Source organism: Sinobacterium caligoides, assembly GCF_003752585.1.
Lineage (GTDB): Bacteria > Pseudomonadota > Gammaproteobacteria > Pseudomonadales > Sinobacteriaceae > Sinobacterium > Sinobacterium caligoides.
Window position 1 is genome coordinate 1,326,445 of sequence record NZ_RKHR01000003.1, and the last position, 114,601, is coordinate 1,441,045.

General features: G+C 49.0%; 120 protein-coding genes, 1 tRNA gene and 1 pseudogene (2 of these 122 running past the window's edge). 33 read left to right on the forward strand and 89 right to left on the reverse strand.

All coding sequences use genetic code 11. The features are described from left to right. From tdh to ggt, 3 genes are all read right to left on the reverse strand, one after another. Positions 1-730, reverse strand: partial view of an L-threonine 3-dehydrogenase gene (gene tdh / locus EDC56_RS05910; RefSeq protein ID WP_123711798.1) — the 5' portion only. The gene continues 296 nt to the left of window position 1, outside the view; the window shows 730 of its 1,026 coding nt (coding positions 1-730); the start codon lies at positions 728-730; the stop codon falls past the left edge of the window. A gap of 11 nt (positions 731-741) precedes the next feature. After that, positions 742-1,950: a glycine C-acetyltransferase gene (locus EDC56_RS05915; RefSeq protein ID WP_123711551.1), complete on the reverse strand. Its 1,209-nt coding sequence runs from the start codon at positions 1,948-1,950 to the stop codon at positions 742-744. Positions 1,951-2,142: 192 nt separating this feature from the next. After that, a complete protein-coding gene (ggt, locus tag EDC56_RS05920; protein WP_211333570.1) occupies positions 2,143-3,894 on the reverse strand; it encodes a gamma-glutamyltransferase in 1,752 nt (583 codons plus the stop codon). A 386-nt stretch (positions 3,895-4,280) separates the two neighbouring features. Here ggt and EDC56_RS05925 point away from each other — a divergent pair, with 386 nt between their 5' ends. Further along, entirely contained in the window at positions 4,281-4,901 is a 621-nt protein-coding gene (locus EDC56_RS05925) for a trimeric intracellular cation channel family protein (protein WP_123711552.1), read from the forward strand. 97 nt (positions 4,902-4,998) lie between these two features. Here EDC56_RS05925 and EDC56_RS05930 read toward each other — a convergent pair whose 3' ends face one another. Together EDC56_RS05930 and EDC56_RS05935 are read right to left on the reverse strand one after the other, a co-directional pair. Next, complete coding sequence (locus tag EDC56_RS05930) at positions 4,999-5,814, reverse strand: nucleotidyltransferase domain-containing protein (protein WP_123711553.1); 816 nt, start codon at positions 5,812-5,814, stop codon at positions 4,999-5,001. 69 nt (positions 5,815-5,883) lie between these two features. Next, on the reverse strand, positions 5,884-7,110 hold the full coding sequence (locus tag EDC56_RS05935) for an RtcB family protein (protein ID WP_123711554.1): 1,227 nt from the start codon (positions 7,108-7,110) through the stop codon (positions 5,884-5,886). A 247-nt stretch (positions 7,111-7,357) separates the two neighbouring features. Here EDC56_RS05935 and rtcR point away from each other — a divergent pair, with 247 nt between their 5' ends. Then, positions 7,358-8,950: an RNA repair transcriptional activator RtcR gene (gene rtcR, locus EDC56_RS05940; protein ID WP_123711555.1), complete on the forward strand. Its 1,593-nt coding sequence runs from the start codon at positions 7,358-7,360 to the stop codon at positions 8,948-8,950. Positions 8,951-9,012: 62 nt separating this feature from the next. Here rtcR and EDC56_RS05945 read toward each other — a convergent pair whose 3' ends face one another. From EDC56_RS05945 to EDC56_RS06030, 18 genes are all read right to left on the reverse strand, one after another. Beyond that, positions 9,013-9,321: a hypothetical protein gene (locus tag EDC56_RS05945; protein ID WP_123711556.1), complete on the reverse strand. Its 309-nt coding sequence runs from the start codon at positions 9,319-9,321 to the stop codon at positions 9,013-9,015. A 37-nt stretch (positions 9,322-9,358) separates the two neighbouring features. Beyond that, a complete protein-coding gene (locus EDC56_RS05950; protein WP_148059331.1) occupies positions 9,359-9,994 on the reverse strand; it encodes a hypothetical protein in 636 nt (211 codons plus the stop codon). Positions 9,995-10,042: 48 nt separating this feature from the next. Then, on the reverse strand, positions 10,043-11,095 hold the full coding sequence (locus EDC56_RS05955) for a phage late control D family protein (protein ID WP_123711558.1): 1,053 nt from the start codon (positions 11,093-11,095) through the stop codon (positions 10,043-10,045). Positions 11,096-11,098: 3 nt separating this feature from the next. After that, entirely contained in the window at positions 11,099-11,410 is a 312-nt protein-coding gene (locus EDC56_RS05960; RefSeq protein ID WP_123711559.1) for a tail protein X, read from the reverse strand. Continuing rightward, complete coding sequence (locus EDC56_RS05965; protein ID WP_123711560.1) at positions 11,407-11,850, reverse strand: phage tail protein; 444 nt, start codon at positions 11,848-11,850, stop codon at positions 11,407-11,409. The genes EDC56_RS05960 and EDC56_RS05965 overlap by 4 nt, the downstream gene beginning before the upstream one ends. A 44-nt stretch (positions 11,851-11,894) precedes the next feature. Beyond that, entirely contained in the window at positions 11,895-12,953 is a 1,059-nt protein-coding gene (locus EDC56_RS05970) for a hypothetical protein (protein WP_123711561.1), read from the reverse strand. Positions 12,954-13,134: 181 nt separating this feature from the next. Next, a complete protein-coding gene (locus EDC56_RS05975) occupies positions 13,135-13,383 on the reverse strand; it encodes a phage tail assembly protein (protein WP_123711562.1) in 249 nt (82 codons plus the stop codon). A 48-nt stretch (positions 13,384-13,431) separates the two neighbouring features. Continuing rightward, positions 13,432-13,923, reverse strand: a complete 492-nt coding sequence (locus EDC56_RS05980; RefSeq protein ID WP_123711563.1) for a phage major tail tube protein — start codon at positions 13,921-13,923, stop codon at positions 13,432-13,434. Positions 13,924-13,953: 30 nt separating this feature from the next. Then, positions 13,954-14,454 carry a phage major tail tube protein gene (locus tag EDC56_RS05985; RefSeq protein WP_123711564.1) on the reverse strand — a complete coding sequence of 167 codons (501 nt, stop codon included), beginning with the start codon at positions 14,452-14,454 and terminating at the stop codon, positions 13,954-13,956. Continuing rightward, positions 14,451-15,830, reverse strand: coding sequence for a phage tail sheath C-terminal domain-containing protein (locus EDC56_RS05990; RefSeq protein WP_123711565.1), 1,380 nt, complete (start codon positions 15,828-15,830; stop codon positions 14,451-14,453). The genes EDC56_RS05985 and EDC56_RS05990 overlap by 4 nt, the downstream gene beginning before the upstream one ends. A gap of 89 nt (positions 15,831-15,919) precedes the next feature. Continuing rightward, positions 15,920-18,400 (reverse strand): phage tail-collar fiber domain-containing protein, encoded by a 2,481-nt coding sequence (locus EDC56_RS05995; RefSeq protein WP_123711566.1) that lies wholly within the window; start codon positions 18,398-18,400, stop codon positions 15,920-15,922. 45 nt (positions 18,401-18,445) lie between these two features. After that, the gene (locus EDC56_RS06000; RefSeq protein ID WP_123711567.1) at positions 18,446-19,372 is read right to left on the reverse strand and encodes a phage tail protein I; all 927 of its coding nucleotides are present in this window, start codon (positions 19,370-19,372) and stop codon (positions 18,446-18,448) included. 2 nt (positions 19,373-19,374) lie between these two features. Continuing rightward, the gene (locus EDC56_RS06005; protein ID WP_123711568.1) at positions 19,375-20,283 is read right to left on the reverse strand and encodes a baseplate assembly protein; all 909 of its coding nucleotides are present in this window, start codon (positions 20,281-20,283) and stop codon (positions 19,375-19,377) included. 43 nt (positions 20,284-20,326) lie between these two features. After that, entirely contained in the window at positions 20,327-21,235 is a 909-nt protein-coding gene (locus EDC56_RS06010) for a phage baseplate assembly protein V (RefSeq protein ID WP_123711569.1), read from the reverse strand. A 44-nt stretch (positions 21,236-21,279) separates the two neighbouring features. Further along, positions 21,280-21,615 (reverse strand): GPW/gp25 family protein, encoded by a 336-nt coding sequence (locus EDC56_RS06015; protein WP_211333571.1) that lies wholly within the window; start codon positions 21,613-21,615, stop codon positions 21,280-21,282. Between the two features lie 376 nt (positions 21,616-21,991). Then, the gene (locus tag EDC56_RS06020) at positions 21,992-22,504 is read right to left on the reverse strand and encodes a nuclear transport factor 2 family protein (protein WP_123711571.1); all 513 of its coding nucleotides are present in this window, start codon (positions 22,502-22,504) and stop codon (positions 21,992-21,994) included. 162 nt (positions 22,505-22,666) lie between these two features. Further along, positions 22,667-23,083 carry an RDD family protein gene (locus EDC56_RS06025; RefSeq protein WP_123711572.1) on the reverse strand — a complete coding sequence of 139 codons (417 nt, stop codon included), beginning with the start codon at positions 23,081-23,083 and terminating at the stop codon, positions 22,667-22,669. 369 nt (positions 23,084-23,452) lie between these two features. Then, positions 23,453-25,075: an amidohydrolase gene (locus tag EDC56_RS06030; protein WP_162844095.1), complete on the reverse strand. Its 1,623-nt coding sequence runs from the start codon at positions 25,073-25,075 to the stop codon at positions 23,453-23,455. A 28-nt stretch (positions 25,076-25,103) separates the two neighbouring features. On the opposite strand from EDC56_RS06030, the gene EDC56_RS19575 reads away from it, so the two are divergent. The 3 genes from EDC56_RS19575 (at position 25,104) to EDC56_RS06040 (ending at position 27,183) form a co-directional block, all read left to right on the forward strand. After that, positions 25,104-25,379, forward strand: coding sequence for a hypothetical protein (locus tag EDC56_RS19575; RefSeq protein ID WP_162844096.1), 276 nt, complete (start codon positions 25,104-25,106; stop codon positions 25,377-25,379). Between the two features lie 215 nt (positions 25,380-25,594). Then, a complete protein-coding gene (locus tag EDC56_RS06035) occupies positions 25,595-25,927 on the forward strand; it encodes a YggL 50S ribosome-binding family protein (RefSeq protein ID WP_123711574.1) in 333 nt (110 codons plus the stop codon). A gap of 410 nt (positions 25,928-26,337) precedes the next feature. Next, entirely contained in the window at positions 26,338-27,183 is an 846-nt protein-coding gene (locus EDC56_RS06040; RefSeq protein WP_123711575.1) for a DMT family transporter, read from the forward strand. Between the two features lie 242 nt (positions 27,184-27,425). Here EDC56_RS06040 and EDC56_RS06045 read toward each other — a convergent pair whose 3' ends face one another. The 4 genes from EDC56_RS06045 to EDC56_RS06060 form a co-directional block, all read right to left on the reverse strand. Next, positions 27,426-27,653 carry a penta-EF hand family protein gene (locus EDC56_RS06045; RefSeq protein WP_123711576.1) on the reverse strand — a complete coding sequence of 76 codons (228 nt, stop codon included), beginning with the start codon at positions 27,651-27,653 and terminating at the stop codon, positions 27,426-27,428. Positions 27,654-28,510: 857 nt separating this feature from the next. Next, positions 28,511-29,800 (reverse strand): DEAD/DEAH box helicase, encoded by a 1,290-nt coding sequence (locus EDC56_RS06050; protein ID WP_123711577.1) that lies wholly within the window; start codon positions 29,798-29,800, stop codon positions 28,511-28,513. Between the two features lie 479 nt (positions 29,801-30,279). After that, a complete protein-coding gene (locus tag EDC56_RS06055; protein ID WP_123711578.1) occupies positions 30,280-30,624 on the reverse strand; it encodes a hypothetical protein in 345 nt (114 codons plus the stop codon). An 80-nt stretch (positions 30,625-30,704) separates the two neighbouring features. Next, positions 30,705-32,237 carry a hypothetical protein gene (locus EDC56_RS06060; RefSeq protein ID WP_123711579.1) on the reverse strand — a complete coding sequence of 511 codons (1,533 nt, stop codon included), beginning with the start codon at positions 32,235-32,237 and terminating at the stop codon, positions 30,705-30,707. Between the two features lie 759 nt (positions 32,238-32,996). Here EDC56_RS06060 and EDC56_RS19430 point away from each other — a divergent pair. The 4 genes and pseudogenes from EDC56_RS19430 to EDC56_RS06080 all read left to right on the forward strand — a co-directional run bounded on the left by EDC56_RS19430 (position 32,997) and on the right by EDC56_RS06080 (position 38,596). Then, positions 32,997-33,209, forward strand: a complete 213-nt coding sequence (locus tag EDC56_RS19430) for a transposase (protein ID WP_148059332.1) — start codon at positions 32,997-32,999, stop codon at positions 33,207-33,209. A gap of 790 nt (positions 33,210-33,999) precedes the next feature. Then, entirely contained in the window at positions 34,000-35,172 is a 1,173-nt protein-coding gene (locus EDC56_RS06070; RefSeq protein ID WP_123711581.1) for an FAD-dependent monooxygenase, read from the forward strand. A 108-nt stretch (positions 35,173-35,280) separates the two neighbouring features. Next, positions 35,281-35,463: pseudogene (locus tag EDC56_RS06075) on the forward strand (transposase); the annotation flags it as partial. A gap of 316 nt (positions 35,464-35,779) precedes the next feature. Next, on the forward strand, positions 35,780-38,596 hold the full coding sequence (locus EDC56_RS06080; protein ID WP_148059333.1) for a hypothetical protein: 2,817 nt from the start codon (positions 35,780-35,782) through the stop codon (positions 38,594-38,596). Positions 38,597-38,908: 312 nt separating this feature from the next. Here EDC56_RS06080 and EDC56_RS06085 read toward each other — a convergent pair whose 3' ends face one another. The 5 genes from EDC56_RS06085 to EDC56_RS06105 form a co-directional block, all read right to left on the reverse strand. After that, positions 38,909-39,064: a hypothetical protein gene (locus EDC56_RS06085; protein ID WP_211333572.1), complete on the reverse strand. Its 156-nt coding sequence runs from the start codon at positions 39,062-39,064 to the stop codon at positions 38,909-38,911. A gap of 100 nt (positions 39,065-39,164) precedes the next feature. Continuing rightward, positions 39,165-39,608 carry a hypothetical protein gene (locus tag EDC56_RS06090; RefSeq protein WP_123711583.1) on the reverse strand — a complete coding sequence of 148 codons (444 nt, stop codon included), beginning with the start codon at positions 39,606-39,608 and terminating at the stop codon, positions 39,165-39,167. Between the two features lie 2 nt (positions 39,609-39,610). Then, entirely contained in the window at positions 39,611-42,379 is a 2,769-nt protein-coding gene (locus EDC56_RS06095) for an RHS repeat domain-containing protein (RefSeq protein WP_162844097.1), read from the reverse strand. A gap of 60 nt (positions 42,380-42,439) precedes the next feature. After that, positions 42,440-44,038 (reverse strand): DUF6531 domain-containing protein, encoded by a 1,599-nt coding sequence (locus tag EDC56_RS06100; protein ID WP_123711585.1) that lies wholly within the window; start codon positions 44,036-44,038, stop codon positions 42,440-42,442. A 42-nt stretch (positions 44,039-44,080) separates the two neighbouring features. Continuing rightward, positions 44,081-45,727 carry a DUF6531 domain-containing protein gene (locus EDC56_RS06105; RefSeq protein WP_123711586.1) on the reverse strand — a complete coding sequence of 549 codons (1,647 nt, stop codon included), beginning with the start codon at positions 45,725-45,727 and terminating at the stop codon, positions 44,081-44,083. A gap of 1,030 nt (positions 45,728-46,757) precedes the next feature. Here EDC56_RS06105 and EDC56_RS06115 point away from each other — a divergent pair. Together EDC56_RS06115 and EDC56_RS06120 are read left to right on the forward strand one after the other, a co-directional pair. Next, a complete protein-coding gene (locus EDC56_RS06115; RefSeq protein ID WP_148059334.1) occupies positions 46,758-47,528 on the forward strand; it encodes a hypothetical protein in 771 nt (256 codons plus the stop codon). A 34-nt stretch (positions 47,529-47,562) separates the two neighbouring features. Continuing rightward, positions 47,563-47,997, forward strand: coding sequence for a PaaI family thioesterase (locus tag EDC56_RS06120; protein ID WP_123711589.1), 435 nt, complete (start codon positions 47,563-47,565; stop codon positions 47,995-47,997). A 323-nt stretch (positions 47,998-48,320) separates the two neighbouring features. On the opposite strand, the gene EDC56_RS06130 is transcribed toward EDC56_RS06120, so the two are convergent. The 25 genes from EDC56_RS06130 to EDC56_RS06250 form a co-directional block, all read right to left on the reverse strand. Further along, entirely contained in the window at positions 48,321-48,878 is a 558-nt protein-coding gene (locus tag EDC56_RS06130) for an imm11 family protein (protein WP_123711591.1), read from the reverse strand. Continuing rightward, positions 48,875-49,507, reverse strand: a complete 633-nt coding sequence (locus tag EDC56_RS06135) for an AHH domain-containing protein (protein ID WP_123711592.1) — start codon at positions 49,505-49,507, stop codon at positions 48,875-48,877. Before EDC56_RS06135 ends, EDC56_RS06130 begins: the two co-directional genes overlap by 4 nt. A 149-nt stretch (positions 49,508-49,656) precedes the next feature. Beyond that, a complete protein-coding gene (locus tag EDC56_RS06140; RefSeq protein WP_123711593.1) occupies positions 49,657-50,175 on the reverse strand; it encodes a glycosyl hydrolase 108 family protein in 519 nt (172 codons plus the stop codon). Then, on the reverse strand, positions 50,159-50,515 hold the full coding sequence (locus tag EDC56_RS06145; RefSeq protein WP_123711594.1) for a hypothetical protein: 357 nt from the start codon (positions 50,513-50,515) through the stop codon (positions 50,159-50,161). The genes EDC56_RS06140 and EDC56_RS06145 overlap by 17 nt, the downstream gene beginning before the upstream one ends. Beyond that, positions 50,512-51,507, reverse strand: coding sequence for a phage late control D family protein (locus EDC56_RS06150; protein WP_123711595.1), 996 nt, complete (start codon positions 51,505-51,507; stop codon positions 50,512-50,514). Before EDC56_RS06150 ends, EDC56_RS06145 begins: the two co-directional genes overlap by 4 nt. Next, positions 51,498-51,713, reverse strand: a complete 216-nt coding sequence (locus tag EDC56_RS06155) for a tail protein X (RefSeq protein WP_123711596.1) — start codon at positions 51,711-51,713, stop codon at positions 51,498-51,500. Before EDC56_RS06155 ends, EDC56_RS06150 begins: the two co-directional genes overlap by 10 nt. Further along, a complete protein-coding gene (locus EDC56_RS06160) occupies positions 51,710-52,168 on the reverse strand; it encodes a phage tail protein (RefSeq protein WP_123711597.1) in 459 nt (152 codons plus the stop codon). Before EDC56_RS06160 ends, EDC56_RS06155 begins: the two co-directional genes overlap by 4 nt. Then, the gene (locus EDC56_RS06165; protein WP_123711598.1) at positions 52,168-53,631 is read right to left on the reverse strand and encodes a BAR domain-containing protein; all 1,464 of its coding nucleotides are present in this window, start codon (positions 53,629-53,631) and stop codon (positions 52,168-52,170) included. Before EDC56_RS06165 ends, EDC56_RS06160 begins: the two co-directional genes overlap by 1 nt. A gap of 129 nt (positions 53,632-53,760) precedes the next feature. Then, complete coding sequence (locus EDC56_RS06170; protein WP_162844098.1) at positions 53,761-54,024, reverse strand: phage tail assembly protein; 264 nt, start codon at positions 54,022-54,024, stop codon at positions 53,761-53,763. Between the two features lies 1 nt (position 54,025). Then, complete coding sequence (locus EDC56_RS06175; protein WP_123711600.1) at positions 54,026-54,520, reverse strand: phage major tail tube protein; 495 nt, start codon at positions 54,518-54,520, stop codon at positions 54,026-54,028. Positions 54,521-54,523: 3 nt separating this feature from the next. Next, positions 54,524-55,678 carry a phage tail sheath C-terminal domain-containing protein gene (locus EDC56_RS06180; RefSeq protein WP_123711601.1) on the reverse strand — a complete coding sequence of 385 codons (1,155 nt, stop codon included), beginning with the start codon at positions 55,676-55,678 and terminating at the stop codon, positions 54,524-54,526. A gap of 72 nt (positions 55,679-55,750) precedes the next feature. Further along, on the reverse strand, positions 55,751-56,911 hold the full coding sequence (locus EDC56_RS06185; protein WP_162844099.1) for a phage tail-collar fiber domain-containing protein: 1,161 nt from the start codon (positions 56,909-56,911) through the stop codon (positions 55,751-55,753). Then, positions 56,908-57,468: a phage tail protein I gene (locus tag EDC56_RS06190; protein ID WP_123711603.1), complete on the reverse strand. Its 561-nt coding sequence runs from the start codon at positions 57,466-57,468 to the stop codon at positions 56,908-56,910. The genes EDC56_RS06185 and EDC56_RS06190 overlap by 4 nt, the downstream gene beginning before the upstream one ends. After that, a complete protein-coding gene (locus EDC56_RS06195; protein WP_123711604.1) occupies positions 57,468-58,334 on the reverse strand; it encodes a baseplate assembly protein in 867 nt (288 codons plus the stop codon). The genes EDC56_RS06190 and EDC56_RS06195 overlap by 1 nt, the downstream gene beginning before the upstream one ends. Further along, positions 58,331-58,669 carry a GPW/gp25 family protein gene (locus tag EDC56_RS06200; RefSeq protein ID WP_148059335.1) on the reverse strand — a complete coding sequence of 113 codons (339 nt, stop codon included), beginning with the start codon at positions 58,667-58,669 and terminating at the stop codon, positions 58,331-58,333. The genes EDC56_RS06195 and EDC56_RS06200 overlap by 4 nt, the downstream gene beginning before the upstream one ends. Before the next feature lie 72 nt (positions 58,670-58,741). After that, positions 58,742-59,269, reverse strand: a complete 528-nt coding sequence (locus EDC56_RS06205) for a phage baseplate assembly protein V (protein WP_148059336.1) — start codon at positions 59,267-59,269, stop codon at positions 58,742-58,744. Beyond that, a complete protein-coding gene (locus EDC56_RS06210) occupies positions 59,266-59,811 on the reverse strand; it encodes a hypothetical protein (RefSeq protein ID WP_123711607.1) in 546 nt (181 codons plus the stop codon). The genes EDC56_RS06205 and EDC56_RS06210 overlap by 4 nt, the downstream gene beginning before the upstream one ends. After that, positions 59,808-60,404, reverse strand: coding sequence for a hypothetical protein (locus tag EDC56_RS06215; RefSeq protein WP_123711608.1), 597 nt, complete (start codon positions 60,402-60,404; stop codon positions 59,808-59,810). The genes EDC56_RS06210 and EDC56_RS06215 overlap by 4 nt, the downstream gene beginning before the upstream one ends. Further along, the gene (locus tag EDC56_RS06220) at positions 60,404-60,718 is read right to left on the reverse strand and encodes a head-tail joining protein (protein WP_123711609.1); all 315 of its coding nucleotides are present in this window, start codon (positions 60,716-60,718) and stop codon (positions 60,404-60,406) included. The genes EDC56_RS06215 and EDC56_RS06220 overlap by 1 nt, the downstream gene beginning before the upstream one ends. A 263-nt stretch (positions 60,719-60,981) precedes the next feature. Beyond that, the gene (locus tag EDC56_RS06225; protein WP_123711610.1) at positions 60,982-62,985 is read right to left on the reverse strand and encodes a head maturation protease, ClpP-related; all 2,004 of its coding nucleotides are present in this window, start codon (positions 62,983-62,985) and stop codon (positions 60,982-60,984) included. 61 nt (positions 62,986-63,046) lie between these two features. Beyond that, the gene (locus tag EDC56_RS06230) at positions 63,047-64,471 is read right to left on the reverse strand and encodes a phage portal protein (protein WP_123711611.1); all 1,425 of its coding nucleotides are present in this window, start codon (positions 64,469-64,471) and stop codon (positions 63,047-63,049) included. A gap of 101 nt (positions 64,472-64,572) precedes the next feature. Next, positions 64,573-64,821 carry a hypothetical protein gene (locus EDC56_RS06235; protein ID WP_123711612.1) on the reverse strand — a complete coding sequence of 83 codons (249 nt, stop codon included), beginning with the start codon at positions 64,819-64,821 and terminating at the stop codon, positions 64,573-64,575. Between the two features lie 8 nt (positions 64,822-64,829). Further along, positions 64,830-66,869, reverse strand: coding sequence for a phage terminase large subunit family protein (locus tag EDC56_RS06240; protein WP_123711613.1), 2,040 nt, complete (start codon positions 66,867-66,869; stop codon positions 64,830-64,832). A 70-nt stretch (positions 66,870-66,939) separates the two neighbouring features. Further along, entirely contained in the window at positions 66,940-67,452 is a 513-nt protein-coding gene (locus EDC56_RS06245) for a terminase small subunit (RefSeq protein ID WP_123711614.1), read from the reverse strand. 430 nt (positions 67,453-67,882) lie between these two features. Further along, positions 67,883-68,146, reverse strand: a complete 264-nt coding sequence (locus tag EDC56_RS06250) for a hypothetical protein (RefSeq protein WP_123711615.1) — start codon at positions 68,144-68,146, stop codon at positions 67,883-67,885. A gap of 191 nt (positions 68,147-68,337) precedes the next feature. Here EDC56_RS06250 and EDC56_RS06255 point away from each other — a divergent pair, with 191 nt between their 5' ends. Beyond that, positions 68,338-69,288, forward strand: coding sequence for a HEPN domain-containing protein (locus tag EDC56_RS06255; protein WP_123711616.1), 951 nt, complete (start codon positions 68,338-68,340; stop codon positions 69,286-69,288). On the opposite strand, the gene EDC56_RS06260 is transcribed toward EDC56_RS06255, so the two are convergent. From EDC56_RS06260 to EDC56_RS20075, 5 genes are all read right to left on the reverse strand, one after another. Further along, the gene (locus tag EDC56_RS06260) at positions 69,285-69,665 is read right to left on the reverse strand and encodes a hypothetical protein (protein ID WP_123711617.1); all 381 of its coding nucleotides are present in this window, start codon (positions 69,663-69,665) and stop codon (positions 69,285-69,287) included. The two genes, EDC56_RS06255 and EDC56_RS06260, sit on opposite strands and share 4 nt — an antisense overlap. Further along, entirely contained in the window at positions 69,662-70,087 is a 426-nt protein-coding gene (locus EDC56_RS06265; RefSeq protein WP_123711618.1) for a hypothetical protein, read from the reverse strand. The genes EDC56_RS06260 and EDC56_RS06265 overlap by 4 nt, the downstream gene beginning before the upstream one ends. Positions 70,088-70,211: 124 nt before the next feature. Continuing rightward, on the reverse strand, positions 70,212-70,658 hold the full coding sequence (locus tag EDC56_RS06270) for a PDDEXK family nuclease (RefSeq protein ID WP_123711619.1): 447 nt from the start codon (positions 70,656-70,658) through the stop codon (positions 70,212-70,214). Continuing rightward, a complete protein-coding gene (locus EDC56_RS06275) occupies positions 70,642-71,487 on the reverse strand; it encodes a helix-turn-helix domain-containing protein (protein WP_123711620.1) in 846 nt (281 codons plus the stop codon). The genes EDC56_RS06270 and EDC56_RS06275 overlap by 17 nt, the downstream gene beginning before the upstream one ends. A 12-nt stretch (positions 71,488-71,499) precedes the next feature. Beyond that, a complete protein-coding gene (locus EDC56_RS20075; RefSeq protein ID WP_123711621.1) occupies positions 71,500-71,694 on the reverse strand; it encodes a Cro/CI family transcriptional regulator in 195 nt (64 codons plus the stop codon). A 109-nt stretch (positions 71,695-71,803) separates the two neighbouring features. Between EDC56_RS20075 and EDC56_RS06285 the strand changes: the two genes are divergently transcribed. The 6 genes from EDC56_RS06285 (at position 71,804) to EDC56_RS06315 (ending at position 74,597) form a co-directional block, all read left to right on the forward strand. Continuing rightward, positions 71,804-72,457, forward strand: a complete 654-nt coding sequence (locus EDC56_RS06285) for a LexA family protein (RefSeq protein ID WP_123711622.1) — start codon at positions 71,804-71,806, stop codon at positions 72,455-72,457. 147 nt (positions 72,458-72,604) lie between these two features. Next, positions 72,605-72,811 carry a helix-turn-helix transcriptional regulator gene (locus tag EDC56_RS06290; RefSeq protein WP_123711623.1) on the forward strand — a complete coding sequence of 69 codons (207 nt, stop codon included), beginning with the start codon at positions 72,605-72,607 and terminating at the stop codon, positions 72,809-72,811. A gap of 193 nt (positions 72,812-73,004) precedes the next feature. After that, positions 73,005-73,340 (forward strand): hypothetical protein, encoded by a 336-nt coding sequence (locus tag EDC56_RS06300; RefSeq protein WP_123711625.1) that lies wholly within the window; start codon positions 73,005-73,007, stop codon positions 73,338-73,340. Positions 73,341-73,363: 23 nt separating this feature from the next. Then, complete coding sequence (locus EDC56_RS06305) at positions 73,364-73,837, forward strand: hypothetical protein (protein WP_123711626.1); 474 nt, start codon at positions 73,364-73,366, stop codon at positions 73,835-73,837. A 52-nt stretch (positions 73,838-73,889) separates the two neighbouring features. Next, positions 73,890-74,159, forward strand: coding sequence for a DUF3310 domain-containing protein (locus tag EDC56_RS06310; RefSeq protein ID WP_123711627.1), 270 nt, complete (start codon positions 73,890-73,892; stop codon positions 74,157-74,159). Positions 74,160-74,198: 39 nt separating this feature from the next. Further along, the gene (locus tag EDC56_RS06315; RefSeq protein ID WP_123711628.1) at positions 74,199-74,597 is read left to right on the forward strand and encodes a hypothetical protein; all 399 of its coding nucleotides are present in this window, start codon (positions 74,199-74,201) and stop codon (positions 74,595-74,597) included. A 233-nt stretch (positions 74,598-74,830) separates the two neighbouring features. On the opposite strand, the gene EDC56_RS06320 is transcribed toward EDC56_RS06315, so the two are convergent. Then, on the reverse strand, positions 74,831-75,325 hold the full coding sequence (locus EDC56_RS06320) for a hypothetical protein (RefSeq protein WP_123711629.1): 495 nt from the start codon (positions 75,323-75,325) through the stop codon (positions 74,831-74,833). Between the two features lie 348 nt (positions 75,326-75,673). On the opposite strand from EDC56_RS06320, the gene EDC56_RS06325 reads away from it, so the two are divergent. Next, positions 75,674-76,501 (forward strand): hypothetical protein, encoded by an 828-nt coding sequence (locus EDC56_RS06325; RefSeq protein WP_123711630.1) that lies wholly within the window; start codon positions 75,674-75,676, stop codon positions 76,499-76,501. A gap of 389 nt (positions 76,502-76,890) precedes the next feature. Here the strand turns inward: EDC56_RS06325 and EDC56_RS06330 are convergent, their stop codons facing one another. After that, complete coding sequence (locus EDC56_RS06330) at positions 76,891-77,610, reverse strand: hypothetical protein (RefSeq protein ID WP_123711631.1); 720 nt, start codon at positions 77,608-77,610, stop codon at positions 76,891-76,893. A 320-nt stretch (positions 77,611-77,930) separates the two neighbouring features. Between EDC56_RS06330 and EDC56_RS06335 the strand changes: the two genes are divergently transcribed. Then, positions 77,931-79,082, forward strand: coding sequence for a ComEC/Rec2 family competence protein (locus EDC56_RS06335; RefSeq protein WP_123711632.1), 1,152 nt, complete (start codon positions 77,931-77,933; stop codon positions 79,080-79,082). A gap of 389 nt (positions 79,083-79,471) precedes the next feature. After that, positions 79,472-80,731 carry an N-6 DNA methylase gene (locus EDC56_RS06340; protein WP_123711633.1) on the forward strand — a complete coding sequence of 420 codons (1,260 nt, stop codon included), beginning with the start codon at positions 79,472-79,474 and terminating at the stop codon, positions 80,729-80,731. Positions 80,732-80,743: 12 nt separating this feature from the next. Here EDC56_RS06340 and EDC56_RS06345 read toward each other — a convergent pair whose 3' ends face one another. From EDC56_RS06345 to EDC56_RS06370, 6 genes are all read right to left on the reverse strand, one after another. Beyond that, complete coding sequence (locus EDC56_RS06345; RefSeq protein ID WP_123711634.1) at positions 80,744-81,388, reverse strand: MAE_28990/MAE_18760 family HEPN-like nuclease; 645 nt, start codon at positions 81,386-81,388, stop codon at positions 80,744-80,746. Beyond that, positions 81,385-82,500: a DUF262 domain-containing protein gene (locus EDC56_RS06350; RefSeq protein WP_123711635.1), complete on the reverse strand. Its 1,116-nt coding sequence runs from the start codon at positions 82,498-82,500 to the stop codon at positions 81,385-81,387. The genes EDC56_RS06345 and EDC56_RS06350 overlap by 4 nt, the downstream gene beginning before the upstream one ends. 149 nt (positions 82,501-82,649) lie before the next feature. Then, positions 82,650-83,894, reverse strand: coding sequence for a tyrosine-type recombinase/integrase (locus tag EDC56_RS06355; RefSeq protein WP_123711636.1), 1,245 nt, complete (start codon positions 83,892-83,894; stop codon positions 82,650-82,652). Positions 83,895-84,083: 189 nt separating this feature from the next. Further along, positions 84,084-84,160 (reverse strand) — tRNA-Arg (locus tag EDC56_RS06360). Between the two features lie 119 nt (positions 84,161-84,279). Next, a complete protein-coding gene (locus tag EDC56_RS06365; protein WP_123711637.1) occupies positions 84,280-84,537 on the reverse strand; it encodes a YebG family protein in 258 nt (85 codons plus the stop codon). Positions 84,538-84,622: 85 nt separating this feature from the next. After that, a complete protein-coding gene (locus EDC56_RS06370; protein ID WP_123711638.1) occupies positions 84,623-85,339 on the reverse strand; it encodes a class I SAM-dependent methyltransferase in 717 nt (238 codons plus the stop codon). Positions 85,340-85,498: 159 nt separating this feature from the next. Here EDC56_RS06370 and EDC56_RS06375 point away from each other — a divergent pair, with 159 nt between their 5' ends. After that, a complete protein-coding gene (locus EDC56_RS06375; RefSeq protein ID WP_123711639.1) occupies positions 85,499-85,768 on the forward strand; it encodes a hypothetical protein in 270 nt (89 codons plus the stop codon). 74 nt (positions 85,769-85,842) lie between these two features. Here EDC56_RS06375 and EDC56_RS06380 read toward each other — a convergent pair whose 3' ends face one another. Continuing rightward, on the reverse strand, positions 85,843-86,400 hold the full coding sequence (locus EDC56_RS06380) for a hypothetical protein (RefSeq protein WP_123711640.1): 558 nt from the start codon (positions 86,398-86,400) through the stop codon (positions 85,843-85,845). A gap of 154 nt (positions 86,401-86,554) precedes the next feature. Here EDC56_RS06380 and EDC56_RS06385 point away from each other — a divergent pair, with 154 nt between their 5' ends. Next, positions 86,555-87,208: a pseudouridine synthase gene (locus EDC56_RS06385; protein WP_123711641.1), complete on the forward strand. Its 654-nt coding sequence runs from the start codon at positions 86,555-86,557 to the stop codon at positions 87,206-87,208. A gap of 58 nt (positions 87,209-87,266) precedes the next feature. On the opposite strand, the gene EDC56_RS06390 is transcribed toward EDC56_RS06385, so the two are convergent. Further along, the gene (locus EDC56_RS06390; RefSeq protein ID WP_123711642.1) at positions 87,267-88,073 is read right to left on the reverse strand and encodes a sulfurtransferase; all 807 of its coding nucleotides are present in this window, start codon (positions 88,071-88,073) and stop codon (positions 87,267-87,269) included. A 111-nt stretch (positions 88,074-88,184) separates the two neighbouring features. Here EDC56_RS06390 and EDC56_RS06395 point away from each other — a divergent pair, with 111 nt between their 5' ends. Both EDC56_RS06395 and EDC56_RS06400 read left to right on the forward strand, forming a co-directional pair. Further along, the gene (locus tag EDC56_RS06395; protein ID WP_123711643.1) at positions 88,185-88,697 is read left to right on the forward strand and encodes a DUF2244 domain-containing protein; all 513 of its coding nucleotides are present in this window, start codon (positions 88,185-88,187) and stop codon (positions 88,695-88,697) included. A gap of 94 nt (positions 88,698-88,791) precedes the next feature. Further along, positions 88,792-89,517 (forward strand): 16S rRNA (uracil(1498)-N(3))-methyltransferase, encoded by a 726-nt coding sequence (locus EDC56_RS06400; protein WP_123711644.1) that lies wholly within the window; start codon positions 88,792-88,794, stop codon positions 89,515-89,517. An 84-nt stretch (positions 89,518-89,601) separates the two neighbouring features. On the opposite strand, the gene ald is transcribed toward EDC56_RS06400, so the two are convergent. After that, entirely contained in the window at positions 89,602-90,735 is a 1,134-nt protein-coding gene (ald, locus tag EDC56_RS06405; protein ID WP_123711645.1) for an alanine dehydrogenase, read from the reverse strand. 134 nt (positions 90,736-90,869) lie between these two features. On the opposite strand from ald, the gene EDC56_RS06410 reads away from it, so the two are divergent. Continuing rightward, on the forward strand, positions 90,870-91,349 hold the full coding sequence (locus tag EDC56_RS06410) for an Lrp/AsnC ligand binding domain-containing protein (protein ID WP_123711646.1): 480 nt from the start codon (positions 90,870-90,872) through the stop codon (positions 91,347-91,349). 93 nt (positions 91,350-91,442) lie between these two features. On the opposite strand, the gene sat is transcribed toward EDC56_RS06410, so the two are convergent. The 5 genes from sat to EDC56_RS06435 form a co-directional block, all read right to left on the reverse strand. Continuing rightward, positions 91,443-92,639 (reverse strand): sulfate adenylyltransferase, encoded by a 1,197-nt coding sequence (sat, locus tag EDC56_RS06415; RefSeq protein ID WP_123711647.1) that lies wholly within the window; start codon positions 92,637-92,639, stop codon positions 91,443-91,445. Between the two features lie 67 nt (positions 92,640-92,706). After that, positions 92,707-93,324, reverse strand: coding sequence for an adenylyl-sulfate kinase (gene cysC, locus EDC56_RS06420; protein ID WP_123711648.1), 618 nt, complete (start codon positions 93,322-93,324; stop codon positions 92,707-92,709). A 171-nt stretch (positions 93,325-93,495) separates the two neighbouring features. Further along, positions 93,496-94,674, reverse strand: a complete 1,179-nt coding sequence (locus EDC56_RS06425) for a sulfotransferase family protein (RefSeq protein WP_123711649.1) — start codon at positions 94,672-94,674, stop codon at positions 93,496-93,498. A gap of 188 nt (positions 94,675-94,862) precedes the next feature. Next, complete coding sequence (locus tag EDC56_RS06430; RefSeq protein ID WP_123711650.1) at positions 94,863-95,978, reverse strand: hypothetical protein; 1,116 nt, start codon at positions 95,976-95,978, stop codon at positions 94,863-94,865. A 149-nt stretch (positions 95,979-96,127) separates the two neighbouring features. After that, positions 96,128-96,307 carry a hypothetical protein gene (locus tag EDC56_RS06435; protein ID WP_148059337.1) on the reverse strand — a complete coding sequence of 60 codons (180 nt, stop codon included), beginning with the start codon at positions 96,305-96,307 and terminating at the stop codon, positions 96,128-96,130. Positions 96,308-96,423: 116 nt separating this feature from the next. Here EDC56_RS06435 and EDC56_RS06440 point away from each other — a divergent pair, with 116 nt between their 5' ends. Next, positions 96,424-97,092, forward strand: a complete 669-nt coding sequence (locus EDC56_RS06440) for a TetR/AcrR family transcriptional regulator (RefSeq protein WP_162844100.1) — start codon at positions 96,424-96,426, stop codon at positions 97,090-97,092. A gap of 29 nt (positions 97,093-97,121) precedes the next feature. Here the strand turns inward: EDC56_RS06440 and EDC56_RS06445 are convergent, their stop codons facing one another. Beyond that, complete coding sequence (locus tag EDC56_RS06445; RefSeq protein WP_123711653.1) at positions 97,122-97,580, reverse strand: Mpo1 family 2-hydroxy fatty acid dioxygenase; 459 nt, start codon at positions 97,578-97,580, stop codon at positions 97,122-97,124. A 387-nt stretch (positions 97,581-97,967) separates the two neighbouring features. On the opposite strand from EDC56_RS06445, the gene EDC56_RS06450 reads away from it, so the two are divergent. Further along, positions 97,968-100,562, forward strand: a complete 2,595-nt coding sequence (locus EDC56_RS06450) for a TonB-dependent receptor (protein ID WP_123711654.1) — start codon at positions 97,968-97,970, stop codon at positions 100,560-100,562. A 108-nt stretch (positions 100,563-100,670) separates the two neighbouring features. On the opposite strand, the gene EDC56_RS06455 is transcribed toward EDC56_RS06450, so the two are convergent. From EDC56_RS06455 to EDC56_RS06465, 3 genes are all read right to left on the reverse strand, one after another. Continuing rightward, positions 100,671-101,540, reverse strand: coding sequence for an HpcH/HpaI aldolase/citrate lyase family protein (locus tag EDC56_RS06455; protein ID WP_123711655.1), 870 nt, complete (start codon positions 101,538-101,540; stop codon positions 100,671-100,673). 111 nt (positions 101,541-101,651) lie between these two features. Continuing rightward, positions 101,652-102,308: an NUDIX hydrolase gene (locus EDC56_RS06460; protein WP_123711656.1), complete on the reverse strand. Its 657-nt coding sequence runs from the start codon at positions 102,306-102,308 to the stop codon at positions 101,652-101,654. A gap of 77 nt (positions 102,309-102,385) precedes the next feature. Then, positions 102,386-102,847: a MaoC family dehydratase gene (locus EDC56_RS06465; RefSeq protein WP_123711657.1), complete on the reverse strand. Its 462-nt coding sequence runs from the start codon at positions 102,845-102,847 to the stop codon at positions 102,386-102,388. Positions 102,848-103,107: 260 nt separating this feature from the next. On the opposite strand from EDC56_RS06465, the gene EDC56_RS06470 reads away from it, so the two are divergent. From EDC56_RS06470 to EDC56_RS06480, 3 genes are all read left to right on the forward strand, one after another. After that, entirely contained in the window at positions 103,108-103,314 is a 207-nt protein-coding gene (locus EDC56_RS06470) for a hypothetical protein (RefSeq protein ID WP_148059338.1), read from the forward strand. 59 nt (positions 103,315-103,373) lie between these two features. Further along, the gene (locus EDC56_RS06475; protein ID WP_123711659.1) at positions 103,374-103,652 is read left to right on the forward strand and encodes an acylphosphatase; all 279 of its coding nucleotides are present in this window, start codon (positions 103,374-103,376) and stop codon (positions 103,650-103,652) included. Positions 103,653-103,766: 114 nt separating this feature from the next. Continuing rightward, positions 103,767-104,486: a tRNA1(Val) (adenine(37)-N6)-methyltransferase gene (locus EDC56_RS06480; protein WP_162844101.1), complete on the forward strand. Its 720-nt coding sequence runs from the start codon at positions 103,767-103,769 to the stop codon at positions 104,484-104,486. Here EDC56_RS06480 and EDC56_RS06485 read toward each other — a convergent pair whose 3' ends face one another. The 4 genes from EDC56_RS06485 to rhlB form a co-directional block, all read right to left on the reverse strand. After that, the gene (locus EDC56_RS06485) at positions 104,487-105,392 is read right to left on the reverse strand and encodes a general secretion pathway protein GspB (RefSeq protein WP_123711661.1); all 906 of its coding nucleotides are present in this window, start codon (positions 105,390-105,392) and stop codon (positions 104,487-104,489) included. Next, complete coding sequence (locus EDC56_RS06490) at positions 105,392-107,167, reverse strand: ExeA family protein (protein WP_123711662.1); 1,776 nt, start codon at positions 107,165-107,167, stop codon at positions 105,392-105,394. Before EDC56_RS06490 ends, EDC56_RS06485 begins: the two co-directional genes overlap by 1 nt. An 87-nt stretch (positions 107,168-107,254) precedes the next feature. Beyond that, the gene (locus EDC56_RS06495; protein WP_123711663.1) at positions 107,255-107,980 is read right to left on the reverse strand and encodes a phosphorylase family protein; all 726 of its coding nucleotides are present in this window, start codon (positions 107,978-107,980) and stop codon (positions 107,255-107,257) included. A 71-nt stretch (positions 107,981-108,051) separates the two neighbouring features. Then, positions 108,052-109,443, reverse strand: a complete 1,392-nt coding sequence (gene rhlB / locus EDC56_RS06500; protein WP_425452456.1) for an ATP-dependent RNA helicase RhlB — start codon at positions 109,441-109,443, stop codon at positions 108,052-108,054. A 362-nt stretch (positions 109,444-109,805) separates the two neighbouring features. Here rhlB and EDC56_RS06505 point away from each other — a divergent pair, with 362 nt between their 5' ends. Then, complete coding sequence (locus tag EDC56_RS06505; protein WP_123711664.1) at positions 109,806-110,480, forward strand: HvfX family Cu-binding RiPP maturation protein; 675 nt, start codon at positions 109,806-109,808, stop codon at positions 110,478-110,480. A gap of 63 nt (positions 110,481-110,543) precedes the next feature. On the opposite strand, the gene EDC56_RS06510 is transcribed toward EDC56_RS06505, so the two are convergent. Then, positions 110,544-112,022: an FMN-binding glutamate synthase family protein gene (locus EDC56_RS06510; protein WP_123711665.1), complete on the reverse strand. Its 1,479-nt coding sequence runs from the start codon at positions 112,020-112,022 to the stop codon at positions 110,544-110,546. A 180-nt stretch (positions 112,023-112,202) separates the two neighbouring features. On the opposite strand from EDC56_RS06510, the gene EDC56_RS06515 reads away from it, so the two are divergent. Continuing rightward, positions 112,203-113,567 (forward strand): MATE family efflux transporter, encoded by a 1,365-nt coding sequence (locus EDC56_RS06515; protein ID WP_123711666.1) that lies wholly within the window; start codon positions 112,203-112,205, stop codon positions 113,565-113,567. Positions 113,568-113,585: 18 nt separating this feature from the next. On the opposite strand, the gene EDC56_RS06520 is transcribed toward EDC56_RS06515, so the two are convergent. Together EDC56_RS06520 and prmC are read right to left on the reverse strand one after the other, a co-directional pair. After that, on the reverse strand, positions 113,586-114,341 hold the full coding sequence (locus EDC56_RS06520; RefSeq protein ID WP_211333595.1) for a HesA/MoeB/ThiF family protein: 756 nt from the start codon (positions 114,339-114,341) through the stop codon (positions 113,586-113,588). Positions 114,342-114,366: 25 nt separating this feature from the next. Further along, a protein-coding gene (prmC, locus tag EDC56_RS06525) for a peptide chain release factor N(5)-glutamine methyltransferase (protein ID WP_123711668.1) crosses the window boundary here: on the reverse strand, positions 114,367-114,601 show its 3' end. It continues 644 nt past the right edge of the window; the window shows 235 of its 879 coding nt (coding positions 645-879); its start codon lies off the right edge, out of view; the stop codon is at positions 114,367-114,369.

Genomic DNA, 114,601 nt, shown 5'->3' on the forward strand with positions numbered 1-114,601 from the left:
GCCCGTTACCTGACATCTCTAAACCAACATCGAAGCCCTCGACCATGCCGATGTCTTTCATCGCATCCTCTAGGCTCTCGTTGGCGACGTTGATCGCTCGCGTCGCGCCCATCTTACGCGCTAGCTCTAGACGGTACTCGTTGACGTCGGTAATCACCACGTGGCGCGCACCGACATGCTTGCAGATGGCGACAGCCATAATACCAATCGGGCCTGCACCGGTAATCAACACATCTTCACCGGTCAAATCAAACGACAGCGCGGTATGAACAGCGTTGCCGTAGGGGTCAAAAATGGCTGCCAGGTCATCGCTGATATCATCGGGAATTGGAAAGGCGTTACTCGCCGGAATAACCAGGTATTCCGCGAAGGCACCATCACGGTTAACACCCACACCGACGGTGTTGTTGCACAGATGGCGACGACCGGCACGGCAGTTACGGCAGTGCCCACAGGTGATATGCCCCTCGCCAGAAACCCGCTGGCCTATCTCTATGCCACGCACCTCGATACCGATCTCCACCACCGTGCCGACAAACTCATGGCCGACATGCATCCCCAGCGGGATGGTCTTTTGCGACCACTCATCCCAGTGATAAATGTGCATATCGGTGCCACAGATCGCCGTCTTGCTAATCTTGACCTTAATGTCGTTATGGCCACACTCTGGTACTGGCTGTTGCTGCAACCAGATGCCGCGTTCTGGCTTCGCCTTGGTTAGCGTCTTCATTGTCTCTGCCATTACTGACACGCCTCCGGGATAATCTTCATTTCATGTCCCACCTTAATGAAGGCGGCGATAGCGCGATCGATATCGGCCGTCGAGTGCGCAGCAGACATCTGCGTACGAATGCGTGCCTGCCCCTTCGGTACCACGGGGAAGCTGAAAGCAATCACGTAGATTCCCTCGGCGAGCATGCGCTCGGCAAACTCGGCAGCGACAGCCGCTTCGCCGAGCATCACCGGAATGATCGCGTGGCCCTCGCCCGCTAGCGTGAAGCCTGCGGCCTGCATCTGCTCGCGAAAGTGTGCCGAGTTATCATTGAGGTGCTGACGCAGTGCCGCCCCCTCTTCGACCAGCTCGAGCACCTTCAACGAGGCATTAGCAATCACTGGGGCAACCGTATTAGAGAATAGGTAGGGGCGTGAGCGTTGACGCAACCACTCGACAATAGGGCCGCGGGCACTGGTATAACCACCCGAGGCACCACCCAACGCCTTACCCAATGTACCGGTAATGATGTCGACGCGATCCGAGACACCACAGTATTCTGCCGAGCCACGGCCGTGCTCGCCGACAAAGCCCACGGCGTGGGAGTCATCGACCATCACCAAGGCTCCATATTGATCGGCAAGATCACAGATCGATTGTAGATCGGCAATGATACCGTCCATCGAGAACACGCCGTCGGTGGCAATAAGTTTATGTCGCGCACCGTCTTTAACCGCCTGCTGTAACTGCGCCTCGAGCTCCTGCATGTTGTTGTTGGCGTAGCGATAACGCTTGGCCTTGCAGAGGCGCACACCGTCAATGATCGAGGCATGATTCAAGGCGTCAGAGATAATCGCATCTTCGGGGCCAAGTAGCGTCTCGAACAGCCCCGCATTGGCATCGAAGCAGCTAGAGTACAGAATCGTATCGTCCATCTGCAGGAAGTCAGTGATCTTCGCCTCTAGCTGTTTGTGTACCTCCTGCGTGCCGCAGATGAAGCGCACAGAGGCGAGGCCGTAACCGTCTTTTTCTAAACCCGCCTTACCGGCCTCGATCAGTGCCGGTGAGTTCGCCAGGCCCAGGTAATTATTCGCGCAGAAGTTGAGCACCGGAAAACCGTCAACGGTATTGATCAACGCTTGCTGCTGCGTCGTAATCACACGTTCACTCTTATATAAGCCCTGCTCTTTCAGTTCAGTGAGTTGCTCGGAGAGTTGATCGAAGAGAGGGTTCGTCATGTCTGGGCCTTCTTATGCATTGGTGATATAGCCTCACATAGTAACGCGTCGCATTTCCCTGCCGGAGTGACTAAAAGTTAATATCTTCAAATTATTTGAGGCAGATCACGACGACAGTAACCTTTAATACGCCGAGCCTCAGCCAGACGAGCTAGCCGCCAAGTCGAGGACAGCCTTACCGCAGTCAACACACTACTGCGGTACCGCCATGGCGTCGCCTCGCCGCGGGTCAGCTGCGCCCAAACTGCCGCCCTGCTCGGGCAAAAACTCCGCACTATTCGCCGAGCCCATGGCGTTAAAGAGCTGCAGACGATGCCCCTTCGCCTCGAGCTGCCGCAGTGTATCTGAGCTCACCCCCTGTTCATAACTCAACACCTCGGGCCAGAGCTGGCTGTGGACACGCGGTAAACTAACACTCTCGGCCAGGTTCAGACCGTGATCGACTCGGTTTAAGATCACCTGCAGCGTCGTGCTAATAATGCGGCTACCGCCTGGGCTGCCCGTCACCAGAAAGGGCCGGCCTCGTGGGTCTAGTAGCAGTGTCGGCGTCATCGAGCTCAGCGGCCTTTTACCCGCCGCCACCGCATTCGCCTCTCCCTGCACAAGACCGTAACTGTTGGCGCTGCCTGGCTTGGCGGCAAAGTCATCCATCTCGTTGTTGAGCAGGAAACCCGCTCCCGGCACGGTAAAGCCACTGCCATAACTCCAGTTTAAGGTATAGGTATTGGCGACCATATTGCCCTCCTTATCAATCACCGAGAAATGGGTGGTGTCATTACTCTCCTTATCGTTTCGCTTGAGATGAGAAATCTCTTTAGCAGGTGTGTGTTGCTGTCTATTGATTCTCTTTGCCAACTGCTTCCCATAAGACTTGGAGGTCAAACGCCGCTGTGGCACATCGACAAAGTCGGCATCGCCCAGATAATAATTGCGATCGTTATAGGCGAGGTTCATCGTCTCCGTCAGCAGGTGAAAATACTCGGCATTGTTGTTGCCGATCTTAGCCAAGTCATAATGTTCTAAAATGTTGAGCATGGTGATCAGAGTGATACCGCCTGAGCTCGGTGGCGGCATGGAAAATACCCGATAGCCTCGGTAGCGCCCCTCCACCGTCGCTGTGATCTTTGCTCGATAGTTTTTCAGATCCTGCAACGTGACTAAGCCGCCATGCTCTGCCATTGCCGCAACAATTTGTCGGGCTATTTTGCCCTCGTAGAAGGCGCTCGCCCCCTGCTCCGAGATCAGTGTTAACGAAGACGCTAGCGCAGGCTGCCGCCAACGCTGCCCCGGTAATAAAGCGCCACCATCGGCGGCGAAGAACTTGCGCATCGAGCTGGCATCTTTTTGCAAATGGTCACGGGATGACGACAGCGACTGCGACAGCGCACGCGTCACGACGATGCCCTCCGTCGCGAGACGAATCGCCGGCTTCATCACTTGCGCTAGGCTCAACTTGCCGTACTGCTGCTGCGCGAGCACAAGACCTGCCACCGTGCCCGGCACACCAGCGCTGAGATAATGCTTGGTCGCTAGTGTCTTATCGACCTCGCCCTGCGCATCAAGAAACATCGTCCGACTGGCCGCTGCCGGCGCCATCTCACGGTAATTGATCGCCAAGGCTTTCCGCTCCTGTTGCAGCCAGAGCACCATAAAGCCACCGCCGCCAAGGTTACCAGCCCTCGGCAATGTCACCGCCAAGGCAAAGCCGGTCGCCACCGCGGCATCGACGGCGTTCCCCCCCGCCCGTAGCATCTCTGCCCCGACTTGGGCCGCGACCTGCTCCTCTGCCACCACAATGCCGGCAGCTGACCAGGCTGGCTGGAAGCGTTGTGGGTTCTGCTGGATGGCACGGGGAACAGCAGAAGCTGTCTGCCGTGCCACACTGGTCTCCGCAAGGCACAACACACAGAGAAAAACAGCGCTCAAGCGCTCCGCTTTCATCATCGCCCCCTCATCGCTTTCAAGGTAAATTGTGCGCTACTGTAAAAAGCCTAGCGTAGAATGCGCGACGATGTGGTACCAAAGTGGTTACGTACAATCCGTTGATATCAGGGGAAAGATAACGACAGCAGCAACATCCATTTATACATTTATCGCTCACTCTTTGATACCAACAATGGAAAAAAGCGTTACAGCGCGATACTGTCCGCGCCATAACGGCAGAGGCTCTAGCAAACCCAGCTCATGTCCTATGATTAGCATAGACATGCCGCCGGCGTTTCTTCGAGCGGATACTGAGTCAGTGGTATTGCATCAACCCGATAGCCCATTACAGATTAATTGCGGCACCTCCCACCTTCGCATTCAACGTTAGTATTTGAGAGCACTCTATGTTTCTTACCTACATTTATTTAATCGCCATCACCGCCGAGGCAATGTCGGGCGCCCTTGTCGCAGGGCGTCGTAACATGGATATCTTTGGTGTCTCGGTGATTGCCTTCGTCACCGCGCTGGGCGGCGGTACTATTCGCGATATTCTGCTCGGCCACTTTCCTATCGCTTGGACACAACACCCCCCCTATATTTACCTCACTGTCGGTGCCGGCTTGTTGACCATCGTGGTGGCCAAGTACATGGTGCATTTGCGGAAGGTGTTTCTCGTGTTAGATGCCTTAGGCCTGATCGCCTTCACCATCATCGGCTGCGATGTCGCCCAACAGTTAGGCTATCATACCGAGGTTGTGGTGATGTCTGGCATGATCACCGGCATCTGCGGCGGCGTACTGCGCGACTTGCTCTGTCAACGCACACCGGTGGTCTTCTGTAAGGAGATCTATGCCGGTATCTCGCTGCTTGTCGCCATCATGTACGTGGGTTTTCACTACCTTGGCATCGAGCAAAACCTCGCGCTGGCCGTCATCTTTGTCACCGGTCTAACACTGAGGATATGTGCCATCTACTGGCGCTGGTCACTGCCTATTTTCTGCTATTCCTCGGATGAGTGGGATTAGACAGCAGAGAAAACAGAAAAAAAGAAAAGAAAGTAGAAAACAGATAAAGACTCAACGACAAGAGCAGAGGAAGGACTCCCTGCTCTGCCAGCATACGTTAAAGTACTTCAGCGCCCTCTGCCAAGGTGCGGCGAAATAGGCCATTGAGCTCATCCATATGCTCATTGCTGCGACCGTACTTCCCCGCATAACGCGCCAACCTCAGCAACTCTGTTTCAATAAAATGATTAATCGGCTTTATGGTCGGTGATAACGCTCGCTCCCCCGCGACACGCTTACGCGCCAGTAAATGATTGATCTCGCCCACCAAGCTTTCATCTTCGACGACGCGGTGCAACAACGTGCTGAATTCAATCGGCGCCGGTGTGGCAAAACGCTCAAGCCAACGCACCGACAATAACGCTCGCAGAACATACAAGTACTTCTTATAGGGCACCAAGTCCCCCTGCAAATAGCCCCTATAATTCGTTTTCGCCATACTGCGATAGTGGTGTATTCCTTTCTCGACACAGTATAACTTCGGCAATAGCGCTCGAGCCTGATCGGCAAAGCCACCCTCGCAGCGATAGACAATGGGCGAATTTATCCACTCGACAAACGAAGGGTTGGAGCGGTTAAATAGCTTTAAGGCTTTACGCAGCTCCCAACCATTAATATCGATATCGTCGACGATCGGATACTCGATCACATCACGCTTATCCGCCGCGTCGACACTCAAATACCAATCACGCTGATGCACATAAATAAAGCGCACATCGTAGTCGCTCGTCGCTGAGGCAAAACCCCAGGCTCTGCTACCCGACTCTATCGCCAATAATACCCTGACATTATACTCTTCCTCCGTCGCTATTAGGCGCGCCATAATATCGCTGTGTATATCCGTTGTTATACTTTTGAATGCATTCGCTTCCATGTTTTTATTCCTGACTATCTACACTGTCTCTGGCCATATTTGTACTGCACTGCCGCCCTAGCTCACTTTTTAGCCCTTAACGCAGACAACCTGTTTTAAGGTGTACACCACCTCTATTAAGTCTTGCTGAGCTTTCATCACCGCATCGATCGACTTATAGGCTGACGGGGTCTCATCAATGACATCTTCGTCGGCACGACACTCGACGCCCTGCACGGCTTTTTTATGTTCATCCAATGAGACTAACTTTTTTGCCTGGGTGCGCGACATCACTCGCCCCGCGCCATGACTGCAGCTGCAGAAGCTGTCTTCATTGCCAAGGCCTCGTACAATAAATGACTTTGCCCCCATGCTACCGGGAATGATGCCCATTTCACCGGCCCGCGCACGCACCGCACCCTTGCGTGTGAGAAGTACCTCTTTGCCAAAATGGCGCTCACGAGAAACATAGTTATGGTGACAGTTAACGGCCTCCATGCTGGCCTCAAACTCAATCCCCATTACCGCTCGTAGCGCAGCAATCACCCTTGCCATCATCACCTCGCGATTCGTTCGTGCGAACTCCTGCGCCCACTCGACCGCCTCAACATAGTCGTTAAAATTCTCTGAGCCCTCCGGTAAGTAGGCCAGCGCTTTATCCGGCAGCTGTATATGCCAACGCTCCATATCCCGCTTTGCCTGTTCAATAAAGTAGGAGCCGATACGGTTGCCAACACCACGCGAACCACTGTGTAACATGATCCAAACTGCATCATGCTCATCTAAGCACACCTCGATGAAATGGTTACCGGTACCCAGCGTTCCAAGGTGGTTAATGTTGTTCGTTTTCTCAAGCACGCTATGTTTTTGCGCTAGTCGTTCAAACTGATGCGACAGCGGCAGCCACGCTTTGATGACATCTGCCGGTAAATCGTTCCAGCTACCTTTATCACGTCTACCGCGCAGATGCTTCGAGCGACCGTGCGGCACCGCAGCCTCGATAGCCAGGCGCATTGGCTTTAAGTTATCGGGCAGCTGATCGGCCCTCAGACTAGTTTTCACCGCCATCATGCCACAGCCAATGTCGACGCCAACGGCGGCGGGAATGACGGCCCCTAGCGTCGGCACCACACTACCGATAGTAGCGCCGTTACCAAGGTGGACGTCGGGCATCACCGCGATATGCTTATGGATAAAGGGCAGGCTCGCTATATTCCTCAGCTGTTGTTTCGCAGCATCCTCAAAAGGTACGCCACGTGTCCACGATTTAATCGGGACGCCATCATCTCTCATTACCTCATACGCTGCTTTTGTCATCTTATCCTCGCTGCACGCTACCACGTGTCTATTCATTGTTATGCTTGATCATTTATCGCTATTGTTAGCGTCAATCTCTCATACCCATTGCGACAAATGTGCCAACCTCAGGAAGGAATAGGAAAAATCATTTAACACACTGTTTAAAAAGACTATTTTTAACGCACAGGACGACACATTGAATTAAGCCGCATAAAAACTGTAAAATAAAATCTATCTACAACAATATAAGAATATTTATAAAGATATGAAAAAAGTAGCCATTAGTATTTTAGGTACGGTGTTAGATCGACGTGGCAAACGTGAAAACAGATGGAATAAGTGGCGCCCCACACCCTCGCTTTGTCAGCAAGATGGCCTAGCCATTGATCGCCTCGACTTAATCTTCGATCCACGATCACTGCCTCTGGCTAAACAGGTCGCAGAAGATATTAAAACCGTATCCGCCGACACCGAGGTGGTCTTCCACCTAGTCAGCTTTGACGACCCTTGGGACTTTGAGAGCGTCTACAGCAACTTGCTGGATTTTAGTCGCACCTACCCTTTCGCCCCTGACGACGAAGACTATCTTATCCACATCACCACCGGCACACATGTCGCGCAAATCTGCCTCTACTTATTAACAGAAGCGGGCTATCTGCCAGGAAGGCTGATCCAAACATCGCCAAAACAGGGAGAGAGAAAGGCTCAGGGTAGCCATCAGATCATTGACTTAGATTTATCAAAATATGACCAGATCGCTGCTCGCTTCAACAGAGAGCACCAGCAAGCTACCCACTACCTCAAAGGCGGCATCGAGACCAATAACAGCGCTTTCAACCTAATGATCGAGCAACTCGAAAAGGTCTCCATCCGCTCCGATGAACCGCTGCTCATTAGCGGCCCGACGGGTGCTGGCAAGTCACAGCTGGCAAAGCGGGTATACCAACTGCGTAAGCAAAAGGGCAGTATCAGCGGGCAAATGGTCGCCGTTAACTGTGCAACGCTGCGCGGCGAGAACGCCATGTCGGCCCTCTTCGGTCACAAGAGAGGGGCGTTCACAGGGGCATCGTCAGATCGAGCGGGCTTGCTGATGGAGGCTGACAAGGGGCTGCTATTTCTCGATGAGATTGGTGAGCTTGGCCTCGATGAACAGGCGATGCTGCTGTGCGCCATAGAGGATAAACGGTTTATGCCCTTTGGATCAGACAAAACAGTCAGCAGTAACTTTCAATTAATTGTCGGAAGTAATCGTGACCTCCCAGCTATGGCTCGGCAGGGGAAATTTCGCGCCGATCTGCTCGCCAGAATAGACATCTGGAGCTACGAACTACCCGGGCTTAAAGACCGCCTAGAAGATCTTCAGCCCAACCTCGACCATGAGTTGGATAAATACGCACAGAAAGCCGGGCAAATGGTGCGCTTTAATAGCGATGCCAAAAAGCACTACTTAGCTTTTGCTAGCTCAAACCATGCAAGCTGGAGTGCCAACTTTAGGGACCTCAACGCCAGTGTAACGCGCATGGCAACACTCGCCGATCACGGCAGAATTAACAAGCAAGGTGTCTTAGAAGAAATTCAGCGGCTAAAGAAAAAGTGGCAGAGTAGCGACAGCAACGACACAGCAACAACTCGCTTACTTGGCCTGTTAGATCAGCACACCATCGATGAGATGGATTACTACGAGCAGCTCAATCTCGATAACTTAATTCGTGTCTGCCAGCAGTGCCAATCGATGGCGGAAGCAGGCAGAATACTGTTCAATAAAAGCCGCGAAAAAAGGACGACTACTAACGACTCACACCGTGTTAAACAATTGCTTGGAAAATACAACCTAAACTTTAACCAACTCAAGCTATAAAGCGAGCTGCTGTCGCCACAAACGTCATAACAAACGACGACGCTAAAACGATCAACTCAAAGCTACTTTGTAAAGAGATTGTTGGATACCTCATCAACTTTGAGCAGATTGCCCGTTGCATGTGATTTTATATCCCCCTCGACTAACACACCTACCCGCCCTTGAGTCAGCTGTGTTGCCGTAGCCTTTAAGCTCAACGTGACGGGAGGCAAACTCTTGTCGCCTTTGGTATAATTGAATACGACTTCTGAGCGGGTGATTGCCTGCATATTGCTCGTCGTTATTTTGTTATGATAGGTATTCATCACTGGCATGGCCGTCCAACCATCGGCAGCTTCCGCGACAACCTTTACCGCTATTGCCTTCGACATGTTCTCTCCTCATGGCAAATATAGTAAGTCCATAGACCTAAGGCTTATTCAGCCAGTCAAACTCGTCCCGGTGTTGCTCGACGGTTTGCTCTGGCTTATCCTCGTGCAGAGGATGGCTGTAAAGCTCTTTAAAGGGTGAAGGACCACTGCCTTCAAAGGCATCTACCCCCGTTCGTAAAGTCTGCTGCCAACTCACCACCATTAGCGAGAGGTGCGCGCTATCTTCACCAGCACCATAGAGATCTGCGCAACGTGCACGTACCGTTGGACTAATCGCATACGTAGCAAAGCCACGCATTAATCCGTAGACATCAACACTAGTAATTTTTTTTGGTGGGAAAACATTATCCAAGCCCCAGCGATTACCCGCAAGAAAACTGATTAGCTTTGCGTGCAGCTCTACCATAGCCGCTTCGCGAGCTATCGGCTCTGCCTCACCACTATGTAGCAAGTAGGCTACCATGCCCACAGTGACATCTTTTTGTCCTGAGGAAACTTTCTTTATTTCATCCACAGACTCTTGTGAAAAGTAGAGCGCCGGTGTTTTATTATGAATTTCATCAATCGTTGTTGTTTCAACAAAACCCGGCAAATAATGACAAGCTGACAGCTCCGGAAACTCTTCCGCAGATCGGTCAATCAAGGTTGCTATATAGCTTTTAAATTCAATCATAATCATTCCTTTACTAACAATTTTTAACTGCGATACACCAAAGCCAAACTAAGATAAATCCCTTAAGCATGCCGACAATTTCGTATGGTAGCCTGTTTCATCAAAGCTGTGCTCTACCGTCTGTACTCTCCAACGTTTAGCATCAACATTAGGGCGCAACGTCGATACCGTTAGCAACGACTCAGGTTGCACCCTAGCATCACCTATCGCCGTTATTTCTATTTGCGTCGCCTCTCGATTAATCTCGCGATACATTGCTAACGCCTTACACCCGGCTGCGTCCTGATTGGCAAAAAGTTCTTTAAGATAAAGCTCCTTCTTGGAGCCTTTTACACCTTTAGATACCGATTTGTGCACATTCTCGGCATAGCTATGATACTTCGCAGTTACCTTTTCATAATCCTTTGTCTTATCCGTATATTCCCAATCAATAATTTCCTCGCTGGTTAACGATATTTCGGGGAGAGGCAAGCCACTGGCCGAGATCGACTTATCACGAGGAAGGAATAACAGATGGGACGAGGTCGCCGAGTAGACCATGCCATATTCGCGTGCTAACTGTGCAAGATAGAGTGTATCGCACTCCCCCTTTTGCAAAATATCACTATCTTTGCGGGGTTGCAGTTTTTCATTTGAGTTAGAAATACGAGGAGTCAAGTTGTATTTTTGAGCTATCTTGATGGCGATGTCATTTAGCGAATTGTCTTTCCAGGTATTATGCTCCCCCTCCTGGAGGCGTTGCTGCCCTGCCTCGATAATCAGCACCCTGCCATTATTCGACCCCTTGAACTTAACAGAGAATACTGTATACGCTCCCATCCTCATTAATCCATAATGGTAACCAAGCTCCAGCTCTATCTCATCTTCTAACTCTGGAAAATTCAAAGTCTTATTTTTATAGCCCAGCTTATCATCTAACACTATGAGAAGACGGTCTTCACTTGGGTCGCTAGTCTGCGTAAGCTTTATAGACAGAACTCGTTCCTCGATTCCCCAGTCAGCAATAATGTCAAAATTAGGCGCCCCCCGTTTACGTATTGCAAGTTTAAATGTTGGCGATGTGAGACGTTGTGCGTAACGCTTTATATTTGCTTTATTCACGGTTTAATCCCATAGCGTGACAACAGGCTCAACTGCAACTTGCTGTACATCTGGCAAGATAATGTTAATGCCAGCCGGCAATACAACATCATATTGTAGAAGATGTGTGTTCTCATCGATAACGCGAGAGACAATAGTAGATATGTCAGAACCATTTATGCTCTGCTGTGAAAGTATCTGCCTTAGTAGAGGTGAACCGATCAAATCAGGGTCCATCACTAAAGCTGCAGAAGCGGAAGCAGCATCCATTACATAGTGCTTCCAGCAAATCTCATCCAGCATATCACCTTGTAGTGTTTGATATGTTTTGGTCATTTCATTATTCCTGGCAGGCTACTAACATCTTCGTTGTAGCGCTTAATCGTCAAAGAAAAACAAATCTTTTTAGCTTCACCGTTGGGGTAAAAATGGTTATCTGACTGATCAATCTTCTCGATAAACCAACGACCAAATAACAATCCTTTAGCATTGATCAGTGGCAGCGCGACGCCTAAACTAGCAGATAAACGCAGTGCTGATAGGCTGATACGCTCGCCTTTATACTGAGGATAAATCGTCCCGTTTAAGTTAACGGTCTGCTCTCCCGGCCCCATATATTGGTAAGAAGGCCCGCCAATACCCACATGTTTAAAGCTACTACGATTAAGTCGCTTTTGCTCGGCCCACTGGTAGCTTGCCGTGTGCTGCAACTGCTCATAACTCGCAGTATTAATATAAAATGGAAAAACACCCAACGTCATCATGACTCTACTCATACATAAACTCCGTGTAAAACCTTTACTAAATCACCAGTAACACATCAGAAAGGTTCATATAACTCCGTTGACATGGAATTAGAGAGAGTGCTTTTTGTTGCCACCCTCTGTAATCCATCGTTAATGATATCGCTAATATGTTCCGAGCCAATATGACTACTCAGCCCTGCTACCTGTCTCGAAAGCTCTAACATATGCTTCTGTAGTAACTTCCTGTTAGATTCAATATATCCCTTAATGTTTTTGTCTAAAACTTTAAAATCAGCATTAATTTTATTACTCTGAACCTCGGCCCTAGATGCTTTTATAGTACTGAGATAACGCTCGTAAAAACTATCATTAGAACCCTGATTAAATCGACTAGCATAATTCGAACTACGCCCCAGCAACTTTTCATTAACACCATGATTTTCATTATTGCTATAGTGCGAATTCGACTTGACCATTGAGCTAAAAAAACTCTGGCGATAATCCCCCACCAGATTACTTGGTAACATAGCAGAATAGATTGACGAAAATAACGGCGAAGTTACTTTTTTAGCGCTTTGAACAGTCGCCTCAAAGCCTCCTCCGATAGTCAAAGAATTAGCGAAGGCTTGCCGCTTAATACTTTTGCGCTGATCACAATACAAACCTTCAACCTGATGACGATTTATCGAGTCTCTTTGATCGGCTGCTCTAGAAACACGGACTGGCGAACTCATCAAAAACTTACTTTCCTTAGCGAGGCCGGCAACTTTAGTTGTATCCGCTTTATCGACCAACGGCCAACTAACCACGTTTTCAACAACATTATTATTTATGATATTAGCATGAACAACACTACTTATAGGGCAGCTTTTTCCTGTATCAACAAGCGACTTACTGTAATAACTCACCTTCATTTCAGTTAATTTATTGAACATATTACTAACCGTTCGCGCTGCCGCCTTACTCACCTCCGACGGAGACAGCAACTTATCATGCTTTCGAGAAAAATCGTCTAAAAAAGCTATCTCACGATTCCGAACAAGGGACATAAAACGACGGTAACCATCACTCCTCAACGCTATCGCATTAAAACTTACAAAACCTTTACTGACACAAAAATGATTTGCTCTCATATTTAATAGCTCACCTAAAAAATCGGAAACCCGCACTAGCCATCATGGAGTTTCAAGTCCAATTTTTCTGCGCAATCAAGCCAGGCAACAATCTCCTGGTCATCTAACTTCTGCAAATCACTTAATGACCAGCCGGTACGATCAGACAATATCAATACGACCTCACGCAACTGCGAGGTCGCTAAGATAAAAAATCGCTTAATGCCTCCTGCAGTTTAAGGTAGTCAACCATATCTAAATCTTCAGCGTACTCGGGAGCAAGCTCACACAGGTTGGCTAGCAGCCTTAATTCTTTTTCCATCTCAGTACCCTGACTTCTTTCTGAAATCAAACGATCCCTAACAGTTGGCCGACGCATATGAAGCTCAGTAATCACTTCTCCATGACAAGTAATAGGGTAACTCAGTGTAATATTTACATCTGTAGACATAACAACATCCTTATATATTTATAAAAACAAACTTACCAATTAATCGAGCTAAAAAAAGTCACCATCAGCGACATGCCTTGTCATATTATCAACATCGATATCAACAATGACTGCGTCATCCAGCTTTAGACAATAGCTACGTAGAGAGAAAGAAGCGGTTAAAGTAGCAACACCACCGACTCTCCAACTCCCCATATCCAAAGACTGACATAGACCTGACATTTGAATATAGACAGATGACATGCCACCTTCGCCATCAGAGAAGCTCCCTCTGAACTTCAAATCCACATTTCGATCCGATCCGTTTTTACTCGACGTCAGACCAAAACACTTAATAACCTCAGCGTCATACTCCAACAGGGTAAACTCGCACTCTAATCGCTCCATGCCGATATCCATCATGGCAGGCGTATCTAGCCCTCCGAGCTGAAACTCTTCACTTTTCAATGATAACTTAGGTAAAACTATCTCTGAAACACGACCCGCGTAGCCAAATTTACCGACGACAAGGTTAAAATTTTTCAATATCTTAGGGAGCATTTAATTTCCTCAGGCTAGTAGAAAGCTTTACTAAATACCAATGGCATCACGAGTTGTTGCCAACTGATCGACACCATTAATGATGCGCTTCATATTCAGCACGTCTACTTCTACCAGGTCTTTTCCACCTATACTCAACTTGTAGTATCTCAAGCTAACATTTACCTTTAGAGAGGTTTTTTCGCCCGCCTTCCACTTACCAAAATCGACCTCACTCCAAGCTCCATGCAGCGTTACCACCATAGGGGTCACACCTTCCTCATTATCCAGCGCACCGCGTATCTTCAGGCTTACCTGCGCACCATCACCAAGGCCAAAGTGGGAAATACTGTTAACGTCGTATTCACTCAGTGTAAATTGACAGGTTAGCTTTTTCATGCCCATATCAATATCGATTGGAGCATCCATACCCGCAGCACTGATCTCTGCAGTATGTAAGCCTAATTTTGGCAAACTCAGCTCATCAACAATACCGGCATAACCAACGCCATCGACAAACAAATTAAAGTTTTTAAGAACCTTGGGGATCATGCGAATATCTCCTCTAAATAATCATTGACTAAACTGCTACGGAAAGTGATATGTTCTGCAGGGAATGGTGGCGTAAAATCAAAGTCGAAATAGACTCTGCCCGCCGCTATTTCTGCAGGCGTATTCATCTCTGGGTCAGCCCAGCAGTTACCATCAATGATGGCGCCCTTAGCTTTCAAAGATCGCAGATAATTATTCACACTACCTGTCACATCATCGATATAGGTTTTATTAATATTACGATCTATCGCCCAAAGATGAGCTCGCTGCAAGGCATCGTTAATAAGGTCCGCGGTACGACGTACACTAATAAACTGCCATTTTGGGTCACTAGAACAGCTATGATTACCCCAAAGACGGTAGCCATCTTGGCGAATAATCGTCGCCACATCCTGTTCATTTAACAAGTTAGCGCGTGCGGTCTTATCACCCAGTGCAAAGTCGATAGGTCGCGACGTGCCGCTAATCCCTCTTATTGGCCTATTTGATGGGCTCCACCAAAAACCGCGCTCATGATCTGACTTTGTAATAACACCGGCTACATAAGGTGATGCTGGCTTCTTACTCTCTTTTTTTGTTTTGCTATCGTAAACAGTCACCCAAGGGTCAACAAGATAGAGTCGCGCGCTATCAAAGCTCTTCCTATAGTCAATCGCCTCGCTATCCGTTCCGCCAGGGCCATCCGCTATCACAATGCCTCGTAACTTATCCGCTACCTGGATCAAGCTATCTGTAACACTCTTAATTTGCGTATAGCCAGGAGCAAGTAACAGCCGCGGGGCTATATGCACAACACTCTCTGCCCCCATTAATGCCTGTATGCCTGTGTATTCGCCCTCTTGGTTGACTGCCCCCTCTATTTCATCTTGGCTTACCTTCGTTGGATCAACTACCGTATAGGCTATCTTAAGTGTCTCTGGCGTATTGATGGGGCTGCCTTCTATCGCCGTCACCAAACCACTGGCACTGTCAAAGTGATAGTCTTCACCTAAAACATATTCCGCCGGATGATCAGCCGCGGTGATCTTGACATCATAAGCGTAGTTATCGTTTAGAATTAACTCGCCCTTAACCAGCTTATAATCTGCCTCAGGTTTTTCTTCGCTATGCATCGATGGATCAAGTACGTTAATCACAACGACAACAGCACCTGTCTGATCGAATATTGAATCTAACGCACTAGGTATACTGCAATCACCACCTAGACCACCAAACTTTTCTATCGCCTCTTTCCTCGATCCTGCAATAACCGTCGGGATATTAACCGGACCTATTGGCGCCGTGCCAACTAAACCGATAACAGATGAAGACGAGGTTTCGATCGGTCTCGCTCCTCCATTTAACTCGACTATCTCCACCCCATGTAAAAAACTCATAATTATCTCCTTACTACATCATTAAACATGCCATCCAGGCACAGGTGTAAAGCCTATACTTACTTCCTATAGGCGATCATTACTAAAAATTAAAAATTTCTTCGAGATGACATTTCTTTACGAATAAACATCACATCTACTTCCCAGTCAGCACCATCATGATGAGTATGCAGCAGACTGTAGATATACCATTGACCATTCGAAATCAACATTTGAACACCCATAAATCTCCCAGATCCATCCTCCTGAATATCTGCTACACCGGTATCGAAACCAGTAATGACGGCATTCCATTCACCTGGAGGCCAATCAGACGTATCCCTGTTTTCCCCACTCTTAAATCGTACAATCTCGATAGGCGTTCGATTATTCATTGTTAAAGAGTTAGTGATATTGCTATTCTGTGCAACATGACCATTTGATACCACATCAACAAAGTTCGATCGGCTCGATGGCTGCACATAATAGTTGCCATTTTTCTTGTCAACAAAGCGATCTGCCAACACATCACCATCTTTAATATGTCCCTGATTCAGCCCCTTGTCTTCCGACTGATCATCACCTACATGCAGGCGTTTCATGCTGCCATAGCCAGCGACATTGAGGTGAAGCGATGTGTTTGTGCCAGTATTAAGCCCCAGTCTTTTAGCAACAACATCTCCATTGACATCCAAAAGATGCGATGGCGTCACAGTGCCTACACCAACATTACCGCCCGCAGTAATATGAAAACGTTCCTTATCCTTGCCCAGCTCAGCCGTCGTCTTGAGGGTAATACCCCCTCTTATCGTGGCATGGTTGACTAACTCGAGTGCATTGTCGGCCTGTCGAATGCTACTAGAATCATAGCCCCCATCTTGCCTAAAGATAATTGAAGCATTATCGCCCTCATTATTATCATCGGTATCTGATTCTAGTATTAACTTGCAGTCGCCCGCATCACCACTGGATATATGTAGGTTAGCCTTCGGATTATCAGTGCCAATACCCACGCTATTACCAACTGATAAGCTTTCTTTAACACTCACCTTTCCTTCTGCACTAATATTCATTCTTTCGACGGCATTATCGATATTTTGGTCGTTAGCCGTTTTGAAAATAATGCCTCCTACACGATCTTGATAACGCTCAGCGGCATTGGATATGATCAACTCATTATCCGCCTGCTTAATATTAGAACGATCAAACCCGCCATCCTGTCTGAATAGTATTGAAGGGGTATCTGCTTCATTATTATTATCAGTGTCCGCCTCCAAAATAACATCACAAGAACCATTTTTTGCGCTTGATATATGCAAAGCCCCCTGTGGTGATATTGTACCAACGCCAATTCTCGAGCCATCTTGATTAGAAACACCTTTCACCGCGGAGTCACCAACGCAACCAACAAAATGATAATTAGACAGTTCACCACCAACTGCACCACTCCCAACAGCACCAGCTTTGGTTGCTTGACAGTCTGTGATCGTTAAGTTCGCCAATAGCGCATTAGCCACACCGCCACCATTGTCGGCACTATTGGAGATAATATATTGCGCCTGCAAATAACGGTTTTCCCCTCGTACGGCGTAAATCCCCCCGCCTAACGCCGTGTTATTATCATTGTGAATCTTGTGATTAATAACATGACAGTTAAGCTGGCAGTGATCAGCATGATCAAGATAGAAAGCACCACCGCTACCGCTACCAACCAATGTGCCGCCTAGGCTGTTTACACCACCACGGCCATCAAAACTCCAACCTTCTAGTAAAACACCATCAACAGGGTGATCCATCGAACCTACGAAAACCTTAATATCTGCTGAACTTTTGATAACAACGGTGTCATAGGGGTTAAAGCCAATAATGCAAACACCGCTTCGCAGCACGATACTATTCTTGAGTATATAGGCAGGCCGGCCATTGTAACTATTGTGCGCCTCGTCACCCACGCCTCCCCATGCCCCGCAACTAATCTCGCCCTCCTTAGTACCTTGTATTGGGCTCAACACAATAGTCGTATTTTCTTCAACGACCGTTTTATCCCCCTGGTTGAATAGTTGATCGAACTGATATTGGGTATGAATTTTTACTGTATTTTCACCCAACAAGAGATTATCACGTGCCACGGGTAAAGGTAGCGCCAGATTAGAGTCGCCATCGATCACAACCGCATCGGCGGAAACTCCAGATAACGTAATATCAAAGGCCAACAGAAAGTCAGTCCCTAATACTTTCTGCGCTATTTTATCTTGCTCCGACGCGTAAATGGCAAACAGCGTACCATCTGACAAATAAAAGCCTACTTCATAAATATCATAATTATGGTTAGGTGGATTGCCTGATCGCTCATTAACAATCGCTGTGATGTGTAATTGATTGTGCTTACTTCCTATCAATTCACCGCCACTAACTTCGACACGATGCAACTCAGATTTTAAAGAGGCTTGTGTATCAAGTGCTTTATAGCCACCCGGAACACCATCACCAACCCCAACATGGGTTATTTTTACTTTAAAGCCATTTTCTTGTGCGTTGATCATTGCCGTAATACCGGCTTTTGTAATCAACGGCTGTATAATTACACTCATATTAATCCTTTAATTTATTCAGCTTTCATTTCACGAAATTATTTACTACTTTGGGAGTGTAGCGATCATGTTGAGATGTAAATACTCCAACACCCCCACTCTTGGCACCATAGTGATATCGGCAGATTGAACCATGGTAATCACTAATTTATAGCGGCTTCTCGCCGGCTTAATTCGATCGATAATACGCCTAAGATCTGCCTCCAACTGCTCATTTGACCCACCTGCATAACCCCCATTGAGAATTAGCTCAATGCCGAAATAATACGGTTTCTTAATTACTGCACCGGGCTCCCAGGCTTCCGTTATCTTTGTTTCAATACCTATCGACTGCAATGCCCGTTTTATAGAACCAACAGTTCCCTTGTGCTTATGCACTGACGCATTGTTGCGAATAATATTTCGTCGGTTAATCGACTCAGACATCGCGTCATTGATATTGACATACCAATTATCAACCGAAACACCATCAGCCAGCCAAGGCAGAAAGTTGTCAGGGCACTGCGAGGGAGACCAAAGTTTCACCAGCTCAACCGGTAACTGGCTGACCCTCTGTGTCAACTGTGCTAGAGCCTTTTCTAGGTGGCTTGCGTTCGGCGGAAGTAGTGACTCCTCGCTCCAAAGAACCCGACTACAGTAGAGAATTTGTTCATTGTTATTCTCTAAATAAACGAGCACACTTCTCGCCCCTAGCGGTAGCCTATCCCCCGAAAACACAATATTAATTGGCAGATCGAAAGCCTTTCTGCCATTTTTGTCAAAAGAATCAAAGGAAAAGTATTGAAAACATTCGCCTACTATCTCCCCAGATTCATCGCCCCAATATAGATAGTAAGCCGTGACATCATACTCATTCGTTACTAGCGGCGTAATCGCAATCTCACCAGTTATTATTCCGTTCAAAATATGTAGCTCTTTGAACACAATAACATCATCAACTGCCGTAATAGCTTGCTTTATATTTATCGTCATGATCAAACACCAGCGACAATAGAGAAACTTTCTTTTGAACTGTAATCACAGTACAACGCCTCGGATGCTGAAACTAAACAGTCAGCAGCCGGGGATTTAAGCAACACATTACTCACACCGGGGCGGTAGAGTGCGGCATATAGACCTGCGATAGTAATAGGCCTCCCTAAGAACTGCTGGTCATCCAGATATTCGCTAACTGCACTCTTCGATCGAGTTAAAACCTCTTCCACATTAATGCCAGGGTTAAAATACAACTCGGCATCGAGTTTAAAGTCTTTCACCGTCGCAGGCAGTACATTGACCTTATCCGTAATTGGCCGAACGTCATCGTCGTTGAGCTGATTGACTACGGCATCCAATATCTCTTGCTTCGGCAGGCCATTATCCTCTCTTGATAACACCCATACAGTCACCTCACCTTCTTTCAGAGAGTCAACATAGACGTCTTTGACTCTAGCGTCCGCGTATTTTGCGTGTGCGATATAAGCACCGCGCGGCCCTGCCGTACTGGCGCCCTCAAAAGCATAAAGGGTATTCTTGCGTAAGCTCTCATCATCTTCGTAGATAGCCATTACTGGAGGCGATGAATCTGCATCTTCTGGAATCAGCACCCTTCTCTCCACCCCAACCAGTGCAGCAAGGTTTTCTAAATTCGTCCCCGTCGCAGTCGTTAGCATCACCTGTCTTACCGCCTCATTAATACGCGCCCTCAAATACATTTCACGATAAGCGAAAAGCTCTAACAATTTAATTATTGGCTCACTTTCATACAAACTATCTACTGAAATATCTGGGTATATGTCATCAAACTGATCCTTAATCGATCGAAAAACATCTTCGTAGTCAAGTGTTTCAACAATATCGGGGGCGGGTATACCGCTTAAATCAATAGCATTAAACTCATTCATAACCGTTCGTCCTTGTTTTAATAAGCCTTCGTCATTCTGCAGATCATTCAATCACGTCAAGCTTACCTTTGACCTCAACGTCTGCTACAATTTTTATTTTTTCAGCATTTATATAAATAGTGCCATCACCCGACAACTTTAAACGAACCTTTTTATCGACCTTAACATCAACACTACCATCACCATCTTCATTTATTTCCAGAGAGCACTTACCATTCAAATCAACAAGAAATCTTGAGCTATCACCATCTTCACTTATTTCCAAACAGCGCTTACTATTCAAGTTAACAAGAAATTTTGAGCTATCACTAGCCTCTTTCATTTCTAAGCGGCACTTATTATTTAAATCAACCAGAAAGCTTGAGCTATCATCAACCTCATTAATTTCCAAACTGTATTTATTTTTTAAATTAACAAGGATTTTTGAGCTATTTTCTTGCAGCGTGCTGACAACATCAACACCTAACTCACCACCAGGCTCGTACCTCTGATTCAATTCAAAAATATGTTTTTCTTTATCGTAATCAATTTGCGTACCATCCCCATAAATACGCGAGTGAATTTTTCCAGCCTCTTTTCGTTTCAGATAACTTTCATCAGGCATATTCCCCTTATTAAAGTCATGTTTATCACTATAGAGACTGCCAACAATTATCCCCTGCTGCAAATCACCTGATGGCACGACAATACAAACCTGCTCATCAAGCTGTGGTTTCCAATACTCCAAATCTTCACCAGCCCTTGGCGCTAACCATGGCATCCACAATCTAACAGACCTGCCTTCTTCTGCCTCGCCTATTTCTACAAGAACCACTTGCTTAACAAACCCTTCGCCCTCCTTCTCTTCATCTTTCTTCTCTTTTTTTTCTTTATCCGTAGAATCAACAACACGACCAATCACAACCAAATCACTAACTTTCGCATGAATCTGGCATAGCTTATTCATCAGCATACGTTCACCAACACAATTAATTTTATCAAAAACCTAATGATCAACTATCGCTGCTCGACCTTTAGGTCCTCAAGAGTAAACATGCGATTCTCAAGTAGGTATAACGCTTCCAGCGATATGCTAATAACGCCAGACTCAATACTATTCACCTCAACCTTACGCACCTTAACGCGCGGCTCATATCGATCTAGGGCCTCGATAACCGACGTACGTATCCCTGCAATGAGCGTCGCGTTAACAGGACTGTCAATCAACGAGAACAGACCACAACCGTAGTCACGACGCATCACCCTTGAGCCAATAGGCGTTGTTATAATATCTATTATTGATTGCTTGAGATGCGATACCGAGTCGATAACTTTCCCTGTTTCATTGTTCATACCTTGCACGATAAAATTCCTTTTAAAACAAATACTCGATGATTAGCAGCGAATAAAACGTAACAACACGCAAACTTTTCTTGCACCTTCAAAGAGGTATTTACAACTTTCAATGTATTGTTTTGTAATTTACCGACTTCACGGGAAGTAAACTCGGCTTTATCGATGATCATTTACACCATCAGTTTAACGGAATTATTCGCAGTACAGTCGACAGCAATAGCTCGCGAAAACATCACCTACACGAATAGTCAGCGACAGGCTAAATATTCATTATTAAGAGGGAGGTTTCATCGACCGTTTAAGCCAGGCACAAAGCCAGAAGAGATACGGGGGGGGACAAGGGGGGAGGAGAGAAAAGGTTTAGTACATCAACCTAGTCGAGCATTTCAATCAACTTCTTTTTCATTGGTTTAACCCAACTTTCTTTTAATGAGGCAGACAACAACCCTAAGCCATCAAGCTCATCACACAGTTTCATCTGATGAGCAAGATCGAACATATCGAGCTGACGACAAATCTTGCCACTGTCATTAAAGGTAATAAAGGACACGCCGGGAGTTTCATAGTGACGGCCATCTGCCCGCCTGCCGGGCCCCCTATTCATCCAGTGGTTAATAACCTTGTTCTCTTCCCCTATATAGACACCTGTATAGGGAAACGTCCAAGCCTCCCAGCCATAGGCCATATCACGGCCATAGTGTGTCGATTTTATAGCCTCGATACCAATCGACTCTACCAACAACACACCGGCATATTCGCAGGTATAAACACAGTCTTCGGCATACATCTCTTCGACGAAAAATGTCCACTCATTCCTCTCGTCGGCTTCTGCGTGAAAGCGTACGAGATCATTAGCGCGTTGACGAAGTGTTTCAGGGCATAGCATTTATGCACATCCTTTTTTTTGTTTTCCAATGTAAAATTATCGATTCATCGCAAAGGGAAAATACAACAAACATTAACAACCTTATTAACCCCAAAGACGTCGCTAACCAATCGTTTACGGCCCACGCTAATTCTTCCGCAGGCCGATTACTCTACAGCCAAATTAGTACTCATTTTTAACTACGACGGTATTTGCAAGTTTGTCATGCCAACCTTGCTTTCGGTTATCAAAACCCATCCAAATAAAACCTATCAATAAAGGAACAAACGAAACAACATAGGCTAAAAATCGTATGATTAAACGTCTTTTTGAAACCTGGTTTAATGAATCAGCGTCAACGATAGTCAAATTAAACATCATCTTACCCGGCGAAGACGCGTGACACGCCCAAAACCAAACGATTAACAGCATCGGCACAGCAAAACGAAGCAAGAGCGAAATATAATCATCGACATTGATGGTTGTAGAGCCATATAAGACTAGTAAAATTGCATCGACTAAAATTGCAATCCAGATATTATCCACCAAGGCCGCCAATGTTCGTTCCCAGAACCCTGAGTACACCACATCTTTATTCATTATTTATCCAACTGAAAACGCATCGACACTGATAATTGGCCGGCATTAATTTTATCGTTATAATATGTTGAGCCACATAAAATGACCCTCCCGCACAGGCTACACAAACAAGCAGTTATTAAAGTAATGATTTTTGTTAATTATTCGTTCAACTCTGAACAGACATTACCAGATAGATAAGTCACAGGCAATTACAGAGTAAATGCAACAAACTACTCCGCACACGCACTATTTAAAATTGTATAAAGAGCTTACTACCGAAACATATTGCTCTAGAAACCCCAGCGCAGTGCACTTAACGAATTATCCTCCGCGCTGCGCATTGCACAAGAGCCGACCGGTCCGCACACAAGATATGTGACACCTCGCCTAACGTTCGTGTACTCTACCTTCGAATACCGTGCCGATGATTTTTATTTCACGTAACTGATCGGGCTTTACGCTGTAAGGGTTTTTTTCAAGTACTACAAAATCTGCTTTTTTACCCGATTGTATACTGCCAATGTCTCTATCTAAGCCAAGAATGTAGGCGGCATCAATCGTCACCGCCTTCAGCGCCTCATCCACCGTTAATGCCCGTGGCGGAATTTTTTCTTTACCACTGACCGTCATGCGCGTCATGGCCGCCCAGGCCAATAGCAACGGCTTCGATGGCGCCATGCCAAAGTCCGAGTGCAGCGCGACAGGTACCCCTCTATCCACCAAACCTGATAGGGGGACGATACGGCCGGCGCGATCATAGCCGAGCCCGACCTCTGAGTAACTGTCACCGAGCAAGTACAGGTAATACGGGTTTGCCGACACCGCCGCACCCAAATCGGCTGTGCGCCGATTAATGCGATCATCTGCGTAGCCATAGTGCTCGATGATGAAACTGTGCGGCGGCCTCGTTGTTTTCGCCTGTATCGCCTGCAGAATATCTAATGCATTATCGATTCCGGCGTCACCGTTGGCATGCACATGGATGCGATAGCCCGCATCCCAGTATTTTTGTGCCTGCTGCAAAAATACCTCACGAGGCGTCAACCACTGCCCCTTGTGCCCGTCGATATAGCCCGGCGGATGCAGCTTCATCATCTGTGAAAACATCGCACCGTCAGAGAAGAACTTTACCCGCCGCCCGTTGACGATCTGCGGCACCAAGGAAGGCTTATTCAAACGCTCATCCAACAGATTGAACGAGACCTCCAAGCCACCATTTTGCAACGCGACTTTATAGGCATCCGGCACAATCACAGTACGGTAAAAAACCTGCTTATCCACTAGGTTACGCTGGTAGTTATCGACTTCGAGCTGAATATTTACCGCACCAAAGCTCATATCACTGACTGTTGTCACGCCATTACCCTGCAGGTACTGGTTCAGCCGATCAAATCCTGCGTCGATAAACTTCGGCGCCAATATATACGAAGCGAGACGTGTCACTGCCACTTCAAAAAAGCCGTTTTCAGTAAAGCTGCCTTCTCGATAGTTTATTGTTTCCGCATATTGCTCACCAATATCACTCTCTTTTAGCTTCATCCAGTTGAGCGCAGCGCTATTAAATACCGCAGCGTGTGCCGACCTTTGCCATACCATCACGGGTTTTTCTGTACCTAGACGCTCATCCAATAGTTTCCGTGTCATCGGCCCATGCTCGGGCGCCGACCAGCCCCATGTGATAAATATCGGCGTATCCGAGTTCGCGTCTTGTTTCACGGCCTCCTTTAACCGCAGCCAGTAGCTTTCCGGACTCTTCGTCGCCGGTATATTGTCCCCAAGCACCTGCCATTGCTCCGGCGTTATCCATACCGAGCTCAACTGAATGGCCCCCAACAATGGGTGCATGTGCGGATCGATTAAGCCGGGAAAGATTATTTTATCGGCAAAGCGCTGATCGACACGATGTGGCGCGCTGCTCAGCCAAGGGCGTAGCTCTTCCAGGGTGCCAACCGAGATAATCCGCCCATCCCGCACCGCCACAGCGGTCGCCTCGGGCAGTGTCGGATCCATGGTAATTATTTTTTTCGCGGTATAGACCGTGATTAAACTAGCGGGCTCGGCTCGCACTGACAGCGCAACAGCACTCAGCATGAGTAGCCACAGCCCCCTCCATATCCATAAACATCTTCGCTTTGCCAGCATTATCGGCCTCCCTATCATGCTCTGGACTATCGCTAGAAGGCTAAGTATAGGCATGATTAGCCGAATGATTGAGCACGATGCAACACAAGCAAGCATACCCAATAGCCAGCCAATCACCGACATGGCAAATGCAATTGCCCAAAGTGAAGATGAATTTACTCTAGGTCCCTAGGACTACCTGTGGATAACCCGGCAGCTGGTTGACCGATTAAACCAACTGAAGCTACAACTAAAACTGATTAACCGGTAGCCCTGTAGCTCTCCAGCCCTTGTATACCGGCGCGGCTAACAGGAAACTAGCCTCGATCAATAAAGCTGACGCCAGCAACACTTATAATACTCTGTCTACTGATACTGCCCACGGGCCTACTAACAAGCGAGAACAACATGAGCAACACACAGTCCAGACGCCTACGTAAAAAACTCTACCTGGGAGAATTTGCTATCTTGGGCTTCGAGTTCTCAAGCCAACTTAGCTTCAACGACGAAGCCGGCTACGACGCCTTTTTTGACGGCCTCATCGCGCTGATTGATGGTCGCGAGCTGATGATTAGCGGCGGCGGCAACAAGTCTCATTTTGAGGGCTTTGTGACGTCTAACCAACGCTATGGTTCCACCAGCGAGGACGATCGTAATGCCGTTCAAGCTTGGTTGACTGCGCAAGAATGCGTCAGCGACATCAAGGTCGGCGAGCTAACCGATGTCTACTACGGTAGCTAGCCTGCGGTAAAACACTCTCTGCGGGGGCTTAGACGACTACGGTAGTTTTAAGTCCACCGCCAAATATAGCTTTTCTCTGCTCTCACTTTCGGTAGCGTAGATCTCAATACTAATACCATCCTCACTGACTATCTGCCGCAACACCTTTCACTGTTGCCACCTGTCACACTACGTCGTCTTTACCTCCCCCCCCCCTGGCCTCGTCTCTTGATCTGAGCCTCTGTAGAGTATGAAACAAGCATAAAAGTGTTTTTAACAACGATATGAAAATTAATACCCCATTCAAAAACAACCAAAGCACAGCGCATTATCGTCATCATCCTGTCACACTTTAAAAATATACTCTGTACACGTTCCCTCCTCCCTTTTTCTTCTTTATACGCTCAACCTAGTCGCCCCGGTGGTTATCGATGCATGCAAATGATTTGGCTATACTGCTGGTACTGGCTGCAGCGATATTGCACGCAAGCTGGAACGCCATCATCAAAAAAGGCCACGACCGTTTACTATCAATGGCACAGGTCGATGTCTTTGGTCTGTGTATCTGCCTACCACTGTTCCCGTTTGTCGGCTGGCCCAGCCCGCATATCTGGCTATACATCGCTGGCTCTACGGTATTTGCCACCTACTACAAGCTGTGCCTAGTGCGCGCATACAAGCTGGCCGACTTTAGCCAGGTCTACCCTGTACTGCGGGGCACACCGCCGTTGTTGGTCGTCGCCTTTTCAGTATTATTTCTCGATGATGCACTCAACGCCTACATCATTGGTGGCATCACACTGTTATCCATCGGTATTTTTAGCATTATACTTTCTGGAAAAAGTGCATCCCCCAGCAGCAGCAAATACTTGTTGCACGCACTACTCGGCGGTATCTGCATTGCCAGCTACAGCATTATTGACGGTTTAGGGGCACGCGAGGCAAAAAACGCCCTGCAATACGCGACCTACTTACACTTCATCACCTGCTTGCCGCTGCCAATCAGCACGTTCAAGACACAGCGCCATAAACTCACCAGCTACATCCAATCCTATTGGCCTGAGGGCCTGTTCGCAGGTGGTTGTTGTGCCCTCGCCTATACCCTCGTGTTATGGGCGATGACCATCGCCCCCATCGCACAGGCCGCGGCGCTACGTGAGAGCAGTATTATTTTCGCCGGCATTATTGGCAGCTTCTTTTTTAAGGAACACCTTGGCCACTACCGTATATTAGCCTGCATTCTGGTCGCCATGGGCGCCATGATGATCAAGGGCTGAACGCTCATAAAATAACGCCCCCCCATCAAAACCTAACGCCACGACTCTAACGCCTCGCCTCTAACACCTTTAATTATTCCACACGTAAAAAACCAGCCACAGTAATCCATAGCTGGTTTCTTAATATCATGTCTGAGAAAAATATGCCCGACTTAATGAAACAACGCTATACGCAGTAACATCTCGACACTAAAAGCCAGTATAAACCGGTCATCGAGCGATCTTCTTAGAGTTGATTAAATCTATTTATTTAAGCCGTTAAATGTATCCCGAGCAAGCTCGCTGATTTCCTTTTCAGACAGGTATTTCGACATATTGTTTGCAACAACACTATGAACCTCTGCGAGAGTCAACTCACCGTCAGAGTTTTTATCGTAAGAGTTGAAACGTGCTTGCTGAGCTTTCAACGCTTCAGCCGCATCGATAATTCCGTCGTTGTTAATGTCGAACTTTGAACTTTGAATTGCCATAACTTATTGCACCATTACTTGGTTGTTAGATTGGGTTAGGAGGTACATATGATCATTCAAGCGAAATCACGTCAAGCACAAGAGACAAATAAAATAAAAAAACAATCGGTCTTCTATTTTGTTTTTAAATAATACCTGTATGACCATACTGTGTGACCTAGATCATTCTGAACTCCGGGGGATATGCAATGATAATAAGGCGTAACCTGCGCCAACCCAACCCTCCCCCTCTTTAAAGCTAGAGCAAAGAGCTCAGTCTTTTTATATGACACCTAAAATAAAAAGAAGGGGAACAACAAAAACATAAAAGCTGGCAGCATTAATAAAAAAAAAGCCAACACACTCTGACGCTTTGTTTTCAGTGAGTACATAGGACCATCAAGCCGCACAGCAATATTATTAAAATTGTGTTCAGTGAAAACATAAATTCCGTTATCACTATAATCTTGTCGCCATTACAGATCCAACTAAGCTCTTCGACTCACCTGCAAGCGAGCCTGTAAAGTCTAACGACATCTCCAGCGCCATAAAAAACTCTTTCAACGCCACCGACTTTCACTTGCAGGACCAACAATTACAAACAACATTTTAAATTCTCTTAATAGTTGAAAATTTTCAACATTAAAGTAGATACGTCACTGTAAAAAATACAATAATGCACACGCTATTTTCGGACATATCGAAAGCTAAGGGAATCGAAACACCTAACAGCCTAAACGTGTCAACCAAGCAAACAGGCAAGGAGTAACCCAGACCACCTGACCGCCCCCATAAAAAAGCCCCGTCATGCGGGGCTTTTCATCCTAGGGCAGGACTATTTTTAAAGCACTCATCAGCCTAGGCTATCGGCTCAGCTGCTACTTAACCCGCGACCAGATATCGGCATTTACCGTAGGCTTGTTTTTACGTTTCTTCTTACCGCTACCCTCTGGCCTTACCATCGGCTTTGCCACTGCCAGCAACGCCTGAACGCTTGCCTCATCGACCTCGAAGCCTTCGACTTGCTCACGCTCAAGCCGAATCTTATTCTTCTTCTCAATGACTCTGAAGTGATGGTAGTCCTCATGGTCAATCAGCGACAGCGCTAGACCAACCTCGCCGGCACGACCACTACGACCGATGCGGTGCATATAATCTGCCGGGCTTCTTGGCAAGTTGAAGTTAATGACAACAGGCAACTTTTCTATATCAAGGCCACGGGCTGCGATGTCAGTGGCAATCAACACCTCGATCTCGCCGGCTTTAAACGCCTCAAGCACCCGCTGTCGTGCGCCCTGGCCAATATTGCCATGGAACACTGCAGCGGCAATACCCCGCTTGGAGAGCTTCTCTGCCAGGTGCTCACAGTGATTCTTCGCATTGACAAAGATCAGCGCCTGTCGCCATTGGTGTTGCTTAATCAAGTGCGCCAACACCGCCGTCTTCTCCCCCTGATTCACCGTGAACACACGCTGAACGAGGGTGCTCGCATCCGCACTCTGCAGCTGCACCTCAACCGGATCTTTCAGTAACTTGTGGGTTAACGTCTGTACCTGCTCCGGAAAGGTCGCCGAGAACAGCAGGGTTTGTTTCTTCGCCGGCAGCAGCGACAATATCGCCGACAACTCCTCAGTAAAACCCAGGCTCAACATCCTATCGGCTTCATCGAGTACCAAAGCTTTTACCCGGTCGAGCTTGATCGCGTTACTCGAAATCAAGTCGAGCAACCTGCCCGGAGTTGCTACCAGAATATCGCTGCCACCCCGCAATGCCTGCATTTGCGTATTCACCGATACCCCACCAAACACCGACACGGTTTTTATCTCACCGTTAAAGTGCACCGCGTAGGATTTGATGCTGTCAGCCACCTGCTTTGCGAGCTCTCGAGTAGGCACCAAAATCAGCCCCGTCACGTAGTTACCCTGACCACGCTTGCGACTGAATGATTGCTTAGCATACAACTGCTGCAACAGCGGCAACGCAAACGCTGCGGTCTTCCCCGAGCCAGTATTAGCACCGCCAATGAAATCACACCCCTCTAACACACTCGGGATGGCTTGCGCCTGAATGGGCGTAGGCTGTTGATATTCCAGCTCAGTTAGTCGGGCCAACAAGGGCGGAATAAGGCCAAGCTCGGTGAAGCTGGCAGGCACTTTAACGGTTGTCATTAAGAAAGAGCTCAGGGCTAAGATAGGTGGTGCTATTTTAGCGTATTTAACGCTCGCCAAATAGGGGGTAGCTCAGTGCCAACGAAAAGGTACTCTAGGCCGCAATAACTGGCAAGTAATATCAAAGAAGGCGCTTACAGCTGACATCGGGCTAACGCTTAAAGTAAGATCGCCCTTGAACACTCATTACTGCATGAAGGGAAATTATGATGACAGCTATCGACAAAAATGGGCCATCAGGACAGGGGAACTTGCTTAGCCGAAGACCTGAACCTTTAAGAAAACGCTCAGCGACAAGAAAATGATAAAGATAAAGATAATAATGTTAAATACGGGCCGCCAGAGCAGCCCTTACTAACATTAATTCAACGCTAACTTAACACAGCTAAACCTATTGCAGTAACATCACAAGCAACAGTATTGCACTCTCCTAAACGAGAAACTATATAACATGAAAGTCGAGAGTATATATCGGGATGCTAATAATCCACGGCCTGTATCATACAGGTTTCATGGAAGCTCGCAGCATTAAACGTCGCTCCCTCAGCCTTAATTGCTAATAGCGCCGCATAGATCATCTTAAATTGCAGCTCACCTACGGCCCCAGTTTCATCTAACTGCTCTTGAGTAAGTGTCGGGTTATGAGCTACCGTCAACGTTGTACAATTATGCTCCGAGGATGGATCTATATTGATGTTTACCGCACTGGCTGAACCGAAAGCAACAGCACTCATTGAATTGATCGACACATCAAGAAAGTTTGTCTCGGCCGACACCTGCGACGCAGCCATCATTAATACGACACTTGATAATATTTTTTTCATTTCTATATTCCCTTATATTTTATCATTTAACAATAATGAGAATCACAATAAGCTGTGACCCTTACTTCTTTACAACCCTATTAATCCAGCAGCACTTCAATCGCAGGCCAGATATTCACCTTTGCCTTCGGCGCATTGCAAATATAGTCTGCCATCACCATCTTCCTCGCTGGCAGGAATTGCTCCAATAGCGCCGGAGAAAGAGTATGACCTTCAGATATGTGCACAAAGCCGAAGGGACCAGCACTTATTGGCCACTTAACCCCTTTAGCGATATCTCGGTTATCAGTAGTTTTATGGCAGCCACCACACGACATAGCATCAGCACGGTTTAGCAGCATGTCACGAGTAATACCGTGGTCCGTACTTGCGTCCGTAGCCAAGGCGTTATTGAGGAATTCATTAATATCAGCATCGGTAATAAAATCGGTTGCGGCGATAACTCTTACTGCATCACTTTCATCTGAAGACGACTGAAACTCATTGTATTTATCGTCATTATCGAGGCGAATACCATTAATTATATCTCTAGCTGCTGTCCTGCCTTTTAATTCTGGTGCCAGTAACTGTGGCAACATATCGAGTAGAAAATCAGACCTGAAATCATCACGCAAGGTATCCGCGGCTTGCTGGTTTTTCGTGACGCTACCCTGGCTCTTATATAACTCTGCCAAGGGGTTTGACTTAACCGTATCAACGGTAAACTCAGTATCGACACCGCTCTCATCAAGCCCCGTCCTGAACTCCCTAAGCTGCCAGACTCTCGTCACAAAAGCATTGACTCTCACCTGACCATGGCCTGCACTAAAGTGATCGAAGTCGATAGCAGCTGGTAGAGAAACCCCTTTATGATCAATACCGTTCATATAAAAACTTTGCAGCTTCGCTAACGCAGCCTCAGATGAAAGCGCGTCGAGTGATGCCCAAAAATCAACAACCGGTGCACAGCCAGCTAACCCCTGTGCCGGCTGCGGGTTAGGGTATTGCGCCTCAAAAATGACAAAAAAGCGCCCGGAATTTAGCTCACCACCAAAAGCAACACGATACTCACCGCAATGATTACCGCTCTCGCTCGCCAAATCAAAGCGGTTAAACAAACCTAATGGCTTCATTTTTCTTATAAAGTCACCATCACTATTGAGTGCTGCTTCTAAGGGACGTTTATCCAAACTCATCTCTACATCGCCATTCATCGCCTCAGTTCTATTAAACGATGCTAGCAAGCTATTAATTAAATGGTTTTTCTTTTCAAGAAGAAGCTCTGATGAGACGCTATCAAAGCCCGGGCTGGTTGTAACAATCTTCTCTAACACCCCATCGAAACTAAACGAATCTCTCAACATGGCGTCATGAAACACCAGTGAGTTTCCAGCTGGGCTTATACTTTCCGCTATGCTACATTCAGCTGTTTTAGCTTTACTGTTAGTACTAACAGTATTGGCCTCGTCCGGACCACTCAACAGTAGGCGTGATCTTTTTTTACTCACCACCTCTTTAGATGAGTTGTTTTCTAAAAATCGATCCATTAGGTTTGGGCCATCACTGCGACCTCCAGCATGCGCAACAGAGGCGACACAAAGCGCCCCGACCCACACGAGTAACTTATCCTTCATAAAATTCCCTTTCAGTCTTCCTTTTGAACGCCATTCAATCAGCGCCAAAAATAGTACACGCTGATAAAGATTAAGAAAAGCTCAAAAATAAAAATAACATGTAAAATATGTCGACCCAAAAAAACTATAATCATCTGTTCAGCAACCGGCAACTAATAAGATATAACACCAAATATTAATCTTTGCGTTATAGTAACAATACTAAAAGCCATGTATTAAACGACTTAGTTAATGAACAAAAACGTCTTCAACACAAACATTCAATAACGGTGTGAGTATTTCACCGATAGCATTATTCTGGGCAGAGTAACTAAAATACCATCAGTAAGTGATTAAGCAGTAGCACCTTACGAGCGGGGTACGCTCAACAGCAGCATCACGGAGTACCGTCGTCGCTTAGCCGACATCAGCTGATTTATACGCGCGTTAAACAAACCCATCGCACGACAGACCAATCAGGAAGATGGCTGCACCTCCCGCTCCTGGGAAGGACGCTCAAGTCTCAGGCACTGCTTGATGAAGGGGCCTCACTCGCCTGTATGGCCTACCTAGACTTAAACCCCATTAAAGCTAAGATCGCTATGACACCCGAAGCATCAACACAAACCAGTATCAGGCTGTGCATAGCCGCCGCCCATAAAGACCAACAGCCACGTGAGCTACTGCTCCTCATTGACAACGAGCGTAAACAGATGCCAAAGAAGTTGTCCTTCAGCTTCAAAGACTATACGAAGCTCGTCGACCAAACCGGGCGAGTGGATGCGCAAAAAAAGCGGCTGCATCAGCAGCAACGCCGAAGACATCCTAACGCGGTTTAATCCCCCCACAGAAAGCTGGCTACAGCTAACAACCTCGTTCGAGCAACTCTTTACCGGCCCCATGGGCACCACACAAAGCCTGGATGACTGCCAGCGACATCACAAGCGAAGACGACGACACAGTATAACAATTAGCCGCACCCTCTTTGGCTAAATAAACCTACGATCAACATAACTTATGCCCGGCTAACCACCCGCCGTGACTCACTACGCCTAAATAACGCCCACCTACCTGAAATTGATCGCTTTCTTGCTCTGCTGCCTCTAATTTATCCCGGTTTTACTGTCAAAAGACAGAGCCCATTTACTGTATTTTCAGTGTAAATGAGATTTAGCCTTTTCATTTAACTGTGGGTGTCTTAGTTATTTGTTTTGTCGATATCAATACCCCCTAAAACTCAGAAGAGGATATTTAACGACTTGCTTCAATCAATGTTCAAGGACGAATCCCTCACATTGATCGAAGCAAGCAATAACATTAACAAAGCATAAAGCCGCTTTTAGCGCCCCTCAACACACTTAATAAGTCTAGTGGTTAAGCTCTACGGTAGTGAACGCTCAATCGTTCCGTCAGCGCACTTCCTATCGATGGCGAAATTGCCGGGAACGGTTAATTTCGCATGCTCGCTCCTTATTTTTCATGCTACCGTACCAGCTACATCGTCTCAAAAACAGCGTGCCGTCGTTATCTGCATACATTATTCGCACTATTTATCCTCCAACCAACCCCCTACTGATAAGCATAGATATCATTTAATAGCTTCCTCATTAGCACGTTGAGGCCTTTAAAAAATCACTTCGCGCTATGATTTTTATTGTCCTTTCAATAGTAATTTGTATGTTACGATCTTTAAATTGGCCAGCAATAGCGCCTCTCTTTCACCGTGCAAAACATCAACCACACCTAACAGCGAGCGATTAAACAGAGCAAGCTAGGAAGCAATATGACAGAGAATAAAACCCTCTCCCCGCTAACGCCGCCAAGAATTCTCATTTCAGGCGCAGGAATTGCCGGACTGGCGCTTGCCCGCAGGCTGGATAGCATGGGCATCGCCTACACCCTCATCGAACAGCGTGACTCCATGCAACAAAGCACCTCGGGCATTGCACTACCTTTTAATGCGATAAAGGCGCTTGAGGTTTTAGGGCTTGATCAGGCCGTATTGGCGTCTGCTCATCAGGTAAAAGAAGTCGTCTACTGCAAACCTTCAGGGCGTATTTTATCGAAGGCCTCCTTACAGCAACCACCGATAAACCAAGCGCCCTATGTCGCACTCCAACGCAGTCAACTACACCAAATCTTAAGTAAGGACTTGGCGCAGAACATCCATTTCTCGACCTCGCTAACGGATGTCAAACAATCAACCAACGGGCCAGCCACCTGCACATTTACCGACAGCCGCCTAAACGGTGAGTTCGACCTGATCGTTGCGGCCGAAGGCATAAACTCCCCATTGCGTCAGCAGTTTTGTGGCCAGAAAGATTCTATCGTCGATTATCAAATTCCAAACTGGCGATTTATCGTGGAGATGCCTGATCATGGCCTACAACCTACTTATATGCTCGGGCGTACAGAGCTATTCATGGTCTACCCAGTGAGTCCCGACACACTCTATTGTTATGCCCATGTCTATGATGAGGCCGGCCAATACAGCACCGGCGATGCCAAACAGCATCTCATGCAAATATTTTCTCACTTTCGTGGCAGTGCTACCGAGATTTTAAGCAAGTTGGATGACATAGACGTCATTCCAGGAAGGCTCCGGTCTGTCGACAAGCCTTACTTTTCCAACGGCCGAGTCGTCTATGTCGGGGACGCAGCCAACGCCTGCTCGCCATTATTACAACAAGGTGCAGCCGCCGCTTTTGAGGATATCATCTGCTTATCCACACAGTTAAAAAAACAAGGGCTTGATGACGCGATCACCGCCTATCAACAGTTACGCTCAGATCGAATCCATTGGGTTCATCACGCTTCTGATGCCCCCATAGCAAAGATGAAGATGATGCAATCCCCTATCGCCGCCTTTGCCCGAAACACCGTCATCCGCTTAAAGGGGCCTATTAATGTGCAAGGCTGGCGGAAGCTAGCACAGCAAGACGGGCTAGTTGTCTAAGCCCCTAACGCCTCGGTTGCCAACATCACGCGAAATATCGCCCTCATAACCAAGGGCGAGCCACCCCTCTCTGAGGTATTGCCCAACGAGAGGTCGTCGAACGATGGCATCAGTAGTTTTATACGCGCATTAAACGAACCCATCGCACGACAGACCAGTCAGGAGAATGGCTGCACCGGCCGTTTCTGGGAAGGGCGGTTTAAGCCCCAGGCACTGCTCGATGAAGGTGCCCTAATCGCCTGCATGACTGACGTAGATTTAAACCCCGTTAGAGCCAAGATGGCGAAGACATGCTAACGCGGCTTAATATCCCCACAGAAAACTGGCTACAGCTAACATTTAACTTTGGGTGTCTTAGTTATTTCTTTTATAGCGTATCACTGATACTGACTAAATTCTTACGGGCTGTCGGCATTTTTAGAACCTCCTCTAAGGCTTGTAGATTAAAGCTTAGAGGAGGATGTTGGGCTGGCAAATAACTGTGGGTGTCTAAGTTATTTTCGCTAGCATTAAACGGTGCTGTAAATATATCCGACAAAAAATGAAAATATATTTACAGTAGTGGATAATTGTTAGTATCAAAAAAATAACAATAGGCTAGCATTTTATGGAAAAAACATACTCAATGAAAAAGAGAAACGATTCTTTTTTAATCAAGCTAGTGAGTACAGCAGCCCGCCTTCTTCTCATTACATCCTCGCTATCAATTATTTCTTGTGGTGGCGGTGGCGGTGGCGGTGGCGGTGGCGGGGATGGTGAAGATGCCAATGAGACAACTGGAAGCCCCATGACTCTTGCTACAGGCAGAGTTATGGGCGGTGTAATCACAGGTGCCACCGTTACTCTAAGCGTCTACGACACAGGTGAGAAACTCACACAGGCAACCACTGAGGACGCTGAAGACATCAATAATGCCGGCTATTTCTCTCTCGATATTAGCGATCAGTATCAGTATATAACTAGTGACAGGCTCTATTTACTCAGCAGCGAAGGAGGCAAAGATGTTAATATAGACACAAAAAACTCTAGCGCGCGCGACATTCATGCCACGCTATACCTGTTGTGCACTGGTCAAGAGCTATTGAATGGAAACCTGATCATCTCTCCACTTACATCTGCTGCATATACATTTTCCTCACGCGATGATGACCTTTCGCCATTATCAATAAACATGTATGACTTTATTGCAAAATCATTAATCAATAAAGACATCAACGGCGACTCAGTCATTGACGGGCGCGACATCAATATCTGGGACCCTATCAGTCACATTAGCGCACTTAACAAACCAGCAGCCTACGCAGAGGTCAAACGACGTATCGCCATAGAAGCAAGTGAACTCCCCGAAGGCTGGAAAGTCTTTTCACCTCTTTTAGAGTACACAACACTAGAAAACCCGAACAATACAAACGACCGCTACCTTAATATAACCAGTAGTGCCGACAACCTCTATCTTATTAATGATAGAGGCGAGCTTACGAGCTATTATATAAATTATCTCAATAACAGCTACGCTGTCTATAATTCTTATAAAACATTTCTTTACTCATTGCCCGATGAAACAATTCAGCTAGCAGGAAACCCCACTTCAACCTATTATGATAACGATAATGATGAATTAATTATTACGTTTGGTCGTGACGGCTGGTCACGCTACGGAGCCTATAATGGAGGTAATCCAGAATTTATTGAAACGGTAACATTTGATGATGCAATCGATGCTCGCTCATCAATAGGTTATATCGTCGTGGTTGATGCTAGCGCCACAGACTTAACTATCTATAAACGCTCACAAGAGTCATCATCCGACAACGTCACTCTCCACGCAAACTTTAGTTTTGACTCGCTACCCAGTACTGCTACCTCGCCATCCTATCACGATTCACTGATGATAAGAGACGACCTTTACATTCTCTACGGTAGTGGATTAAGCCGGCTAGAACTTGATCATGACGGCACGCCTAAAGTAGTAGACACCGTAGTAGCAACACACTCAATGACCAGCATGGCACTAAGCAATAGCACGTTATTTGTCGGTGACGGCTCAACCCTCAAGCTTTACCATCTCTCACCACACAACAGCCTCAGCCTCATCAGCACTCTCAATGTTGGCATGAAAATTAATTCACTTACCACCATCAACCCGACACAACTTCTTGTGCAAACGGATGAAGGCAGCTATATCGTTGACTCAACCACACCCAGCGCTCCTCTCATCAGCATAAAAACAGGCTTGCAAAGTGAGGTAAAACCTGCGGTAATTATTGACACTCAACTTGCTGGAGAGCTTGAAAGAACATACGTTAGTTACGCTATAGATAACGGGAGCATCGCTATTGACATACTCGGCAGCGCTGAGGGCCCACACAACAAGCTCACTACCGGATTCAATAAGCCAGGCTATGTTAACAATATCAGCTTCAACAATGGCTACCTGTACGTCGACTCAGATATTCATATCCTCAGTCACCAGCCTAGACGACCAAGTAATAAAATAATGGCCGTATTTCGCGAGGAAGATGATCATTTCGAATACCTCTATAGCATCAATTTAGGTGCTAGCTATCAAACCTATTTAGACAATGACCAGCTGCTCATTTTTAATCATTACAGCTATGACATTATTGACTTTAGCGAACCTGAATCCCCCTCCTACCACCTTAAGGACATTGAATACGGTTCACCATTTGATGAGCAAGGGCCAAGAGGATCATTCCCCACTTCCTATGATTTATTCCGAGTTGGAAATTACCTTCTAGGCAGCGATTCCTTTGCCAGGGGCTTCGCCTATGATATCAGTGACTTTAGCCGAATATTTGAAAGCAGTTACCTTGAGGGCCCCAAACACTCACGAGAAACCGCCGTTTGGAATAACGTATTATATTCACTCGAGACCCACTCATTCATGGAGCAGGATACGAACAACAAGCTTCGCCACTTCCGTATTGATGAAAACGGCCATTATAAAACTGAGGGCTCGTTAGATACTACTCACAATTTAGAATACATGACTGCTGGCGATGGCTTCATCTATGCAGCCAGTGACGACTACCTACTTCGATATGATATTCTGCCTTCCGGCGCGCCTAGCGCAAACTATAGGCTCTATTCAGCCTACAATCTCTTTGCTAACCACAATGGAGCACTCACCGGTATCGATAATTTAAATCACGATGGCGATTACCTCTATGTTGCCAACCATTCGTATTCTATTGTAATCAACACACAACTAAGCATATTCAGCAATCCTAACGATATGAACTCAGCTTGCCACATCCCTATTGAAGCTGAACATCAGGGCTTAATCTATACAGAGTTTGCAAAGGAGGTTTTACGACTTGATAATACTCTTGTGGTTGGCGGGGCACTAGGACTTGAATTCCACAAACTAAGCGATTACGGCTGCCCTAACACATCAAATTAGCTTCGATGTGATATCAGGAAATACTCACTGCACATTAGAGGCTAAAACGCATTTCGTTTCAGCCTCTCAGCATTACCCTTTTACTAGACGGGACAACTAAACCAGCAACAACACTAGTCGATGAGGCTACTGGTAACAACCATGGAAGGCTTAGTTATCTTGCTCTAGAAAGTGTTGAACAATGAACACCACCATGACAGTGCGTACTTCTACAAGGATGATTTTCTCTGAGTTCCTTGTCAGCATAGGTCTATGACTGACTTTATTCTTCTAACAAATGGACCAAATAACTGTGGTTGTCTAAGTTATATTTTATAAACGCGATTCCACCCATTCACGACGATGCTCATAATCCTTACCATCATAAGGATCAACACCACAGAGAAAGGCACGGCGCACACAGCGAGAAACACAGTGATAATACGGCGTATCACTGATACTGACTAAATTCTTACGGGCTGTCGGCATTTTGAGCCCCCCTCTAAAGCTTGTAGATTAAAGCTTAGAGGAGGATGCTGGGTTGGCAAATAACTGTGGGTGTCTAAGTTATTTTTGACGCTGAATCCCCCTACTGCACAAAATAATCATATTCGGCTTGTAACTTCTGGTCCGACCAAGAAGCATAGCATGCCCCCTTATAATCAATATCGTAAATCATATCTACACCAGTATCATGAGGCCTCAGCGCAGAAAATAACTCCTGATAGTGACTACAATCACTCGGATAAAAAATCACCTGCATAAGTCGATCATCAAAAAAAGTTATCAACATTAGACCCATAGCATCGCCAGAAAGCTGATAGTCATCACGACGATACTGCTGAAGTCTTGCTTCATTTATTTCATTAGCAACCTTTTTAAACTTTGGATTTTCAATTTCAAATTTCCCCGAAGACTGATAGCTCTTAAAATTCAAAAAAATATTTCTTTCTTTCTCGACACCACTATGCTCCGAACACGAAGCGCAAAGCGACATAAAAACAAAGAAAATATATCTACCAAAACTATTCATAATTAATCCCAGTAACCATTTCCAAACCCAAAAGACCCTCCAGTACCATTACCAGAATCAAGAACATCATTTTTTAAATACTTCATGCAGTTGCCTGCACATGATCCAGAATCATTTGCAGCGGCACTACCACACGAGTTATTCCACTGGTCCATATTCTTTTCTCTTTGATTTTGGTTTCTTAACCAATCTCCCCTTTTTTCATTCGCATCGCCAGTCAACCAAGCAACAAAAGTTCCGTTTTCACGCGTAGACTCACAAGATGCTAAACAGTGCCTGTAAGCATCTGCTCGACCATTCCAGTGCCCATCATTTCTATTTGGAAACTTTCTTTTTGTGTCGTTAACAGCATCATCATAAATATCTCCCGGCCACCTCAATAATCCATACGGATCCACATACCCCAGCGGATTCCCCCCCACATACCCATAGGTGTTAATCCCGCCAGCTAAGCCTATCGGATCCGACTGCAAATAGCGCCCCAAACTTGGGTCATAATCCCGATAGTAATTATAGAAGAACGGGGACTCGCCGGTTTGCAGCTGGCCGGCGAAGCGTAGGTGCACGTCGGTGTCGATGCCGTCAGCATCTGGGTCGCGCTGTGGCGGCGTGCTGCCAAAGGCATCGCTGTTCCAGCGCCAGACCACCCGCTGCTCGGCATCAGTGGCCAGCCGCGGTGTGTGCAGTTGATCGGTGTGCAAATACAGCAACGACTCTGCGACCGTAGCGCCGTCGGCATTATAATCCCGGCGCACCTGCGCCACCGGAATGGTGCCGAGGTAGATGTAGTCGGTCTGTTGATCGATAAAGTCAAAACCCAACGAGAGTCGGCTCTCACTGAGGTATTGTCCGCCCTGGGTATAGTGCAAAGAACGCTGCCGCCCCACCCCGTCAACCTCGCCGTAGGCAATCACCCGCTGACCGATGGCGTTATAGGCGTAGCCGCCGAGCCAAGCGCCGTCTTTAGCGTAGGTAACCAGGCGATTATTATCGTTGTAGTAAAAAGTCTGATCAGCGCCATAGCCGATAATATTACCCGTCGCATCGTAGCTGATCGCCTGCTCACCCTTGCTTAGCAGGCGGTTACTGGCCGGGCTATAGCTGAGCGTGGTCAGCGTGCTCTGGTTCGGCTTCTGCCACTGCTGATGAGTTAGGCGGTTGCCGGCTTGATCGTAGCTAAACGCCTCTCCCGCTTGCTCGGCACTCAGATCGTCCTCTTGATCCCAGGTCAAACGATTCATCATGTCATAGCTAAGATAGCGCGTCGGGGTGATATCTAAGCTGTCAATAATCGCGCTGATATTCCCGTTGCCGTCATAGCGATATTCACTGGCGCGCAGTGGATTGTCGCCGCTGGTGGTCACCGCGGTCATCTGACCATCCAGATCATAAACATATTGCTGGCTCACGCCATTGCCAAAGCTCAACGAGGCAACACCGCCAAAGGGCTGGTACTGAATATCGCTGACCAGCGTTTGCGGCACCGCCGCCGCGCTCGCCTGCATACTGATCTCTATCACCCGCCCCACATCGTCATATTGGTAGTAGACGATACGCCCGGAAGGGTAGTTGATACTGACGATATTCCCCGACAAGTCGTAGTGATAAGCGGTGCTGAAGTGCCAGCGGTTATCGAGAGTCTCAGTCAGAGTCTGCAGCCGCCCCTGGTAATCGTACTGTCTATCACTCGTGGCAACACCGTTACTAAACCCTGTCAGCTGACCGATGCCGTTACTGCCCTGGTCGTAACTAAACTGTGCGTCGGCATAGCTATTTTCAGGGTAGCTTTGCGCTAACAAACGATTCAACGCATCGTACTGGTACTGCACCACGACACCACGGGCGTCGGTTTTTTCGATCAGGTTGTCGGCACTGTCATAGACGTACTGCGTATCGCCGGTATCCGGGCTGCTGATCAATTGCAGCTGGCCATCCATGTAATGGTAGCCTGTGATCGCCCCGTTGGCCGCCGTCACTTGAGTGAGCCGATTATCGCCATCGTAGGCAAACTGCTCCACCCCTTGGTCAGGGTGCAGCGAAGAGATGAGTCGACCAAGGGCATCGTAGGTGTTCGTCGTGGTGCCCCCCAGAGCCTCGACACTTTCTATGCGGTTGCCATTGAGATCGTAGCGCACTTGCTGCTCTTGCCCCTTAGCACCGACCACTGTAATTAAGCGGCTGAGTTCATCATAAACGCGTTGCTGCTGAGCGGTGATGGTGCCAGAGGCATCGACTACCGTGCGGCTGAGCAGGTTGCCGGCGTCATCGAGCACCAGATCGATGCGCTCACCAACATGATTAAACACGCCGACCATGCGGCGCGCCTGATCATAGATATAGTCGAGCCGTTCACCGCTAGGCAGCGTCACCTGCTCGATATCGCCCTCTGCATTGTATTGATAGCTGGTCACAGCATCAAGGCTGCGGTCACCACCGGGCGCCACTACGGTCGTCGAGGTCAGCCGGCCATTGAGGTCATAGCTCATGCGAGTCTCGACACCATTGGCATCGATATACCGCTCCAGCAAACCACGCCAATCGTGGCTGAAAAACTGCGTATGACCTAACGCATTTGTCATGGAGGCGAGGTGACCGCGCTCATCGTAGCTGTAGCTAGTGATATCGCTGACATCGGTGCGTGCACCATCGACCTCGATCAGCTGACCCTGCGCGTTATATTGGTAGCTCTGGATAGTCTGCGCGATACTGCCGCTGGCGTAACTGATGCTAACGGCAATCAACGCAGAGAGTGTTTTTAGGCGAGATTTCATTATGCTATTCATCCAAATTTTTTACTAATTTTCGTTATTTTTTTATTCGCTAACGCCAGCTTACTGGCGCACGGTTTGCAGCAGCAGGCCGTTGTCGTCGTAGTGGTAGTCGGTGCTGCCGGTCGGCGTGGTGATGCGTATTGGCAAACTCAAATCGGGGTGCCAGTCGGTGCTGATGATCTGTTGCGCCGGTGTGCCCTCGGCTTGAATGCGCCGGGTCTCTAGGCCACGCTCGTTGTATTCGTAGCGCGTCACCACACCCTGCCAATCGGTTTTAGTGGCGAGTAAGCCGCTGTCGGTATAGGTGTAGGCTTTGTTCGCCGCCGCGCAGTTGGCCGACGCGTGGCCGCTGACCGACACCACTTTGTTGCGGCCCTGAATAGCCTCAAACTGGTAGGTGGTCTGTTTGCCTAACGCGTTAGTGACGGTGGTAGCGAAGGCAGCATCGTCAAACGCTAAGCTGACCTTATCGGCACCGCCGGCGTGTTCGGAGCTGATCGCCCGACCTTGATCATCGTAAGCCCAGGTAGCGTAGCGCACCCCGCGGCGGTCGGTGATACCGGTTAAGGCGTTGGGGAAACGGCTGTCTTCATAGTGGTAGGTGGTGACGGTGTCGTCGGGGTAGCTGACGGTGGTGAGGTTGGCGTTAGCATCGTAGCGGTAGCGGTAACTCAAACCGGCGTCAGCGGTAATCGCTGTCACGCGATGATTGCTGCTGAATTGATAGCTTAAGCTGTCGCCCTGCTGATTACGGACATGGCTTAACAGACCGTTTTCATAGTGGTAATGCAGTGTATTGCCCGCACGATCACCGATAGTCTGAAGCCTGCCGGTCGCGTCAAAAAGGTAGTGACGCGCGCCATCATCGAGCCGCCAGCCAGTCCCCGCCTGCTCGCTCAAACGCACACTCGGCTGGCTCGGCAGCTGCCACCGGCCATCGAGCTTGCGGAAGGATAACCCCTTGCCCTGTGCATCGCTCCAAATAATGTCGCTTTCGCCGATGACCAGTGTAATTTGATGGTTAAAGCGCCAGCCGCGCAGCTGGCTGTTATAGGCCCGTGCAATAGTCAGCGGCAGCGTCGCCTGGTTAGAGTAGTCCATCATCGATTCGAACTTATTACCAGAGCTAATCGCGATCGGATTCCCCGCCGTCGGGTTTACACACGACCCGGCACCCGTGTTGGGCGCAGGACAGAAGGCGTTTGCCGCATAGTCAGCAGCGTCTTGGCAGGCATCGGAGGGGTTTTTGTCAGGGCAGGCATCACCGAAGCTTGTTAGGCATGGGTCAGGCTCGACGCACGCCTCAACCGAAGGATCCCAAGACTCAGATCCAGAACATGGGGAATCATCAGGACTTTCAGAAACGTAATAATGACAATAATTAAAAGTACTGGTTGGCTCAAACCTGATAGCAATTACGTCTTTACGCTTCAAAATATTGTTACAATCAATTCGATTGTAATAAACAGGTGACGCCCTTACGGACACCGTCCAGTAGCCCGCACTCGCAGACATAGACGACATCAACAAAAGAACCATCAACAAATAACGCATCCCTACCCCTCTCAAAGAGAATCGCCGGCCACCGATATTATGACGCACCTTATCGGCTGCTACACAACGCTGACCAAAACGCTCTCGCTCTTCTATTATTTTCATTTTATTTAATCTTTTTTTATCGTTAATTATGTTTTTTTCAGCTTACTGGCGCACGGTTTGCAGCAGCAGGCCGTTGTCGTCGTAGTGGTAGTCGGTGCTGCCGGTCGGCGTGGTGACGCGCATAGGCAAACTCAAACTGGGATGCCAGTCGGTGCTGATGATCTGTTGCGCCGGTGTGCCCTCGGCTTGAATGCGCCGGGTCTCTAAGCCACGCTCGTTGTATTCGTAGCGCGTCACCACGCCCTGCCAATCGGTTTTAGTGGCGAGTAAACCACTGTCGGTGTAGGTATAGGCTTTGTTCGCTGCGGCGCAGTTGGCCGACGCGTGGCCGCTGACCGACACCACTTTGTTGCGGCCCTGAATAGCCTCAAACTGGTAGGTAGTCTGCTTACCTAACGCGTTGGTGACGGTGGTAGCAAAGGCAGCATCGTCAAACGCTAAGCTGACCTTATCGGCACCGCCGGCGTGTTCGGAGCTGATCGCCCGGCCTTGATCATCGTAGGCCCAGGTAGCGTAGCGCACCCCGCGGCGGTCGGTGATACCGGTCAACGCGTTGGGGAAACGGCTGTCTTCGTAGTGGTAGGCGGTGACAGTATTATCGGGGTAGGTGACGGTGGTGAGGTTGGCGTTAGCATCGTAGCGGTAGCGGTAACTCAAACCGGCGTCAGCGGTAATCGCTGTCACGCGATGATTGCGACTGAAAGAATACCTTAAGCTGTCGCCCTGCTGATTACGGACATGGCTTAACAGACCGTTTACATAGTGGTAATGCAGCGTATTGCCCGCACGATCACCGATCGCCTGAAGCCTGCCGGTCGCGTCAAAAAGGTAGTGACGCGCGCCATCATCGAGCCGCCAGCCAGTCCCCGCCTGCTCGCTCAAACGCACACTCGGCTGGCTTGGCAGCTGCCACCGGCCATCGAGCTTGCGGAAGGATAACCCCTTGCCCTGTGCATCGCTCCAAATAATCTCGCTTTCGCCGATGATCAGCGTAATTTGATGGTTAAAGCGCCAGCCGCGCAGCTGGCTGTTATAGGCCCGTGCAATTGTCAGCGGCAGCGTCGCCTGGTTAGAGTAGTCCATCATCGATTCGAACTTATTACCAGAGCTAATCGCGATCGGATTCCCCGCCGTCGGGTTTGCACACGACCCGGCACCCGTGTTGGGCGCAGGACAGAAGGCGTTTGCGGCATAGTCAGCAGCGTCTTGGCAGGCATCGGAGGGGTTTTTGTCAGGGCATAAGTTACCGAAGCTAGTTAGTAGGCATCGGTCAGATGCTACACAACTCTCTGTCCAATGATCCCATGTGCCATCACCGGAGCAGGGATCATCAGTTGAATAGTCGCAATAGAAGTACCATTGCCGACCGTTACCATAATTACCAGAGCAATAGCCAGCATTCTCAGATAGTAATCGAAAACTAAATCGGTGATAAAATTCAACTTTCTCATAGTTAAAACACGAAGCCCGTCTTTCATCGAGAACACTATCACAAACATTACCTCTATGCCGCGTTTTCCAAATATCGCACAAAGAAAAAGAAGAATAAAAGACAATGAAAACAAACAATAAATAACGCATCCCTACTCCGCCCCTCAGAAAAAACCGCCGACTGCTGACACTATGAGATGCCTTGCCGGCTGCTACACAACGCTGATCAAAACACTCTCGCTCTTCTATTACTTTCATTTTTTAATCTTTTTTTATCGTTAATTATGTTTTTTCAGCTTACTGGCGAACGGTTTGCAGCAGCAGGCCGTTGTCTTCATCGTGGTAGTCGCTGCTGCCGGTTAGCGAAGATGTTCTTCAGCCTCTGGGCTTTCAATTTCCTTTTTCTTGGCTATCGCTCTGCAGCGCTTCTCGCAAACTACGATGACTGATAACTATAAAAACGGCAAAACACAGCCTGCACCCTACAATAGGCAGACTATTGACTCGTCAACTTAATCAGCGTGAATGAAAAGCTACTCAGTGTCGCGTTATTTAACACCTGTTGCCTAGAAAGCCATTCATCCATAAACAACAAGAAAATTATTTTATTTCTTCGCGCAGACGATACAGTAAAGTTACGTTAGATTCTATGACAATTGTTTTGACAATAATTATTTAAGATGAGATTCACATTACATTTTATCAACAATACTAGAAAGGCCTATTTATAGCCCGCTATCTATTAAGGTCTTTAAGATAAAACTGGTCAGCCTATTCCACCCCATTTAGACACCAATACTTTTAGACGCCAGCAACTTTAAATACCAACAATTTTAAACACCAACGCTTCGACGGCAAAGCACAGAACATGCTTGAGAGCGCTGAGGGCGGGCCCGATGAAAAACTCGACATAACGCCGCTGATTTAAGTATGCTCGATCAAGCAAAATATGTAGTCTATCAATGGAACAATACAACAATAATAGCGAATGGTGATTATGAGGCGCACAAATTAGGTGCATACGGCCCGGAACACCTCTAACCATCACAGGCAGCTTATGATTACTTATCGACAACTTGCCCCTTCAGAAGCCAATCAATTGATTGCTCTGGTTCGATCCTCCTATGGTGAAAGCTACCCCTACTCATTACTCTATGATAGCGCCCTATTGGCTAGGAAACTTGAGGATCAGACGTTGATTTCCTCGGTCGCCTTTAACGAAGATGGTCAGTTAATCGGTCACGTAGGGCTCTGTTGGCATCGGCTGGAAGATAAAACCCCCGATTCGATGACGGCGATTGTTTTAGAGCAGTATCAACGCCAAGGTATACTCGCTAAATTAACCCGGCAGATGGGCCAGCTTATTGAAGGGCGAGAAATTATTGGCCTGCATTCTTATGCCGTTACGACACACACGGGTTCGCAAAAAAATGGCTTGCAACGCGGCTCATTTGAAACTGGCTTTTTAATACCTGAGTTTCCGGCAACGATGGCGGCAAAGGGCATTCAAAGCGACTGCCTTGGCGACAAAAACCCAGCACTGACTCTTTATACCCCGCTGACAAAGCCTGAAACTAGAAACTGCTATGTGATTGCCAGCTATCGTGATGCCATCAACGAAATATATTGCCGGGTTGGTTATAGCAGAATTGTATTGACTAGCGGGCACGATAAGCTGCCTGAAATATCAGAAACAATCGTAGATAGCGACAAGCGCAAGGGAGTAGAACGCCTCGAATTTAAATCGATCGGCAAAGATTGGAAAACAGTCAGTCAACACATTCGAGAAGCCGCTAAGGCCAGCGATCATAACGCTGGTTACTATATTGATATCCCCGTGAGCCAAGCCGCGGCAATACCACTTGCGCAACTGTTAAAATCTGAGCAGTGGTGTTTTGGGTGTATTCTATTTGAACGTAATAATGGTGATTACTTGCGTATGCAATACAGCAAGGCAAAGATCAATCGCGAATCTTTGCGTTTAGAAACTGCGGAGGCTGCGAGATTAATGCATGATGTTCTTGATGAACGTAAAAAAACACTTAAACACCCAGCTTAGCTGACTATATTCCTCGATAAAAAGTGATCCGATAATGACAAAACCGAACCATTATAGTTGCCTTGAAAGTATGTATGCTGCGGCCCCTATTAATAAGATCTACGAGCCAAGCATGACGGTTGCTGAGGGAGAGGCCGTAATCGAAATTGAGCTATCGGAGAAATATCATCACTCCGCTGGCGGCGTGCATGGCTCTGTCTATTTTAAAATGTTAGATGACGCAGCTTTTTTTGCCGCCAATTCATTAGAACAACACTGCTTTGTATTAACGGTATCGTTCACCACTTATATCACGAGACCCGTCGCTTCTGGAAAAATGAAGGCGGTCGGAAAAGTGGTCAACAAGAACAACTCGCAGTTTATTGCAGAGTCTATCGTCTATGACGCTGAGGGCAGAGAAATCGGCCGCGGTAACGGTATCTTTGTTAGAGGCAAGCTAGCTTTAGTCGACGCTGCGGGTTACGCATAACAAGACCATCCCCCCCACGCCACTGCGGGCTCAGCAAGCTAGAACAGACTTCGCAGATAGCCGCCGATTACACAGGGCTTAAACCTAGTGATTACCGCATGTGATGAAGGGTGAAGAATTGGAGCAGAAGAGTATTTGGTGCCCCCAAGAGGAACAAAACCTTAGCCTGAAAGCCAGTGATATCAGGGGGCATCAATCAAAAACAGATAAAGGTACCAACACAAATACCAACAAAATTTCACTGCTACATTTCAACCGAAAACCTGACCTACATCAAAATAAGGGCTCATCCAAGCATCACTAGCAAGGCTATTCATAACCCTCTATAGATTAAGGTCTTTGAAGCTAAGCCCGGTCAACCCACTCTCATCATATTTAGACCTAAACACTTCCGTGACAAAACTAAAAGTAAGCTTGTTGGTGGGAGACTTGAAGATACAGCGTCCATTCAACTGTTCCTCATCAAAGATAACGTTCTCTTGCCCCATATGCACCCCTGAGTTCACAACGTCTACTGCCAAGCTAAGATCAATAGCGGTTTCAGGGATAACGAATAAGGTGTTGAACATGTAGTAAGTATCAGCACCTACAATAATCGGCAAAAACTCTCCTGATGCAGCCATGATGTCCTTGAGAATCAGGTAAGCCTTAGGGCTCAATACTAAGTTTCCTAATGCCCAGGTCGTGATATCTGGTATGACTTCTTCTTTACCCGTGTAATTATCACTTGCGTAGAAAAAAGCCTTTGGTGCAACCCAGCTATCCAATCTTGGCTTAGCCCGAAACCGCTGACTATAAGAGGGCATCTTGCTAGAGAGATCTGAAAGATCAAACGTTAATGAATGATAGCTTTCGAAATCATTCTCAATTACATAAGTCATAGTTTACGATTCTTTTTTAGCCAGTCGTCATATTCAGCTTCATCAATTTCTGATTGTAGCTTCATCTCATCACTAATATGACCATGAAGAAGCTGGGCTCTAACAGTGTTTAGAAAAGCGCGAACCTGTTCTCCATCATCCATCATAGTAATTGCGTTTTCAATCCACCGATAGTAAAGCTGTCTGTGGATTCTGTTGTGACCTATGGCATTTGGATACAGGGTGGGGCGTGCATCTGCCTTGGTTTTTGGCATCCAAGCACCATTATCCGGATCATCTAGACGGATGGCTATGTCATCTTCAGCAATGATCAAGCGCGCACCAGCGGCCTCCTTGTGATCAGCGGATACAATATGATGAGCCTCCCATCTAGCGCCAGGCCTCGGAACCCCACTCACCCGAAGGTGCTTACCTAGAGTTGCAGAAGAGCGCGTATCTTCAAGCCTCTGCTTGACAGTCATCTCGCGACCCACCCGCCTAAAAGCAGCTAATTTCCCAGCTAAGCGAGTCTTATTCATCCTATCAAAGCGAGACTCAACCTTCTTGAAGGTCTTGTGATCTTTATCCGAGTAGCTTTGTGACTTAGCCTTATCAAAGACATTTACGGGTGTGCGCCCTGCTTCAGTCATTATTGATCCCTCAAATATTTTGGCTTCTTAATCGACAAAACTCCTTGTCGCTAACCACACAAACATTACCACCGCACTATACCCCTAACACTCCCCAATTTAGGGGGAGATGTCAATTCAAACGAACAATATAACCAAGCCGCCCCCCCCTAAAATCCTACCTTGTTTAGCACCCGGTTCAGCCACCCCGTTATAAATCTTTTTTGAGTTCGGTTGGCTGCAATAATGTCGCGGTAACGACCAATGATAGATAGCGCATAACAATACCGAGTCTGCACTGCTTTCGTGTTAGCTGCCGCCTTGGTCACCTCACCCATGACCCCGTCAGGCTTTGTGTGCACAGCTATTTGTAAGCGCTTAACTGCTGTCCTACTACCCATGTTGATAGCAAAAGAGAACAGCATATCCGCGGTTCCGCTGTCTAATAATTCACCACAAAGTAGCGGTTGCCAATAAGTCTTGTAGTAGAAGTCAGCCACCGACGCTTTCACCTCGTCACTATCATGTGGCTTTCCTCCATCAATTAACCCCCAAACACCGGCACCAGGGAAGTTCTTACGGGTAATCCCAGCAAAAGTTTCACCGCCTTTATCACCTTTAATCGTATGTAACAGGTACCCGCCTTCGTCACTGATTACTTTTCTAAGTGACTCATTGAAAGTTTGCATGTTGCTCGCCTCCTTCCTTAGAATGCATTAAAGCCGCGGGGGCTGCAGAGAGCAAAAGCCCGGTAACTGATATGACAGCAGTTATAAAGGCTACTATTAACGCATTTCTAATTGAGTCACCTACCTTTGTTCTCTTTTCGTGTAACTCCTTCAGATAAACGAAGTGCTTAGGCTCAAGCCCGTATCTTTCACTAACCTCATCTACCGCAGCTGCCGCAGCCATCTGTGCAGCTAAAGTTATATCGTGATCACGACTTTCAATAGCGCGGATAACAGCTGTATCTACTACTGCCTGTATCTGCAGAAGAATGGCCGCCTCTAGCTCTCCCTGATGAATCACAGAACAACCTCCGCTGTGGCTTTCACGGCCATCTGATAACCACCCTCACTCAACGTGTGTGTTACTGATACAACACGATACTTACCGTCCACACTACTCCTGATCCCCGTTAACTCTAACGGGGTACCAACTGCCATAGCCGCATTACCTACCGCAGTAAAGGTTACTTCAGCGCCTGCACGTCTCGCCTGGTTAAGCTCAGCCTTTGCTCTGCTCTCTGCTTCAGACTTGTTAGCGAATACATAATTTAATTGCTTCACTATTGGCCCTTTGCCCACAGTCACTATATGAGTCGTGGCGAAGTCCATATCTCGATAGGAGGCCTCTACCTGGCTAACCTTTGCTATACACGGATTTCTCCAGTCAAAGCTCACCATTGCGCCAGCACCAATGAGGACAGTAGGGATATCTGCACCGCTGGCTGTTTGCACGCTCCCCTTGGGAATAAATAGAAGCTTACCTCCACTAGGCTTTGCTATCGCATCAACCCTGGCAGCAATGCGGGTTAAAAGGCTTATATCTGACTCACAAATCTGCTCAACGTGGGATAAACCAATACTACCTAACTCTCGATCACACCCATTCACCAGCCCGCAATCATTCGCCATTGTTTCGACAATCTCACCAATGGTCGTATCACTAAAGACTCGGCTCTTATACGTTTGAATCGGTGTATATGTTTTTCCGTCTGGGGCCAGTGGTGCACCGGTTCCGGTTATAGTCATTCTGAGTGGCCAACCGCTTAACGATACGTCATCTACAATAAATCGCCCCATCGATGTATTAATATCGTCATAACCTAAAGCCACATCTAGGTATACGCCTTTACGAGGTATCGCTAACTCCCCTCCCTTATCAGCCAGCTGAATGGTTAACTTATCCGCTATCACCCCACTAACATCCTCTATCGTTATTGACGTGCTCCGACCTGCCAGTGCTGCGGTTAATGGCTCCCCCTCTGCAACAACGGAGTAAGTGGGCCTCAATCCCATAGCTTCACCTGCTCCACTTTTTGCACATTAGCAAGATCTGGTAATTCAAAGACAGTCCCTGCCGGCAACAGCACACCTAAATCGCAAAGATGAGGGTTAGTCTCGTAGACCTGGATAATCGCGTATTCCTTCGCGCCTTCGTCGTAATATCGCCAACATATCTCATCAAGCATATCGCCTGTTTGCGCTATGTACTTAATGCTCATCGCGGACTGCTCCCGTAATAGCTAATCTGAACCGAAAACTCCTGTTTCTTAGCAACGCCCAAGAACCCAAAGGCTGTTTGACTCTCAGAAATCGATTTAATGACCCAATAGCCATGAATGAACCCCCGACCATCAACAAGCAGCAATGGCTGTCCTTTGCCGGCTATGTCACGGATCTCATCAACACGCGTTACCCCTGCCCCTGTGTGGCTATAGATAACCCCTGCTAGCGTTATATCGTCCTCTCCACCCCCTAAAAACTGCTTATCACTAACACTATTCAGGGTTTCAATTTCCCCCCAACGGTAAGACGTTGAACGCGATAAACTATTATATGCACGCGTTGACACGGAAAATTTAATCTTGCCTAGACGCATCATTACTGCTGCTGAAAATGGAGCCTCGACCGCTGTTATCACCGTTGAGGCATCGCTAACAAACTCATCAAAATTCATTACATTTGCCCGCCATCGGTTAGGTGGTCACAAGTTCTGCGCTTAATCGTCAACGCAGTATTATGTGCATCCTGACCGTTCACACTAATGTGCTGGGTGACATTGTTATTATTCTGCACAGGCCGTGGAGCAGCTTGCTGGGCCGTTTTGGCACTCATGGCTATAGTAGCTGAGGGAACAGGACTCTTCGGGCGAGCAATGTGAGCTGCAGTCGACACCCTTCCAAGTGTAAATGGCTCAGTATCGACACCCAACATCTTCATCTCTTCATCAGCTACCGCACCCACAGCCCCCTGGACCGTTTGTAAGCCATTCGCAACTTTTCCGAATAGCTTCCCCCACCCCCCTATTTTTTCACCAATCCACAGCACGATAGATTTGATCACCTGGAATACCGTATATGCGGTTTTAGCTACTTGAATCAACCCTGAAAAGCCGACTCTAACGAGCGGCAAAAACACGGCGCCAAACTCTTTGAATCCTGCAAACAAATCCAAGAAAAACGGCTTATATTTAACAATGAATGCCGTCATACCCGAAAACAAAGAGGTCATAACGGGTATTACACCAGCGTTGATGACGTTCATCAGGCCAGCAAACGTATCCTTAAGCTTCTGCTGCGCATCGTTATAAGCCGCGGAGTCAGCTATCTGCTCCTCACTCGCAATAGCACCAGTGGCGGCGGCATCAGCGTAGGCTTGCGCTAACCCTACGCTCCCGTCTTTCATCATTTCCAGCATTTTAACGCCGGTCGATCCGTAGATCTGATTAGCAATACCTACCTTTTCACTCTGGTTTTTAACCTTCAACAAAGAATCAGCTACAAGGTCTAATTGCTCCGAGGGCGTCTTATCTTTCAGGTCCTCCATAGAGAGGCCTAACTGTTTCATTGCAGTTTTTGCTGCACCGGTCCCATTGTTTGCAAAATTACCTAATGCTTTAGTGCTTTTTCTAATCGATGTATTGAACTCCCCCTGACTTAAGCCAGCGTGACCTGCAGCTATGTACATTTCTTGTAGCCGATCCGAGGCAATGCCTAGGCTATTGGACATTTTCCCAACAGCATCGAGGTTTTCAGCCGCGGCATCAGCACAGCCAAGTAACATTCCCGCAGAAGCGACAGCAGCAACACCAACAGCTAATAGGCCAGTTTTTGCCATGGATACTAAACGTTGGTGTGACTTTAACCTGCTGTTATATCTCGCTTGAGCGCGTTCCGCTTTTTTAATCGAGCGAGTTGCCTGGTCTATCTCCTGCTCTAACTTATTGTATTCTTTGCTTCCCTTCTCTGTTTTCTTCAGTTCACGCAATAGCTTCGACTGTTCGCCCTTTAACTTTTTAACATCAGATTTCGCCGCCTCCGCCTTGGCACCTAACTTTCCAAAATAACCAACTGACTTCTTAAGGCTAGGATCAACTGAACCGCCAATTTTAATGACCGTTGATAGTGTTTGGCTAATCATTCCCGACCACCTCTTCCCCGTATCCCACGTATTCAATCAGCTCATCTAGCGGTAAATTCTCGAGCGCGTCCAACGACCACCCCGTGTACGTCGCTACGACATACATAAGGCGGCGGCATTGTTTCGCGGCTATTCGTTTCCCATTAGTGCCGATAACAAATCAGATACTTCACCGAGCATATCAACCATATCGAGCTTTTCGATAACGTCCATTGGCTGCTCTGTTAGATTCCCTAATACGCGCATGTCCTTTTCAAGCTCTGTTCCGTTTTTAAACTTCTCTGCCTGCAAAATGTCACGTACGGTCATTCGTCGAAAATTAAGCTCCCCTATAAGGCCTCCATTATGCTCAACCGGGAACTTTAGCTTCACAGTCAAATTTAAGTTTTCCATTTTATAACCCCATTGCAGCGCGCATTGTCGCCAGTTGATCAACTCCATTAATGATACGGAGCGAGTTAACGACATCGATTTCCGCGATTACAGAACCGCCAACAGACTCTTTGTAGTATTCGCACGTTAAACTAACTGTTAAAGGCGACACGGAACCCACAGTAATCGTCCCTTTATCAATGCCGGTAACTCTGGCTGTCACTTTGCATTCATAGGGAGTAACCTCCCCCCGACTATCTAACGCGCCTTTGAACACAACGTTTACTCGCTTACCTAAGCTCTTCAGAACTTCGGGATTAACGCCCGCCATAGTGTACGAGGCTTTTAGTGTCTCCATTCCCATGTCGAGCTCTATTGCTGCATCCATGCCTCCGGCCCTAAATTCCTCAGTTTGGATAGCAAGAATGGGTGGAGTGAAATCTATACACTCACCAAGTAAGGCAAGCCCGTCATGGAAAACGGTCATATTTTTAAAGATTCTATCTGCCGCGGCCATTGGTTATTCCCCCTGTAAAACGTTTAGGTAGTAATTTGATTTTATTGAGGTAAATGTAATATGTTCCGAGATTGGGCAAGGGGTGAACTCATAATCGAAATAAACCTCACCGTTAGCTAGTGCGCTATCTGTCGTCAGATCAAAGTCAACCCAGCACTTAAAGCCTAATAACGCCCCCTTTGCCACCAGCCCACGCCCGTAGTCGTTAACTCCATCAACAACGGCATCTAAGTAGCCTTTACTAATGTTTTTATCAACGGCCCATAAATGGGATTGCTTAATACTCTCATTGACAATGTCAGCTATGCGACGGTGCGCTAAAAACATCCACTTAGGGTCTGCCGCATTGGTGCGGTTACCCCACAAACGAATCCCTGATGCTTTAATAAATGTCGCTAGTCCTTTCTCATTCATCATGTTGGCATCACTTACCGGGTCACTTAACGACCATGACACAGGCTGCGACAACCCCAATACTCCGTTAATAGTATGATTCGATGGTGAGTTCCAAAAGCCTTCTGTCGTATCCATTTTGACAATAAGGCCCGCCACTCTAGCGCTTGCTGGCTCATCAATAATACCGCCACTACCATCTGACACTTGCAGCCAAGGATGGAGAGAATATGCACGCTCAGCATATAACGCTGCACCTGCCTCAGCCTCTGCAATGGTTCCGTTTTCACTATCACGGATTAAGATCGCCGATAGCTGTTCTGCCACACTATAAGAGGCTGCGCTTACGGCAGGAACATCACTAAAACCTGTTGTTAGTATGAGTTTAGGCTCATAGCCGGTAACACTCTGTGCGTTTAATGCAGAATAAACACCCGTTCGTAATATGCTGTCACCAGCAACAGCCACCGCTGTTGCTGCAGCGTCAGCCCCTTCCTCTACTCGGCTAACAATAACAATCGATTTCGCCTGGTCATAAATGCCTTTTAACGCACGATACAATGAACCCGCACCCTTGCCGCCTGGGTCGAGCGCTGCAACGAGTTTCAAATCTCCGTTAATTAAAACAGGTGTTTCAAGGGGAAATAGGTCGACATCAGCATCAGGTGCCGTACCGCAAATATAAATGATTGACGCATTTGCCTCCTGAACCGGGCGCGCCCCCGAATCACTTTCTAAAACTTCCACGCCATGTAGAAACGCCATAAGACAACCTCAAGATATCACTAGTAATCGTTGCGATATTTTGAGGCTATGGCCTACATTGGTCTCCTGACGCTATTCAACCCGATAATATGCATTCACCAATACGCGCTTACCGCGTACATCGATTGTTGGACTTACTGTCCCCGTGTTTGCAATGGTTCCTGTTGCTGTCGCGGCACTATTTGTTCCTGTCGCTGTAGCCGCCCTGTTTGTTCCTGTCGCTATCGTGGCAGTGTTTGTCCCACCGACAGTGGCATTTCCGACAGTTACAGTACCGGACGGGGTACCGGCTGAAACAGATGAAACCTCACCTTTTGACGAGTAATTTCCAGAACGCCCCTTGCTAGTACCGCTGTCTTGAGCCTCCGCCATATGTGTATGTGGTGGCAACGCCCTCCCTTTAAACGAAGCTCCGTGATGGTGCGCAGCTCCTTTGAATGTGTGGCCGTGCGCCTTACCCGTAAACGTGTGTGTATGCGCAACCCCCGTAAACCCGTGTGTATGCGCTTTGCCTGTAAACGTATGGCTATGCTGCAGCAAAGGAGCAGCGGGATTGTTCGTGCCGACCGGCGCTACATTTGGCGTACCGGTTAAAATCGTCACATCATCCGGCAATTTCTCCCACGTGCCAATATAGCCCAATTGTTTTGGGGTGAGCGCTGAGAATGTCATCAACAACATACCAACATGTGAGCGAGGTATTAGCGCGGGTGCTAGCTTTTTTGATGTAATAAACGCTTCATCATCAATGCCCGCTGCAACATCAGCGTCAGTCGCTATACGCGCGATTCCCTGCGTTGATTCCGTCGCCTGCGGGTTTAAGAAACCATCACCGGTAACGGTAATCAACTCGGATAAGTCACCCGCATCAATAATCACCACATCGTAGGAGATTAATAGCTGAGACGCTGCGGCTTTATCGGCAATAACCTCACCAGACGATGAGCCGACCGCGAAAAGTGTCCCGTCTTCAAGAAAAAAACCTATTTCACCGACCGAATAAGCATCATTTGTCGTGTCTTGTGCAGTCAAGTGTAAGACCGTTGGGTCAGTAATCGACCCCGCTATCGCTGGCATTTGCTTAATACTCGCCTTTAGCGCGGTTTGTGCTGCATCTGGCTCGTATTGCGCCGAGCCTACCTGGCAGGCAGTGATATTAACTGCGCCTGTACCGTGAACTTGAGCGTTAACGATCGCCGTACGACCGGCCTCTGTTAGTAATAAGTCAATCATAGTGAAACTGTCCATTCTAAGCCGATAGTACGTGTATAAACTGCAGGATTTAGCTTTGACGCAACAGCAAGCGTGGTACCACTATCGATGCCCTGATGTACTTCATACGTGCAGCGCTCTGGCCTGGTCAAATCGATAGTACGCATCAATGACTCAACAAACTCATCAGTGCCTCCCGAACCTTCTGCCAATATGCAGGTAAAAGTGTATGGTTCGCCGCCCGTCTCAAACCATTCCCTAATGATGATATTCGCCCCTAGCGCATTTACGGCCTCCTGCACCGACCTCTTTGTGCCTTTGTGCCTATGAACCTCTAGTGAAGCCGATATAGCTTGTCGCTTCTGGGTTTCGGTCCAACTGTCCGACCATGTATCAACAGATCTCGCCCAGGCTAAGTAAGGCAACATCACAAGTGGGCAATCCTCCGAGCTCCATACTTCTTGGACAATCACCGGCACACCTTCAAGCCTTGCGGTGGCAGCCTCAATATCACGCATCTGTGTTGTTGCTGACGGTGGCAAAATCGTATCGTTCTGCTCTGATTCGACCTTCTCCATTATCCCGACACCTCATCAATAATTGTCGTCAGAGAGACCACACCCGCGGTGTATGCGCTATCTGCGATAGCCGGCAAATCACTCGTTGGCGATGTGAGGTCGACGCTATTAACACCCGCCACCATCAGCGCTTTATAGATCCCCGAAATAGGTACGGCCTTACCGACCAACCGACGACCTTCCATATACTCAGCAAGCGATTCTGTCGCCCGCGCTACCGTATCGTCACTCTCAGGCTCAAGACCTACATGTAAGGCGGCAATTGTGTCCGCCGCTACCAGCGCACAAGGTGCAGCCGTCACCTTATCCGTTAAAGGCCGCGTCTCCTCTGCATTACAGGCAGCCAATACTTTGGCTACGAGATCCGTACTAGCAGGGCCGCTATAAGCAAGCACCGACAAAGAAACAGTACCTGCAGACGGCGAAGATACACCGCAATCTTTAACGTCATCATCTGCATTTACAGCGAAGTATTTATAAGAGTTTTTAGGCCCAGCGACAGTAAAACCTTCCGGTGAGAGCTGTAAGCGCGCTCGGTAAACATCATCCGACTCCATCGTTGGGGGAATTGGTGGCACAGCATCGGGGTCCCCCCTATCGATCACCTTTCGCGGTAACCGATAAGTATCACCAATTGCATCCAGATCGTTACCTGTTGCAAAAGTTAGCATTGTTGCACGCGCCGAATCATTTACCCGCTGACGGATGTTAAGCTCTCGATACGCGCAAACCGCCAGTATCTGATACGCAGGATCACTCGGCGCCAACGCGTTAAAAACTTCGTCTCTATTTTGCAGGTCTGCAAGCATTTCGGAAAAGATAGTGTCGAAGCTTAAAGCCTCAACCACATCAGGAAAGTTAGTCATCTTACTTTAACCCCGTTTAATGTGACGCTCTCGCCTGTTGGCAAATATATGCCTTGTATCGTTATATCGATACGACCAACCTCTTCGACCTCCATCGTCACACGACGAACATCAATACGATCTTCCCACTGCTCTAGTGCCTCAGCTGTCGCAGCGTAGAAGTCGACCAATGTCGAACTACTTATAGGCGTGTCTGTCATGCTCAATATTTTCGAGCCGTAGTCTCGAAACATTGGCAACGTACCAACCGGCGTCAGAATAATATTGCTAACCGATTGCCATAAGTGGTCCTCTCCGGCTAACGGCTTACCTGTTTTGGCATTCATTCCATGCATAAAAAAGCCCTGTAAATTGATACTCAATTCTCAGGGCTAATTCGGTATTGGTCTCCTGACGTACTGCCTTATTTACATTTTCTGGTTAGGAGGCTTTGTTATACTGTTCGTCTCGGCGTGGTCATGCTTATTATACGTAGCTCTCATCTCTGCCATCGTGCTTACTGCATCGCTAACATCTGCATCACTATGGATACCACCAACGACATTAAGATTACCGGTAATCTTCACCATAGGAGCATCTATGGTTAACGTATTGCCTTCGATGTCATAAAAGACTTTAGAGCCATCGCTAAACTCAACCCCGGTAGCTGTATCTGGTATCGTCGGTAATGTGGCAGCCTTATATATCGAACCCAGGATAAAAGCCGCGCTAGTATCGCCATTAGGGGCGACCACTACTACCTGCTCACCCACCTCTAACGGCATAGAGACCCTAGTCCCCCCCTCTTTGCCTACAACCTGTCTCAGCGGATGGCTAACAACCCCCCCACCGAAATCGACCTTATAACGTCGCTGGGGCGCCAGGCCTGAAATAGTGCCAACGCGAACCATCCTCGAGAGCCTACGCTGTATATCGCTCGTTAGTTGCTGCGTCACAACGGCTCACCATCTTTTACGACTTGATCATAATCCTTCTTATAGTCAGGCCCAATATTTGGTGCACAACCCAACCAAACATCAGTTATATCTAAGTCCGGGTATAAATTTGATGTTGCTAACTGTGCGTCATGCTCTAATTGAACCTCATAAACAATCAAATCACTCAGCTCCGTAACAAAGCCACCACCACTACAATCAATCACTCGACTGCCCTGGATCGGTAAGCCAAATGAATTAGAGTGGCAATAATTCGCCATATCAACCGCCATTTGTCGCGATATACGCTGATTTTCCTTAGCACTCATCTCGTCTGCGATAGCAATAAAGATAGTTGTTTTAATCGTCCACTCAATTAGACCTTCACCCCTTGAATCCGTTGGCGTTACGTCAGTAACCTGCACGAATGCTGCTGGCACTTTTAACTGTGTTCTGCGGTCAATGGTAGGGTAATCCGTTACGGTTTGATAATGGCTAAAATCACGCTCTATACTGCCAATTATCGCGTCATGATATTCATCAATAGAGATGTGTGTCTTCATTTAATAAACCCACCACCCTTTGTTAGATTATGTATGTAGCGTTTCTGAAAGTTACTAGCGAACTCTGCTTCAGCCTGCTCCGCAGCTGCCTCAAAAGCCTTATGAACAGGAACTCTAGCCATCTGTATTCGACCTGTTCGCTTGTTAAGCTCATATGCCATAGGCTTTTTGTCATGCTTCCCCTGCACCATAAACGCACTAGGATGATGCTTCTCACCCTTGATAAACACACCGCTTTCCCTGCCTTTCTTACTCCGCTTTGGTCTAACTGCTGACAAGCCTTTTATTGCTGTATATGGCATATCGCCCGAACCAATCCACAAGAACCCTGTGCCTAACTTCTCAGCTGTCGACGCGCTACGAGCATTAGATTTAACGAGGCGACCTTTTGACCCGCCTTTCCTACTCGTTAACGCTTTAGCATTACGTAAGCCCGCTCGCTCTTTGGCACCCCGTTTGATCGATGTTTCCATCTTAGCCAGGGAATGATTAAGAGCACTAGAGTATTGGCGATAACAACGTTTTTCCCCATGCTCTAACGCTTCCGCAATAGCATCTAATTCGTCAGTATCCAGATGAATAGTGTCATTCATTAGTGTCGACTCGACAAAAGCACTTGAGTGTAACCAGTGCCGCTTTGCTCAAAGTCGATAACCTTGAACTCCCTACCATTGAAATGGGTAATATCCCCACGTTCTAGAGCATTACTGTCATTCGTAGAGCAGCTGAAGTATGTTTCTGTTGTCTCGTAAACTGCATCACCTAGTTCTACATCTAAAGAGGGGCTAACAAAGTTCCCTGTTATAGCCTCAACAATTGCCCCAGCGCGAGTAAACGTCACATTAGTTGCAAACTCATCCTCAAAATAAAAGTCTTCCTCCAACGTTTCAAAGTCTAAGATAGCCATACATCCTCCTATTTAAGCTTTAAGCGTCCCACTCTAAGACCTGTTACAACCGCTCCCGATGCCCTTGGCAACGTTAATATATCGCCGTTTTGATATCGCTTACCTCCTATCCATTGCGTACACGTCGACATATATTTTTCATGCGGACCGTTTTTTGTTATTGGTAGGCCTGACTCTGATGTGCGCTTTTTAATCTTTAACATTGCCGCCCCTCGCCTAGCGGTGAATAAATAAGGCCCACCCCCCGTGGGTGGGCCAGGTGCTTATCGCTTAGCCCGCTTCCCTTCCTCTGGTGGCGTAGCCTGCTGCAGAAAAGCAAATGACTCAGGGTGTCGAACACCGAAATCAACATCTTGCAAAGCAACCAAGCGAATACCACCAGATTTGGAGAGCGCCGAAGTGTCAACGGTAAGATCAAGCCCGCCCCACATTGCAAAAAGCATGTCTGCAAAATTACCGAACAATAGCGCATCAACGGCCATCTGGTTTGTAACAAGAGTGCTATAGCCGTTTACTGTGCTCCCTTGCTCCCAGATAGTTAGGCCGCTCGTACCTGCAAACTTTTCGGTAGACTTAAAATAACCGCGCATAGCTGATGATAAGGCATACTTTGAGCCCTTAGCGTTTGCAGCTGCGACGACTGTTTCAAGTGCGATGACTTCCTTGTGAGTAGGAGAGCCCATTGTCGCGCAATCAACGGTTAATACACCCGTCTCAGCCAACAAGCGCTCAATTGCTCGCCTATCGATAGCCCCCGCAATATCTTTCGCAAGACTTGAGCGAATTAGAGACTCGATAGCAGGGGTGCTTTGCTTCTGCATCTTTCGCGTAATGTCGAAATAGGAACCGACGGTATTAGGCGTTAATTCAACGAGCTCTGTTTCGTATGCACCCTCGCCGACATCAACCCCCTCATCAACCCAATAACCGTTACCTTTTGTCTTTTGGCGGGCTACATCCAAGTCCCCTACCAGCCCAGTCAACTCAGTCACACCCGCGCCCATCAAGAACGAATCATCACGCAAGATCTCAATGAAGGATTGCGACTGTAACTCGGTCGCGATTAATGCACCGTTATTTGAGCTATCCGCAGTATTTTTAAAGCGCCTATTAAGAACATCCATTGGCACTAGGATCCCCTGGCTAGTGCGCCCCATCTTCTCGCAAGCAGCATGGGACGCTTCTCGCTCAAATGCTACTGCCTCCTGAGCATTGCGCTCATTAGGGTTTGCTAACGCCTTGGCAACGTTTGCAAAGCTATAATTCTCTATTTCCTCGTCAGTCAACCCGATAATAGCGGCATTCATTTTAGGTGTTTTACGCTCTCCTAACGCTACCTTTGTTGGGCTACTGCCTCCACTTGGCTTCCTCGCGAGCAACTCACGAGCAAATTCATCGGCGGTCGCATCTGGGTTTTGAGCCTTGAATGAGTTACAAAAGCTCATCTCGCCGTACTTTTCACCTAGGGCATCAATATCTGCGACGCGCTGTCGGTCAGCTTGAACGGCCTTCGCAACCTCAGCTTTGGCATCAGCTACCGAAGCGCTTTCTTTCACAACTTTATCGACCATATTTCTACATTCCTCCGGCACTATGGCCGTTGCTTTTGATGTCGCTATATTTTCGGCAACGAGCACACTTTCGTCTCCTGACGTAACCAACCATGGACGTGCTAATTCAGGTATTTTGTTAAATCGTTTTCGATCAATTCGAGCAGCTGCTTTCTGCTGTCCAGTTATCTCATCAATGAAGCCCATCGCTAGCGCGTCAGTGGCGTTTATCCACGTCTCAGCCTCTAACATTAATGCGATTTCCTCGGCAGCCATGCCTGTCTTATCGGTGTAGATACAGAGCAAACTATCCTCTAGCTGATCGAGCACATTAGCTTCTTTTCGCATATCATCAGCATTGCCGTTCAGGCCTGACCAAGGCTTATGGATCATCAAGAACCCATTAGAAGGCATAGAAACATGGTCTCCGGCCATAGCGATAACACTTGCCATCGAAGCGGCAAAGCCATCGATAACAACATTTACCTTCTTACCAGTAGCCTTAATGCGGTTATAAATCGCTAACCCTTCGGTTATATATCCACCATCACTTTGAATGCGAACAGTGATTGTGTCACCGTCCATTGCCTCCAGCTTTCGAGCAACACTTTCCGCGTCATTATCATCCCACCAATCGCCAATAATGCCGTACAGTTCGAGCTCTCCAGCTGCATTAATCCGGTTCTGGTATTTGCTAATTACATTTTCCCCAGGCATAAAAAAACCCTCTAAATTGAACCATCAATCTAAAGGGCTAGGTGCCAACAGTCTCCTGACGCTACATCACCTCGTCGGTACCACCGCCAGTCATCGCACTAACACTATCGGCAAATGTTAGCTTAATCATGTATTCCGGTATGCCTGCATCCTCCATCGCCTTAATATCTGCCGCATACTCTCCCCAAACTTTCACTGGATCCTTACCTTGTGCACGTATGATTTCACTAATAGTTTTAGCCTTTAACTTCACAGCCTCTTTAGCTGCAGCAATATCCTTTGTTGGGTCGACCCAGTCCCACCCCCGCGGCTGCCACTCAACATGGGATAGACGAACTATCTCCCCTGGCCCATACGCCACACCAGCTATAGTCTTAATTTCGCCAGCCAGCAACGCAGATTCAAGCCATCGCTGATAAACCACATCATGAAGGTTATTAATGAGCCACCGCTGCTTCTTCTTCCAGTTAGAACGCTCATCTAACTTACTAGAGCGGTCGCCACTGTAGTTCATATTTTCATATTTCCCTGTCAACGAGGTGTATGAAACACCCGCCCCCGTAGCTATATTGTGCTGTGTGTTTTCAACAAATGGCGCATAGCCTGCTGCGGGATATGCATCGCCCGTGAACTCCTCAGCCTTCAAGCCTGCCGGTAACGTATTCCATTGCCCCGCCTCTACCTCAAATTCCGGCTCAAAATCGGGATCGTCGGGATCAAGGCCAAGGGCTTCGGCTGCCTCCGGCGTTTCTGGCGTCAGAAAACCGAGAGTACTAGCTGCATTCCTTGACGCAGCTAACTGTGCGTTGTCCATCTTCCCCAGGTTATGCATATCACCTAGCGCAGAGGACGCCCAGGGCAACCCCCTGTACTGACCAGGCATCTCTGAAATATAGCCATGACATACCTCCTCTGCCGACAGCTCTGTGATACTGCCACCTGCCGTGTCGAACACACCACGTACTTGGTAGCCATCAACACGGCCTGTGATGCTATCGATCCGAGCACCGTTTATTACTGGTGATGGGCTACGGGCTGCAGAATAATCAGTAGGGACTCTTGCAGCATCGATCATATAAAGCTGCAACCCGTACTTGCCAGTCCCTAACAATTGAATATAAAAATCACCATTGATAGCCGCGCTAGCCACTGCATTATCTTGATAGTCTAGCCACGACCATCTACCCCCCACATCACAGTTATTACGCTTCGACCACTCTCCCCAAGCCCGACTGATATCTGCTGCCGCTACTGCATCAACCTTCCCACGGCGATTTAGTGGCTTAGGCACGCAAACAACGCCAACATCACCAACGATGTTATTAACATTTAGCCTTACGAGCTGACGCATTGAATTGTTATTTACTGCCATGTAACGACTGCGAGCCATCAACTTAGGGGCATTCCTAGCTATCAACTCACCCGCACTGATTGACGTAATAGGTATGCTTCCCATCGTCCTGTCGTTGCTCGCGTCATCTAGCATTGCCTTCGCTTTAATTGTTGTCCTGTTGTTTCTAGATGGTCGACTGCGAAGCGTACCATCCTGATTTGTGACCGTAGCACTGGCCCATCTTTTGAATATTCTCAATCTGTAAACCTCACTCGAAGTCGGCCAATTAGCGAAACACCTGCCGCTTTTTTATCCTCCATGGCAACCATCGTTTTATATCTATCGCGCAACAGCATTAAGTCAGCAATAGGTGTACGGCTCAGGCTCCGGCTATCGATCGAATAAGCCATCTGGTCGCGACTGGCTCGCTTTTCAATCACCGCCTCTATTGCTGCAAGCACTCGTTTAGCATGTGTTCGATCATCTCCCACTGTTTCCCCCATTATCACCCCTATCGCCTTCGCTTAATTGAGAACTTTTTCCGCTTTCCTGCCTTCGGATTCTCTGGCATAGGGGGGCTTTGGTCTCCTGACGCTGTTGCCTTCGCTTGCTTCGCTGGACGCTCGTGGCGTGGTTCGTCGTCATCCCAACTTGCTACACCATCTCCAGTTAAATACCTCGAGAATGTCGCCCACTTGGGATCAGGCGTACGCAAATATAGCGCCGCACGCGCGTAGCCTCGGCAATCAAAGGCCTCATTCCTGGCGCCATCGGCCTTCACCCATGCTCTAACAGGGAAGCCCTTAACGTATCGTGTAATTAGCTTCTCAGCCGTAAGCATCTTGAAGTAATAATCGTCGTATTCTGGCCGATCAGGAAAGTGGCTATACCCTACCCCTGCATCCTGAACATTGAGTGATCGAACAGTTAGCAGCTTAAGTTCATCCACGCATAGAGGGTACAGCGGAACCGGGCGGCGTGATTTCTTGCCGCGTATCTTTGATGATGGTGCTCCGCTTAACGGCTTCCCCCATCCGCTAACGCCCTTAATTGCATGCACTCTTCTGCCAGCCTTCCCTTTAACGTATGTATAAACACGATCAGGCTTGTCTGATGAGTCAATACAGGTTGACGAAACCTTAATAAATGCACCACTCTCATGTCTATATTCACGCTCCCTGACTTCATTAAGTACACGCCATGGGCTGTTCTCGTCGCTTTCCTCTAGATCAGGGTCACCGTTAATAACAATGTATCGAACACTCCATGATTCGTACCCATCCCCCCAAGCCACTACCTCCAGCTCAAGGCGGTCAGCCTGTACGTCAACCCCCATAGTTAAGACGACACCACCCATAGGGACATCCCAAACACGCCCGGTGTCTAGATTGCCATAGAGCTCCTTACGCTCAATTAAGGCTTCATAACTCGCTTGCTCACCGACCTCTTCGTAAGTCTCAGCCAAAGATACGTTATAGAACGTCTGTAAATCACCTTGGGCTTTTTTCTCCAGGTACGATTCGATTATCTGCTGCCACGTACGAAACGTGGAATATAACTCGCTTATATGTGCGCTTGCATGCCCCTTGAACGGCCTTGTTTCTACCCACTCCCCTAACCTTGCCGCTACAATTTTCTCGCTATCTGTCATCCTGTGCTGGCAGTGTGGACATTCATGATATCCGGTTTCCGGCTCGTCGATAATCTCACCGGTCTCATCGTCAACAGTCGTACGCCAGTGGATGTTATCCCACTCCAAACGGTGCAACGTTCTGCAAGAGGGGCATGGAATATGGCGATACATCCTATTGCCATCTAAAAACGATTGCTCTACAAATGACTCCCTTCTAATCGTCGGTGTTGACGTTATGACTACAAGAACATCATCACCATAAGTAGCTGCGCGCTGCGTCAATAGACTTACTGGGTGCCCTTCCTCAGTCCGCGCATAACCATCGACTTCATCGCACATTATTATGGGGGCAGATATACCACGCATTGTCTTTGGTGACCCAGCCCATGCGAATAGCATCTCTCCACCTGCATAAGTGATCATTACATCATTATTCTTACCAACAGTTCCGCGTGGCTTAGCGATTAGGTTGGTAAGTGTTGGGGACGCTTCGAATATCTTCTCCAGCTTTTGAGCTCGCCATTTTTTTAAGTCACTTTGACTTGGAAACATCACGATTTGAGGCTGTGGGTCATGACCAACGTAGTAACCATTCAGGCAGTTTAATATCGTGGTCTTAGCTGTTTGCGCCCCCCACATTAACGTGATTTTTCTGACATCAGGATTAGCTGCTAGATCGAGGATTTCACGACAATGGGGTGCATTGCGAAACCGAATAGGTCCTGCAATAGCATTACCACTGGGTATATTGATATTTTCTTCTGCCCAGTCACTCGGTAGCATCTGCGGTGGAGGTAACAAGTAAAGCATGGCGCTCGAGAGTATTCGCCTTAACCCCTCGTCATTCAAGAAGCCCTCCTCCTTGGCCTCTTCCCGCATACGCCTTCGTTTGCTTGCCAGCCCCTCTACTCCCACCATTAAACCTACAGCTCCAAGATTGAGCGATAAATCTAGGGTTATAGGGGGCTACAGTCTTCTGACGTCTCGGCTAATCATCATCTTCACCAGGCTCTAACAACTCTCCAACATCACCCGCCATTATCGACAGGGCTTCATCTATCTCCTCAAGTAAGAGCGTTTTTATTGTTCGCTCGTTTGTTTCCCCAACTAATGACTTGCTGACTCGCTCACCGACTTTGCGAATTCTCCCTCGAGTCTTTGTAAATACGTCAACAAGTACTAACCGTACATGCTCAAGCTCTATAACTTCCCCTTTCATCCTTGCCGCCTTAACCTCAACAACCTCCGCTTCAGCTCGTAGCTTTCTGAGCTCTAACTCCTCTCTATTAGCAGTAGACTTATTCCCTGCCGCTTGCTTGCGCTCATGTTCCAGCCGCCAATTTAAACAAACCGGTACATCATAGAATGCTCTCTTTCCACCACCTGTTCGGCTGTGTTCCGGCATCCCCTGCTTCACCCATTTAGTCACTGTAGGAGGTGTCGTCCCCATCAAGTCACAAAGTTCCGACTTACTTACTAGCTTTTCAATATGCGCAGCCATTCCGTCCCTCCCTAGTGACTAAAAACAAGCTCGAAAAATTGCTGAAATACATGAAAGCACGGGGGGGTAAACACTCGCGTGCCTAAATGCCTAGGAAGTACCTAAACGGGGGGCCCCCCTACATAGGTCAATACTAACTATCTTGATCACCTACTTGCTCGATCAGTGCTTTGATCGACTTGATGACAGCCATATCGTCTCACCGCCTAACGCCTGGGCAAGATGGCGCGCCTTGTCGGCACCTATAGTCCTGACGATCCTAGCTCCTATCGTGCTATCACCTCTCTTACGACCTATGTTAGAGGTGATGGGGATGCTTAGACATGACGTACGACCACCGTTCGCTCTAGGGGTCAATGGTCGGTACTCATCTACAAGCGCATCAACTGCAGCGGTTCCGATCGCATCAACTGCGACCTGATAGTCACTATCATGCATTGCTCTTGATCTCAGCAAGCCGTGCCGCCCTAAGCACTATCAATGCCTGTGGCAAATCTGCCTTATTCATCTCAAGAGCCAAATCAGATAACAATTCATCATCTAATGTGTTGCTGCTCATTCGCGACAGCTTAAAAAGAGCCCACATCATTACGCGAGTTATAAATCGCTCGCTAACAATACCTTCAACTAATTTCCCGCCTATACGAGCCAATATGTCAGACAATAGTGATTTGATAATAAACGAACCAAGCATGGCAATACTCTCTATGATACCTTACGCCATCCATCATCCTTTTTCTTCTTCTATTACTCCTCTGTCGTAGCAACAAATAACGATAAAAGTCCCTATTAATTGACTAGAGGGAAGCAACAGGGTAAATACAAAAAAAATTTCACTGAAAACGACACAATCTATACCAACCACAACTCTAAAGAAGAGCGACCATGAAGAAACTTAGAATGATAGCAACATTTAGATATCTAAACATTTCAGATAATATTAAAGGAGGGTTTACTCTAATGCCTTTAGTTAATATCACCAACGACCCAGAAATAATAAAGGACATTCTTAACCAAGAATTTATAACGACAGCCGGAACTATTGAATCATCTCACTTCAAGGACGCAAACCACATTATTTATAGCGAGTGCGATGATACATTTTTTCAAGGACTTGGAAGCCAGAAAGCATTGGCTGTATGGTTACACTGGCTAGGTATGCTAATAAAAGATGCATGGTTGATCAAAGATCACGCTATCGAATGTGACATCGCTTATTGCAATATGAAATCAGGTATAGTCTCCGAATGGTCAAACAACAGCATTAGGTTATCTAGCTCTTTTAGCTCAGGTGTTAAATTTAAAGAGGTTACTTTCAGCTTGTCTGAACTGGCAGAACTAGAAGAAAAAAGTTTTAAGCTTCAATCATATTTACACCAAAAATCTTCCTCCACATTTAATGAGTTTGTAGACAAACAATTTTCAAGGACAGGAAGAGCTCTCCGTTTTATAAGTGCCGCTCGTACAGAATGCCACCCTGCAATTAAAATCTCACATTACTGCAGTGCACTTGAAAGCCTTTTTTCTACAGATAGCAGTGAGTTAGTTCACAAACTATCGGAGCGTATCGCAATTTTCCTCAAAGATTATGGTTATGATCCATGTGATATTTTTGATGAGATCAAGTCATTCTATGGAATCAGATCTAAAGTTACACATGGAGATAGCATTCAACCAAAAAAGATTGACAAAATACCAAACTTAAGCGTCAGATGTGATGAGCTGACTAGAGTGATACTTAACATTATTCTAAATAACGATGAGGTTCTAAAAGTGTTTGACGGAAAAAAAGATGATTTTGAAAAACACTTTAAAAATATTCTATTAAATTCTTAGAATAAAAAATCAAACAACCTCATCTGCTGAGGCCTAATCCATCCATGATCACTCGACCACACCCAGACCACATCATTGACGTCATCCGAACGGCCTGGGCCACTTGGGCTCGCGACCCATATGATCTCACCACCATATGCCTCGCTAAGCTTCATTGCCATCTCCACTCCTATCGTTCCGATAAGCCGGTGCCCGTATACCTGTGCAGTCTTACCTAAATTCTCAGCCTTGGGCACACTTAGGCATACAGCATAGGAGCCATTAGCCCTTGGCAGATCTGGCTTGAATTCCTTCAATATTTTCCAAGTTAACTCCTCACCAATTACATCAGCAACAACTCTAAAGGTCTCATAGGTACGACCAGCAGCAACTATCATGTGCTCTCCGAGGCCTCTCGTGCTGCACGAGCCATCAGGTACGCTTCACAATACTGGTTATCAAACACCGCTCTGTAAGCTCTTTTGCTGTAGGTATAGCCCTCGATTTTAAATCGTTTACGACCGCCACCTAGTAAAGTAACGCACCAACAACCACGGTATTTATCGAGAATGACGCCTGCTATTGCCCATGGCGGCGTTACTCGCTTACGCCCACATGATGGCTTTGGCTTCCCCTTACCGTACGTCTCACGCGTGGGGATGTTATTAGCTGCTTCATACTCCAACTTATAACGCCTCGCGGCCGCCATACGCTTTCGCTCACAAGGATACTCACTCACCTTGAACAATACGCGGTGATCACCAACCTTATACCTGATGGTCCCGTACTTTGTTACTGAGATTCTATAATCGTCAGTCATTCCCCGCCTCCCAATACTTCCGCCTTAGCTTTCACATTACTTATCAACTGCCCTGTAAAAACTAAACTTCTAGATATCATAATGTATTCGCTTATCCATCACTAACAACCCTTTCTGTGGCACGTCACCCATAAGCATCATCGGAATATACAGCTGCATCCCTGCTCGCTAGATGCTGCCCCCAGTCGCCCTGCAAGTACGCGAGTATTAACTCCATCGCTGAAGTGCTCCCGAAAGCAATACACCCTGCGTAGCCGCGTTTCAGCCTGCGCTCCAGAAACTGCTTTTGATTAGCCTGAGTTGATGGCTTGAGATCTTTTGGCTTTTTCATCTCAACGTACAAGCCGTTGTAGCCACCCGATGCAATAGATAAAAACAAATCTGACACTCCTGCTTTGACGCCAGTTTTCTTAAGTAACGCCCCCTCAGTCTTACTACGACCACCCCCGTTTGGAATGGCGAAAAGGTGGTCAACGATAAACCCGTCTTGCTCTCCCTCGATTACGCATCGTTCGACTCTAGCCCAGTCAATCAGGTGCTTTTGATGGTGATCCTCAATGCTCATTCTCATAAATCGAACCTCCCATACTTACCGATGAGTTTGCCGTTCGCCAACTTCTTGCCTGCGCCGGCGTACCGAGACGATCAAAAACCCATTTGGCCTCAATCCCACACCAACCACTCTGCTCTGCGAAATCCAATGCTGTTTCAAGCGGTATCCCACACATGAAAAGCTCAGTAAGTGGCCCCGCCATGGTTTCCAATGTTCTCCAGGTCACCGAATAGCGTTTTTCTCTGCGCATCGAAATCCAGGCATCGAAGCAATCTGGATCTGGCTTGTGTGGCCACCCCCACTCAGCCCAATCATCGACCGATGGAATCAGTTTCGTTGTGGTTGTGTTTTTTGATTTAAATTCGCCCACCAAATTCTTCGCGGTATATATATTCTTTTTGATAGGTTCATTGGTAGGTTCAAAAGAATGGTAGGTTCTGGGTGTCACTGTGACACTACCCCCTGGTGTCACAGTGACACTAGGGTGGTCGCATTCTGACACTACCCCTGGTGTCACAGTGACACTAGGGTGGTTGCATTCTGACACCACCCCTGGTGTCACAGTGGAACCACCCCCCTCCTCTATTGTGAGGTGAATCATGTTTGAATGATTACCTTTTAGACCACCTTTTCTTATCTCTACCTTCAAGAAACCACTCTCCTCAAGTGCTGACACATGTCGAATTACCGTGCTTCTGGACGCCTCACAACATCTAGCCATAGTCCCGTAAGAAGGCCAGCAACACCCTTTTTCATCTGCAGTATCGGCTAGATAGATAAGGATTAGCTTTCTGATTGGGTTACCAACTTCAGCCTTCATAGCCTTTGCCATTAACTCAAAGCTCATATCAGCTCCTTGCTAGCCACACTTTGGGGGGCTGGTATAAAAATTAGGGTTATATTTCAACTTCCCACTAGTAATACGCTCAAGCCGGAGAGCCTGCTTTTCTGGCACAACTTCCCCCCACCGAGAAACCGCAGCCTGCGATATACCTAGGGCTAACGATGCTTTAGTAGTCCCCTCAAAGTGAGCTATCACGCTTTTCTTTCTCATATCTATCCATCCTCAATCATCGTACAGAGGCACAATATAACCAAAGTTATCAGCCCGTCAATAACTTTAGTTAGTTTCACTGTTATAACAAAAGTTATATTGTATCGAGATGAATAATTTAGCGAAAAACCTCAGAGCTAGACTCGCCGCCGTAGGCATGACCCAAAGAGAGCTGGCAGAGAAGTGCGGCATATCTCAAGTAATGGTGCACAAGCTGTTATCAGGGAAATCGACGTCTACAACCAAGATACTTGAGCTATCAAGCGTTCTTGATTGCAGCCCAGAGTGGCTCATCAATGGCGAGGATGAAGAGCAAAAAAAACCTTCAGCTCGATATTGTAGCGAAGACGGCAGCAGCCGAATGGGAAGCGTACCGCTTATTTCGCTCGTACAGGCAGGAGACTGGACCGCGCTAATGAACCGGACAGATCTCGAGGAGCCTGAGGCATGGCAGGCAACAACATCAAATGTTGGGCCCCACTCGTTCGCACTAAGGGTTCGAGGTGATTCAATGCTAAACCCTCTCGGCTTCCCATCAATCCCCGAGGGCTCGATAGTTATTGTTGACCCCGACTGCTCCGCCGATAACGGTAAAATTGTAGTTGCCAGGCTAGACGGGACAGCAGAGGCCACCCTCAAAAAACTTGTTATCGATGGCCCCCATAAATATCTGAAACCCCTCAACCCCGATTATCGCCCCATAGCGATTAATGGTAACTGCTCCATTGTCGGGGTAGTAAAGCAAGTAGTCTCCGACCTATAAACAACCTTAGACAGCCTAATAACAGCCCGCCTTAGAGCGGGCTTTTTTTTACCTCGAGTAAATAAATTAACCAAAGTTATTGACCAAGATAATAACCATGGTTATATTCTCAGTGGTGACATATAACCGTTAGCGAGAGCAAAGCACATGAACACTTCAAACATTACCCCCGAACGCATCCTAAAGTTGGCAGAAGTTAAGAGCCGCACCAGCTGCTCCACAACCTTCATCTACGAAAAGATATCCACTGGTGAGTTTCCCAAACAACTCCAAATTACCCCTCGCTCAGTCGGCTGGCTGGAATCCGAGATTAATGGCTGGATAGCTGAAAAAGCAGCCCAGCGTATAGCATGACCCCGACAAGTAGCGAGGCAACTCACATGAACGCAAATAAGTTAAGCAGGGTAGTTAACCCTATTCACAACATAACCGGTGTCGACAAAAAGGAGCTTAGGCTTAAGTTAGCAGCACTAGAAAACCGTCTAGGACAACAGCTTATTAGCTCCTTAATCCTTAGTGACACCCAGGCAGTAGTTGAGATAACCCCGTGAGTGCATTTGCTGTATTCGGCGTTTCACGGCAGCTCTGCCTCATCAAGGCCAAAAAGGCTGTTAGCAGCAAGAATCTAACTTATGAAGAGTGGCTAAAAGAGTCTGAACTGAAGGCTGAAGCAATATATAAACAAGGGCGCAAAGTCATCCTTTCGTGGCGATACGATGCACCTCAGTTCTGCGACGAGTTCATCAAGGCATGCGATAAGGACAACTATAAAGACCTAGAGGTTCGAGTTCTGAGCATTATTGGCACTACAAAGAATGGCGAAGAAAAAATCTCATGGGAAAGGTACGAGAGAGAAGAGAGCTCTTCCCTACTTCCGCAGTAACGCAAATATTAGCGAGGTACATAATGAAGTTTTCCAAACATGAACTAAAAGTGATGAGCCGAACACTTACCGCAGGCTCTACCATGAAATCAAAAGCCCTTGCCTATGCCGATGAAATCGCACAAGCCTACCTTGCCGGCCACTCTCTTCGCATACTAGCCAATGATTACGACGTCTCACGTACAGCAATAACTTCCGCACTTGATAGCAAAGGGGTTAAACGGAGAAGCCAGCAGGAAAGTAACAGGCTTGGGGGTGGCGTGAGCATGATAAAAACAAAGAAGGCGTGGCAGTGTGCGAACATCATTGCCGAAGAGTACAGGGAAGGTTACACACCGAAGGAGATTGGGGATAAATGGGGAATATCCCCATTTACTGCCCGAAGGATTGTTATTAGCACAGGCCAGAAAACTCGAAGTGTTCGTGAGAGTCATTCAGCTTCAAATGCATTAAAGCTTAAAAACGAGAAACTAAGAAGAATGACGTCGACACAGTGAACTCCCACCTTCCATCAACATACCTCACCACGAAACATAGGATCCTATATTTATGAAAGCCAAGCCCCCCCCTACGGTTACCACTCCATCCAGCTCCGCCTCAGGACCTCATACGCCTGCTAAAGCTGATAGCCATTATGATGCAGGGGGGATCAAGACTATCTGCATTCTCAAAGCCAAGTTAACACCAGAACAATACGAAGGCTTCCTACTAGGCAATATCATCAAGTATTCATCTCGAATTAATCACAAAGGTCAATTTGACTCTGATGCCCGCAAGATCGGCGTATATACAAAAATGCTTGAGGAGAATCGTGCGTGAAGATCTGCTTAATTGGTGATCAATACTCTAGGATACCCTATGGGTAACCGCATCATACCAACCATATTATTACTTGCTGCATTAGTCTCACACTCCGCAGTTTATATCGCAGGGAAGGCTGTACAGCATGCCTCTGATATCAACGCAGAGACTAAGCGCCAAAACGAAATCGAAGCTATGGCAAGGCGAGACCAGGAGAAGTTAAGCAGGCAACTGAACGCTGCAATAGCATCACTCGCCGCCGAGCAACTGAAAAAGCAGCAGGTTAAAACCAAAGAGGTCATCAAATATGTCGACAAGTATCACAAGGCTCTCCCTAATACTCGTGATTGTATTAATCGCTCCGGGCTGCTCAAACTCAACAACGTTACAACGCCTACCCTACCCGCAGCCACCAGCCGATCTAATGGAGCCACCACCATTACTTCCAAGATATGAAGGTGCAGATACAGCAGCAGAGGTAACTCGAGCTCGAGGGAGAGCAATTACTGACACATGGAATAAGTATGAGCAACTTCAAGCATGGGCTAGAAGATTGCGCAACTAAACAGAAAAACTCACGCAAGTGAACTTGCTTTACTTATAGCAACCTAATCATCTTCTTTTTCCAGCCTTATATTACCCCCCTTACCAAAGTCAGCCTTGACTGCAACATATCAAAAAAACATTTATTAAGTTGCTATAAGATTCTTAGCAAATTCTATGGACTCTATTGCATCGTCCCCTTTAAAATTACAATATACACCTAAGTCTGAAAACGTCACATATAGCACTCCTGCCGTATCCTCTGATAACGACATCAATGTATCTAAAACACCTAGTTCGTGCCTTATTACTTTCTCCACCAGGCCTAACTTGAAGCTAACCACCAAGTAATCCGGATAATCACCACCTTCAAAATAAAACTTAACAAAACCATTTTCCTTTACTTTATTTTTAGATATAGAAAATGGAATATTTAAAAACTGTTTTGAAATTGCGCTACCGACCCCGCTAGGAAACCTTCCCTCTCCGCGTATCTCCCCATAACCGCGAAGATCCTTGTCATACCTGGATACAACCTCACTTTGAAAGAAACTAATATTAACATTATTAGTATTATAATCCCCCAACAGCAAAGTCATATCACTTCCAGCAACCTTAAAATAAAAATCAACAGAAATCATTTCTTCACCCTCACAGAAACACAAAAATTAAATAACCACACAGAAATATTTTTCATAAAAAACATTAACCATTTCCTCTCCATATTTAGGAGCACCTAAATACAGTAACCAAGAAAAGCATAAAAAGCCTTTGCTTGGCCTAGAAAGAGCTCATAAGCCACTACCCTTAACAACAAATCATACTAACGACCATATACTTTAAAACACACATCAACGTAGTTACACACTGCTTTGACAAACAATAAACCGTAACTAGACTAAGTCAATCAAGCAAAATGGAGGGGTGCACCTCCAGCCTGATATCAAGCACGGTCAGGACGACCAACTATCATTTCATGGAGAAGAAATTTGAAAAACCTATTATGTTCCATCGCTACCATCGCCTCCATCGCTACTGCAACGAGTATTATCTCAAGTGCCGCTTATGCTGCTGATTCTAAAGCGACAGTTACCTTCGATCAGGGACAGGGACTTCCTCTCCATTTAGAAGCACCAACAAGCTATGAAGTAACTGTAAACTTCGGGAAGACATTTTCATCCATAGAAGTGGTATGTTTTTGGGCTAAGTACGAAGACGACTTGCTAGATGTAGGTGATTCGATGACGCTTTCAGTACCATACACCCCCTTAGAAACCACAGGCTTGGAGTTACTTTGGAGCAATGACGGGGCAGAAGCTCAGAACCACAGGGAGTTCTGTACAATGGCTTGGAATCTGGAGCCCGCATTTCTTGACGGTGAGCACTCATTTACAATTAGCATGACAAACGGCGAAGCTACACTGAAAAGTCTTGACGTTACCATTACTGGCGAAGAGAGTAGCAGCCTTCAAACCTTTGGTGTGGGTATCACCTTAGATGCAGGGGAAGGCCTTGTCGCTGCGACCGGTGGTAGAGTGAAGTACGATGCAAGCATTGAAAATATAGATTTGCTCTCATCTTACAAGGACTATATCCAGTGGTCTGTATTGTCTTTCCCTGATGGCCAAGAGTACCCAATTCATAAATCTCGAAAGGTTCAGCTAGGCGCAGGGGAAAGCAAAGAATACACACGCACTTACTTGAATATACACAGTTGGTTTCCTGCTGGTGAATACTCGCTGACGTGGTACGTAGCCGATCCTCTGGACGGCGCCATCATAAGTGACAAACTAGAGTTCACCAAAACAAACCCATAACAATAATGGATTAAGTCGCTTATACGAGGTGTTATATAAGCGACTTAGCCAATTCTAGATGTTAGCTGCCAAGTATTTAGCATTCTCAATACGCTGAGAGCAAGGACTGGGGTGCTAGCAAATATCCGATCTAAGCAAGAGGATAAATGATGCAACAGCATCAATCGCCGCAGAGCAACACCTCCAAGATATGAAGGTGCAGATACAGCAGCAGAGGTAACTCGAGCTCGAGGGAAGGTTATCACTGACGTATGAAATAAATACGAACAACTTCAGGTGTGGACAAACAATACACACAGGGGTCATTAGATTACTTAGAGCTAGTGAGGCTATTTACCAGCAACTCCTCTCGGTTTTGACCATTAAAACAAACATACTCATTAGCTAAATTATTTTTCTAAACCTAATTCAAGTAAGTCATGCTTTTTTTGCACGCAACCAAACTCTATGCTCTTAATGATCAGGTCCGATGCTCTTTTATATCCGACAACCAGAATAATTGCCGACAAAGTAGAAAAGAATACTATAGAAAAAATTAAAAAACCTTGAGATAGAAATGAGCCAATGAAAGTTAAATCATCCTTAGGAAGGATCTTTATCTGAATATTTAACCCGAATATATAAACAGCCCATATAGCGCCAACCAGCCACTTATAAAAGGAAACTCTTGCTGTGACTCTACTGTATATCTTATCTATATTCTCCTCCAGCAACTCAATCTTTTCTATAGTATCTAGCCTTTCCTTTTCTATGTGATCAGTTGTTATTTTTACGTGTTTATCAGTAACACCATAATATGCATAAGTACTAGGAACAGAAAATATAGCAGGTATCATTGGCAGAAAAACACTGAGACTTAATATATAGACCGAGTATTCACGATGATCATTAAAACTAGAAGAGGCCATAAGAGTAAAAAAAGAGAAAATAATTATTAAAACAAATGAGTAAACGCCTAACGGCTTAAAAAACTCTTCAACTCCTATCCTCAAATAGGAGAAAGGGAACAAGACAAATCTTGTAAAAAAGCTCCAAGCTTTATGATCCGTTGACAGACCTAAAATACTGGCCTCAGTCTTCTCCAGTATTCTCTTAGTCATTTGAAACATGGTAATCCATCTCCTTTAACCTAAAGCACCACTATGCATATTATACTTCAAGATAATACATCATTATTGTCTAATTGATTAGACCTCAAATAATCAAACTTACGTCCCACAAACTTCAAAATAATAAGCGATTACAATAACCACTCCTTCATCATAGTTTCATAAAACCACCAAGCTTCAGCCCCTCTTTTCTATCTTTACACCGATATCTAGCCGGTAATATAACCCTTTCTTGTTTGTTTTAATTAGGGCAACGCCGTAGCCTTTCAGAAGAAGGCTAAATAAGCGTCTTCTTCAATCAAACAATTAATGGACTAATTATGAATATATTGAAGCAAACCCTTCTGTGGGCGCTATTAGCGTGCACAACTATCTCGCAAACCAACGCCGAAACCCAGAGCCCCGACAAACGAATAGATCCACTGATCACGGTCTTCAACGTTGACCAAGCTGCAGCAATGGTAATCATCTCCCCTAACTTAGAAGCGGTACTTATAGACTCTGGACGCCGTGCCGATCAGGGGGTAAGGATAGCTAATTACCTAAAGGACAAAGGCATCAACACACTTAAGGCTGTCATAACCACTCACTATGACGCAGACCATATCAAGGGGCTCCCTAGTCTCATCGAAAACGGCATCGCTGTAGAAAGAGTCTACGACCAGGGCCCATCAGGGAAGCGAACACTTTTATCTCCAACAGGTAAACAGACAGTTTACGGTAAGTACGTTATATCAACTGGTGACTTTAACGGCAATGGAGTACAAGACGAGGGTGAGAGCAACTTCATACGCCAGAAAGCAGAGTATGGTGACACCATATATCTCGGCGCAGAAGACGAAGTAAGCATTCGTGTCGTCTCCGTGCGAGGCGATACACGCGGTAAATCTAACGACTTAGACCTAGACCCATCTAAAGGCAATAAATACTTCGATGAGAACCCTGGGTCTATCGGGGTCACTATACGTCACAAAGAGTTCACTATGTACTCTGGAGGAGATCAAACAGGAGCTAGCTGGAAAGATAAACCTAGGGCCGAAGAGTTAATGCTGCTATCGGGTGCGATTATAGGTGGTAATGATGTCGACGTATTAAATGTCAATCATCATGGCTCTGATACCAGTACATCAAGTGACCTGGCAAATAAGCTAAAGCCTGAAGTCTCTATCATCTCAACTAAGTTTGGTCACGATCGACTCCCTAAGAAAACAACCTTGAAGCAACTTGCCGAAGCAGGCTCTGTTGTACTAATTACTGGTGATGGACAAGATGATAATGGTGAGTTTGCCGAGAGCAAAAGCACTGAGGATGATGGCTGGGATGCTAGCAAATATCCGATCCACAACGATCAGGGTGATATCGAAATTTCAATTACAAGCGGTGAGTATAAAGTAACCAGCACCAATGGCTTTAATCGTACATACAGCTTTAGTCAGTGCAAAACACCTCCAGCTTATATCGCGCTGCAATAATCCTTTTTTAACATCTACTAACCCTATATAAAAGACTGCGATAGCGAAGTTCTATCGTAGTCGCACACTAAATCACGATCAATTTTATTCCGATAAGTGCAAGCTCGGAAGATAACGCCCCAAAGACCTTTATCTTTCTATATATCATACTCGAATACTTCAAAACCCCAACCTGCCTCAATCACTACCGCAAGATAAAACCAGTAAGCTCATATTGCAACATCGGGCAAGAGATAAACAGTCTAGAGCCATTACGCACAACAAAGGCTTACTATGCGCTATATCACTTAACCTCAAGTTATATTTATATGCTAAATATATCAAGCAATTAGCGCACTACAACTAAACATTACCAAGTGATATACTAGCAAGATTTACGCAGTATTTTTATGAAAAGACTTGCCAAACACAATCAATCGATACGAAGCATCTTCGGGTCATTAGACGCTGAACTCTTGCAGTCCGCTGTTGATTTAGACTCGATTGATGACATATTAAGAGATTGCCTCTCAAAAGAAGAGATGCGAGAAGCTGGCAGCTATTTTACAGGACAATTACTTGCTACAAAATTAGTCAACTCTTTTCTAGCACCGATAACACTTAACTCAATAGTATTAGACCCCGCTTGCGGTGCAGGAAACTTGCTAATCGAGTGCTCACGCAAGTTAGGCGTCAAATCTAAACTATCCAAAACGTTGCTTTCTTGGGGGAAAGTACTACACGGAACCGATATACATCATCATTTCATCGAGTCTGCGAAGCTAAGAATTATAATCGAAGCCATTAACAGAGGCGTTGAAATTGACTGCAACCTTGAGGAGGCACTCTTATCTCTTCCCAACATTAAAGTAGGGGATGCATTGTCGGTAACAGAAAAAGAGCTAAGCCAGGTTACTCATATAATAATGAACCCACCGTTCACTACTTGGCCTTCGCCTTTAGAAAATTATTGGGGGAAAGGCAAGATCAACGCGGCCGGGATTATTTTTGATAAGTATATTAGGCTATTACCCAAGGATTCCAACATTGCCGCAATCCTTCCTGATGTTTTACGTTCAGGAAGCTCTTATCATAAGTTTAGGAGCTATGTTACCACTAGAATAATAGCTTCTTGCGACATCTGGGGAGCATTCAACTCAAAAACTGATGTTGATGTATTTATTTTGTCTGGCTATTTTGGGGCAAAGCATAAGAACAAAATTGAGTGGCATAAACCTTTAAATAATTACACGCCCCTATCAGATCTTTACGATGTAAACACTGGTTCCTTAGTAGCTTATCGTGCACCAGAAGAAGGACCACTACACCCATATTTCGACCTCAAAAATAGCCCAGCTGGAAAAACTGTCTACAAGGAAACAAAGTATAGACGTTTTAAGGGGAAGGTCTTTAAGCCACCATTTGTTTTAGTTAAACGCACCTCTAGCCCGTCCAACAAAAATCGAGCATCTGCAACTATTGTCAACATCGAACACCCTGCTGCCGTCGAAAACCATATGGTTGTAATAACACCAAAAAGCTTAAAGGTAGAAGACTGTGTTAGCTTACTACGAGTACTGTGCTCCGAAAAAACGAATGATTTCCTTAATGATAGAGCTAGAATGAGGCACCTAACTATAGGCGTTATTAAAGACATACCTATAGATTGAAAATCTTAAATTTTATTTTAAATACAGACCTGACTCTACCGAGTCTATTATAAGATCTTTGAAAGACTGTATCATACCTAACAACTGATCAGGTAAATCGTTATAAACGCTCTCTAAATCTTCTTGTCTAACGTATTCACCATGAGCAATTTTGTTCCTATACTTTATAAGCTTTGTATTAAGGAAATTTTCTTTTAACTCGAAGGTTGACGTTCTCAACCCGAGCTGAGAAAGTATAGCCGAAAGCACCTCGTAATTTAGATTTGAATGGGTATTAATAACACTTGATGGATCCACTCTAAATTTATTCGCCTTGCTTTCCTCATAACATTCAAAGATTTTTTTTTGGCTAGAAAAACTATTTGCAGAGGCCCCTTTCCCAATCCTATGACCCGCACTCATATGCAGGAAGTTGTCTGTCATGTCCTGACATTTCGGCGCTACATATGACAAATAATTCAAATAAGCTTCGGCGCAATACTTAATATGTCCTTCCCAATGAGAGTACAGTAGAACTATAGAGCTTCTCATAACAACAGATTTTTTATGCTGCCTTTTATCTGAAGTCAAGAACTTTAAATTTGTAAACTCTCTCTTTCTCCATGCAAGATCATTATCAAGAGAGTCTTGAAGCTCCAATGCTGATCGTATTTTCAACAGATCAACTCCTTGCCTAACTTATTCAGCCTAATCATTCTATCTACTGGTCGAACGGACTTTTCGATTATATTTTTATAATCATCATGATTAGTAAGTGCCTTCGTTTCGCTGCGTATAAGCTCTATGATTTCCTCATCACTTTTTGAATTTTTTTCAATCAAAACCGATACAGGGGCCGCTACCGCCTCATAAACTGTCACACTCACAGCACCTTCATAGCGTTCTTTTATGTGATTGTATTTCTTAAACGCACTTTCATCACATGCAGCATCAATCAACTTAAATGTTTTTTTGAATAATTCTTCTTCTTTATCGAAGTCAAATCCAGAATCCTTACTCAACAAGCGATTCATCTCTGCACTGATATAAGCGCCTATATCTTTGTGCTCTGCCCTGATCTCTTCTGAAGAAAACCTCTGGACAAAAAACCTTAAAGCAAGTTCTTGGCCATAACATTCTCTTTTTTGCCTTTCTGAAACAGGTGTAGTTGATAAAAAGCATTTATCTTCAGCCAACCCCTTCAGCCAATTATAAGCATTCGCATTAAGCATTAACAGCATGCAGTTTCTGACTTCTTGATCGGAAAGCTTAGAACCACCGGTATTAAGTCGTTGAAAAAGCTCAAACTTTGTATCGTCTTCACTTTCACGTTTTATTATTTTTATGTCAATTTTTTCTCGTTTAAATACCCGTTTTATCTCCTGATCAATTTCGCCATCAACACTGTCATCACTCCATTTTTTACCCTTGAGAGACGGTAGGTATTTTGTTGACTCTAACTCTAAAGCTGGCTGTATCTCTCCATTAGAATCTTTAAGTTTACCCATAAAGGATAAAATAGTTGATATACGCTGCACACCATCAACCACATCCCACACACCATCCTCTCGCTGAGAGACAAAGATAGAAGGCAAGGGGATGCTAAGTAAAATAGATTCTATAAGTTTACTCTTTTGCTCGGAGCTCCAACGATAAATTCTTTGAAAATCAGGGTGTATATCCAAGTCACCATCATCATACAGATTTGACAGTTCACCTATAGACATAGGATATTGGTCTGATTGGACTTTCAGGCGAGCATTGTTAAATTCATCAATAAGATTTGACATTTAAGCCTCGTAAATATTTACCTACAATATCATAGGCATAGTGTTAATTTAATTATATTAACGCTTAAGCCCAACTAGTTCCATAGCTACGGCACTCGGAGGCATAACAATCTCACAGACAAAACAATTCTCTACAGCCACCTCACTTACTACCTTCTCTGTTGAAAACTTCCTGCAATCACATTGCCTGCTAGTGTCTGTCCCTTTAATTCATCAAGGTAATCTGCCCACTTCTGAATCATATCTATTCGCTGGTCCAGGTGCTTAGTTCGGTTGTACGTACGGCCTAATGGGTCACGAACAGAACGGCCAGACTGGTGCTCTATCCACTCAACAGGAAAGCCAAGACGCTCATCAAGCATTGTTCTCGCCGTAGCGCGAAAACCATGAAATGACTGCGTGTTCTTTGTGCAATACCCCATCTTACGCATTGCCTTGTTTACCGAGGCAGGAGTCGCAGATTTAGACTCTCGCTGTTGATTAGTGAATACATAACGGCTATGCCCTGTCAGCGGGTAGATATCGCGTAACAAGGCAACAGCCTGACGAGACAGAGGGACAATATGATCATCTTCACGTGTGTTCCGTTCCTTCTTGCGCTCCTTGGGGATAATCCACAGCGCACCATCAAGATCCAATTCATTCCACTCCATCCCTGCAACCTCCCCTGGTCGCTGAAATAGTAATGGCGCCAACGCCAGCATCGTTCTAACGACATGGCTGCCATAGTAACCATCTATATCAACTAACAGCCGCCCAAGCTCTGCCGGCTCTGTGATCGCCGCGCGAGGCTTTACGACCTTCGCTTGAATCGAGCCAGCCAGGTCTGGTACAGGGTTATGCTCAATTCTCTGAGTTTGTACCGCATACCTGAAAATCTGCCCCATCACCTGGAGCGCATTATAAGCAGTCTCTATAGCACCACGTGTTTCTAATCGCTGTATGACTTTCAATAGATCGATAGTTTTAAGCTCGTTAATCGGATATTTACCGAGATAAGGCACTAGGTTTTTATCCATTAACCATCGTCTTTTTTTAGCGGTAGAAGCAGCCCAGGTCTTAATATTTCTCTGGTACCACTCTTCAGCAATCACGCTAAAAGTATTCGCCATTGCAGTAGAGTTACTAGCCTTCTCTGCCCTCCTTGTCTCTGCCGGATCGACCCCCGAACGGATTTGTCGCTTAGCGTTCTCACGCGCCTCTCTAGCCTCAAGTAACGAGACTTCGGGGTAAACACCAAGAGCCAACGTTTTTTGCTTACCGCCGAACCGATATGCCAGGCGCCAATACTTTAAGCCTGCGCTTTTGACCAACAAAAAAAGCCCACCCCCGTCGGACAGCTTATAAGGTTTTTCTTTAGCCTTAGCATTCTTAACGACTAGTGTTGTAAGCATACTCACCCACCTAACATTGTCCCTTTTGTTGGTACCTGCTCGCCAGGTTAGGCGAGGTACCAACAAAAGTACCAACAAAAATGTCCCACTTTACGCGAAAGAGGACGGCCTAATGAGGAACATAATAGGGCTTAAACGTAGTGATTACAGCATGCGGTGAAGAGTAGAGAATTGGAGCGGAAGAGTATTTGGTGCCCCCAAGTGGATTCGAACCACTGACCTGTCCCTTAGGAGGGGACCGCGCTATCCAGCTGTGCCATGGGGGCGTGGCGGGCATTGTACCAGCTGCGCTGGAGAATGCAAAAACGCTTAATGCATTAAATCAGTTAACAATTCTACACCGTCGTCGACGCCGTAATGATGCCGGCAACGGTGTGCTCGAGCGCTACTCGTCGAACTCTTCGTCCGGCTCTAGCAGCAGCTCTGGCTTGCCCTTACAGGCTTTCGCCAACACCTCGCGGCGACGCGCCAACACCAGGCCAATTTCCTCGAGCGCGTTCTCGTCGATATCTTCAACGTGCTGCTCAATCAAGGCAGAGATATTCTCTGCCAGCTCCAACATTTTATCGTGTTCTTCCGCCGCTTTTTTATCACTAAACATACTGTCGTCCCGGTCGCAAAGCCACATAGCCACTACAGCCATAGTTTCCTCCTCATGATTTATACTGTGGTTTTATACAGCAATCGCTGCCATTCACCAAGTGTTTTTCCTGTTATCTTTTTCACCGCTAGCATTGGGCACCGTCGGAGGCGACCTCTTCATACTGGGCACTGTAAATATTCACCTGATTAAACTCCCGTGATTCATCGAGATCAGGGATGGTACTGCTCTCGAAGGTCTGCCGCTTTCGATAGGGTTCTACCGTTAGATTACGCACCCTGGAGTCGGCTAACAAGACTGTTTTTGCGCGACGGGCAAACTCAGCCAATAGCGGCATATTCTCTCGATCGTAGAGCACGTCGGCAACCAGAATAATATCGATGGGCTGGTGATAGGCAAAGAAGTCACCACAGATGTCCAGCTCGACACCGTTCAGCTCGGCGTTGCGCGCCGTCGCCAACTGCGCCACCGGGTCGATATCACAGGCCACCACGTGGGCGGCACCGGCCTTGGCCGCGGCGATCGCCGCCACCCCCGAGCCGCAGCCAAAATCCAACACCCGCTTACCCGCCACCCAGTGCGGCGCATCGAGCAGATAGCGCGCCATCACCTGGCCGCTGGCCCAGCAAAACGCCCAGTAGGAGGGCTCGTCCATCAACCGCAGTATGGTCTCATCGTCCAGCAGGTGTTGGGGGTAATCGGCATCGAGCAGGTACAGCGCCAGCGCCGGGCACTGGGGCAGCCGCTGGCTGTAGACGCGGGCATCGGGCAGCGTCTTAGCCGCCTGTTCGCTCAAACGCGGGCACGGTTGTTGCACTTTTTCTGCGGGGAATAACGCTGCCATGACGGCTCACCTTTCGTTTTCAATGACTCAGTAAAACCAGCTGTTGTATATCAGCGTGTGAATTCGCTAACAACTGCTATTATTAATAGTACGCAAAACACACAAGTCGATAATTTTTAGTGTTTTTATGGATAACGCGTCTCGCTGGAGAAGACTATAATGCCTGCACCCTCTGCGACAGAAAAACAAATGGCCATACGTGAAGCCATCCGCATGCGTGAAGCGGATGAAGACCCTTACTATCTGGCGCAAACTTTACTCAATCAAGATCTCAGCATCAAGAAGCTTAAAATCGTGCTCGCCCTCACCGAGCAATTACTGGAGGAGATCGAAGTCGATAATATCGAGGAGTTAATCGACGCCATCGCCACCGCTCACCGCATCATGGCTGTCACCGATCAGCAACCGGCCGACCCGCTACTGACTTAACCTCACCGATGCCTCTCACTCACCGGTGCGCTTGCTGCGCCGATCCTCGTCACTCACTGATCACCGTCATTCACTTAACGCCTTAGCCGCTGTAGCCGTTGCTGCAGTGACGCTAAGCTCGGCTGTTGTGCCTGATACAGCTGCGTCCACTGGCTAACAATATCCCGCTCCAAGGCTGCCGTCAGCACCGCCGCCGTCTTAGGCATCTCCAGCAATAAGGCGATCTCTTCCCGCTCCTCATGGTGCTCCAACAGGTTCTTATAGCTGCGCTGCTTGTCGATCTCCTCGACAATCTGGCGCAGTGCCAACGGCGCTTGCATCGCAGACAAACGCGCCTCGACACGCTCGGCAAACTGCAGAATCTTACGATGCTCGGCCAGGTACAGGGTCGCCGGCCAGCGCCAACTGGCCTGCTGCTCCGCTGATACCTGTTCTAAATAACGGTCTTCGATCTCGGCATGACAGCGCAGCATCGCCACGTGCAGCTGCCAAAAGTCCAGCGCTAGACTCAGCTCACCGGCGACCAGCGATTCCTGCTGCAGTACTAACAGCTCATCCATGTAACGGTGATAGGCAGCCACCAACGGTGCCGCCGCGGTCTGCTGCAGATCGATCTGTAACGATGTATTCATCTTGCTCCAACCTCGTAGAATCCGCCCACTATACGCCGATTGCTGGCCCCAATCAGCGCCTAACGGCGCTATTATCCGCCACTGTCGTCGCCGTTATTAACACCCTTGCCGCGCTCTGGCATAATAGTGCCTGCTTTTTTAAGGTCTTTGATTTATGTCGCAACCCTATATCGTGCCGCCCTGCCATGAAGAGGTCGAGATCCTCTTCGAGGACGACTTCCTCTTGCTGATCAACAAGCCCTCGGGCCTGCTGTCGGTGCCCGGCCGCCTGCCGCAAAACAAAGACTGTATGATCACCCGCATCCAGCGAGACTACCCGACCGCCACCGTCGCACATCGACTCGATCTGGATACCTCGGGATTGATGATGGTGCCACTGTGCCGCGACGTGCACGCCGATCTGACTCGCCAGTTTCAGGCCAAGGCGATCAGCAAGAGTTATACGGCGCTGCTGTGGGGCGATATCGCCGAGGATGGCAGCATTGACCTGCCCATCGCCTGTGACTGGGAACGTCGACCACGACAGAAGATCTGCGCACAACAGGGTAAGCCCTCACTCACCCACTACCAGGTGTTAGAGCGCCACGGCGACCGCACGCGGGTATTGTTGAAGCCGGTCACCGGCCGCTCGCACCAGCTGCGTATCCACAGCCGTGAAATCGGCCACCCGATCCTCGGCTGTGACCTGTACGCCCACGACGAGGCCCTGGCCGCCGCGCCGCGACTAATGCTGCACGCGACGACGCTGAAGTTCACCCACCCGCTCAGCGGCGAGGTGTTCGACTGGCACTGCCCGCCACCGTTCTAGGTTTTCGAGCGACTGCTGAGACAGCTAGCCCTCCGTTAGCTAGTCCTCAGCTAAGTAACTAGTCCTCCGTTAAGTAGCTGCACCAGTCACTCCAGCTGCCCGGGTAGAGGCGTGGCGATGACTTGCCCGCCAGCGTCAGCGCCAGCAACGTCACACAGGCGGTGACGCCGGAGCCGCAGTAGACCACCAACTCATCATCCGCTGACAGCGACGCGAAGCGCGCCTGCTGCGGCTGTACCTCGCCCTGCTCGTTAGTGAGCCCCTGCCAGGGGTAGTTCAAGGCACCGGGGATATGACCGGCAACGGGATCGATCGGCTCCACCTCACCGTTATAGCGGGCCGCCTCTCGGGCGTCGATCAAGCTAAAGCGCGCCGGCACCGAGGCCACCAGTAACTCCTGCCGGCTCGCCACCATCGCCGGATTCGGCTCCGCCTGGAAGCGGCCGTTAGCCAGCGGCACGGGGGCGTCAGTGTCACAGACGCCACCGGCCGCCTGCCAGGCACGGAAACCGCCGTTTAGCAGCTGCACCTTATCGTGGCCAAAATAACGCAACAACCACCAGGCACGACTGGCGAAGGCGAGCCGGTGATCATCATAGAGCACCACCTCGGTGACCCCCTTGACGATGCCGAGACGCTCACAGAACGCCGAAAAATTAGCCGCCGTCGGCAGCGGGTGACGACCGCCGTGCGCCTCAACGGGCGACGATAAGTCACTCATCAAGTCGGCGTAGTACGCCCCCTGAATATGCCCCTCGGCATACAGCGCCCGCCCCTGCTCCGGCGCTGCCAACGAGTAACGGCAGTCGATGATGACGGTATCGGTACGGTGTTGCAGCGCTGCTGCATCGATCATAGGGGTCATAAGGGCCTCACAGTATTGCTGGTTATAAGCATCATTCGAAATACCATAAAATGGCGTCTAGCGGCGACACCGCGCTGCTAAACTTAAGGTATCTGATCGCGGGTAGAGGCTATGGTAACGATTAATCACAGCGAACACACGACGATGGTGATATTAGCCCCCAATCGTTCGATGAGCTGGCGCGCCACGCGCCTGCTGATGCTAGCGCTGAGCATCTTAACACTGGTCATCGCCGTGCTGTTCGGCCTCGCCGGTGCCTGGATTATCCTGCCCTTTGCCGGCCTTGAGGCCGCCTCGCTGTGTGCGGCGCTGTATTACGTCGCCCTCAAGCAGAGTGCCCGCCAGGTGATCTACACCAACAACGATACCCACACCCTCACCGTCGAGAAGGGCTGCGGCCACCCCGACCAGCGCTGGCAGTATGATCTCTACGACACCGCCATCGCCGTGGTCGAGCAGGAGCAGTCCTGGTCGCCCTTCACCATCAGCCTCTACGACAACGAACAGCGCCACTTGATCGGCGAGTTTCTCAACCACGACGACTGCGAGCAACTGATCAGCCAGTTGAAGAGCCTCGGTCTCTACGTGCGCAGCAGCGGCCAACAACACATCGTCGAGTTCTAGCCCCGGGCTACTTGCGGCGCTTTTCAGTCATCGCTGTTCTCTTCGCTGATTTCTCAGTACTATGCTCAGCGCCCTAATTGAGAGATGCCGCGTTGTGAATATTATTCTGTTGCACGAAGACGACTTTATCAGCCCGACGTGCGTCCGCCTGAGCGATCACCGGCTCACCCACATCCTCAAGGTGATACGCGCCAAAGAGGGCGACACACTAAAAGTCGGCCGCCTCAACGGCAAGCTCGGCAGCGGCCTCATCGAACAGCTCGACAGCGACAGCTGCCAACTCGCCGTAACATTAGAGCAAGCACCGCCACCCGCGACACCGATCACCCTGGTGCTGGCACTGTCACGGCCGAAGATGATGCGGCGTATCTACCGCATGGCCGCCGAGTTTGGTCTAAAAGAACTCTATGTCATCAACAGCTACAAGACCGAGAAAAGCTTCTGGCAGAGCCCGGTGGTCGAAGCCGACACCGTCCACCGCTATCTGCTGGAGGGCCTAGAGCAGTGTGTCGACACGGTGTTGCCGACGGTGCATTTCAAGCCCCGCTTCAAGCCCTTCGTCGAGGATGAGCTGCCCGCCATCGCCACCGGCAAGCGCGCCCTCGTCGCCCACCCCGGCGACCACGCGCCCTGCCCCATCGCGGTCAAGGAGCCGATGATTCTCGCCATCGGTCCCGAGGGCGGTTTCATCCCCTACGAGGTCGACAAGCTGGTGGAAGCGGGCTTTGAGACCGTCAGCCTAGGCCCACGTATTCTTCGGGTCGAGAATGCCGTCAGCACACTCACCGCCCGACTCTACGACGGTGCCTGCGACCGCTAAATAAGACATAAAAAAAACCCACCCAGTCAGCGACGGGGTGGGTTTCTTACCTGATCGCCTAGGCGGCGATCAACACGGTGCCGATTAGGCAGCCACGGAAGGGGTGCAGAGTGCGCTGGCACCTTCGACGAAGGCATAACCTAGCGCCTCAGCCACTGGTCGATTAGTGACGTGACCGTCGTGTACGTTCAGGCCGGCCATTAGGTGCTCGTCATCCAGCAGCGCCTGCTTGGCACCCTTGTTAGCCAGTGCAATGGCAAACGGTAGGGTGGCATTGGTCAGCGCCATGGTCGAGGTACGTGCCACACCGCCCGGCATGTTGGCGACACAGTAGTGCACCACGTCGTCGATGACGTAGGTCGGATCCTGGTGTGTGGTGGCATGCGAGGTCTCGAAGCAACCGCCCTGATCGATGGCCACATCGACCACGACCGAGCCCGGCTTCATGCGGGCAATCAGCGCCTTAGAAACCAGCTTCGGTGCCGAGGCACCAGGGACCAATACCGCACCGACCACGAGGTCAGCAGCCATCGCATATTGCTCGATTGCATCACCGGTCGAGTAGATGCACTTGATGCGGCCTTCGAACTGATCGTCCAGCTGGCGTAGACGCGGTAGCGAGCGATCGACGATCGTCACCTCGGCCCCCATGCCCATCGCCATGCGTGCAGCATTGACACCGACCACACCGCCACCGATTACCAAGACCTTGGCAGGCTCGACACCGGGTACGCCGCCGAGCAACATGCCATTACCGCCCTGCGCCTTCTCCAGCTGGTGTGCACCAGCTTGAATCGACATACGGCCGGCCACTTCACTCATCGGTGCCAACAACGGCAGGCCACCACGAGCATCGGTGACGGTCTCATAGGCGACACAAGTCGCGCCACTGGCGATCAGTAGCTCAGTCTGAGTAGGATCCGGGGCAAGGTGTAGATAGGTGAACAGTAGCTGGCCAGGGCGCAACATCTTGCACTCTTGCGGCTGTGGCTCCTTCACTTTGATGATCATCTCGGCGCGCTCAAAGATCTCTTCCGCCGTCGCGACGATCTCAGCACCGGCACTCTTGTAGTCAGCATCGCTAAAACCGACGCCGGCCCCGCCATCGACCTGCACCATGACGCTATGGCCATTAGCGACAAGCTCTTTCACGCCCGCCGGTGTTAGGCCAATACGGTACTCATGGTTTTTTATCTCTTTTGGGACACCTATAAGCATAACGATCTCTCTTCTATCTGTTTTGTAGTTGATAGAACCAGTATATTAACTATTTGGCAGGTGTTTTTTCTTATCTTAAACAGTATTATTGACCATCAACTATTTTTTAACCGATAAACAGAAGATTTCACTGTATGACGACGCCGAAGATGACATTGAGCCGTATCGACCGCAACATCCTCCGTGAACTGCAGCAAGATGGGCGCATCAGCTATGCCGAACTGGCGAGGCGAGTCGGACTGACCACCACCCCCTGTATCGAGCGAGTAAAGAAGCTCGAGAAGGCCGGCGTCATCCAGGGCTATCAGGCGATCCTCAACCCCGAGGCCCTCGATGCCGGTCTCGTGGTGTTCGTACAGGTGCGGCTATCGCGGACGAGCCAAGACAACTTCGAGGATTTCCGCCAGGCGGTAGTGCGCTTAAAAGAGGTACAGGAGTGCTATCTGGTATCCGGCAACTTCGACTATCTAATTAAAGCCCGCGTCGCCGACATGCACGCCTACCGAGAGCTGCTCGGCGAAACACTGCTCACCCTGCCCTTCGTCAATGAGTCGACCAGCTACGTTGTAATGGAAGAGCTGAAAGAGACACTATCGCTGAACTTACCCAGCTAGCCAGACGCAAACAGCCCCCGCCAGCAAGACTGACGGGGGCTGTTATACACAGGCGATCGTCGCCGACGCCGGGGCGCCCGCGCGGATACTCGCTTAGGCCTGCGTGCTGCGGTAGTAGTCCATCAAGATCTGTGCGACCTCGGGACGAGAGAACTCTGGCGGCGGCGCAATGCCGTTGCCCAATAGCTCACGTACCTTGGTACCGGAGAGCAGGATAAAGTCATCTTTGCTGTGATCCGGCGCATCCTTCATCATCACCACCTTGTCGAGTTTCTTCGAGTAGGCGGTGTGATCGGCGCGGTAGATCTCGATCGCCAAAGCATCGGCCGGTACCTTCTCGTCGAAGATCGCCTGCGCATCGAAGCCACCGTAGTAATCGCCAACACCGGCGTGGTCACGGCCGACGATGAAGTGGGTGCAGCCACAGTTTTGACGGAACACGGCGTGCAATACCGCCTCACGTGGGCCGGCATAGAGCATGTCGAAGCCGTAGCCCGTCACCATCACGGTGTTCTCTGGGAAGTAAACCTCGACCATCTTGCGAATGCAGTCATCGCGGACATCGGCGGGGATATCGCCCTTCTTCAACTTACCCAGCAACATGTGTACGAGGATGCCATCGGTGCCCAGGTCTTGCTGCGCCATGCGGCACAACTCTTCGTGGGCGCGGTGCATCGGGTTACGGGTCTGGAAGGCTACGACCTTCTCCCAGCCACGCTCGGCAATCTCATTGCGAATCTGCACCGCGGTGCGGAAGGTGTCGGGGAAGTCGGTGGCGAAGTAGGAGTAGTTCAACACCTCGATGCTGCCAGAAACAACCTGGCTACCGAGGTTGGTAAAGGTCGCTACACCGGGGTGTTCGGCATCGTCGGTACCGAAGATCTCGGTCGCCATCGCCACCAGCTCCTGTTTGCTGACGGGCTCGATCGCCTCTACATCCATCACCGCCAACACCGGATGACCTTCGACATTCGGGTCGCGCAAGGCGATACGCTTGGCACCGGCAATGGCAATGGCACTAACATCGTCGGTCACGTTCAGAATCGGCACAGGCCAGAACAGACCGTCGACGGTGTGTAGGCTCTCGGCGACACTCTTGGCATCGGCAAGATTCATGTAACCGGTGAGCGGATTGAAGTAACCGGCACCCAGCATGACGGCATTCGCCGCCGCCGCCGAGTTTAATAGCAGTGACGGCAGCGTCTCTGCTTCGGCAACGAGGGCCGCGTGTTTTTCGCTATCGTAGACAAACAGCGGATTGAGCTGCTCAGAACCGTGGGGATTGATCATTACTAACTCCAAAACTAGGCCGGCCGCCGCGTACGCGACAGCTGCAGGTATAACGTGGGGATAAAGATTAAAGGTTTAAGATGCCACGCTCTTCGAGCAGGTTAAGTAGAGTTTCTACCTCTTGCTCTAGCGTCATCTCATGGCTGTTGAGTACCAGCTCGGCATTCAACGGCTCTTCATAGGGGTCGGAGATACCGGTGAAGTTAGGGATCTCGCCAGCACGAGCCTTCTTGTACAAGCCCTTCGGGTCACGCTCTTCGGCGACCGCCAGCGGCACCTCAACATAGACTTCGATAAAGTCCATGCCTGACTGATCGTGCAGCTCACGCACCAGGTCACGGTCGGCGCGATAGGGGCTAACGAAACTCGATAGCGTGATCACACCGGTATCGACGAACAGCTTCGACACCTCGCCGATGCGACGGATATTTTCGGTGCGATCTTCGGCGCTAAAGCCCAGATTCTTATTGATACCCATGCGAATATTATCGCCATCGAGGCGATAGCAGAGCTTGCCTTTGGCGGCGAGTGCCTGCTCGAGAGCAACGGCGACAGTACTCTTGCCACTGCCTGACAGACCAGTAAACCATAACGTGGCTCCCTTCTGCCCAAGCATACGGTTGCGGTCATCGCGTGAAATCTCACCGTCGTGCCAGTGTACATTGGTTGCTTTTTGTTCAGCCATTACTGCCCTACTCCAATTATTACAATTTGTCCCATGACGGTGACCCCGCCGCATTAGATTTCGCGACGTATTCTAGCGCAATTTTCCCCGCAAGTCCTGCCCACTGTACTGGCCATGGCGACATAATGTTATTTCCTTCGCCACGCTCGGAACAAAAAACAACACCGATGCCTAACGGTTGACGATAAAGGCCTGACGATAATCGTTAAACTGCTCAGACAAGCCCTGCTCTGTTAGACCAAACTGCTGCAGCGTATAATGGTGCGGAGCGCGATCTTCACGTTTATTCGCCTGCCGCCACTGGCGCATCTTCTCCAGCGCCGACTCACTCGCCTGCATACCGACAAACTCATAGATAGCACGCGCACAGCCCTGCGCATCCGTCGTCGTCTGATCAAACCACAGGTCGAGAAAAGCTTCAGGGTACTGCGCACGTACCGCCATGGTATGGCGCATACCGCGGGCGAACTTGTCGCTCCACTGGCGTGCGATCTCTTGGTCGTCCACCGCTTCACTGTTCATCGCCCACAGCGTGCTATTGAAGCTACAGATAGAGGGTATCGTCTGTAACGGATCGCGGTGTGTCTGTACCACTTTGGTTCCGGGGAATACCTCTAATAACGTCTGCATATGATGCAGGTGATGCGGCGATTTCAACAGCCAGCGCTCGGCATTCGGGTTGACGCCACTTTTCTTCTTCTGCCACTGTAAGAATTGCAGCTGTCGCCTCAAGTATTGATAGCCGGGCGTGTTGTCCGCCTCGCTCAACCAGTCACCGTAGCCCGGTATATTGCAGAAGGCCTCCGGCGTGGTACTGAAGAACGAGTGTTCCAACAAGATAATTTCCTCGTCGGCGGCACCAGCCTCCAGCGGATGAATCGCCGCCAAGCCAGGGCTGACCTCCAAGATGGCCTCGACATCGAGCTCCGCCTGGGGAATTCGGGCATCGTTTTCAGTAGTAAAGTCCCAGTCTCTCGCCGGTGCCGGGTAGTGAATTTCATACCACAGCGGCGAATAAAAGCGTTCATCACACGCCATGGTGCGTTGCAACATGGTGGTGCCGGTACGCGGCAAGCCGACGATCACCACCGGTGCCGCGATCTGCTCATCGAGAATTTCGGGGTAGCGTTGACAAAAGTCCTGCAGCTGTAAGCGATTTACCAACGCGTTAACAACCCGCTCATGCTGCATCTCTCGCCCCAACTCGCTCAATTTGGCCTCAACTTCTAGGGCGTGCAACAAGACACGCAACGGTGCCTCAAAGGAATAATCACCAAAGTTATCCAAGCCCGCCCGCTGTTTCGCCTCTGCGACAACACTGTCAAAGCTAAAATCAATCCTCGCTGTCATATTAAGCTCCTTCTATTTATTTTTATCTTTGGTTATTTTTTAATATTTTCGTTTGCACTAAATTCGTTTTTAAGACAATCACCTTTAAAACAATCGTTCTTAAGACAATCGTTCTTAAGACAATCGCTCTTAAAATAATATTTTTTAATCAACTGCTTTAACAAACCACTTTTAACTTCTCACTTTAATCAACTGGCCTCTAATAACTCGGTGACTTTCACGACACGCATTGTCGGATCGGGAAATTCTTTAGCACCAATCCAACGAAAACAAGCCGTGCCCAGTGCGTGCCCTGCCGTGCTCAAAAAGTTATCCACGGCGATCGGCTGCTGCGCCACCACAATAACCACGCGACCATCATCGCCAACCACGGCGCCGTGTTTATTTAGGTGTATCTGCTGATAACGGTAATCCAGCGACTCCATCCAATAATTATTCAACTGAAAGTTCCAGTTATCACAAGTCGGGATATAATCGCACTCGATTAACAACGCCTCATCGTCCTCGAGCTGCCAGAAACTGAAATAATAGTGAATATTGGCATCGCCACCGACACTCTGACACCAGGCCTGCTGCCAGGGGGCAAAGCGATTAATATGCGGCAGACAGCGCTGCGACCAGTCGGCAAATAATTGTGCTGTACCCTGTACGAAGGCAGCCGTCGCCTGCAGGCTCGAGGCAACATCATGTGCCGTCATTGGCTTCGGCACCGCCGCACCGTCGAGACGTGTAATCGTCAACTCGGCAATATGCTCACTGTTGCGGTCGAGAAAGGTTTGCCTGACGATGACGGTGCGCGTCGCCTCCGTCATCGGCAGCCAGTTCTGTTCACGCGACCGGGTGCTGACGACTAACTCGAAGCGCCCCTCGTCATCCAAGACAATGTCACTATCATCGATAAAGCCGGTCGGCTCGTTCTTACCATCCTCACCATAGCCACCGGCCTGAGTACCAAAGCTCAGGTACGCTACGCTACCGCGCGCGCCCTTGATCACATAGTCATAGCGGCCGTCGAGCTCCGCTCGCTGATAATAGTTATCGGGGTTGTCAGCGCCGATCTTAGCCGTCTCATGGGAAGGCCGATAGAAACTCGGAAAGCTACGATCACCGCTCTCCATAAACATATCAAGACCAATGCGCGTCAGCCGAGTCAGGTAACGATAACCTTCCGCCCGAGTCTGTTCGTCGGCCGGTATCTCCGGGCGCAAGATTGCCTCACCGGCCCGTTTTAGTTGCTCGCAGAAATCATTCCACGCCTGCCCCGAAACGATCTCTGCCGTCTCTGTTGCCTCTACTTTCGACATCCGCCCTCCTAAAACACTGCCTACATTCATCACTGACGAAACGTTAATCGCCTGCAATCGCTGTAACAAACTACCAGTGCCTTATAGTGACGCTATTTCCTACTTAGCTCTTCACCCAGCTGGGTGGAGCTGTACTATGCTGAGAAACATTAAAAAAAGCCTCCCTCACGCATGATCGCCAGCACAATACTAACGACAATGAGCAGTGGCAGCCAACGAGTTACTTTAGCGGTTTTTTCCGCGCTCATCGGCGTGGTAAAACGCTCAACAAGCATCACCATGAAAAATAGCGCGACAAAAAGACCGATAATTATTAATAGTAGTTTCACACCCACCTCGCACTAATAAACGAAAACTTCGCAAATAAACATGACGCTAACCGCCAAAAGCAGTTTATTATGTTTAAATTAGAATAACAGAAGAACGTCGATGTAAGGATGTTAACGTGGCAAAGCAACAAACCAGCATAGAATATCAAGGTCGTAAGGTCCGGCGCCCCAAGGGCGAGGAGCGTAGGCTTGCCATCTTAGAGGCCACCCTGCGCATTATTTCACGTGAGGGGGTCAAGGCCGTTCGTCACCGCGCCATTGCCAAAGAGGCCGACGTGCCCCTCGCTGCCACCACCTACTATTTCAAACAACTCAGCGACTTAATCACCGACGCCTTCAACCTCTTTGTCGAACGCGCACAGATCAATCAAGCCAAACTGGAAAAAAACAGCTTCGATGCGCTAAAGTCATTTAGCCTTGAACAACTCTCAGAGAGCAAGAATAAAACCCTGCTCGCCGACATGCTCGCCAAGCAGTTCTGCCGCCACATCGGTGAAGAGGTCGATCGCCGAGCGGAACGCGTGATCGAAAACGCCTTCCGCTTCGAGGCGACGATCAACCCGCAACTGCGGCAGATTACCCACCTACCAAACCAGAAAACTATCCATAGTATCTGCCAGTTCTACACCATACTCGGTTCTACCGATCCCAGCTCAGATGCCACTATCCTACACAGTGTCATCTTACAGCTAGAGTATCAAAACCTACTCGCCGATGAATTCGACTATGAACGAACCTATCGCACGCTAAGACGCACCATCGATCGCAGCTTAGGCTTGCTCTAGGCTAAATAGCTACGATAACAGTCACTCGACTAGCCTTTAATCGCTCGCCACAAGCCGTCAAAGACCCACGCCGGTCCCACTAACAAGAACAAGATGTCCTTAAAGAAAGAGGGCTTCACCCCTTCTATTTTATGACCAACAAACTGCAATACCCAAGCCACGATAAAAATGGCCAGAGAAAGCTGCCACAGCAAAGCCGTCTCTACCGCTAACCAGGCAATGGCCGCCACACAGGCAAGACTAAATAGCAGCAGCGCCACAAAGAAGCGCAGCCCTAGCGTCGCATAGAACACCATCACCAACACCAATATTAACGTTGCCCAATTCAGCCAAGCATAAGGTTGCATCCAGCTCATCTGCGGTAACGCCCACAGCAAACCGGCGATCGAAAAGTAAATCGCTGGTACTGCGACCTTATGAATAAGTTGGTTAACGCGGTTGCGATGACTTTCACCGTACTCGCTAAACCAGGATTCGGCACTGCGCATATTAAGACTCCGTAATATATTTCGTTGTTATTTTTTGTCATTTTGAACGCAACCCCTCCTGCACCCCTTCCCTAGGCAAGAGAGTTCGCCAGCTGGAGAGCGATGACGTTCCGCTAGACTAGCTAGCGAAGCGCCGCACGTCAACATAATGAGACTGACGTACCAGTAGACGGCAATGTCACTACTATGCAATACTTTGCATATCTGATGAGTTAAATATAAATGTTAGAAAAGTATTTTTTCTTCACTATATGTTAGGTACTCTATCGGAAGGTTATAGGTGAATACCTTACCAATAATAAAAACTTGCTAAAAATAACAACTACTAAATAGTGTTAACTCAGACTCTTGAGTCAGCACTACTGCTGTGGATAGGGGACGATATCAATGCAGTTTAATCCGATTTTTAAGCCAAGCTTGCTAGCAGTGGCCGTGGCGCTTAGCAGCCAAGCTAACCTGTCATATGCGCAAGACTCCGAAATGCTGTTAGAGGAGGTTTTGGTTACCGCGCAGAAGCGTAGTGAGAGCTCGCAGCAGGTACCCATCAGTATGCAGGCCTTCGGTTCCGAGTTTCTAGCCACCACCGGTGTCAAAGACTTCTCCGACCTCGACCAGTACACCCCCGGCCTTACCGTTAACGCCGGCCAGGTGACTCAGCCTAACTTTGTGATTCGTAACATCGGCACCAGCGCCTTCGGTATCGGTACCGATCCCGCCGTCGGTATCTACATCGATGGTGTCTATTCCGGCCGCTCCGGTGCCGCACTCATGCAATTCACCGACATCGAGCGTGTCGAAATCCTCAAGGGGCCACAGGGTACCCTGTTTGGTCGTAACAGTGCCGCCGGTGCCATTCAGGTGGTCACTAAGCGCCCAGAAGAAGACTTCGATGCGATGGCTCGCGTCCGCGCGGGTAACTACAATAAGCAGCTCGGCGAGTTCATGATCAACACCCCCGTCGCCGACACCGGTGTGGCCATTCGCTTGAACGGCCTGGTGAATAAGCAAGACGGTTACATCGATAACGAAAACGGCCACGACCTCGGTAACCAAGACGATAAGAGCTTCCGCTTTGGCGCTGCCTGGGATGTCACCGAGAAGACCGAGATTCGCTACACCTACGACTACAACAAGGTCGATCAGGACGCGCAGACCAAAATCAATATCAACCAAAACTCCGGCGTCAACTCCGATGCGATCTTCGCCTCACTGGTCGATCCCGACAGTACAGCGCTGGCCGGCTATACCGCCATCGACCAAGCCAAGGCTGATAACCCTTGGGACATTACTGTCAATCACGACGTTACCGAGAATCGCGAGTCACGCAAGATCGGCGGCCACAACCTACAGGTACTGCACGACCTCGACTTCGCCACGCTACGCTACGTCGCCTCTTACCGTGACTTCGAGTCCCAGAACAAGGGTGACTACGACGGCACTAACAACACTAGCGGCTATGTCGACACCGAGAACGCTGAAGATAACAGCCAGATCTATCAGGAGCTGAACCTAAACGGCGAATTCGACGACATCAGCTGGACCGTCGGCGCCAGCTATTACAGAGAAAAGGGCGAGCAGGATAACTATGTCGGCAGCTACACCGACACGACCAAAGGCCTAATCTCGCCAATACTGCTTGCCCAGGCTACTGGCATTCATGGCGCTCCTGTCACCGACTTAGCGACAGCGGTTAACGTCTTTGCGGGGGCAGCAGCAGCGGCAGAAGCCGGTGTTGCAGGGCTGATCGCAGCCGGAGCACCACAAGAGGTGATTGACCTCGCGATCGCCGACGCCGAAGCCGCCGCTGGCGGTGCCGCTGCCTCTAGCATGATCGGTTACGTACCTAACGGTGCATACTGGACAGAAAACATTCACAACGAAGCAGAGACTGTCAGCACCGCCATCTACGGTGATATCACCTGGCAGGCAACCGAGAAGCTGGCGATCACCGCCGGTGCCCGTGCCACTTGGGACAAGAAGGAGTTCAGCTGGACCAACGAATGTAACAACATCATTAGCCCCGCTTTCCAAGACATAAGCGCCCAAGCTGGCCAGCCTATTAGTGCCGCTCAAGGCCAGCAGCTTGCCTGTAGCCTCGATGTCGCCTATCAGGCCGACCAAGCGGTACCCGCTGCTTATAAAAATGGCACTCTCGAGACCGACGCCAGCTGGAGCGACCTCAGCCCACGCTTGGTAGTCGACTATCAGTTACTCGATAACGCCCTCGTCTTCGCCTCGTTTACTCAGGGCTATAAGGCCGGTGGTTTCAACTCCCTCGAGGTCGGTTCCCAGTACGACCCCGAGTACGTTGATAGCTTCGAGATGGGTTTGAAGTCGCAGTGGTTCAACAACAGCTTGCGCTACAACACCTCGCTGTTCCACTACAGCTACACCGACAAGCAGGATACTACGCTGGTCGCCGCCGCCAATGGTGGTACCGCACGCTACATCACCGAGACCGGCGATGCAGAGGGTACCGGCCTTGATACCGAGTTAGTGTGGGCGGCAAGCAGTAACCTACGCTTCAGCTTTGTACACAGCTATATCCACTCGGAGTGGGTTGACCGCACCCAGGGCACACCGGGCGAGCCTGGCTTTATCGATCTTGAAGGGCAGTACCTCGATGGACCGAAGCATCAGGCTAACGTCGCTGTGGACTACGATATCGAGCTCGGCGATGCCGGCCGTATCGCGCTACACCTCGACCACTCTTACGAGAGTGCCGCCAAGACCAACGATGCTTCGAGCACTGAAAAGTTCAACGTCGACTACGATACCCTCGGTGACGAACGTCACTTCACCAACGCACGCGTCGCCTGGTACTCACCAGAGGAGAACTTCGAGGTGGCACTGTGGGGCGAGAACATCTTCGGTAACGAGTATGTCTCTGGCTACAGCCAATTCATTGGTCTATTCCCAACCGATACCGTGACCTTGGACAAGCCGCGCTACTACGGTGCCGAGGTGGTATACCGCTACTAAGCGACGCCTTACATAACCGTTAGACAGTAAAAAGCCGAGGCCTACGCCTCGGCTTTTTCGTTTTCAGCTCCCACATTCAACGAGCATCGCTGCAAACGGACTCGCCTGCTAAGGTGCCGACGCGATCAACTCCGCCATGGCGATGACGCGCTTCGCCTCCTCGACATGCAGACACTCGATCAACTTACCATCCAGTACCGCCACCGCCTTCGACGCCGACGCAGCCTGCTGCCAAACAGCTAATAACCGGCGCGCGTGATCGACAGCTTCAGCGCTAAAGCCAAAGCTATCATTAGCCGCCGCGATCTGCCGCGGGTGAATCAAACTCTTGCCGTCAAAACCAAAGTCCCGCCCCTGTTCACAGACGGTAACCAGCCCTGCCTCATCGTCAAGGTCAAGATGCACCCCGTCGATGACATCGATGCCGGCGAGGCGCGCGGCGATTACACAGCGGCTGAGCGCATAGTGAAAGCCGGCGCGATCGGCAGTATGGCGCAGCCGCAACTCCTTGGCCAAGTCCGAGGTGCCCATCATCAACACCGTCAACCGTGGCGAGGCCGAAGCAATCTGCAGCGCATGCTCCACCCCCAACGGTGTCTCCACCATTGCCCACAGCGTCATCGTTTCATCGGCGCCGTAACGCTCGAGCAGTTCCACTGTGGTGGCGATCTGTTGTGCCGATTCCACCTTAGGCAGGCAGATCGCATCGGCCTGCGACTGCGCCACCGCCTCGATATCATCGCTAAACCACGGGCTATCGAAGCTGTTGATACGGATCACCAGTTCACGGCGACCATAGCCACCGCCGGCGACAGCCTCGATCACCGCCGTCCGCGACGACGCCTTCACCTCAGGGGCACAGGCATCTTCTAGGTCGAAGACCACACAGTCGACGGCCAGCGTCTTCGCCTTTTCCAGCGCGCGGCTGTTCGAGCCGGGCATATACAATACCGAACGACGCGGTCTAAGTTGATGCATATTATTATCCTCAAAAAATTGGCCAACGCGATAGCCTCTCAGTGTAAACAGCTCGCTAACGCTTGGCGACTCCGGTGACAATTAAAAGAAAGAAGGGCGATATGGCCACGGTTAGCCGTCGATATAGTCACAGATGCCGTCGACCATCCAGCAACGGTGCTGTCGCCCCGGGGCAAACAAATCGAGGCTCTGATAACCGGCATCTTCATGATAGAGAAAGCCAAGGCGCTGCTGGTCGATGGCCAGCCGCGGCTGATAACGACGCACACCACGCTCGCCTAATTGCGCGAGAAAAGTATGTGCCTGCTGATGCGTCGCGATCTGACTGAGACAGATATAGGTCGGCGGCAGCATCGGCAGATCACCTGCACGATGTTGCGCCAGCGCCTGTTCCGCAGGTAGCCATCGATAATCAGTAATTTCGCTATCGTCGATGACCACCTCCTCACAACCAACCACGGCGACAAAAAACCAAGTAGTAAAACGCTTGGTACTTCCCTCTGGTGCTGTCCAATGGGCAAAGGCGGTGAGTTGACTCGGGGTCAACACAAGCGCCGCCTCCTCTTGGCACTCGCGCACCGCCGCTAAGCGGGCCTGCTCAAGCTCACCCTCGACGACCTGATCGACGGGGTCGACCTTGCCGCCGGGAAAGACCCAGGCGCCGGCGGCAAAATTCAGTGCCTGATTGCGCTGTAACAGCAGCGTCTCCAGCACACCATCACGCTGACGCAACACGACGACTGTCGCCGCCGGAATAAACTTCGACATCGCTTATATACTCATTCATTGATCGACGCTGCTGTTCGGTATCACAGCAGATAGCACCGGCTCGTCTTCGGAAAGAACTATTCCTCGGGGAAGTAGCGGCTGATCGTATTAATTACGCAGCCCGGACGGTCTTGCCCCTCGATCTCAACGGTCACCCGTACCGTCGACTGTACCGCACCCTTGATATGCTCAATCTTCACCAGCTCACCGCTGCCGCGCACCCGGCTACCGACCGGTACCACGGCCGGGAAACGGATGCCTTCACAGCCATAGTTCACGCCCATCTTAATGCCTTGCACATCAATAATCTGCGGTAGGAACAGGTTGACCAGCGACAAGGTCAGGTAACCGTGGGCAATACAACCGCCAAACGGCCCCTCTTTCGCCCGTACCGGATCGACATGGATCCACTGATGATCACCGGTGGCCTCGGCAAATAAATTAATGCGTTCCTGGTCGATCAACAACCAATCGCTGTGACCGAGGTGCTGTCCTACCGCGGCCTCCATGTCTAACGGCGTCTTAAATACAGTCGTCATCTTCTCTACTCTATATTTTCAGGCTTTATTATTGAAAGCGAATATTGACAGACTCGAGCGCCAAACCGTTTAGCACCGAGCATGATAATTACTGTCCGCCAGTCTAGCACCTTTACTCACCGCGCTAAGAACCCAGATGGGTTAACCTACCGCACAAAAATATATAGTAATGCTTGCCTGTTGCCGTCACCGCTACCACACTCAAAGAGGCAACTTTATCGCGATATATCCTTAAGCAGTTCAATCTGAGGGGGGTGATTTTGTACAACGGCTGGGAAACACACTTAGTGAAGACGGCGATTAAAAAACGCCTCGAAGAGGTGCGCTCAGAGCTCGTCAATACGCCGTTGAGCTCCATGCATAAAATCATGGAGTTAAAGGCCGAAATCGAGAAGAACGAAATCATGCTCGACAAGCTTAACGCCGCCGCAGGCCTTGGCAGTACGCCGGCAGATAGCTGTAACTAAACCCCAAATATCACCGTGTGTGATCTCGCCATTAACCTCGACCGTTAAGGGGCTAAGTCATGACAAATACAATGGGCACCATTCACGGGGTCATCAGCGGCAAGGTACAGGGCGTCTGGTACCGACGTTTTGTAGAACATGAAGCGGGACTCTACGATATCCACGGCTACGCCAAAAACCTTGATAACGGCAGCGTGGAGATCATGCTCACCGGTGAGGCCGAGCAGCTACACGAGATGGTCAAGCAACTGATAGTCGGCCCCGAAAACTCACGCGTCGATAAAATAGAGATTACGCCGCAGCGTTATACCGAGCTCGAGGGCTTTCAAATCCTTTAACGGTGACGACGCGAGTACTCCATCCGCCCGCCGCTGACAGAGATTTCATACACAGACTCTACTGCGACCGAAAATAGCGCTACAATCGCCTACCCTCAATCACGTGCGATGACGATGTCTCTGTTTCAGCTTCAACAGTTCTCTCTACAACAAGATCATGCGGCAATGAAAGTCTGTGGCGACAGCCTGTTATTCGGCGCCTCTCTACCGATCCGTGGTGGCGAGTCGATCATCGATATCGGCGCTGGCACGGGTATCTTATCGCTGATGGCACTACAACAAGGGGCCGCAACCGCTACCGCCGTTGAGATTGACGAGGCCACCGCCAATGAGTGCCAGGAAAACTTCCTACGCAGCCCTTGGCACGGTCGGCTGCAGTGCGTCTGCGACGACATTCAGACTTATCGCAGCGATAGACGCTTCGACCTGGTGATCTCCAACCCCCCCTTCTTCGCCAACCAGCAACGCTCGACACAGGCCTCGCGACGCACTGCTCGCCACACCGACAGCCTGCCTTTTGCTCAGTTAATCAGCGCCGCCGATAGACTGCTGCACAAGCAGGGCCTGCTCTGCCTGCTGATTCCTCACTACGAAATCGACACAATCGTCGCACTCTGTGGACAACATGGTCTGCAGCTGCAGCGCCAGATCAGTATCCAAGGCCGGGCCGAACTACCGGCGAAGGTTGCTATCCTGTGGTTTCAGCGACGCGCTACCGCTGCCGAAAAGCAGACGATTATTATGTATCAGCGAGGTGCCGAGTACAGCGGCCAGAGTCGCCAACTCCTACAAGACTACCTACTGCGTTTTGCCCAGCAACCCAATAACGGATGACTAGCCCTGCCAGCTCTGCATCGCCGGCAGACGGAACTCGGTGCCCTGGTAGTCGAGTAAGATGCTATTAGGGAAGATCTCCAGCAACTTAAAGCCTGCGGAGATACTGTCACCACGATAGCGCTTCTGACCGTTGAGAATGACAAAGCCCTTGTCGGCACGGCTCGAATATATATGGGCACTGTACTCAATCGCAGGAATCGCCTCTTGCTGCCGTAAGCTCAACTGCTCAATCGTCGGTGGCAGCTTTCGCAGATCCACCTTGGCCTTGGGCTGCGCCTCACGCAACAAGCGATCGATCTGCTCCGCGCTTAGCGCCGACTCAGGCTCTGCAGCCTGATCAGATTGCACTGGCTGAGCTAGCGCCTCTTCATGCTGACGATAGAGCGCCGAAACCTCGGCCTCTAATGGCGCTGCCTCACTGCTTGCTCGTCCATCCTGATAGAGCGCCTCGACCGCCGACACGACCGGTGTCGGCTCGGGTGATGACACACCTTCCGAGATCGCTGCCACTGCAGGCTGCGGCGCTAACAACGGCGTATTTTCCGGCTCAACAACGAGATGCTGCGAGCTCGCCTCGGGCGCCACGTTGGTCGTTGCCACCTGATCAACCTGCTCCACCTTTATGGTCTCCGCTGGCGGCATACGCTCTGTCGTCACAGGGGCTACCACAACAACCTGCTCAGCGACAACAACCTGCTCAGTGGTCTCCTTGCTCAGCTGTTGATAAGTGATAAACAGCCCGACTATCAGCAATAGAACAGCAACAGCCAACAGTAGCTTCAACGCTACCGGCCGAGAGCTAACCGGCGGCCCCGTTGGGACTGGTGCCCTGGGCTCGAGTGTCGGCGCGTGACCACTGCGTTCCTGCTCCGAGCGGTTTAACGCATCGAGGATATACGACATTAATGTGTCTCCTGTGCCGGATTAGCAGTCACCGCTAATGCAGCTTTCGGCGGCAGACTAACAACATCACTCAGCAGCTTGGTCGGATAGATTGTTTCATTGAGCCGCAGCAGCGTATTGACCCCCACCACACCATCGTCCTTTAAATCACTATGACGCTGGAACAACTTCACCCGCTGCTGCAGTGGCCGGTTAAACACATCCTCCGTCAATGGCTGTGGCTGCTGATCAAGATCGGCAAAAGCCTTAGCTAACCAACTCACCATCGCGCCCCGTGCGCCCAGGCCGATAGGCTTCTGGTAGCTATCGGGCTTGCGCCAGACAATCAAGGTCTCGCCCCCCCACAACTCACCTAAGCTCAACAGCGGCATACGCTTTGGCTTACCGTCGACCAGCAGTATCGCCTGACCAGCCTCGATGCCGATCAACACGGCATAGCTTTCGCCTCCTTGACGCTGCAATATCATCGGCCGATTAATCTGCTTAACTGCCCCCCAGTGTTTCACCGGCTGTGCTAGACAAGAAAGTCCGTGACGACTGAGCGAGGCACAATCGCTAACGTTAAAACCGCTCCCCAAGCCACTGTAACCCAGTAGCGACGTCAGCGCCGAGCCAAGCTCCGGCTGCCATACCGATGCTGCAGCAACAGGCGGCACAGCCTCTATCGTCTCGTTAGTCGCGCTTACCGGCACCGAGGAGCTAGCCATATTGTCAGCGACCAATACAGGCTCCGCCGCTGTGGCTGACACCGGCTTCGACTTCTGTGCCACCTGTTTCGCCCCCTTGTTCGGTAATGCTTGCACCTCTGCCACGGTCGCAGGCACACTTTTCGATACCGCCTCATCGAGGCTCGACCACCAGAGCAACGCGATCGCCAGCGCAGCTACTGTTGCCGCTCCGGCCACCAGCCAGGGCGCACGTGACGTCTGACTAGAGTTTTCTGGACGATGCTGTAACGCCTCTTTTCCCAATACCTCACGAGCGGCGGCGCGCAGCGTCGTACTATCCACACTCAGCTTGTGTTGGGTATAAGCGCCTAGCAGTGCACGATCACAGAGAACGTTGATCAAACGCGGTACACCACCGCTGTAGCGATAGATTTCTCGGCACACCTTTGCCGAAAACAGCTGTTCCCCGGACTCGACCCCGGCCACCTTCAATCGATGCACAATATAGTGTTGCACCTCTTGTTGCGGCATCACATCGATATGAAAGCGGGCAGTAATACGCTGCGCTAACTGTCGCAATTCCGGCCGGGCCAACAGCTGTTGTAACTCAGGCTGGCCAATTAAAATAATCTGCAATAGCTTTTTATTATCCGTCTCGAGATTCGTCAGTAGACGGATCTGCTCCAACGTCTCGAAAGGCAATAACTGCGCCTCATCGATCATCAATACGGTGTTGCGGCCCTTGGCATGATTGTCCAGTAGATAGTGATGAAGGACATCGTTGAGCTCTTTCAGCGTCGGCTCATCAGAGATATAGGCTAGCGATAGCTCCTCACAGATTGTCGCTAACAATTCTAGCGTGGTTTGGTACGGATTAAGAATAAAGGCGATATCTGTGTCGTCGGGCAGCCGCTGCAACAGACTACGACTGATCGTCGTCTTACCGGTGCCGACCTCTCCTGTCAACATGACAAAGCCACCACTGCCACTAACACCATATAACAGGTGCGCCAAGGCCTCACGATGACGCTCGCTCATATAAAGATAACGAGGATTTGGCGCGATGGAAAAAGGCGCCTCGGTGAGACCAAAATAACGGCTGTACATTGCTGGATCCGACCCGTGTTATTACTGTGTTTTGAACACTATTATGCCCAAGCGCCGCGACAAATGCGATGAGCTGTCAGTCAACGGTTAATTTTCCCTGGTAATAAGCTCTTGTAGTAAAGCATATAGCTTGCCACTTAACGCCTGTACCGACCGCGCCAAATTTTCCTCAAAGACTGCCCCTGCATCGTGGTCGACTTTGACCGGATTGGTTACAGCCTTCAAGGCAATAAACGGCACAGAAAAATCTTCGCACAGACGGGCAATGGCCGCCGCTTCCATCTCCTTAATATCGCTACCGAGCAACTGCAGCTGCTGCAGATCTGCCGCACACACATCTAACGAGTTGCCACTGCTCAAACAACCGCCTGCCAGTGCCAACGATTCGGCAATAGCGGCATCAAAGAACACCGGGTAGCGCCCCAAGCCATAGTCGGCAAACTCCGCCAGCGGAATACGGTGGTCATGATAACAGATGGGTTGATCAACCCAGAGTACGTCGGCGACTTGCAGCAGCGGGTTCACCGCGCCACAAGTACCGGCAGAAATCAGCAAGCTGGGCTGATAACCCTGCAACACGATATAGGCTGACACCGCCGCGGCCTCAGTGGCAATGCGATCAACAGCATAGCGCTGATCCTTACCGTTGACGCTGATGATCAGCGGTAGACCGGCCATCGTCGCCTGATAGAGCTCTATCGGCAACGGTGAATCCACTGCCAGCCGTTGTGCTGCACACTGCTGTAAAAAAGGCTCCGCCTCTGCTCGCATAGCGAACATGATCGCGATAGGCTGCGTCGCACGCTCATTCATAATCACTCTCTCGGCAGAGCCCCTCGACGAACCGACCTACTGGCGCTCCGTGCCCTCCCCCGCCTTACTGGTTAATGGCGGGGGAGCAGCGCTTCTGGCGGCTGCTGACAACCTAATTTTTCACCCAACAGCTTTTCTAAGTCAGGCAGTAAGAAGACGTCGGTCTCGCCGGCAAAGGTATAAGCTGTACCGGTACTGCCGGCACGGCCGGTGCGGCCAATGCGGTGCACGTAATCCTCTGGATCTTCCGGCACATCAAAGTTGACGACATGGCTGATACCGTCCACATGAATGCCGCGACCTGCAACATCGGTGGCCACCAGGATGTTAATCTCATTGCTTTTAAACTGTTCCAGGGTACGAGTCCGCTTGTTCTGCGGCACCTCACCGGAGAGCATACCCACGTTGAAGCCCGCGCGTTTGAGGCGCTCTTCCAGCCAACGGGTGGTATCACGTCGGTTGGCAAAGATGATAATACTCTTCACATCTGGCAGTTTCAGTATGTTCTTCAGCAGCGGCAGCTTTTCCCTCGACTCCACCAAATAGACCAGCTGCTCCACCGTATCGGTGGCAACATGCTCCGGTTCAATCTCTACAACGGTGGGATCCATCGTCCACTGGCTCGCCAGATTCAACACGTCCTGGGTAAAAGTCGCGCTGAATAACAACGTCTGACGATCTTCCCGCTTAGGCGTGCGTGAAATGATCCGCTTCACATCCGGGATGAACCCCATGTCCAACATACGGTCAGCCTCATCGATGACCATAATTTCCACCATGTCGAGGTGCAGGTCACCGCGCTTGTGGAAGTCGAGTAGACGACCCGGTGTGGCGACGATAATATCGACCGCCTGACGCTCAACTTTCTTCAACTGTTTGTCATAGTCGACGCCGCCAATCAGGGCAACAGCATTGAGGTCCATGTACTTCAATAATTTACTCGCATCATCGGCGATCTGTACCACCAGCTCACGCGTCGGTGCAATAATCAACGCCCGCGGCTCGCCAACGTAACGCTCCTCAGTCAGCGGATTATTAACAAAGTCATTAATAATCGTGATGAGAAACGCCGCCGTCTTACCTGTGCCGGTCTGCCCCTTACCGATCACATCGAAGCCCTGCAAGGTATCCGGTAGCGTCTGTGCCTGAATTGGTGAACAATATTCATACTTCAGGTCGGCAATAGCATGCATCAGCTCGACGGGCAGGTTAAGGTCGTGAAAGCGTGTCTTACCCTCGGCAGGCGCGACAACATATTGCGATAAGTCCCAGGGCTTATGACGATGCGGAGCCCGCTTACGCTTGCGATGGGTATTCGCTTCCGGCTTGCCCTGCTCACTCGCCTTAGCGCCCGAACGAGATTTCACTGCAGCGGGTTTTGTTTCACTCACAGCGCGTGCCGGAGTCGCGGCTGCAGCGGCTGGTTTTTGGCTGGCTCCCTTACCGAACAATTTTTTAATCAATGTATTTTCCTTCGTCGAGCAGCATGGCGAGAGTCTCGCATCGGCCCCAATGTTAACCGCGGCCACTCGAGGCACAAATCGGCAATAAAAATTTTTGCCTATTCTATAGACAATCGACGGGCTTTACACCGAAAGCCCGCAACTTTCTTACCCACTCTGTCATGTTACTGGCGCAAGTCAGCAATAGACGGCTATTTACAGCGACGATTCAATATCTCGCAACGAAAAAAAACGCAACTTTTCGTTCTCGCCTCTGTCGAAAAACTACGAGTAGACTCAAAACACCACCCTCCGTTACCGACCGCTGTGCGGTAACCAGGGTTTTGAAACACCCATTACAATACTGCAAGCTGGAAAAAACTATGGAAAGTTTAGTCAGAAACTACTACCACTGCCGCCAAAAAATTCTCGCCCTGCTAGCGCCGCTCTCCGCTCTCACCGCGCTGGGTATACGACTCTATTTGGCGCCGATATTTATCGCTGCTGGGCTACATAAGCTTTATCACCTCGACGATATCGCCAGTTGGTTTGGTAACCCTGACTGGGGCCTCGGTCTGCCCGCGCCGATGCTGATGGCCATGCTCGCGGCAATCACCGAATTGGTTGGCGGCGTCCTGCTCGCCATCGGCCTGATGACTCGCTGGGCGACACTGCCACTGATCATCACCATGTGGGTCGCTATCGTCAGCGTCCACTGGCCCAACGGCTGGTTCGCCATCGCACCGAGCAATCCGAGCACCAGCACCGCCGCCGTGCTGGCTCCACTCGGCTTTCCCGGAGCGCGCGAAAGCTTGCATAATAGCGAAGAAGTCGCCGATCGTTTAACAGCCGCCAACACCTTGCTCGAACGCCACGGCCACTATGACTGGCTGACCGCGAAGGGGAAGTTTGTGATATTGAATAACGGCATCGAGTTTGCCGTCACCTACCTGCTGATGTTGCTCAGCCTGCTCTTTAGCGGCGGTGGCCGCTACGTCAGTATCGACTACTGGCTGGCTCGGCATTGGCAGCGACAATACCCAGGGCTAAAGGCCTAGCACACTACGCAACAGCGCCATGCACGGGCCAGTAATGCGGAGACAATCCATCAATCAGCAACGCTAATGTAACGGCTGTTTATTAGGAAACAGTTCATCACCCCGCATCGACAGGCCGTGCTCGGTGACGATGCGCACATGCTGTCGCTGTAATTGTCTCGGCTCTTTCACGCCACAGGAGTGGGCGATCATGCCGATCTCATAGCTCAGCTGCCGTGCATAGTTGGTGACCCGTGCTGTTTTGTCGATAACATCGAGACCACGTTGCAGCTTCTTATCCTGTGTTGCTACTCCGGTAGGGCAAGTATTCTTATTACACTGCAGCGACTGGATGCAGCCGAGGGCGAACATAAAACCCCGGGCAGAAACCACGAAGTCGGCACCGACACAGAGCGCTAAAGCCGCCTCTGCCGGGTTAATCAGCTTGCCCGAGGCAATCACCTTCACCCGCTGTTTCAGTCCCGCCTCCACCAGCTTATCGCAGAGCATCGGTAGCGATTGACGAATCGGCATGCCGACATAATCGATCAGCGACTGCGGCGCCGCGCCGGTGCCGCCATCGGCGGAGTCAACGGTGATAAAATCAGGGGCCGAGGCCTTGCCCCGGCGCAGGATTTCCTCCGTCAGCTCTTCCAGCCAACGGTCATCACCCAGCACCGTTTTAAAACCGACCGGTTTACCCGTCAACTCACGGATTTCCTCAATACGATCGAGCAGCTCAGCCACCGAGCCAATATCGGGGTGGCGGTTCGGGCTGATTGAGTCCTGCCCCTCCGGAATACCTCGCAGCGCCGCGACCTCCGCCGTCACTTTACCAGCAGGCAAAATACCGCCCTTGCCGGGCTTCGCCCCCTGCGACAACTTAAGTTCAAACATTTTCACCTGCTCACGAGCAGCGAGCGCAAGCAACTTCTCGTGTGATAGCTTGCCCTCATGATCCCTGACGCCATACTTGGCGGTACCAATCTGCACCACGAGGTCAGCACCGCCGTCGAGATGATAGGGGCTGACGCCCCCCTCACCGGTGTTCAACCAACAACCTGCCAGCTTGGCACCACGCGATAACGAGGTCACCGCCACCTGCGAGATCGCCCCGTAGCTCATCCCTGAGATATTAAACAATGAGGCTGTACTGTAAGGCGTTCGACAGCCCTCACCGATGGTGACCACCGAGGGCTCGAGACTGTCTTTCTTCATCGTTGGGAAGGGTGCGCAGATAAACAGTGGTGTACCAGACTGTGTAATGTTGCGCGTAGAGCCGAAGGCCACCGTCGTATCGACATTTTTCGCTGCACGATAAACCCAGGCCCGCTGCGCACGGTTGAAGGGCATCTCTTCTCGGTCCATGGCAAAAAAGTACTGACGAAAAAAGCCCCCTAAGTGCTCAAACCAGTAACGAAAGCGCCCCACGACGGGGTAGTTCCGCCGAATAGCATGGCGGTGCTGACGCACATCGATAACATAGGTGATCGCGATGCTCACCAATAACACGAACAGCAATAACAGGAAAACATCGGTGATAATATCAATAACGGTACTCATTTATTCACCCTCGCGCCAAGGCAGCAATTGTATACATAGTTTTATTCCCTAGGGAGAGTATACTGCCGGCGCTGTCAACGCGATATCTTGTGCGTGCACTTAGGAGAAAAAATCTCCTGCCACAGCTACACCCTCAATCGGCCCGCGCGCGCGCAGCCTACACCGCTCCACGAGTTAAGTATGCCCTCAAACTTCATCACCAGAGAACTACACAAACTAATTCGCCTCGGTCTACCGATCCTCATTGCGCAGCTGGCGCAGACCGCCATGGGGGTGGTCGACACTTTGATGTCCGGGCGCTATCACGCCGATGATCTCGCTGCCGTCGCCATTGGCAACTCTCTGTCACTGCCGCTACTACTGTTCATTGCCGGTGTGATGATCGGTAATACCGCCATCTGCTCACACCACTTCGGCGCCAACCGTATTAGCAAGATCGGTGAATCCACCCGCCAAGCCCTCTGGGCTGGGTTGCCCGTCGCCCTCGTCGCCATCATCTTGATGCTCAATGCCGATAAGATACTACTACTGATGGATGCACCGCATCACATCGCCGTCATCAGCCAACATTACCTATACGGCTTCGCCCTCGGCTTTCCTGCGCTGATTGGCTGTCTCGGCGTCCGTACTATGGCCGAAGGCATGGGCAAAACCCGGCCGATCATGATCATCGGCATCTGCAGCTTCCTGCTTAATATTCCGCTCAACTATATCTTTATCTACGGCAAGTTTGGCCTACCCGAGATGGGCGGTGCAGGCTGCGGGCTGGCCTCCGGCATCGTACTGTGGCTGCAGCTGCTGATGTTTATCGTCTTCAGCCTGCGCAAGGAGTTTACCGCCACCACTCTCTACGAGCGCTTTAGCTGGCCGGATTGGAGCGGCATCGGCGAACTCTTTCGCATCGGCTTGCCGATCGGTGGTGCCATGTTCGTCGAGGTCATTCTGTTTGCCGCTATCGCCCTAATCCTCGCCCCCATGGGTTCAACTATCGTCGGCGCCCACCAGATTGCTCTCAACTGTTCCGGCATGGTCTTCATGGTACCGCTGAGTCTCGCCAACGCCATCACCATTCGCGTCGGCCACACCCTCGGCCAAGGCAAGGCACTTAAGGCGCGAGCCATCGCCTACACGGGCATCGGCTTTGCCATCCTACTCGCCATCGTCTCCGCGGGTACTGTCTTCTTATCCCGCGACCTCATCGCCACGGCCTATACCCACGACCCCGGCATCCAAGCTATGGCCGCCAGCCTACTGTTCTTTGCCGCTATCTATCAGCTGCCAGATGCTATCCAGGTCTGTGCCAACGGCGCGTTACGCGCCTATAAAGACACGCGCATACCGCTACTTTTGGTGATTATCTCCTGCTGGCTGATCGGTTTACCAGTCGGTTATAGCTTGGGAATGACGAATTACTGGGGCGAGCCGATGGGCGCCAAAGGTTTCTGGATCGGACTGGCCACCGGGCTCAGCTGCGCCTCAATACTATTGGCAGCACGGCTATCACTGATCAGCCGGCGCAGCGTGAAAAAGTATCAACGTGCTTGATTGCCTAGGAGCTAGACCCTAGGCACCGTTGAAATCACCACAGATTGGGCACTTGGGGTCGCGGCTGATCTTCAGCTCGCGCCACTCGAGATACTTGCCATCAAAGATCAGCAGGCGCCCCACCAACGATTCGCCGAAACCGACCAACAACTTAATCGCCTCGAACGCCTGCAGCGAGCCAATGATCCCCACCAGCGGTGCCAACACGCCGTTGCTCGAACAACTGCTATCCTCGTGTTCCTGCTCGCTGTACAGGCAGCGATAACAGGGCGAATGCTCTAGCCTCGGATCAAAGGCGGTCACCTGACCTTCCATGCGGATTGCGGCGCCACTGATCAACGGCTTTTGCTCCACCACGCAAGCGGCATTCAAGGCAAAGCGCGTCTTAAAGTTATCACTGGCATCGACCACCATATCGACCTTCGCTACGGTAGCGCTGAGGCTATCTCCCTGCAGCCGACGATGAATCGTCTCAATCTGCACCTCCGGATTGATATCACGCAGCGTCTCCTCCAGCGAAGCCACCTTCAACTTACGCAGATCTTGCTCGCCGTGGCCTATCTGGCGCTGCAAGTTAGACAGCTCCACTTGGTCATCATCGGCGATGATCAACTTGCCCACCCCCGCCGATGCCAGATACATCGCCACCGGGCAGCCGAGACCGCCCGCACCAACCACCAAGACCGTTGCCGCCATTAACGTTTGCTGGCCGGCAATATCGATATCATCAAGCATAATCTGGCGACTATACCGCAGCATTTGTTGGTCGTTGATTTCTTCACTCATTGGGGTATTTCTCTCACTCAATAGGTGGGTTGTTTATTGCAGGCACCAACGCGTCAGCCGGCCAACGCCCGAGCGTCGCTCGCTCAATACCCGCCAAGTCTTTAATACTGGCGACATCGACATAACCCAACGTTCGTAGGCAGTCACGTGAGCGCGCCGCCTGATCGTAACCGTGCTCAAACAGCAGCCAACCCGCCGGGCACAGATGAGCACGGGCGCAATCGGCAATATGCTCGATATCGGCCATA

Bases quoted from the DNA above. Each gene is read 5' to 3' on its own strand.
- EDC56_RS05915 (WP_123711551.1), bottom strand. From the start codon at position 1,950: ATGACGAACCCTCTCTTCGATCAACTCTCCGAGCAACTCACTGAACTG.
- ggt (WP_211333570.1), bottom strand. From the start codon at position 3,894: ATGATGAAAGCGGAGCGCTTGAGCGCTGTTTTTCTCTGTGTGTTGTGC.
- EDC56_RS05925 (WP_123711552.1), top strand. From the start codon at position 4,281: ATGTTTCTTACCTACATTTATTTAATCGCCATCACCGCCGAGGCAATG.
- EDC56_RS05930 (WP_123711553.1), bottom strand. From the start codon at position 5,814: ATGGAAGCGAATGCATTCAAAAGTATAACAACGGATATACACAGCGAT.
- EDC56_RS05935 (WP_123711554.1), bottom strand. From the start codon at position 7,110: ATGACAAAAGCAGCGTATGAGGTAATGAGAGATGATGGCGTCCCGATT.
- rtcR (WP_123711555.1), top strand. From the start codon at position 7,358: ATGAAAAAAGTAGCCATTAGTATTTTAGGTACGGTGTTAGATCGACGT.
- EDC56_RS05945 (WP_123711556.1), bottom strand. From the start codon at position 9,321: ATGTCGAAGGCAATAGCGGTAAAGGTTGTCGCGGAAGCTGCCGATGGT.
- EDC56_RS05950 (WP_148059331.1), bottom strand. From the start codon at position 9,994: ATGATTGAATTTAAAAGCTATATAGCAACCTTGATTGACCGATCTGCG.
- EDC56_RS05960 (WP_123711559.1), bottom strand. From the start codon at position 11,410: ATGACCAAAACATATCAAACACTACAAGGTGATATGCTGGATGAGATT.
- EDC56_RS05965 (WP_123711560.1), bottom strand. From the start codon at position 11,850: ATGAGTAGAGTCATGATGACGTTGGGTGTTTTTCCATTTTATATTAAT.
- EDC56_RS05970 (WP_123711561.1), bottom strand. From the start codon at position 12,953: ATGAGAGCAAATCATTTTTGTGTCAGTAAAGGTTTTGTAAGTTTTAAT.
- EDC56_RS05975 (WP_123711562.1), bottom strand. From the start codon at position 13,383: ATGTCTACAGATGTAAATATTACACTGAGTTACCCTATTACTTGTCAT.
- EDC56_RS05980 (WP_123711563.1), bottom strand. From the start codon at position 13,923: ATGCTCCCTAAGATATTGAAAAATTTTAACCTTGTCGTCGGTAAATTT.
- EDC56_RS05985 (WP_123711564.1), bottom strand. From the start codon at position 14,454: ATGATCCCCAAGGTTCTTAAAAACTTTAATTTGTTTGTCGATGGCGTT.
- EDC56_RS05990 (WP_123711565.1), bottom strand. From the start codon at position 15,830: ATGAGTTTTTTACATGGGGTGGAGATAGTCGAGTTAAATGGAGGAGCG.
- EDC56_RS05995 (WP_123711566.1), bottom strand. From the start codon at position 18,400: ATGAGTGTAATTATACAGCCGTTGATTACAAAAGCCGGTATTACGGCA.
- EDC56_RS06000 (WP_123711567.1), bottom strand. From the start codon at position 19,372: ATGACGATAAATATAAAGCAAGCTATTACGGCAGTTGATGATGTTATT.
- EDC56_RS06005 (WP_123711568.1), bottom strand. From the start codon at position 20,283: ATGAATGAGTTTAATGCTATTGATTTAAGCGGTATACCCGCCCCCGAT.
- EDC56_RS06010 (WP_123711569.1), bottom strand. From the start codon at position 21,235: ATGCTGATGAATAAGCTATGCCAGATTCATGCGAAAGTTAGTGATTTG.
- EDC56_RS06015 (WP_211333571.1), bottom strand. From the start codon at position 21,615: ATGAACAATGAAACAGGGAAAGTTATCGACTCGGTATCGCATCTCAAG.
- EDC56_RS06020 (WP_123711571.1), bottom strand. From the start codon at position 22,504: ATGCTATGCCCTGAAACACTTCGTCAACGCGCTAATGATCTCGTACGC.
- EDC56_RS06025 (WP_123711572.1), bottom strand. From the start codon at position 23,083: ATGAATAAAGATGTGGTGTACTCAGGGTTCTGGGAACGAACATTGGCG.
- EDC56_RS06030 (WP_162844095.1), bottom strand. From the start codon at position 25,075: ATGGATCCGACACTGCCCGAGGCGACCGCTGTGGCGGTGCGGGATGGG.
- EDC56_RS06035 (WP_123711574.1), top strand. From the start codon at position 25,595: ATGAGCAACACACAGTCCAGACGCCTACGTAAAAAACTCTACCTGGGA.
- EDC56_RS06040 (WP_123711575.1), top strand. From the start codon at position 26,338: ATGCATGCAAATGATTTGGCTATACTGCTGGTACTGGCTGCAGCGATA.
- EDC56_RS06045 (WP_123711576.1), bottom strand. From the start codon at position 27,653: ATGGCAATTCAAAGTTCAAAGTTCGACATTAACAACGACGGAATTATC.
- EDC56_RS06050 (WP_123711577.1), bottom strand. From the start codon at position 29,800: ATGACAACCGTTAAAGTGCCTGCCAGCTTCACCGAGCTTGGCCTTATT.
- EDC56_RS06055 (WP_123711578.1), bottom strand. From the start codon at position 30,624: ATGAAAAAAATATTATCAAGTGTCGTATTAATGATGGCTGCGTCGCAG.
- EDC56_RS06060 (WP_123711579.1), bottom strand. From the start codon at position 32,237: ATGAAGGATAAGTTACTCGTGTGGGTCGGGGCGCTTTGTGTCGCCTCT.
- EDC56_RS19430 (WP_148059332.1), top strand. From the start codon at position 32,997: ATGCGCAAAAAAAGCGGCTGCATCAGCAGCAACGCCGAAGACATCCTA.
- EDC56_RS06070 (WP_123711581.1), top strand. From the start codon at position 34,000: ATGACAGAGAATAAAACCCTCTCCCCGCTAACGCCGCCAAGAATTCTC.
- EDC56_RS06080 (WP_148059333.1), top strand. From the start codon at position 35,780: ATGGAAAAAACATACTCAATGAAAAAGAGAAACGATTCTTTTTTAATC.
- EDC56_RS06085 (WP_211333572.1), bottom strand. From the start codon at position 39,064: ATGCCGACAGCCCGTAAGAATTTAGTCAGTATCAGTGATACGCCGTAT.
- EDC56_RS06090 (WP_123711583.1), bottom strand. From the start codon at position 39,608: ATGAATAGTTTTGGTAGATATATTTTCTTTGTTTTTATGTCGCTTTGC.
- EDC56_RS06095 (WP_162844097.1), bottom strand. From the start codon at position 42,379: ATGAAATCTCGCCTAAAAACACTCTCTGCGTTGATTGCCGTTAGCATC.
- EDC56_RS06100 (WP_123711585.1), bottom strand. From the start codon at position 44,038: ATGAAAATAATAGAAGAGCGAGAGCGTTTTGGTCAGCGTTGTGTAGCA.
- EDC56_RS06105 (WP_123711586.1), bottom strand. From the start codon at position 45,727: ATGAAAGTAATAGAAGAGCGAGAGTGTTTTGATCAGCGTTGTGTAGCA.
- EDC56_RS06115 (WP_148059334.1), top strand. From the start codon at position 46,758: ATGACGGCGATTGTTTTAGAGCAGTATCAACGCCAAGGTATACTCGCT.
- EDC56_RS06120 (WP_123711589.1), top strand. From the start codon at position 47,563: ATGACAAAACCGAACCATTATAGTTGCCTTGAAAGTATGTATGCTGCG.
- EDC56_RS06130 (WP_123711591.1), bottom strand. From the start codon at position 48,878: ATGACTTATGTAATTGAGAATGATTTCGAAAGCTATCATTCATTAACG.
- EDC56_RS06135 (WP_123711592.1), bottom strand. From the start codon at position 49,507: ATGACTGAAGCAGGGCGCACACCCGTAAATGTCTTTGATAAGGCTAAG.
- EDC56_RS06140 (WP_123711593.1), bottom strand. From the start codon at position 50,175: ATGCAAACTTTCAATGAGTCACTTAGAAAAGTAATCAGTGACGAAGGC.
- EDC56_RS06150 (WP_123711595.1), bottom strand. From the start codon at position 51,507: ATGGGATTGAGGCCCACTTACTCCGTTGTTGCAGAGGGGGAGCCATTA.
- EDC56_RS06155 (WP_123711596.1), bottom strand. From the start codon at position 51,713: ATGAGCATTAAGTACATAGCGCAAACAGGCGATATGCTTGATGAGATA.
- EDC56_RS06160 (WP_123711597.1), bottom strand. From the start codon at position 52,168: ATGAATTTTGATGAGTTTGTTAGCGATGCCTCAACGGTGATAACAGCG.
- EDC56_RS06165 (WP_123711598.1), bottom strand. From the start codon at position 53,631: ATGATTAGCCAAACACTATCAACGGTCATTAAAATTGGCGGTTCAGTT.
- EDC56_RS06170 (WP_162844098.1), bottom strand. From the start codon at position 54,024: ATGGAAAACTTAAATTTGACTGTGAAGCTAAAGTTCCCGGTTGAGCAT.
- EDC56_RS06175 (WP_123711600.1), bottom strand. From the start codon at position 54,520: ATGGCCGCGGCAGATAGAATCTTTAAAAATATGACCGTTTTCCATGAC.
- EDC56_RS06180 (WP_123711601.1), bottom strand. From the start codon at position 55,678: ATGGCGTTTCTACATGGCGTGGAAGTTTTAGAAAGTGATTCGGGGGCG.
- EDC56_RS06185 (WP_162844099.1), bottom strand. From the start codon at position 56,911: ATGATTGACTTATTACTAACAGAGGCCGGTCGTACGGCGATCGTTAAC.
- EDC56_RS06190 (WP_123711603.1), bottom strand. From the start codon at position 57,468: ATGGAGAAGGTCGAATCAGAGCAGAACGATACGATTTTGCCACCGTCA.
- EDC56_RS06195 (WP_123711604.1), bottom strand. From the start codon at position 58,334: ATGACTAACTTTCCTGATGTGGTTGAGGCTTTAAGCTTCGACACTATC.
- EDC56_RS06200 (WP_148059335.1), bottom strand. From the start codon at position 58,669: ATGCATGGAATGAATGCCAAAACAGGTAAGCCGTTAGCCGGAGAGGAC.
- EDC56_RS06210 (WP_123711607.1), bottom strand. From the start codon at position 59,811: ATGAAGACACACATCTCTATTGATGAATATCATGACGCGATAATTGGC.
- EDC56_RS06215 (WP_123711608.1), bottom strand. From the start codon at position 60,404: ATGAATGACACTATTCATCTGGATACTGACGAATTAGATGCTATTGCG.
- EDC56_RS06220 (WP_123711609.1), bottom strand. From the start codon at position 60,718: ATGGCTATCTTAGACTTTGAAACGTTGGAGGAAGACTTTTATTTTGAG.
- EDC56_RS06225 (WP_123711610.1), bottom strand. From the start codon at position 62,985: ATGCCTGGGGAAAATGTAATTAGCAAATACCAGAACCGGATTAATGCA.
- EDC56_RS06230 (WP_123711611.1), bottom strand. From the start codon at position 64,471: ATGCTAGATGACGCGAGCAACGACAGGACGATGGGAAGCATACCTATT.
- EDC56_RS06235 (WP_123711612.1), bottom strand. From the start codon at position 64,821: ATGGGGGAAACAGTGGGAGATGATCGAACACATGCTAAACGAGTGCTT.
- EDC56_RS06240 (WP_123711613.1), bottom strand. From the start codon at position 66,869: ATGGTGGGAGTAGAGGGGCTGGCAAGCAAACGAAGGCGTATGCGGGAA.
- EDC56_RS06245 (WP_123711614.1), bottom strand. From the start codon at position 67,452: ATGGCTGCGCATATTGAAAAGCTAGTAAGTAAGTCGGAACTTTGTGAC.
- EDC56_RS06250 (WP_123711615.1), bottom strand. From the start codon at position 68,146: ATGCTTGGTTCGTTTATTATCAAATCACTATTGTCTGACATATTGGCT.
- EDC56_RS06255 (WP_123711616.1), top strand. From the start codon at position 68,338: ATGAAGAAACTTAGAATGATAGCAACATTTAGATATCTAAACATTTCA.
- EDC56_RS06260 (WP_123711617.1), bottom strand. From the start codon at position 69,665: ATGATAGTTGCTGCTGGTCGTACCTATGAGACCTTTAGAGTTGTTGCT.
- EDC56_RS06265 (WP_123711618.1), bottom strand. From the start codon at position 70,087: ATGACTGACGATTATAGAATCTCAGTAACAAAGTACGGGACCATCAGG.
- EDC56_RS06270 (WP_123711619.1), bottom strand. From the start codon at position 70,658: ATGAGAATGAGCATTGAGGATCACCATCAAAAGCACCTGATTGACTGG.
- EDC56_RS06275 (WP_123711620.1), bottom strand. From the start codon at position 71,487: ATGAGCTTTGAGTTAATGGCAAAGGCTATGAAGGCTGAAGTTGGTAAC.
- EDC56_RS20075 (WP_123711621.1), bottom strand. From the start codon at position 71,694: ATGAGAAAGAAAAGCGTGATAGCTCACTTTGAGGGGACTACTAAAGCA.
- EDC56_RS06285 (WP_123711622.1), top strand. From the start codon at position 71,804: ATGAATAATTTAGCGAAAAACCTCAGAGCTAGACTCGCCGCCGTAGGC.
- EDC56_RS06290 (WP_123711623.1), top strand. From the start codon at position 72,605: ATGAACACTTCAAACATTACCCCCGAACGCATCCTAAAGTTGGCAGAA.
- EDC56_RS06305 (WP_123711626.1), top strand. From the start codon at position 73,364: ATGAAGTTTTCCAAACATGAACTAAAAGTGATGAGCCGAACACTTACC.
- EDC56_RS06310 (WP_123711627.1), top strand. From the start codon at position 73,890: ATGAAAGCCAAGCCCCCCCCTACGGTTACCACTCCATCCAGCTCCGCC.
- EDC56_RS06315 (WP_123711628.1), top strand. From the start codon at position 74,199: ATGGGTAACCGCATCATACCAACCATATTATTACTTGCTGCATTAGTC.
- EDC56_RS06320 (WP_123711629.1), bottom strand. From the start codon at position 75,325: ATGATTTCTGTTGATTTTTATTTTAAGGTTGCTGGAAGTGATATGACT.
- EDC56_RS06330 (WP_123711631.1), bottom strand. From the start codon at position 77,610: ATGTTTCAAATGACTAAGAGAATACTGGAGAAGACTGAGGCCAGTATT.
- EDC56_RS06335 (WP_123711632.1), top strand. From the start codon at position 77,931: ATGAATATATTGAAGCAAACCCTTCTGTGGGCGCTATTAGCGTGCACA.
- EDC56_RS06340 (WP_123711633.1), top strand. From the start codon at position 79,472: ATGAAAAGACTTGCCAAACACAATCAATCGATACGAAGCATCTTCGGG.
- EDC56_RS06350 (WP_123711635.1), bottom strand. From the start codon at position 82,500: ATGTCAAATCTTATTGATGAATTTAACAATGCTCGCCTGAAAGTCCAA.
- EDC56_RS06355 (WP_123711636.1), bottom strand. From the start codon at position 83,894: ATGCTTACAACACTAGTCGTTAAGAATGCTAAGGCTAAAGAAAAACCT.
- EDC56_RS06365 (WP_123711637.1), bottom strand. From the start codon at position 84,537: ATGGCTGTAGTGGCTATGTGGCTTTGCGACCGGGACGACAGTATGTTT.
- EDC56_RS06370 (WP_123711638.1), bottom strand. From the start codon at position 85,339: ATGGCAGCGTTATTCCCCGCAGAAAAAGTGCAACAACCGTGCCCGCGT.
- EDC56_RS06375 (WP_123711639.1), top strand. From the start codon at position 85,499: ATGCCTGCACCCTCTGCGACAGAAAAACAAATGGCCATACGTGAAGCC.
- EDC56_RS06380 (WP_123711640.1), bottom strand. From the start codon at position 86,400: ATGAATACATCGTTACAGATCGATCTGCAGCAGACCGCGGCGGCACCG.
- EDC56_RS06385 (WP_123711641.1), top strand. From the start codon at position 86,555: ATGTCGCAACCCTATATCGTGCCGCCCTGCCATGAAGAGGTCGAGATC.
- EDC56_RS06390 (WP_123711642.1), bottom strand. From the start codon at position 88,073: ATGACCCCTATGATCGATGCAGCAGCGCTGCAACACCGTACCGATACC.
- EDC56_RS06395 (WP_123711643.1), top strand. From the start codon at position 88,185: ATGGTAACGATTAATCACAGCGAACACACGACGATGGTGATATTAGCC.
- ald (WP_123711645.1), bottom strand. From the start codon at position 90,735: ATGCTTATAGGTGTCCCAAAAGAGATAAAAAACCATGAGTACCGTATT.
- EDC56_RS06410 (WP_123711646.1), top strand. From the start codon at position 90,870: ATGACGACGCCGAAGATGACATTGAGCCGTATCGACCGCAACATCCTC.
- sat (WP_123711647.1), bottom strand. From the start codon at position 92,639: ATGATCAATCCCCACGGTTCTGAGCAGCTCAATCCGCTGTTTGTCTAC.
- cysC (WP_123711648.1), bottom strand. From the start codon at position 93,324: ATGGCTGAACAAAAAGCAACCAATGTACACTGGCACGACGGTGAGATT.
- EDC56_RS06425 (WP_123711649.1), bottom strand. From the start codon at position 94,674: ATGACAGCGAGGATTGATTTTAGCTTTGACAGTGTTGTCGCAGAGGCG.
- EDC56_RS06430 (WP_123711650.1), bottom strand. From the start codon at position 95,978: ATGTCGAAAGTAGAGGCAACAGAGACGGCAGAGATCGTTTCGGGGCAG.
- EDC56_RS06445 (WP_123711653.1), bottom strand. From the start codon at position 97,580: ATGCGCAGTGCCGAATCCTGGTTTAGCGAGTACGGTGAAAGTCATCGC.
- EDC56_RS06450 (WP_123711654.1), top strand. From the start codon at position 97,968: ATGCAGTTTAATCCGATTTTTAAGCCAAGCTTGCTAGCAGTGGCCGTG.
- EDC56_RS06455 (WP_123711655.1), bottom strand. From the start codon at position 101,540: ATGCATCAACTTAGACCGCGTCGTTCGGTATTGTATATGCCCGGCTCG.
- EDC56_RS06460 (WP_123711656.1), bottom strand. From the start codon at position 102,308: ATGTCGAAGTTTATTCCGGCGGCGACAGTCGTCGTGTTGCGTCAGCGT.
- EDC56_RS06465 (WP_123711657.1), bottom strand. From the start codon at position 102,847: ATGACGACTGTATTTAAGACGCCGTTAGACATGGAGGCCGCGGTAGGA.
- EDC56_RS06475 (WP_123711659.1), top strand. From the start codon at position 103,374: ATGACAAATACAATGGGCACCATTCACGGGGTCATCAGCGGCAAGGTA.
- EDC56_RS06480 (WP_162844101.1), top strand. From the start codon at position 103,767: ATGTCTCTGTTTCAGCTTCAACAGTTCTCTCTACAACAAGATCATGCG.
- EDC56_RS06485 (WP_123711661.1), bottom strand. From the start codon at position 105,392: ATGTCGTATATCCTCGATGCGTTAAACCGCTCGGAGCAGGAACGCAGT.
- EDC56_RS06490 (WP_123711662.1), bottom strand. From the start codon at position 107,167: ATGTACAGCCGTTATTTTGGTCTCACCGAGGCGCCTTTTTCCATCGCG.
- EDC56_RS06495 (WP_123711663.1), bottom strand. From the start codon at position 107,980: ATGAATGAGCGTGCGACGCAGCCTATCGCGATCATGTTCGCTATGCGA.
- EDC56_RS06505 (WP_123711664.1), top strand. From the start codon at position 109,806: ATGGAAAGTTTAGTCAGAAACTACTACCACTGCCGCCAAAAAATTCTC.
- EDC56_RS06510 (WP_123711665.1), bottom strand. From the start codon at position 112,022: ATGAGTACCGTTATTGATATTATCACCGATGTTTTCCTGTTATTGCTG.
- EDC56_RS06515 (WP_123711666.1), top strand. From the start codon at position 112,203: ATGCCCTCAAACTTCATCACCAGAGAACTACACAAACTAATTCGCCTC.